Origin of the sequence: Ectothiorhodospira sp. BSL-9, from assembly GCF_001632845.1 — a bacterium.
In the GTDB taxonomy this organism is placed as follows: Bacteria; Pseudomonadota; Gammaproteobacteria; order Ectothiorhodospirales; family Ectothiorhodospiraceae; genus Ectothiorhodospira.
Genome location: NZ_CP011994.1, coordinates 3357736 through 3470048 on the forward strand (window position 1 = coordinate 3357736; position 112313 = coordinate 3470048).

Consider the following 112313-nt stretch of genomic DNA (forward strand, 5'->3'; position numbering starts at 1 on the left):
TGACACGGGTGAATTCACGGGAGGGGATCAGCTGTTTTCCAGCTTCATCCCCAGGCACATCACCTCGTTGCGCAGTTCATGGAGCCTCAATCACCACACGGATCTGGACATGTGGGTCAGGCACGTGGACTCGCGTGACCGACCCTTCCTCACCCCGCTGGATGACTATACCACCATGGATCTCAGGGTGGCCTGGCGACCGGACAGCGCGATAGAGCTGGCCCTGGTGGCGCAGAACCTGCTGGATTCCGAACGAACCGAGTATTTTTCCGTGACCCCAACGTTCCAGCCAGCCCAGACGCGTCGGGGTGTTTACGGGCAGATCAGGCTCAGCTTCTGACCAAACCCAACGCCGTCGGCACTCAGGGGGAACGGGTGGGGGCGGGTGGGAACCGGTTCAGCCCCTGCCCCGTCGGACACTCCTCCAGCAGCACGCAGTCATTGCAACGGGGGCGGGGCCGGCACACGTCCTTGCCATGGATCACGATCACCGCATGCAACTCATTGAGCATCGGCACATCATCACCGATCACGGCTTCCACCGAGGCCCTCAGACTCTCGTAAGGCTCATCGCCGTCGGCCATGCCCAGCCGTGAGAACAGTCGTCGGGTGTAGGCATCCACCACGAACACCGGACGCTCAAAGGCGTACAGCAGGATGTCATCGGCGGTTTCCGGCCCCACCCCGTTCACCGACAGCAGCTTGGTACGCAGCATGCCGGTATTCCAGGCGCTCAGGACCGCCTCACCGCCCTGCTCCAGGTACCACTGACAAAAGGACCGCAGGCGCTTGGACTTCACATTGAAATAGCCGGAAGGGCGGATCAGTACCCCCAGCTCTTCGGGTGGTAACGCCAGGATCCGCTCAGGCGTAAGCACCTCGGCCCTTTTGAGGTTGGCGATGGCCTGTTCCACGTTACTCCAGGCGGTGTTCTGGGTGAGGATGGCACCCACCATCACCTCGAACCCGCTGTCGCCAGGCCACCAGTCCAGGGGGCCGTGGTGCTCGGAGAGACGATCAAACACCTGTTTCAGGCGCTGCGCATTCACTGCCTTGGGAGACGGCGGGTGCCGGGCGGGCGGGCGATCCGCGCGGGTTTACGGGGGCGCTTCCATTTCAGGTCCAGTTCCGAGTACAGGCGTTTCATCTCGTCCGGCGCCAGCTCCCGCCAGCGCCCCGAACGCAGACCCTGATCCAGTTCCACCGGCCCATAGCGCACCCGGATGAGGCGACTCACCGTCACCCCTTGAGATTCCCACAACCGGCGCACTTCCCGGTTGCGCCCCTCACGCAGGACCACGTGATACCAGTGATTGGCGCCGGTGCCGCCGGCCTCGCGGATTTCATCGAAACGGGCTTCACCGTCATCCAGGGTGACCCCCTCCTGGAGGCGCTGGATCACGGCCGGATCCACCTCACCCAGCACCCGCACGGCGTATTCCCTTTCCATCTGACGGGAGGGATGCATCATGCGGTTGGCCAGCTCCCCGTCCGTGGTGAACAGCAGCAGGCCCGAGGTATTGATGTCGAGCCGGCCCACGCTGATCCAGCGGCCCTTGCGCAGCCTGGGCAGGTGATCGAATACGGTGACCCGTCCTTCCGGGTCGGACCGCGTGCTCACCTCCCCCTCGGGCTTGTGGTAGGCCAGCACCCGCAGATCCGGCGACTCCACGGTGACCGGGCGACCCTGGATGGCGATCTCGTCATCGGGCCCTGCCTGATCGCCCACCTTGGCCACCTTGCCATTGACGGTGATCCAGCCCTGGGCAATCCAGCGCTCCACTTCGCGGCGCGAGCCCAGGCCCGCCTGGGCGAGCAGTTTGTGGAGGCGTTCGGTCATGAAGGATTCCGTGGATAGACAGTCAGTGGATGGAAGGTGAAACCGGGGAGACACTGACAGTGCTCCCCATGGGCTGAGTAGTATGAGGCAAGCCGCAGGTCTTTTCGAGACCGGCCATCTCACCCCAGCAGGAGCGGCGAGCACACCTACCCTACCCCCCTGATAACGGATCCAGGTCCTTCAACTCCGCCAATGTGGGCAGCTCATCCAGCGACTTGAGGTTGAAATAATCCAGAAACCCGCGGGTGGTCCCGAACAGCGCCGGGCGCCCGGGCAGCTCCTTGTGCCCCACCACGCGAATCCACTCCCGCTCGGTGAGCGTGCGAATGATGTGGGAGCTCACCGCCACCCCTCGCACTTCCTCGATCTCCGCGCGGGTGATGGGCTGCCGGTAAGCGATCAGGGCCAGGGTTTCCAGCAGCGCCCGGCCGTAACGGGGAGGTTTCTCCTCCCATAGCCGGGACACCCACGGGGCCAGCTCCTCATCCACCTGGAAACGGTAACCGCTGCCCACCTCCTTGAGGTGATAGCCGCGATCCCGACAGGACTCGGCAATCTCCCTGAGGGCCTCACGGATGCTGGCCCGCTCGGGCCGGGTGGCATCGGCCTCGAACAGCCGTTCCAGCTCTTCAACGGACAGGGGGCGTTGCGCCGCCATCAGGGCGCCTTCCAGAATGCGTTGCAGTCGTTCGGGTGTCATGTGTTCGGCTGTGTGTCGCCGGCATCATCCCAGCCGGGATTGGGGCCCGCCGGGCGCAGGTAGATGGGCGCATACACCTCAGCCTGCACCCACTCCACCAGATGCCCCTTGATCAATTCCAGGATGGCGAGAAAGGTGACCACCACCCCCCGTCGCCCCTCCTCCACGGTGAACAGGGCGCAGAACTCCACATGACCCCGCTCACCCAGGGAGGCCAGCACCCGGCTCATGCGCTCGCGCACCGAGAGTGGTTCCCGCTGGATCTGGTGGTGGCTGAACATATCGGCCCGCCCCAGTACCTCACGAAAGGCCTGTAGCAACTCGTCCAGGCCCACGTCCGGCAGGGGCTTTTCATGATGCATGGGAGGCGGTTCCATGGCGGCCATGAAGATATCCCGCTCCAGGCGCGCCAGGTCGTCCAGATCCTCAGCCGCCTGCTTGAAACGCTCATACTCCTGCAGACGACGCACCAGGGCCGCGCGGGGATCCTCCTCGTCCTCCACCTCGGCAGCACGTGGCAGCAGCATGCGGGATTTGATCTCCGCCAGTACCGCTGCCATCACCAGGTATTCCGCCGCCAGCTCCAGACGCAGTTCCTGCATGAGCTCGATGTACTTCATGTACTGCCGGGTGATCTCGGCGATGGGGATATCCAGTACATCCAGGTTCTGGCGGCGGATCAGATACAGCAGCAGATCCAGCGGACCCTCGAAGGTCTCAAGAAAGACCTCCAGGGCGTCCGGCGGGATATACAGATCCTTGGGCGTGAGGGTCAGCGGCTCGCCACGGACCCGGGCTGTGACCGCCTCCCCCTCCCCTGCGCCCTCGTGCGCAGGCGAAGGGACGGACAAGCCATCGTTCATCGGTAGGCCAGCCCCATGGCGCGCCGGACCTCTTCCAGGGTATCCCGGGCAATGTCGCGAGCGGCTTCGCAGCCCTCTGCCACCACGGAGCGCACCAGGTTGGGATCGGACTCATAGTCCCGGGCACGGGCCTGCATGGGGCCCAGTTCGGCCAGCACCCCATCCACCACCGGCTGCTTGCACTCAAGGCAGCCGATACCGGCCGAGCGACAGCCCTCCTGCACCCAGTTGTGTACGTCTTCGGTGGTGTACACCTGATGCAGCTGCCATACGGGGCATTTGTCGGGATCACCCGGATCGGTGCGACGCACGCGGGCCGGGTCGGTGGGCATGGTGCGGATCTTCTTTTCCACATCCGCCGGCTCGTCGCGCAGGGAGATGGTGTTGCCGTAGGACTTGGACATTTTCTGCCCATCCAGCCCGGGCATCTTGGAGGCCTTGGTGAGCAGCGGCTGGGGCTCGGGGAGAATGATGCGACCACCCCCTTCCAGATACCCGAACAGGCGCTCCCGATCCCCCAGAGAGATGTTCTGCTGAGTCTCCAGCAGGGCGCGAGCCACATCCAGGGCCTCGTCCTCGCCCTTCTCCTGGTAGCGCCGGCGCAGATCCCGGTACATGCGGGCGTTCTTCTTGCCCATCTTGTCCACCGCCGCCTCGGCCTTGTCCTCAAAGCCGGGCTCGCAGCCGTAGAGGTGATTGAAGCGCCGGGCCACCTCGCGGGTTACCTCCAGGTGAGACACCTGATCCTCGCCCACCGGCACAAGACCGGCCTTGTAGATGAGCACATCGGCACTTTGCAGCAAGGGATAACCCAGGAACCCATAGGTGGCCAGGTCCAGCTCCTTGAGCTTCTCCTGCTGATCCTTGTAGGTGGGCACCCGCTCCAGCCAGCCCAGAGGCGTGATCATGGAAAGCAGCAAGTGCAACTCCGCATGCTCCGGCACGCGGGACTGAATGAAGATCCGCGAGGAACCCGGGCTGACCCCGGCCGCCAGCCAGTCCACCACCATCTCCCATACGCTCTCACCGAGCACGCGCGGGTCTTCGTAATGAGTGGTCAGGGCGTGCCAGTCGGCAACGAAATACAGGCACTCGTAGGAGTGCTGCAGTTCAACCCAGTTTTTGAGAACGCCGTGATAATGGCCCAGGTGCAGCCGGCCCGTGGGACGCATGCCCGACAGGACGCGCTGATTTTGTGTCGGCAGGGAACTCAAGTGGACTCCTCACACATGATGTTGGATAAACGAATCGGTTAACGCCAGGATGGCAGGGCAAACACGGTCTGGAGCAGGTCCACGAAGAAACCGTAAACCGGGAACAGGATGGCCCCCAGAATGCCCGTAAACAGAAGAATCAGGATGATCACCAGCCCGTAAGGCTCCAGGCGCTCATAGCGAGCCGCCACCCGGGGCGGCAGAAAACCGGCTACCACGCGCCCTCCATCCAGCGGTGGCAGGGGCAGCATATTGAGCACCATGAGCAGGATATTGATGGTGATCCCCGCAATGCCCATGTAGAACAGTGGCGTGGCCACCCAGTCCACGGTGCCCTGCAGCAGCACGGAAAGCTTGATCATCAGGGCCCAGAAGATGGCCATGAGCAGATTGGCGGTGGGCCCGGCCACGGCCACGATGGCCATGTCGCGCTGTGGATTCCTGAGATTGTTGGTATTCACCGGCACGGGCTTGGCCCAGCCGAAGACAAACGGCGGCGCCGGGGTGAGCGCAGTGAACAGCAACAGACCAATGGGCACCAGCACGGTCCCCACCGGGTCGATGTGCTTCAAGGGGTTGGCCGTGAGCCGGCCCAGCATCTTGGCCGTGGGGTCGCCCAGCTGCTTGGCCACCAGGCCATGAGAGGCCTCGTGCAGGGTGATGGCAAAGAGTACCGGCAGGGCCCAGATGGCGATGATCTGCAAGATGCCGTCCATGGGGCCCTATTCCTCAAGACCCGGGGGTACTTCACCCCGGCCGCGCCGCATGAGCCGGGGTACATCCCCCTCGAGATCGATCACCGTGGTGGGCTCCAGGCTGCAGGCGCCAGCGTCGATCACCAGATCCACCAGCGGCATCATGCGTTCACGGATCTCGAAGGTGTCGGACATGGGATGATCATCGCCCGGCAGTTCCAGGGTGCTGCTCATCAGGGGTTGTCCCACCGCCTCCAGCAACGCCTGGGAGATGGGATGATCGGGGATACGCAGCCCCACGGTCTTGCGTTTGGGGTGCTGCAGGCGTCTGGGCACCTCGTGGGTGGCCTTGAGCAGGAAGGCATAAGGTCCCGGCGTGAGTGCCTTGAGCAGCCGGTAGGCACTGTTGTCCACCTTGGCATACACCGAGATCTCCGAGAGATCGCGACATACCAGGGTGAGGTGATACTGATCATCCAGTTGGCGAATGCGGCGAATACGTTCCATCCCCGCCTTGTTGCCCATGGCACACCCCAGGGCATAGCAGGAATCGGTGGGGTAGACGATGACGCCACCCTCCAGCACCACGTCCGCCGCCTGCTTGATCAGGCGCGCCTGGGGGTCTACCGGATGGATCTCGATCACGCGACTCATGCTGTCTCCCTGAGCGGTCGGAAGTTGAACCCGCAAGTTTATCAGACCCAGCGGCCATCGCCCGAATGGTTTCTCCCGGCTTGAATGTCATCACATACCGCCAGAGCTTTTCCCCGTGGGAATTGTATCCCATGGGAGCCACAACACCCTGTGGGAGCGGCCCTTGGCCGCGAAGGCTTCGCTGGGCCGCGGCACCCTGGGTTCAGGGCATCGGGGTGAACCTCGGTGGGGCCGTGCCTCCGTCCGCGGGACGCCGTGAATACATCCCTGTAGGCTTGACCGTCGCATCCATGCGACGAACACCCGCTCCCGGAGACACGACCCCACCGAGGTCCGGACACTGTTGAGGCTTTCGGATGCCATTCGCGGCCAGGGGCCGCTCCCACAGGATGCGCTGGGCTTCGGATACTGCCGGGTCTTGCTGGCGTGGCGGGCGCTGTATTCCATGGACTGGGTGGGTTACCCTTCCCGACGTTTATCCGTTGCCCGCCAGGAGGTGCTTGATGCTCTACGCCATCATCAGTCAGGACGTGGAAGACAGTCTGGAAAAACGCCGCTCGGCCCGCCCTGCCCATCTGGAGCGCCTGCAGACCCTGCAGGATGGCGGTCGTCTCGTGCTGGCCGGCCCCTATCCGGCCATCGACAGCGCCGATCCGGGTCCCGCGGGCTTCACCGGCAGCCTGGTGGTGGCCGAATTCGACTCTCTGGACGCCGCTCAGGCCTGGGCCGATACCGACCCCTACGTGGCCGCAGGCGTGTATGCCCAGGTCACCGTCAAGCCCTTCAAGAAGGTCTTTCCCTGAACGCTGAGCAGGATCATTCCAAGGACATTCATTCCATGACCCGATTCAAGTCTCTCCCGCTGCTGGCCGCCGTGATCCTCGCCCTGGGCGCCTGCTCATCGGAACCGTCGCCAGACCAGCGCGCTGACCACAGTGACGCCATGGCCGTGGTCAATGACATCCCCATCACCGATCGGGACCTCACCGATTTCCTGCAACTCCGGCAGATGTCCGGGCATCATCACGGAGAATTGCAATCGCCGGAGTCGGCCCTGGATGAGATGGTGAACATGGAGTTGCTGCGCCAGGAAGCTCTTGAAAAGGGTCTGCATGAGGACCCGGAGATCCTTCGCCAACTGGAGCGTACCCGCACCAATCTGCTGGTCAACACACTGGTGGAGCGCTACCTGGAGGAACAGGATTTCTCCGAGGCAGAACTGCGGGCCGAGTATGACCGACAGATCGCGGCTCTGGACGCCCGGGAATATCGGGCCCGGCATATCCTGGTCGACAGCGAGGAAGAGGCCCGGGTGCTGATCGAGGCCCTGGATCAGGGGGATTCGTTCCCGGATCTGGCCCGGGAATATTCCCAGGACACCTCTGCCGAGGCCGGTGGCGACCTGGGCTGGTTCCGCCTGGACATGATGGTACCGGAGTTCTCCGAAGCGCTGGCCTCACTGGAGGCCGGTGAATACTCCGACTCACCGGTGGAATCCCAGTTCGGCTGGCATGTGATCCTGCATGAGGAAAACCGCGAACTGACCCTGCCCACCTTCGAGGCATCCCGGGATCGCCTGGAACAGATCCTGGCCACCGAGGCACTGCAGGGCTACGTGGACGATTTGCGCGAACGGGCGACCATCGAGATTCACGAAGATCGGGTGCGGTAAATCAGGGGCGCGTTTGTGGAGCCCCCCAAGGGAGGCTCCACTTTGCCTCGCGCACCCGTCAGGCGATCAACCCACCCAGTTCCCGCGTCTTCTCCCGCATCAACCCGGCATCCCCCCGGGCTTCCACGTTGAGACGAATCACCGGTTCGGTATTGGAGGCCCGCAGGTTGAAGCGCCACTCGGCAAATTCCATGCTGAGCCCATCGGTGTCGTCCAGTTGCGGCCCCTGGGGAAGATAGAACTGCGTCACCCGCTCCAGGGTGGTGGGCACATCCTCCACCCGATAATTGATCTCGCCGCTGCAGGGGTAGGCCCGGATACGCTCCTCCACCAGGGCGGACAGCGGCTTGCCCGTGAGACTCATGCGCTCGGCGGTCAGGAGCCAGGGGATCATGCCGCTGTCGCAATAGCTGAAATCACGGAAGTAATGGTGGGCTGACATCTCCCCCCCGTAGAGGGCGTCTTCCCGCCGCATGCGCTCCTTGATGAAGGCATGACCCGTCTTGCTCATCACCGGTACACCGCCAGCAGCCTGCACCATCTGCTGCGTGTTCCAGGTGAGCCGTGGATCATGAACGATGCGTGAGCCCGGCTGTTTCTCCAGCATCTGCGACGCCAGCAGGCCCACCATGTAATAGCCTTCCACGCACTCGCCCCGCTCATCGAAGAGAAAGCAGCGATCGAAATCCCCATCCCAGGCAATCCCCAGGTCGGCACCATGGGCCACCACGGCCTCGCCGGTGACGGCGCGATTCTCCGGCAACAGCGGGTTGGGAATGCCATTGGGAAAACGCCCATCGGGTGCATGGTGGATGCGGGTCACACGAAACGGCAGCCGTGCCGCCAGGGCATCAAAGGTAGGCCCAGCGGCACCATTGCCGGCATTCACCAGCAGGTGCAACGGACGCAAGGTCGACAATTCCACAAAACCGAGGACCCGCTCCACGTAGCCTTGCATCACATCCAGGCTGCGATCCTCACCGGGCACATCCGCCACCGGCCCGGGATCCCCTTCCCGGACCCGTCGCTCGATCTCCTTGAGCCCGGTATCCCCGCTGATGGGGATGGCCTGCCCGCGCACCAGCTTCATGCCGTTGTAGTCCATGGGGTTGTGGCTGGCCGTGACCATGATGCCGCCGCCCATGCCATCAAGGGACGCAGCATGGTAGACCGTCTCGGTGCCGCACAGGCCCAGAGAGCGGGTATGCACGCCGGCGTCGTTCAGGCCCCGGATCACGGCCTGGGCCAGTTCCGGGCTGCTGAGGCGGATATCCTGCCCCACCGCCACCGCCCCCGTGGGGGCGATCACTCTGGCGTAGGCTCGACCGATACGGTAGGCCAGGTCAGGGTTGAGTTCACTGGGGATGCGCCCACGGATATCGTAGGCCTTGAAACAGGGCAGCGGCGCGGACATGGGAAACCTGTCGTCTTGAGTGGGCTTGAACGTTCAGACCTTGTAGAAATCCCGGTACCAGCGCACGAAGTTTTCCACTCCCTGCTCCACCGGGGTGGCGGGCCGATAGCCCACGTCGGCCACCAGGTCCTGCACATCCGCGTAGGTATCCGGTACATCGCCGGGTTGCAGTGGCAGGAGGTTCTTCTCTGCCTTGCGCCCCAGACAATCCTCCAGCACCTGGATGTAGTGAAGCAGTTCCACCGGTTGATTGTTGCCGATGTTGTAGAGGCGATACGGGGCGAAACTGGTGGCTGAATCCGGGTTGTCGCCGGACCACTCCGGGTTGGGCTCTGCCACCTTGTCCAGGGTGCGGATCACGCCTTCCACGATGTCGTCGATGTAGGTGAAATCGCGGCGGTGCTGGCCATAGTTGAAGACATCGATGGGTTTGCCTTCCAGGATATTGCGGGTGAACATGAACAGGGCCATGTCCGGTCGCCCCCAGGGGCCATACACCGTGAAGAAGCGCAGCCCTGCCGTGGGCAGGCCGTAAAGCGAACTGTAGGTATGTGCCATGAGTTCGTTGGCCTTCTTGCTGGCCGCATACAGGCTCATGGGATGGTCCACGTTATCGTGCACCGTGAAGGGCATGGTGGTGTTGGCCCCGTACACGGAACTGGAGGAGGCATACACCAGATGCTCCACCCCGTGGTGCCGACACCCCTCAAGGATGTTGATGAACCCTACCAGGTTGGTTTCCACATAGGCGTGGGGGTTCTCCAGGGAATAGCGCACCCCCGCCTGAGCCGCCAGGTTGACCACCCGCTGTGGCTTGTGACGGGCGAAGGTCTCCTCCATCACGGCCCGATCGGCAATATCGGCCCGCACCTCGGTGAATCCGGCATGGTCCTTGATGCGATCCAGCCGGGCCAGCTTGAGGTTCACGTCATAGTAGTCGTTGAGGTTATCGACACCGATGACCTCATCTCCCCGATCCAGTAGCCGCATGGCCAGGGCCGAACCGATGAATCCGGCGGTGCCGGTCACGAGAACCTTCATATCATCCTGCCTTGGTTGTCAATTTGGGCTGTGCCGTCGCAAACCACCGCTCGCCGTGGCTTACAGGCTCCAGTAGCGAGTGATTTGCGGGATGTCGTCGGGATGCAGGGCTGATTTCACGTCCAGCAACACACCGCCCTCGCTCAGGCGCGTGCAGAGGGCACCCGCCCCATCTTCCAGGTAGGCCCGATGGGGTACGGCCAGGATCAGACCGTCCAGTTCCGTGAAGGCATCCAGGTCGACCAGTTCCAGGTCGTATTCATGGCGCGCCTCTTCCGGGTCGGCCAGGGGATCGTGCACCAGTGGTTCGATACCGAACTGACGCAACTCGCGGATGATGTCCGGCACCCGTGAATTGCGCAGGTCCGGTACGTTCTCCTTGAAGGTGAGCCCCAGCACGCCCACACGACCGCGTTTCACCGGGTGATCCTGCTCGATGAGAAGCTTGACGAGGCGCTGGGCGATATAGGCTCCCATGCCATCGTTGATGCGCCGCCCGGCCAGGATCACCTGGGGGTAGTAACCCACGGCCTTGGCCTTGGCGGTGAGGTAATAGGGGTCCACGCCGATGCAGTGCCCGCCCACCAGGCCAGGGCTGAAGGGCAGGAAGTTCCACTTGGTGCCCGCCGCCTCCAGGACGTCCTTGGTGCGGATGTCCAGGCGATCGAAGATCAATGCCAGCTCGTTCATCAGGGCAATGTTCAGGTCTCGCTGGGTATTCTCGATCACCTTGGCGGCCTCGGCCACCTTGATGGTGGGGGCATTGTGCACGCCGGCCTCGACAATGCGACCGTAAGCCTCGGCCACCCGGTCCAGCGTTTCCGCGTCCTCGCCAGAGACCACTTTCACGATGCGGGTCAGGGTATGTTCCTTGTCACCCGGATTGATGCGCTCCGGGGAGTAACCCAGCTTGAAGTCCTCGCCCTGTCGCAGACCGGACACCCGGGCCAGAATGGGACCGCAGATCTCCTCGGTCACGCCCGGATATACGGTGGATTCAAATACCACCACGGCGCCGGGAGTGAGCATCTGCCCCACGGTCTCACAGGCCTTCATCACCGGGGTGAGGTCCGGCTGGCGGTTTTCGTCGATGGGGGTGGGCACGGTCACCACGAAGAAGGTGCAGCCCTTGAGATCGGCCGGGTCCCGCGTGTAGAGCAGATCGTGCTCCGCCAATTCCTCGGGCGTGACCTCAGCGGTATAGTCGTGCCCTTCCCTGAGGGTGTTGATACGCCGTTCGCTGATGTCAAAACCGATGGTGCCAGGATAGTGGCGGGCGAACCCCAGGGCCACAGGGAGCCCCACATAACCCAGTCCAATGACGCCGATCTTTTCGCTCATGAGAGCATCCTTCCAGGCCGTTTCCTCGATGCCGGAAAGATACCGCAAATGCCGGAGCCGCGCGACCTCGCACCACCGCCCGGCAACCCGCACTTTCGGGCTCCCGGGATCTTGGCTATTCTATATGACCCTTGAGCCGGCCCCTGCCAACGCAGGCATACCCTCATCGTCCCGGCCCATCATGCCCCGGTAGCTCAGCTGGATAGAGCGTCCCCCTCCTAAGGGGAAGGTCGCAGGTTCGAACCCTGCCCGGGGCGCCATTCTTTCAGGCAGCCACCCTGCCCCATCATGGAGGTTTCAATGTCCAACCATAGCCCGCAGTCACGCATCCCCGGAATACACCGCCTTGCCCTGGTATCCGGTTTGGCCGCCATGGCCCTGCTGATGCTGCCATGGGGCGCAAGTGCCAACGAGCCCACCCGCACCACGCACCAGGACTGGCAAAGCGTATGCCTGGAGGTTGAGGGTACCGAGCGTTGCCAGATTCAGCAGACCCTGGAGATGGATGGTGCCGAAGGGCGCGGGCCCGCCATGCAGGTGAACATCCGCGACATGCGCGATGGCACCCGCATCATCGAGGTGTTGCTGCCCCTGGGGCTGGATCTGCGGGCGGGTATTGTCATGCAGGTGGACGACGGTGACGAATACAACGCGCCGTTTCTTACCTGCTTCGAACAAGGATGCCTCACGGCACGCACGCTGGACCCGGAACTGGAAGAGGCCATGCGCGCGGGAACCAACATGCGGGTGGGTTTCCGGCCCTTCAACAGCGAGCAGATCCTCGTGGCCGATGTCTCTCTGATGGGCTTCACGGCGGCCAGTCGCGAGATCAAGTAAGACATCACCCCAGTGAAAGAAATCGTAGACGCTGGGTGCTGCATCGCAATAAAGTGTGGCATTGGGGCCGCCCAGTGGGCTGGTCGCGAAACACAGATCAGGGGCCCAGCCCCGAGACCAATCATCCGAACAACGGACGACGAGGACAATCCATGACATCCCGTACCGTCACGGTTATCGATAACGCCACCGGCAAACAGGTGGAACTGCCCGTACTTGAGGGCACTCAGGGCCCCGCCACCGTGGACATCCGGCCACTGTCCAAGGAATTGGGCTATTTCACCTATGACCCGGGCTTCATGTCCACGGCCAGCTGCCGCAGCGATATCACCTATATCGATGGCGATCAGGGCATCCTCATGTACCGGGGGTACCCCATCGAGCAACTCGCCGAACACAGCAGCTACCTGGAGACCAGCTACCTGCTGCTCTACGGTGAACTGCCCACCGCCACCGAGCTGGAAACCTTCACCCGCATCATCCAGAAGCATTCCATGCCCCACCAGGCGATCCGTCGTTTCTATGACGGCTTCCGGCACGATGCTCACCCGATGGCCATCATGGTGGGTGTGTTCGGAGCCCTGTCGGCCTTCTTCCACGACACCACCGATGTGCACAACCCGCGCCACCGGGAGATCGCCGCCCATCGGATGATCTCCAAGATGCCCACCATCGCCGCCTGGTCCTACAAATATGCCGTCGGCCAGCCCTTCCTGTATCCCGACAACGAACTGGGCTATTCGGAAAACTTCCTGCGCATGATGTTCGGGGTGCCCACAGAGCGTTATGAGCCCAACCCGGTGTTCGCCAAGGCGCTGGACCTGATCCTGATCCTGCACGCCGATCACGAGCAGAACGCCTCCACCTCCACGGTACGCCTCTCCGGCAGTTCCGAGGCCAACCCCTTTGCTGCCGTCTCCGCTGGCATCGCCTCCCTCTGGGGCCCGCTGCATGGTGGTGCCAACGAGAAGGTGGTGCGGATGCTCGAATCCATCGTCGACAGTGGCCAGTCGGTGGAGTACTTCGTCAATCGTGCCAAGGACAAGGACGACTCCTTCCGCCTGATGGGCTTCGGCCACCGGGTGTACAAGAACTACGACCCCCGCGCCACGATCATCCGCAAGATGTGTCACGAGCTGTTACGGGAGATGGGCGCGGACAACGAACCCCTGTTCGAGGTGGCCATGGAACTGGAACGCATCGCCATGGAGGACGACTACTTCAAGGAACGCAAGCTCTACCCCAACGTGGACTTCTACTCGGGCCTGATCCTGCGTGCCATGGGCATCCCGCTGAACATGTTCACCGCCATCTTCGCCCTGGCCCGCATGGTGGGCTGGAATGCCCACTGGTGCGAGATGATGCAGGACCCCGAATCCCGCATTGGGCGTCCCCGCCAGTTGTACACCGGCGCTGCCACCCGGGACTACGTGCCCATTGAGAAGCGCTGAGCGTATCACTATATTAGGAGACCCTAAATCAACGGAGAGGGAAGCACCATGACGATTGATCGCGCAGTACTGGCATTTGCCGGTAGCATGATTCTGCTCAGCCTGCTGCTGTCGCTGCTCAGCCCCCTGTGGCTGTGGCTCACCGCATTTGTGGGTCTCAACCTGCTGCAATCGGCCTTCACCGGGTTCTGCCCGCTGGCCATCGTGCTGAAGAAATTCGGCATGAAACCGGGCGAAGCCTTCAGCTGATGCCGGCCCGGCTCATGCCATGCCCGCGGATCCCAAGTGGCGAGCCCCTGGCGTGAGTCCCCCTCTTCACCATTGGGGGTGAACTGACTTGCTGCCCCTTCCCGTTATCGGGAAGGGGCATGGTCCTAGACCCGTGCCCTTGCCTTCTGGAGGACCTTCATGACCGCATCCCCCACCCACGTCGTCCATACCCTGCAACTGGGCCCCATGGATAACTTCATTTACCTGGTGGAAGACCAGGCCTCCCGTCAGGCGGCCATTGTCGATCCGGCCTGGGAAGTGGATGAGGCTCTGGAACGCGCCCGATCACTGGGCCTTGAGATCACCCACATTCTGCTCACACACACCCATCAGGACCACATCAACGGCCTGGACGAGGTGCGTGCGCAGACCGGGGCCGAAGTACACCTGCTCCAGGCCGAGGCCGATTACTGGGGACAGGCACCGGCGGACGCCGTGCTGCACAACGATGGCGACGAGATTCATCTGGGCGATACCTTGATCCGCGTGCTACACACACCGGGACACACCCCGGGCGGCACCTGTTACCACCTGGGTGATGACCTGATCACCGGAGACACCCTGTTTGTGTACGGTTGCGGCCGCTGCGACCTAAAGCAGGGAGACCCCAGAGCGATGCTCCGTTCCCTGAAGCGATTGCGGGACGAGCTTCCGGGTCGAACGGTCATCCATCCCGGACATGACTATGGCGTGCAGCCCACCTCCACCCTGGCGGAACAGGCCCGGGGAAACCCCTTCATGCATTTCGAGGAGGAGGCAGCCTTCGTGCATTACCGCATGGAGGAACATGACCGGGTGCGCAGTGGCCCGTATGGGCCGGAGAAGCCCCCCACAGGGTAAGGGACGAAGTGCCTTTATGTGGGAGCTGGCCTGCCGGCGCATCGCTGCGGCAGCACAGCGCGATGTGTGCAGCTCCTTTTCGCGGCCGAGGGCCGCCCCCATGGTTTTCTGAGGGCATGGGGGTTTCAGGGCTTGAGGCTTTTGAGCCACTCCCGCTGGCAGACGCTGCGGCGACGCTTTTCCAGCTTCTCGCGGATACGCCCTTCCACCTCCGCCAGGGGGATGGTGTGGGCCGCGTGGATGCCCTCGCATAACAGAATGTGAAGCCCCATCTCTGTCTCGACAATCGGGCTCACCTGCCCCGCCTTCATGTTGAAGAGCGCCTCGTCCAGGTTGGCAAAGAGGGTGCCCCGGGGCACCTTGCCGATCAGCCCCCCCTTCATGGCACTGGGACACTCCGAGTGACGGGTGGCCTGGACAGCAAACTGGTCCACATCCCCGGTCAGGTCATCGGCCAAGGCCTGCAGTCGCTGTCGTGCCCGCTCGCGGGTGTTTTCAGGGTAGTCCGGGTTGATGGTGATCAGGATCTGACGCACGGTGCGTGATTCGGGCACCTGGAATCGCTCCAGGTGCAGGTAGTAGAAGAGCTTCACATCCACATCGCTGACCTGGGCCGAGCGGTTGGCCACGCGATCCAGCATCGCTTCCAGGCGCAGCTCCCGATGCAGCGCCTCCCGGAAGCTGGCCAGGTCGAACCCATGAGCCTCCAGTTCCGCCGCAAAGCCCGCCTCGTCCGGGTAGCGACCGCGAATCTCCGCCAGGGCATGGTCCAGCGTCTCCTGCGGCACGTGCACATCCGGCGCCTGGTCCGATGCCAGCGCCCGGGCACCGATCTCGTAGGCCCGAGCCGAGCGGGCGCGCACAGTCTGTCGCTCTGCCTCATCCAGTTTACCCAGGGGCTTCTCGAAGCTGTCCAGCGCCGTGCGCAGTTCAATGTAGGCCAGTTCCGGGCGATGTTCCAGTGTGGGCGTCATACAGCCTCCCGCTCAAAATGCTTGATGTCGATTCACGATGTCATGTCTTCCCCCGGGGGGTCCCCAAGGGCCGATTCCGGGACCTGCAGGACACGCCCCTCAAAATTCACGTGGTACTCCACCCCATCGGGCAGGTCCCGCAGCACCTTGCAGACCTCGCCCACCACACCGGCCTCCACCACCGGCTGCCCCTTGATGCCAAGCGGCACCCGGGGCGTCACCTTGTCGCGGAACTCGTAGCGGGTGGGCACCCAATGGGCATCGGCATCCAGCAACTCCTCCTGGCGGCAGCCAACGATACGACCATGCTCCATGAAGTTGACGGTGTAGATGATCTGATCCTGAAGGAATCTGCCCATATCGATCACCACGCCGACACTGCCCCTGGGCACCAGCAGACTCCCCCGGTCCATGCCCGGGTAGCTGCCATCGTTGCGGACCGGGCGCACCACACGCACCCGTTCACCATATTCATACATGGGCTTCATGTGCAGTTCCTTATCCTTGCCATTCCTTGAGACTTGGGCTGGTGCCCATCGATGGGTTCACGACTTGCGGCCGAAGGCCTCGTCCAGGGGCACGTAGGCCACGCCCGGAGGGGGGCGCTGGAACACCTTGAAAACCTTCTCGGTCTGGGCATCGGAGTTCACGAAATCAGTGTAGGCCTGGGCCAGCAGGCCCCGGTACAGGTCCCTCAAGGCACCGGCATCGCCGGATTCTCCCGGTGTCTGAGCAGCCAGGTAGTCGTGGAAACGCTGCAGGATATGCAGGCGGTTCACCTTCACCGTGGCCTCATCGTAGGGGATGTCGAAGTACTCCAGAAAATCCTCGGCGGATTCCAGATCCTGGAGGTCGTCTTGCAGGGTTTCAGCGTTCATGGCGTGATCCTCTTTGGGGGTTTCAGGTGAGGGCGTGATGCGCGGTTGATGTGGGGGCGGCGGCCAGGCTATCCAGTTCCTGATACCACAGCGCCAATTCACGCTCGGTAGGTGCCCGCTTGGTCCGCGAGGCAGCGCTTCGGATTCTGGATAGCAGCAGGGTGGCCTCGGGACGGCCCAGCGTGATTCCCAGACGTGCATAGGCCTGGATCACCGCACTGCTGCCTGAGTGCTTGCCCAGCACCAGCCGATGCTCCCGGCCCAGTTCCGCCGGGTCCACACCCTGGTAATTGGCCGGGTCCTTGAGCAGACCGTCCACATGGATGCCGGCTTCGTGGGTGAAGACGCCCTCGCCTACCAGGCTTTTCTGCCAATGAATGGGATGGCCGGTGGCGGTTTCCACCAAGTGGGACAAGGTTTGAAAACGACGCAGATCCACGCCGGTCTCGATGCCGTGCAACTGCCGCAGGCCCAGCACCACTTCTTCCAGGGCAGCGTTGCCGGCCCGCTCCCCAATGCCGTTGACCGTGGTGTTCACATGGGTGGCCCCTCCCAGGGCAGCGGCCAGACTGTTGGCCGTGGCCAGTCCCAGATCATCATGGGCATGCATCTCGATTTCCAGGTCCGAAGTGGCCCGAAGCCGGCGCATGCGTTCCAGGACGGTAAAGGGCTCAAGGATGCCCACGGTGTCGGCAAACCGAAAACGTCGGGCGCCGGCCTGTTGTGCCGTCTCCATCACCCGTGACAGGAAATCCACATCGGCCCGGGAGGCATCCTCCCCCCCCACGCCTACCTCCAGGCCCAGTTCCAGGGCCTCGGCCACATGGCGCCGGATGCAGTCCAGCACCCACTCCCGACTGCGTCCGAGCTTGCGGGTAATCTGCTGATCAGACACGGGAATGGACAGATCCACCATATCCACCCCCAGATGGGCGCAGCATTTCAGATCATCGGTGCGCATGCGGCTCCAGACCAGCAGGCGGGCGTTAAGTCCCAGGCCTGCCAGCAAACGGATGGAGTCGCGTTCCTCGTCCCCCATGGAGGGGATGCCCACCTCCAGTTCCGGCACGCCCAGTTCATCCAGCCCACGGGCAATGGCAATACGCTCGGCATCGTTGAAGGCAACGCCGGCGGATTGTTCGCCGTCCCGAAGGGTGGTGTCGTCGATGACGATGGCAGGAGGGTGGCTCATTGGCGGCTCGCTCGGTACAGGTTCCGGGAGGGATACTGCGAGTTTCGTGCCAACTCACATACAGTTGATTTTTAGATACTTTCTAGCCGGTCGACGGGTATGCCAAGCGTGGTTATGCGACTTCCGGGAGAGGATTGTGGGATTTGCTACATGGTTTGGGGTGAGGGGAAAATCAGTCACGAATCCCCCCACCCTTTCCACCACCATCAGGCATAGGCTGGCGCAAACGCCTGTTCGGGATTCTCCACCGGGCCATTCTCACCCCAATACGGCGACATCTTGCGCAAACGGGAGACGATCTCCGGCATCACCTGGATCACCCGATCCACCTCCTCCTCCGTATTGAAGCGGGACAACGAAAACCGCACCGACCCATGGGCAGCGGTGTAGGGAATCCCCATCGCCCGCATCACATGGGAGGGCTCCAGAGAGCCGGAGGTGCAGGCAGAACCGCTGGACGCCGCGATACCCTGATGATTGAGCATGAGCAGGATGCCTTCGCCCTCAATGTATTCAAAGGCCATGTTCAGCGTGTTGGGCAGGCGGTTGTCCACATCCCCGGTTACAAAGGCATTGGGGATCTGTTCCAGCAACCCGGCCTCCAGGCGATTTCTCAGGGCGCGCACCCGCTGGCGCTCCTCGTCCAGATGGCTCAAGGCCAGTTCCGCAGCCTTGCCCAGGGCAATGATGCCCGGCACGTTCTCCGTGCCGGCACGACGCCCCCGCTCCTGATGCCCACCACGCAGCATTGGCCGGAACCTCAAGCCACGCCGTACATACAACACCCCCACACCCTTGGGTGCATGCAGCTTGTGACCCGAGATGGAGAGCATGTCGATGCAGGTGTACTTGAGATCGATGGGCAGCTTGCCCACGGCCTGAACCGCATCGGTGTGGAACATCACACCCTTGGCGCGGGCCATCTCGGCCATGCTCTCCACCGGAAACAGGGTGCCCGTCTCGTTATTGGCCCACATCACTGATACCAGGGCCACCTGATCCGACAACACCTGGCGGTAGTGAGCCAGATCCAGGCGACCCTGACCGTCGACGCCCAGGCGATGGATGGTGTAGCCCTCCTTTTCCAGCTGCTCGCAGACATTGAGTATCGCCGGATGCTCCACCTCGGTGGTGATGATCTCCCGCCGCTGGGGCTGGGCACGCACGGCGGACAGGATGGCCGTGGAATCCGACTCGGTGCCACAGGAGGTAAAGATGATCTCCGAGGCATGTTCGGCCCCCACAAGCGCCTGCACCTGCTCGCGGGCCTGCTTCAGAGCCCGCCCTACCTGATCGCCAAAACTGTGCATGGAAGAGGGATTGCCAAACTGCTCGGTCAGAAACGGCAGCATGGCCTCCACCACCAGGGGATCCACGCAGGTGGTGGCGTTGTTGTCCATGTAGATGGGTTTCATCGTCTATTCCCCCATGGCCATGACACGCACATTCATGGGAGGCAGGGCCCCGTTGCTGGGCCGCGGTGCCTCGGTGGCGTGGTTTTCCGGATCAAACGCCTCTCCCTTTTCCGCCAGCACCCGGGTGAGGACTTCCTCGATCCCTTCATGACAGGTGGAGCAACCGCCACCCGCCTTGGTGTAGCCGGTCACGTCCTGCACCGTGCGCAGGTCATGGGCGCGGATGGTCTGCTCGATCTTCACGGCATCGATGGCGAAGCACTTGCAGATCAGGGCACCCTCCTCGTGATCATCCTTCCAGACCTCGCCGCGATAATTGGCGATGGCAGCCTGCAGGGCCTCATGGCCCATGACGGAGCAATGCATCTTCTCCGGGGGCAGGCCACCCAGCGCGTTGGCAATATCCTCGTTGTTGATACGCTCGGCCTCTTCCAGGGTCAGGCCAATGATCATCTCGGTGAGCACCGAACTGGAGGCCACCGCGGAACCGCAGCCGAAGGTCTGAAAACCCGCCTCCTGAATCACGCTGCTCTCGGGATCCACCTTGAGCGTGAGGCGCAGGGCATCGCCGCAACTGATGGAACCCACCTCGCCGGTCGCATTGGCGTCACGCACCATACCGACGTTGCGGGGGTTGAAGAAGTGCTCTTTCACCTTCTCGGAATAATCCCACATGATCTTGACCCTCCAGGGTGTGTACCGTCATACCGCCAGAGCGGCGGGGGCATGGGTGTGACATTTCTTGGGGCAGACCTGAGAGCAGGCCTCGCATCCAATGCAATCCATGGCATCGGCAAGCCGCATGACCATGGAGGTGTCGTCGGAGAAGCCGTCATCATCGTCGTCTTCGTCGTCGTCCATGTCCCGCTCCACCAGTTCAAAGCAGTTGCGGGTACAGACCTTGAAACAGCGGCCGCAGCCGATGCAGTTTTCTTCCTTGAGCTCCATGATGAAAGCGGGTGTCCACTGGGTACCGCCACGGGTGACGCCGGTAATGGGGTTCATGGTTCTATGCCTCTTCTCGTATGTCTTATGGTTTTGTGTCTTGTACTGTTTCGGCCATCAAAGACCGGCCACCTTGGGGTGGTCACCAATAATGTTCAGGGCCACGGACAGGAGCTTGTCGGCTTCGTTCTTCATCTTCGACAGGCTGTCAAAGCCAAAGCGGTGTACGTCACGCAGGCTCTTGTCCACCACGATCAGCTTGCCCACCGCGATGATCACGCGACCGAAACCCTCGCGATTCAGGCTCATCATGGGCGAGGCCAGGAGCCCGCACTCGCGTTCAATCATCATGGCCAGGGCGTTGTAGAACACGTGCAGGCGGGCAATGGCGCCCGCGTCGGGATCGCCCACAATGGGTATCTGACGGCGTTGTTCGGCGGTGAGAATCAGCTGCTCCAGTAGTTGAGCATCGGGTTCGGATTCGCGGGTGCCGTAGGTATCCAGAGCGCGCACCTGACGGATCACCTCCCGGATGAAATCCGTCTCCAGGATGGGGTCGTCGGTGGCAATGATGGCGGTGGCGGTATCGGTGGTCATGGTCGAATTCCTGATCGGATGTTGATGTCATGCATGGGTAAGGGGCGATGGGCCGGGTGGCTGGTCACCCCTCCTCTTCCCAGGGTTCGCTGGCCATGGCGTCAAAGCGACCCGGGTCGCCTTGCTGGCGCTGGACGGCCTTGGCCATCCAGGGGGGCGGGGTATGCTCTTTCAGGCAGGTCTGCAATTCGCGCAGCAGATCGGAAATGCGCGTTCCATGGGACACCCGCACTGGCTGGATATCCAGCGACAGAAGTTGTTTCACAGCCGATGATCCGGCGGCGGTGCAATAGACGGCTGCACACTCCTCAAGGCACTCGAACTTGGCCAGCAGCTTGTCTTCGCCACCGTCCTGGGCCTGCTCGCCAAACTGAGCCGCCTCCACCAGGTCCGCGCTCTCCTGGGTCAGCCGGTAGATGGCCATCCCCCGGGCGGACCCGAAATGCTGATCCACGCGGATCATGTCCGTGCTGGCAAAGGCCACCCGAATCGATGCATCACCCTCTTCCATGGCGGCAGACTCAGTGCCAGATGGCGTGATCACTTGCAGACGACGCTGTAGTGTCATGCTGCGATTCCTCCCAGGTTTGGGCTTCGGGATGGGCGTAGACGGAACGGTACGGCGCCACGTCATGGGTTGGGTTCGATAACTGCAGATTGGCCAGATCGAACAGGGCCTGGCGGGCGCCCGTATATCCGATCCAGGTACGCTGGAATCCCCCCAGCCAGTCATACTGGGGAAAGCCCGCCCGCAGCAGGGGAATGCCCAGACGTCGGGCTGGCTCCACGCCATGGGTATTGGCGATCAGGCACTGGGCCCCTCCCTCGCCAGCCAGTTCTTCCAGATCCTGCAGGTCGCCAATCTTGACCTGCTCTGCCGCCACCCGCTCAAGTACCGGTGCCCGGGTGGGCGCCACGGCGGCCACCACCTCGCCACCGATCTCCCTGACCAGATGTGAAAATCCGTGCAGCAGGTCCGGGTCGGCGGCGATGGCCACACGAGAGAAGCCCAGCATGAAATGGGTATCCAGCATGGCGTCCTGAAGGCGGGCACGTTCCCGCTGCAGGCGTGGTGGCACCGGGCGACCACTGAGCCGGGACAGGGTGAGCATGAGCTCATCCGTGGCTTCCAGGCCCATGAGGCTGTCGAAATGGACATTGGGTACGCCGGTGCGGGCCTCAAGATGCTCCGCTGCGCTGCCCATGGAGGCCCCCATCACCAGGGTGGCGGCCGACTGGCCCAGCCGATCCAGATGACTCAGCGGTGTCCCACCCGTGGTCAGCGCTGACAGGCGGGCCTCGGACAGATGCCCATCCAGCGAACCGGAGAGATCCGGCACCACCAGGGGTTCCAGACCGAAGGCTTCCACCATGTCCTTGAGGCTTTCCACGTCGCCCGGTGTGAGCGCGGCGCCGGCGAGGATATTCACTTGCCCGGGGGCCTCACCCGCCTGCTTCGACTCGGGTACCCGGTGATCAATCAGGGCCGTGACGGCCAGGGCAAACCCTGTTTCCGCCGATCCGGAAAAGTCCGGGGTGGACACCGGCACCACGGCCACATCGGCAAATTCCGGATGCTGCTGGCGAAATTCCCGTATCACCCGCTCCACATCAGCGCCCTCGGTTTCCGAAAGACCGGTGGTGAGCACCCCGATCAGGTCGGGCCGGGACTTGCCACACACGGTGGCCAGACCCTCCATGAGGTTCTCGTCAGCCCCCATGACGGCACTGACCTGATCCATGGCGGTGGTCTGCAGGGGGATGGGCTCCCGAAAATGGCGCACCAGAAAGACCTTGGCAAAGGCCGTGCAGCCCTGGGAGCCATGCAGCATGGGAATGGCGCGATCCATGCCCAGCATGGCCAGCGCCGCCCCCAGGGGCTGGCTGGCCTTGAGCGGACTGACGGAAAGGGCCTTGTTACGACGAATGATCCGGGCCATGTCAGCGGGCCTCCTGATGGGTGTGGGAGTCCAGGGGCATGCCGGTACTGTCCCAGGGGGCGGGCTGACGCACGTGGGGCCAGATGGGGCTCTCCAGGGTCAACGCCAGTTGACGGGCCAGCTCCAGCATTCCCTGGTAGCCCGCGTAGGCGGATTCGCGCTCCTGGTTGATATCCAGGAAGGGAATACGGGCCTTGAGGGCGGTGTACATGTTGCGCCCCCCGGCGATGAGCACGTCCGCCCGGGTTTCCTCGAAGATGCCCAGCAGGGCCTTGGGATTGCCGTCCTCGATCATGCGGGCGTCCTCCCCCATGAGTTCGCGGATGCGGGCCTTGTCCTCCTCGGTGGATTTGCGGGTGCCGGTGGCCACCACTTCCATGCCCAGATCCTGAAGGGCCGAGACCACGGACCAGGATTTCACGCCGCCGGTGTAGAGCAGCACCCGCTTGCCCGCCAGACGTTCCCGCCAGGGGGCCAGTTCGGCACGGATACGGGCCTCCTCACGGGCGATGAGCTCTTCGGTGCGCCCCGTGAGGTCCGGGTCGCCCAGCAAGCGGGCGAATTGGCGCAAGGCGTGGGACATGTCGTTGATGCCGTAGAAACTGCCCTCGAACCAGGGCGTGCCGTAGCCTTCCTGGAGCTTTCGGGCCACATTGATCATGGCCTTGGAGCACACCATCATGTTGGCTTCAGCCCGGTGCATGGTCTGCACCTGGTGATAGCGGGCATCCCCGGACAGGGTGCACAGCACGCGCAACCCCAGTTCATCCAGCAGCGGCAGCACATGCCAGAACTCGCCGGCGATGTTGTATTCGCCGATCAGGTTGATGTCATGCACCGTGATGCCGGGGCGCTGTGCCGACTCGGGTGGGGGCTCGGGTTCGCGGCTGCCCACCACCTGCTTGACCATGGACTCGCCAGCGATGCGGTTACCCAGGTTCTTGGAGCCATAAAAGCCTGCGGCGTCCACGAACACCACCGGCACACCCCAACGCTCCTGGGCCACCTTGCAGACCGCCTCCACATCGTCACCGATCAGGGCGGGCACGCAGGTGTTGTAGACGAAGACGGCCGGCGGATTGAAGGATTCCACCGCCTGACGGATGGAATGCAACAGACGCTTCTCGGAGCGCCCCATGATGACATCCTGCTCCGTGAGGTCGGTGGTCAGGCCCAGGCGGAACAGGTCAGGCCCTGAGGAGCGGGTACCGCGGTTATCCCAGGAGTTACCCGCGCAGGCGATGGGGCCGTGAACGATGTGGGCCACATCCGCCACCGGCAGCAGGGCGATCTGGGCCCCATCAAATGCGCATCCCCCGGCCGCGGCCCCGGGCTTGGGGCGGGCGCAACCGGACTTTTCCTTGGTGTTGTGGTCACATGCCGGCTCATCCAGCAATGCCTTGATGTCCTGTGCCTTCATTGTCTGCTCCGCTGCGGAATCGGCTTTGCAGGGAGAAATGCAAGACGCGGGCCATTTTCAAGTTATTGTTTATTAGGTATTTATTTTTTCAATGGCGTGTAGGAAAGGCGACAACGGGGAGGTCAGGCAACAAATCAGCCCTCGCCGAACCGGGCCACTGTCCCCGGCTCCCGCCCCATCACCTTCGCCAGCCAGGGCGGTGGCGTCCCTTCCAGCACTGCTTGCAGGCGGGCGATCACCTCAGAGGCTGCAGGAGTGTCCGGCAATTTGATGGGATGCACGCCCACGCGGATCACCTTGGCTGCCGCCGGGCCGCCAATGCTCTCCACGTACAACAACTGACAATCCGACAGCAGTTGCGCCCGCGCGGCGTTGCGATCCTCTGCCTTGTCCGCCTCGTCGGTGAAACGGATCTCCACCAGCCGCGCCGCGGCCTGGGACACCTGATAGATCAGAAAACGGGCACAGGAACCAAAATGGCCATCCAGTTTGTCGCCGGTATTGGAGGCCAGGGCAATGCGGATGGAGCCGGGCATGTCATCCTCGCCAAGAGACTCCACGGCAGGCAGATCCGGCTCCACCTCCCGTTCGCCAGACAGATAGCGCACGGCCATTTCCAGACTCTGGCTGTTGCATTCATCCTGCTCGATATCGGGATGGCGGGTGCGTTTGAGACCCTGCCTGAGATCCTCGACCGTCATCGAGGCCAACGCTTCTTCCTTGATGGGAGCACCGATGCGCTCAATGATGATCTCGAGCAACCGGGGTAGTTCAATCCCGGGCATGACCTTCTTGGCCAGTGCGATCCGCAGGGCGCATTCACGGTCGAGGATGTCGGTGGACATGGGGGTACCTCATCTAATGTTTAAATCGGTGGCAGGCGCGGTCACCCGATCCCTCGGGGGCGCATGGCGCCGATGACGCCCATCGGCTGATCCTGGCTGCGGGCACTCCTTCGCGAGCGAAGCCCCGTCTGAGGTGGGTGTGCCGGACGGAGCGTGCCTTGGGCTCAGAGGCGCTTGGCGCGCAGGGTGATGGGCAACCGGGGAGCTTCGTCCATGGGTTCCAGGAAGTAACGGGAGCCGTCAGCCAGAGTGATCTCGCCACCCCAGCGCCCCGGCCCCTCGTGCTCCATGGAAACGATAGCCTCTTCCAGGTCCTTTTTGGGGACGTAGAAGGACATTCCCGATTCCGTCTTGTTGATCATGACGCTTGGCATGGTGTGTTCTCGCTTCGATACAGAAGCCCCTCTCCCTTGAGGGAGAGGGGTTGGGGTGAGGGGCAAACCTATTACCGCACCAGGTCGTAGCTGTAGTCCGTCACACCCATTTCCTGGGTTTCGTCATCCAGCTGCTCCAGCACCGAGTTCACCAGGGTGGTGAGGATGTACATGCCGCCCTCATAGCCCAGGGTGGTCATGCGATGCAGATGGTGACGATCGAAGATGGGGAAGCCGATCCGCACCAGCGGCACCTTGAACTCCTTGCCCTTGGCCAGGGTGTCGCGCTCAAGGAACTTGCCGTAGGAGTTTCCGATCAGGAAGTCCGGCTTGTCGGTGAACAACAGCGAGCGCAGGTGCCACAGATCCTTGTTGAAATACACCTCGGACTTGGCGCCGTAAGGGCTTTGGGAGAGCATCTCATCCATGGCCTTCTTCCAGCGCTTGTTGGCATGGTTGCACAGGATGTGACGCGGCTCGGCGCCCAGTTCCAGCAGGAAGCGGGTCATGCCCATCACGAAGTCCGCATCCCCGTACAGGGCGTACTTCTTGCCATGCAACCAGGTGTGGGAGTCGGTCATCATGTCCACCAGGCGGCCCCGCTCCTTCTCCAGAGCGGCGGAGATGGGCTTGCCGGTGATTTCCGAGACCTTCATCAGAAACTCGTCGGTGCCACTCAGACCCATGGGGATACTGATCTTCGGGGCCTCGTGATGCCAGGTGTTCTTGACGAACTTGCGGGTCTTGTCCAACTGCCAGGGCTGCAACAGCAGCGTGTCGTGGGCATTGGGCGCATCCTTGATCTCTGCCTGTGTGGTTCCCCCGGCATACATGCGATATTCACCATCGGCGGGGGTGTCGAGCACTTCCTCGGGGTCGCACAGCAGGCTGAAGTCCACATCCATGTCCTTCATCATGCGCTTCATTACCCGGTAATTGCCCAGGTAGGTTTCAAAGCCTGGCACCAGGTTGATCTTGCCGTTCTTGCCCGGCTCCTTGTCTTCCATGTGATTGAGGGTGAAGTAACGGATCGTGCCCTCGAACATGTTGTCCCAGCCCGTGGTGTGGCTGCCCACAAAGGAAGGCGTGTGGGCGTAGGGCGTGGGGAAATCTTCCTCGATGTACCCTTCCTTCCTGGCGTTACCGATGAAGGCATTGAGGTCGTCACCGATGACCTCGGCCATGCAGGTGGTGGACACGGAAATCATGTCCGGCTTGTACAGGGCCTTGGCGTTCTGCAGGCCTTCCATGATGTTCTTCTGGCCACCGAAGACGGCGGCATCCTCGGTCATGGAGTCGGACACACAGGCGATGGGCTCGCGGAAGTGCCGATTGAAGTAGGTGCGGAAATAGGCCACGCAACCCTGGGAGCCGTGCACATAGGGCAAGGTCTTCTCAAAACCCAGGGAGCAGAGCACTGCACCCAGGGGCTGGCAGGCCTTGGCCGGATCAACGGTGAGGGCTTCGCGCTGGAAGTTGAGTTCCTTGTATTCCTCGGTGGTGGTCCACTCGAAGACCTCACGGATCTTCTCCGGGCTGTGGGCCTCCTCGGACGTTTCCCGCTTGCGGGCCAGCACCTGCTGGTAGTCTTCGTCCTGGAACAGGGGGTAACAGGGCTTGATGTTTTCGGGATTCTGGCTCATGGTCTCTTCTCCTGCCGCGCCACCAATCTGTGGACTACGGTCTGGGGAACATCATCAGGTGGTCACCGTGGCGCCGGTTGCGTCGGCGCCACGGGCAGGTTTTTCCTCAGGCGACCTTCTTCCAAGGGGCCTGCAGCTTGTCCCAGCAGGGATTGTTCAGGGTCATGTCCATATCCCGGGCAAAGATGGCGAAGCCGTCGTAGCCGTGATACGGGCCTGAATAATCCCAGGAGTGCATCTGACGGAAGGGGATGCCCATCTTCTGGAAGATGTACTTCTCCTTGATCCCCGAACCCACCAGATCCGGACGCACCCGCTTGACGAATTCCTCCAGCTCGTAGCCGGTCACGTCGTCGTACAGCAGCGTGGCATCGCCCATTTCCTTGATGGTGCGGTCATAGTCATCGTTGTGGGCAAACTCGTAGCCGGCCCCCACGATCTCCATGCCCAGGTCCTCATAGGCACCGATCACATGACGGGGACGCAAGCCCCCCACATACAGCATGACCTTGCGGCCTTCCAGGCGCGGACGGTACTTGGCAATGACCGCGTCCATCTCGCTCTGGTACTTCTCGATCACCCGTTCGGCACCTTCCTTGATCTTGTCGTCGAACAGCGAGGCGATCTTGCGCAGGCTCTCGGCGATCTTGGTGGGACCGAAGAAGTTGTACTCCATCCAGGGCAGGCCGTATTTCTCCTCCATGTGCCGCGCCAGGTAGTTCATGGAACGGTAGCAGTGGAGCAGATTCACTTTGGCCTTGGGTGCCAGCTCCAGCTCGGAGATGGTGCCATCCCCGGACCACTGAGCGATCACCCGCAAGCCCATCTCCTCGAGCAGAATGCGCGAGGCCCAGGCGTCACCACCGATGTTGTAGTCACCCGTGAGGGCCACATCGTAGGGGGTGGACTCGAAGCTGTGATCATCATCCCGGCGCGGCAGCACCGAGTCGCGGATGGCATCGTTGGCAATGTGGTGACCCAGGGACTGGGACACACCCCGGAAACCTTCGCAGCGCAGGGCCACGACGGGCTTGTCCGTCTCCTTGGTCTTCTTCTTGGCCACCGACTCGATGTCGTCCCCGATGAGCCCGACGGGGCACTCGGACTGGATGCTGACCCCTTTGCTCAGAGGGAACAGGGTCTCCATCTCGTCGATCATCTTCTCCAGCTTCTTGTCGCCGCCGAAGACGATGTCCTTCTCCTGGAAGTCGGAGGTGAAGTTCATGGTGCCGAAGGTGTTCACCCCGGTGTGGCCCGTATAGTAATTCCGACGACCCGCACGAGAGTACGCACCGCAACCCACCGGGCCGTGGGAGATATGGATCATGTCCTTGATCGGGCCCCACACCACACCCTTGGAACCGGCATAGGCACAACCACGAATGGTCATGACACCGGGCACGGACTTGCGGTTGGACACCAGGCACTTCTTGGCCTGTTCCACATTGGGGTCATTCACGGCCAGGTGCTTGGCGCGATCCTTCCTGGCCTTTTCCGGATAGACTTCAAGCACTTCCTGGATGAGGGCTTCAGCCTCGTCACGTTTCATAGCGCACATTTCGATGGACTCCTCTGTTCGCCGCCACTCATCCGTGGACATGCGTCAGGTGGAATGGGGTGGACTGGGTTCACCGCCGGGCAGCCCCATGGGGCTTACCCGACCGCTTTTCGAGGACTCAGGCCGTGGCCTGGTCCGCCTCGACCGACTTGCCGACGATGCTCTCGTCCTCCACATCCATGATGCCGAACTCCATGAGCAGGTCTTCCAGCTCATCCATGCTGCACGGAGTGGGCACGACGAAGTGCTTGTTATCGACCACTTTCTGGGCCAGCGCGCGGTACTCGTCAGACTGCTTGGACTTGGGGTTGTATTCCACGCAGGTCATGCGACGGATCTCGGCACGCTGCACATCGTTGTCACGGGGCACGAAGTGGATCATGGTGGTCCCCAGCTTCTCTGCCAGCGCCATGATCAGTTCATCTTCGCGGTCGGTGTTACGGCTGTTGCAGATCAGGCCTGCCAGGCGCACGCTGCCGGAACTGGCGTACTTCACGATACCCTTGGCGATGTTATTGGCTGCGAACATGGCCATCATCTCGCCGGACACGACGATGTAGATCTCCTGGGCCTTGTTCTCGCGGATGGGCATGGCGAAACCACCGCAGACCACGTCGCCGAGCACGTCGTAGAACACGAAGTCCAGATCATCCTCATAAGCACCTTCCTCTTCCAGGAAGTTGATGGCCGTGATCACACCGCGGCCGGCGCAGCCGACGCCCGGCTCGGGGCCACCGGACTCGACGCACTTGACGTCGCCGAAGCCGGTCTTGAGAACATCTTCCAGTTCCAGATCTTCAACGCTGCCGGCGTCAGCAGCCATCTGCATGATGGTATTCTGTGCCTTGGCGTGCAGGATCAGTCGCGTGGAGTCGGCCTTGGGGTCGCAGCCGACGATCATGATCTTCTTGCCGGCCTCCGCCAGGGCGGCGACCAGATTCTGGGTGGTGGTGGACTTGCCGATACCGCCTTTACCGTAGATTGCACATTGACGTGTGGGCATGGCTTCAATCTCCTCTGCCTGAGCTGTGGACTGTGTGTGTGTCTTCATCAGGAGGGGTTGCAAACCACGTGCCAGCAATGCTTTTAGATATCAAGTTACTGTTTTAAATACTTTTTATACGGAACAACCGGACCGACACTACGCGTGGGATACCCGACAAAGACCCTAACTCTGTATGGATAACGACACGTCCCCTCCCCCCACCCTGCCCGCCTGCGCCCGCCTGCCCATCAACCGCTGCAATCTGCCGGCCGTGATCCTGGGCAGCCTCACCTACCAGCAGCATCCAACACCACTCATGATCGATGGCCTTGGTGATCTGCATCGTTACCTGTGGCAACACCTGGACACCCTCGACACGCCGGAACTCAGGGCCGAGGACTTCAAGGCCTACATGCGCGGTCATTTCTGCCTGGATGACCTGTCGGCCTGCGGGCTGGAGGGGGACGGGGGGCGCGGCAATGCGGATTATCTGCGCCTGGTGCGGGGCTGGTGGTTCAACCCGGACGGGCGCGAGGCGGCGGTGCTCAAGGGCTGGGTGGAGTCACGCTTTGGGCTGATGACCCGATTTCACCGGCAGCCGCTCAAGGATAACGAGGGGGAAGGCTATGCCCGCTTCATGCACGAACGGACTTGTGGGCTTTACAACACCAACGCCCTGGAATCGCAGATGGACCTGCTATTCGGCTTTTGTCAGTACGAACTGGGCCGACAATATCCGGAACAGACCCATCTCACCCTGTACCGTGGGGTAAATGGTCTGGAGGATCACGAAGTGCTCTGGCGCAGGGGCAAGCGGGCCGTGGTGCTGTTCAACAACGTGAACGCCTTTTCCAGCCACCGGGAGCGGGCGGACGAATTCGGGGATTACATCCTCACCGTTCGGGTGCCGATGGCCAAGGTGTGCTGCTTCCAGGAACTGTTGCCCGGACTACTGAGGGGAGAAGGGGAACATCTGGCGATCGGCGGGGTGTACGAGGTAAGTCTGAGCACCCTGTGAGCGATCACGACGGGCGTCGGTACCAGAACCAGCTCAGCCGCCGCGAACGCAGGGCAAAGGGCACCAGCAAAACCACCAGGGTCATGAGCAGATGCTGCCAGGGGCCGAACCATTCGGTCTTGCGCCCTGAAGTGAGCACCGGGGGCTCGTCCAGGATGCGAAACACCTGACCCCGCCGCCGACCATCGCGGGCCAGACGACGGGAAAGGAACACCTCCTCGCCGGCATACACCTTCTCGGTGAAGCCCCCTACCCTCTCGAAGGCATCGCGGGTACAAAAGACATAGCAGCCAGCCGCCAGGCGCAGCCGGGAGGACAACCCGTTCCAGGCAATCACGCCCAGGCGGTAGGCCGACAGGGAGAGGCGATCAAAGCGGATACGCGCCCCACCCCCACAGACCTGACCACTGCCCAGGGCCCGCAGCGTGGCTTGAAGCAACGGGCCATCGGGCCAGGTATCGGCATCCACGAAGATCAGCCATTCACCACGGGCCTCGGCAGCACCGGCGTTGCGAGCGCGGGCGATGCGCTGTTCCGGCTCGAAGACCACCCGGGCCCCGGCAGCCTGGGCGATGGCGGCGGTATCGTCCGTGGAGGCGTTGTCCACCACGATCACCTCCGAGATCTCCGGCTGCTCCGCCCGGGCGGCATTCACGGCCTCCAGGGTCCGGCCAATCCAGTCGGCCTCGTTCCAGGCGGGGATGATGATGGAGACTTGGGGGTGTTCTGACATGAGGTAACGGGGCGCTCCAAAAACGGTTACTCGTTCAGGGCCAGGGCAGCGGGGCTCAGCCAGGGATAGCTTTCTCTCAAGATCTCCCAGTCCTCCGGCGTATCCAGATCCTGCCGCGATTCCAGCTCATCCCAGGACCAACCCAGGGCCTCGAACCGCGACCGGGTCTGCGCCAAAACCTGATCCGTGCCCCATTCGATACCCTGGAACACCTGCGGTTCCGCCCGACGCATGCCGATCAGCACATAGCCCCCATCATGGGCTGGCCCCAGCACCGCATCCCGACCCGATCGCAGGCTGTCAGCGGCCTGGCGGATGTCCTGCACTGTCATCTCCGGACAGTCAGTCCCGATGACAATGGCCCCACCAAAGCACTCCAGGGCACGCCCCAGGGCCTCCTGAAGGCGATCACCCCGGTCGATACCCTGCTGGGAGGTCAGCGCACAGCCGTAATCCACCGCCAGCTTGCGCAAAAAGACGTGACTGGCATCCGGGGCACCATGGATGATCACCGAGCCGCAGTCCGCAGCACAGGCCACCATCATGGCGTGACGTACCATGGCCTTGTGGATACGGCAGGCATCCTCGGCGCCCACGGCCGGGATCAATTGGGTCTTGGTGCGCCCCGGCACCGGGGCCCGCGTGAACACCAGGACCGGGATTTCCTCAACACTTGCAGACATGACAATGCCCCTCACCCGACCCACAACCGGGCATTGCGGAACATCCGCAGCCAGGGACCATCCTCGCCCCACTCGGCCGGGGCCCACGCATGCTGCACGGTACGGAACACCCGCTCCGGATGCGGCATCATGATGGTGGCACGACCATCGTGACTGGTCAGCCCGGTAATGCCCTCGGGGGAACCATTGGGGTTGAAGGGATAACGCTCCGTCGTCCGACCAAAATGATCCACATAACGCAGCGACACCAACCCGGAACCCGACAAGGCATCCACATCCGTATTGCCCAGTGCGACACGACCCTCACCATGGGAAACAGCCACCGGCAGACGCGAACCAACCATCCCTGCAAGCATGATGGACGGGCTTTGGGTCACCTCCACCAGCGAAAAACGGGCCTCGAACTGCTCGGAGCGATTACGCACAAAACGTGGCCAGTGCCCTGCCCCCGGGATGAGGTCCTTGAGCTGGGAGAGCATCTGGCAGCCATTGCATACCCCCAGAGAGAAGGTATCGGAACGCTCGAAGAAGGCCTGGAAGGCGTCCCGCAGGCGGGCGTTGAACAGGATGGATCGAGCCCACCCCCCGCCGGCACCGAGCACGTCGCCATAGGAGAATCCACCGCAGGCTGCCAGCCCCTGGAAGCTGGCCAGATCCACCCGGCCCTCCATGAGATCGGTCATGTGCACATCCACGGCGCAGAAGCCTGCCCTGTGGAAGGCCGCCGCCATCTCCAGCTGACCATTGACGCCCTGTTCCCGCAGGATGGCCACCCGGGGCCGCGCGCCCGTTTGAATGAAGGGCATCGCCAGGTCGTCTGTGGGGTCGAATGTCAGATGGGCATTGAGGCCCGGATCGTCATCCGGCATCAGGGCCTCGAACTCCTCCCGGGCGCAGTCGGGGTCATCCCGCAGGGCCTGCATGTGGTAACTGGTGCGGGCCCAGCACTGCTGGAGACGGGCTCGGCTGTCCGCAAAGACCACCTGATGACCACGCCGGAATTCGATCTGCCCGGCGTCGTTCAGGGTGCCGATCACATGACTGTGATGCGCAAGGCCGGCACCATGCAGCATGGACAACACTTCTTCGGTATCGTCGTGACGCACCTGGATCACGACGCCCAGCTCCTCGCAGAATAGCGCCGCCAGGGTGTCATCACCCAGATCATCCAGATGCACGGTAATGCCCGTGCGTCCGGCAAAGGCCATTTCGCACAGGGTAGCCAGCAGGCCACCATCGGACCGGTCGTGATAGGCCAGCAGATGCCCCTCGCGCCGCAGATCCTGGATGGCGGCGAAGAATCGTTTGAGGGTGTCCGGATCATCCAGATCCGGGGCGTGATGCCCCACCTGACCGGTCACCTGGGCCAGGGCAGATCCCGCCAGGCGCTGGCGACCCTTGGCCAGATCGATCAGGATCAGGTCGGTATCGCCCTGATCGGTGCGCAACCCGGGGGTGAGGGTCTGCCGGATATCCGAGACCGGCGCAAACGCCGAGATGATCAGCGACAAAGGCGAGGTCATCAGGCGCTGCTCGCCGTCCTGCTCCCAGACCGTACGCATGGACAGGGAGTCCTTGCCCACCGGAATGGCAATCCCCAGGCGCGGGCACAGCTCCTCGCCCACGGCGCGAACGGTATCGAACAGGGCCGCATCCTCGCCGGGATGACCGGTGGCGGCCATCCAGTTGGCAGACAGGCAGATCCTCGACAGGTCATCCACCGCAGCGGCGGCGATGTTGGTGATCGCCTCACCAATGGCCATGCGACCCGAAGCCGCCGGGTGAACCATGGCGATGGGCGCCCTCTCACCCATGGCCATGGCCTCGCCGGTGTAGCCATCGTAATCACTGGCAGTCACCGCCACATCGGCCACGGGCACCTGCCAGGGGCCCACCATCTGATCCCGGGCCACCAGGCCGGTCACGGTGCGGTCACCGATGGTGATCAGGAAGGATTTGGAGGCCACCGCAGGCAGTTGCAGCACCCGCTCCACGGCCTCGGCCAGATCCACCACGCCGGTATCCACTTCCGGCTTCTGGAAGGTTTGATGGTGCACATCGCGCAGCATCTTGGGGGGCTTGCCCAGCAGCACCTCCATGGGCATGTCCACGGGCGTTGCATTGAGCAGGGCGTCGCCCACCAGCAGGCGCTGCTCCGCCGTGGCCGTACCCACCACCGCAAACGGCGCCCTCTCCCGTTCGCACAGGGCCACAAAATCATCCAGGCGATCGGCCTCGATGGCCAGTACATAGCGCTCCTGGGCCTCGTTGCACCAGATCTCCATGGGGGACAGGCCTTCCTCATCGGAGGGCACGGTGCGCAGTTCGATACTGCCACCGCGACCGGCATCGTTGAGGATTTCAGGGATGGCATTGGACAGCCCGCCGGCGCCCACATCGTGAATGGAGAGCACCGGGTTGGCCTCACCCAGGGCCGTGCAGCGGTCGATCACTTCCTGGCAGCGTCGCTGGATCTCCGGATTGCCTCGCTGCACCGAGGCAAAATCCAGTTCCTGGGCACTCTCGCCACTGGCCATGGAAGACGCCGCACCGCCCCCCAGGCCGATCAGCATGGCCGGACCACCCAGCACCACCACCGGTGTGCCTTCGGGCAGGGCCTGCTTCTCGATATGCTCGGCGCGCATGCTGCCCACCCCGCCGGCGATCATGATGGGCTTGTGATAGCCCTTGAGCTCGGTGCCCGCAGGCCCGGGCACTTCAGCCTCCAGGGTGCGGAAATAGCCCGCCAGGGCCGGGCGCCCGAATTCATTATTGAAGGCCGCCGCACCGATGGGGCCCTCCAGCATGATGTTCAGGGCCGACTCGATCCGCTCGGGCTTGCCAAAATCCTCCTCCCAGGGCTGTTCCAGGCCAGGAATGCGCAAGTTGGATACGGAGAATCCGCACAGCCCCGCCTTGGGCTTGGAGCCGCGACCGGTGGCACCCTCGTCACGGATTTCGCCGCCAGAACCGGTGGCAGCACCCGGGAAGGGCGAGATGGCGGTGGGATGGTTGTGGGTTTCCACCTTCATGATGATGGGCAGATCCATCTCCACGGACTGGTATTCGCCGGTGCGGGGATCAGGGATCAGGCGACGGGCCCGATGGCCCTCCATCACCGAGGCATTGTCGCGATAGGCGGAGAGCACCCCGTCGGGAGACTGGGCGTGGGTGTTGCGGATCATGGCGAACAGGGATTTTTCCTGGGGACGCCCGTCGATCACCCAGTCGGCATTGAAGATCTTGTGGCGGCAATGCTCGGAGTTGGCCTGGGCGAACATCATCAGTTCCACGTCGGTGGGGTCGCGACCCAGGGCCTCGTAGGCCTCCACCAGGTAGTCGATCTCATCGTCGGTGAGTGCCAGACCCAGTTCCGTGTTCACCCGCTTCAGGGCACCCTTGGCATCGGCGCCCCGCTCCACCACCCGCAGCGGTGCCGGGGAGGCCGTGGAGAACAGCCCTTCGGCCTCGTCCCGGTCGGTAAGCACGGTCTCGGTCATGCGGTCATGCAGCAATGGCAATGCCCGGTGAAGATCCTCGGTGCTCAGCGCAGTGTCAGCCTTGAGCCAGAAGGCCGTACCCCGCTCGATCCGCCGCACCACGCCGTCGAGCCCGCAGTTGCGGGCAATGTCGGTGGCCTTGCTGGACCAGGGTGAGATCGTGCCGATGCGCGGCACCACCAGCACCAGCTGCCCCTGCTCTGCCAATGCGTCATCAGGCTGCTCGCCATAGCTGAGCAACTGCCCGAGCACCTGGTGTTCATCGGGGGTCAGCTCCCGCTCCGTCTGCACGAAATGCTCGAATCGGGCCCACACCCCGCTGATCCCCGGCACCTGACGACGCAGATCCTCCAGCAGGCGTTGACGACGAAAACTGGACAGGGAGGGACTACCCGGAAGACACAGCATTGAAGACCCCGAACTCAGGCTTGAAAAGCCGTCCATGATACTTGAAAAGCGCCCCAAAAGCCCCCGATTGCCCCCATTGGAAACACAGCGCCCCCCATGGGAGCCGCCCCGGGAAAGCCCCCACCCCATGCCCGTGCATGCCCCTGTGGGAGCGGCCCTGGCCGCGCATCCCCCTCCGAACACCGCCATGAAAGGCCAGCAACCCCGTTTTTTCTTCCGGACGGGCTAGTGACAGGGAACTCCCCCCCGGGTACCATGTCTATTGTTACAACACCGGGGGCGACCTGGCTTCGACGTGGGTCGTGAAACCTGAGGTGCATGCCGAGGATACAGCTTACCTCGTAAATCATGCTGTAACGCTATAGTTGCCAACGACGACAACTACGCTCTGGCCGCTTAAAAACCGGCTAGCCTCTGACTGGACCTGCTTGTGGGTTCTACTCAGAGGTCATCGCACACAAGCTCGCGGAGCGGACCTGCCCGGGTCTTAACCGTTAAAACCAAGCGGGCTCGCGCCAACGCATCCTGTTCGTCGGAGGCCGCGGCGTTAACTGAAAAGACGAACTAAGCATGTAGTACCAATGGCGTAGGGCTTGCGGACGCGGGTTCGATTCCCGCCGCCTCCACCAATACCCAAAGGTCAACAGTTCGCTGTTGGCCTTTTTTCTTGCCCGATCGCGCCGGCTCCCGCGCATTCGCGCGGGTTCCTACGGTCGTGATTCGGCAGCTCATCGTCCAAGATCGCGGACGCGATTGGATCGCCATCGCCCCTGATGCCGATCCAGGACGCGCAGACCCTCCTCACACCCACACACCGCCAGGCCGTGCTGGCCCGGATCGCCAGGTTGACCGGCCTGCCCGGTGCGGTGGCCATGGCTGCCCTGCTCCATTTGAGCGCGTGAATCGCTCATCCGGTGCATTCCTCCCAGTGGCCTGGGAGATGGCGCAGATCATCGGGTTCGTCGATGTCCCACAATGCCGGTTGCTCATTCAAGGACCAGCCCAGTGCGCGAATGTGCTCGCGGGTCTGTTGGGCTACCCGCGAGGTACTCCAGTCGATCCCACCGAAGAGGGTCGGATGAAAACGACTCAGTGCCAACGCCGCATAACCCCCGTCGGCCACCGGGGTCATGACGGCATCATGGGCAGCCAGGGCGAGCGCCATGGCACGCAGACGATCCTGTGTGAGTCCGGGGCAGTCGGTGCCCATGACGAGCACCCTTTGTTGGCCGCAGGCCAGTACCCGCGCGGCACCCCGGGCAAGGCGCGCGCCCAGATCGCCGTCTCCCTGAGGAGCGGTGGTCAGGCGTGTGGGCAGAGGGATATCCGACCACGCGCCAGCGTCATCCGGGGTTCTCAACAGGGTGACCGGCCCGAGGTCAGCGCCAAGGGCTTCGTGGATGGCATGGTTCAGAAGACGCTCAGCCAGCGCTGCCGCGCCCTGGGGGCCCAGCGCCGGGATGAGGCGGGTCTTGGCCAGGCCGGCATGGGGAGCCTTGGCAAAGATCAGGATATGCGTTTCGGGAATCATGGAGATCCTGCCTCAGCCACAGCGGCGCCCAGGACCGGCACGATCACCGCCAGCGTCCGCCTGGTCACGATGGATCCTTGCGGTGCGCCGGTGCATCCTCCGGGCGGCGGTTGATGGGATAGCTGTGATCGGGGCCGACAAAGGGCTGCACCAGCAATTTATCCAGACGGGTCCATTCTGGCTCGCGGAACTGGTTGATGCCGATCGTCATGTCATCATGCCCCTCGCGGGGCTGCGCCTGATAGGTGCCCAGCAGCCGGTCCCAGCAGGAGAGGTTGAAGCCGAAATTGGCATTGGTCTCGTTGGGATGCCAGGAATGATGCACCCGGTGGAAATCAGGCGTGACAATGAAGCGACGCAGCCACCGGTCAAGGCCTTCAGGGAGGCGAACGTTGGAGTGGTTGAACAAGGCCATGGAACTCAGGATGACCTCAAACAGCAACACGGCCAGTGCCGGTGCCCCCAGGGCAACGATGGCCGCGGCCTTCAGGGCAAAGGACAGCAGGATCTCCAGCGGATGAAAGCGCAAACCAGTGGTCAGGTCGAAGTCCAGGTCGGCATGGTGTACGCGATGCAGTCGCCACAGTGCCGGGACGGCATGGAAGAACACATGCTGTGCCCAGACAATAAAATCGAGAATCACCACGCACAGCAGAAGCACCAGCCAGCCGGGAAGATCCAGCACCTGGAACAGGCCCCATCCCTGCGCCTCCACATACAGTGCCAAGCCCACGGCGCCCGCGGGGAAAAGTACCCGCACCAGCAGGGTGTCGAGCATCACGATGCCGCCGTTGTTGATCCACCGGTAGGGCTTGCTCACCGAGAGCGGCCGGCGGGGCCGCCAAACCTCCAGGGTTGCCATGATGCCCACCACGCCGAAGAGGAACCCCAGTCGAATCACTGGCTCCTGCGCCATCACCCAGTCTCCCATGTTCGATATCACCTCGGTGGAGCAGGACGGACAGGCCCCCGCGCGGGGCTTGCCTCGGGTTGTTTAGATACATCACCAGACCATCAGTTTCGGCCTGCGACGACATGGGCGGGAATCAGGGCCTGCAAGCGTCGGGATCCTGTTGGCTGCCACGACTGGTGGTGCATCCACATGTTCAGAGCCCGACTCTCTCGCGCTGCTCATCCCGCAGCGCTCACGGTGATCGATACTATGCCGCCGCACCCGGCGCCAGGTGCGGCGACCAGACGCTGAGATCGCCGGTGACATGCACCACCCGAAAACGCACGAAGATTGATTCCGAGAGCCAATCCTGCTGGCGGGCTGCGCGCAGGGTGCGATGGTGCGGGCTCTCGTGGTAGGCGAAGGCGCGCATTTGTTCGGCATCCTGCCACAGCGTGAAGGTGGCCAGGGTGCGCAAGGGCGTCTCACCAAAGCCGATATGGAACCAGCAGCCAGGGACCTGGTGCAGATGCTCCCGGATCGCAGGCACGGCGCGCCAAAAGGATCGAACCCGGTTACGACGTACGCGCGCGTGGGTGAGGACCGCAACGGGCCCATCCGCTACGCGCTCGCCGCTGTACTCGAACGGCTCGCGCCCGGCCCAGGTGCCGTGACCCGAGATAGGTCGCAACTCGATATGCAGTTGTGCCTCGCTGGGCCCGGCGATGCGCCGATAGAAACGGCTTTGCCGCAGGCGCTGATCATCGGCAGGGTCTGGCAGCCCGCTTAGCAGGCAGTAGGTGCGCGGGTCGGGCAGGATCGAAAAACCGTCGCCCCCGCCGCAGCCCATGAGTCTGATATCGCCAGCGGGCACATCGGGGCCGATGAACAGGCGGCGAAAGCCCATAAAGAGGAAGGCTGCCGGGCTGTAGCCGAGCGGATAACGGAAAAAGCTGAAGGTGACACGGTTGGTCGGCATGCGTTGGGCGTGAAGCTGGCAGTAGTTGGGTCAAGATGGTGCGCCCGCGTCAGATTCCCGGTCAACTGTCTCAATGCTAAGTCCGATGATCATGGAGGATGTTCACGTCCCGGCCGTGATGCGCGGGGGCGATGAATCCGGAACGCACCAGGAAGTCACCGAAGTGCTCGCCGGGCTCGCGGCCAGCGGCGAAACCCGCAAAGGCGGCATCCAGGTGTTCCAGTATCTCGGCCTCGCTGGCATTATCCAGCGCCAGCCGGTTGAGACGTGCCCCGTCAAAGGCCGCTCCCAGGTAAAGGTTGTAGCGGCCCGGCGCCCGGCCCACCAGGCCAATCTCGGCCAGGTAAGGCCGGGAGCATCCGTTGGGGCAGCCGCTGATACGCACGGTGACCGGCTGCTCTTCCACCCCATGCCGGGCAGCCATCTCCTCGATACGGCGGATCAGATCCGGCAGATAGCGCTCGGCCTCGGCCATGGCCATCCCGCACGTGGGGAGCGCCACGCAGGCCAGGGCGTTCAGACGCAGCGGCGAGGCTTTGTCATGCGCGTCCAGCCCGTAGGTGGCGATGGCCTCCTCCATCCGCGCTCGGTTTGCGGCATCCACGCCGGCCAGCACCAGGTTCTGGTTGGGCGTGACCCGCACATCGCTGACCATGTGCTCGTCGATCAGCGCGCGCAGGCCCTGGAGTTGTGTCGGGAACAGCCGGCCGGACTGGATGAAGAGGTTCATTTGCCAGGTGCCATCCACGGCCTCGGTCCAGCCATAACGGTCCCCGTTGCCGGTAAAATCAAAAGGGCGCGCAGGCTCGAGAAAGACGCGTGAGCGCCCCTCCAGTTCCCGGACCAGCCAGTCCAGCCCGCGGTCCTCGACGGTGTATTTGAAGCGCGCGTGCTTGCGGTCCTCTCGGTCGCCGAAGTCGCGCTGGATGGCGACCACCGTTTCGGCCACCTTGAGTAATTGCTCGGGTGGGACGAAACCGATCACGTCACCAAGACGCGGGAAGGTCTTGGGCTCCCCGTGGCTGCAGCCCAGCCCGCCCCCTACGGTCACGTTGAAGCCCACCAACCGCCCGCCCTCTTCCATGGCGATGAACCCCAGGTCCTGGGAGAAGATGTCCACATCGTTGACCGGTGGGATGGCAACCCCGATCTTGAACTTGCGCGGGAGATAGGTCTCCCCGTAGAGGGGTTCGGCCTCGGGCTCGCCATCGGTGACCTTCTCGCCGTCGATCCAGATCTCGCGCCAGGCTCCGGTCTTCGGGGTGAGGTGTGCACTCAGACGCTGTGACCATTGCAAGGCCTCGGCGTGGATCTGGCTGGCTTCGGGCTGGACGTGGCACATGACGTTGCGATTGACATCGCCGCAGGCCGCCAGAGAATCCATCAGCACCGCGTCGATACCGCGGATGAGGGTCTTGAGGTTTTCCTTGGCCACGCCGTGAAACTGCACGGCCTGACGGGTGGTGAGCCGGATGGTACCGTTGGCCACACGACTGGCCAGCTCGTCCAGGGCCAGCCATTGATCCGGCTGGATCACCCCGCCGGGCACCCGCACCCGGATCATGAACTGATACGCCGGCTCCAGCCGCGCTTCCCGACGCGCGTTGCGAACGTCGCGGTCATCCTGCTGATAGATGCCGTGGAACTTGGTGACCACGGTGTCTGAATCCGCAAGGGCGCCGGTGACCGGGTCCTGGAGCCCGTCAGCCACCGTGCCGCGCAGGTGACGGCTGTCGCGCTTGATCTTTTCCACATCGGTGCCAGACATTTCAGTACACCTCCTTCTTGTAGCGACCGGCGGACTTCATCCTGGCAAGGCGTTCCTCGGCAACCTTGGCGCTCACTCCGGCGTGTTCGGCGATCACACCCGCCAGCGCCCGGTGAACATCCCTGGCCATGCCCTGTCCGCTGCCGCAGATATACACGTGAGCACCCGAGTTCAGCCACTCGAAGACCTCGCGGCCCTGCTCGGCGATTCGGTGCTGCACATAAACCTTGTCGGCCTGGTCTCGGGAGAAGGCCACCGAAAGCCGGGAAAGGGTTCCTTCGCGCAGGTGGCGAAGCCACTCCAACTGATAAAGGAAATCCGTCTGACGGTGCTGTTCGCCAAAAAAGAGCCAGTTCCTGCCACTGTGGCCCAGCGCTGCGCGATGTTCGACGAAGGCCCGGAAGGGCGCCACGCCCGTGCCAGGCCCGATCATGATGACGGGTGTCTCGCCGCTCTCAGGCAGACGGAAACTGGGGCTGGCCTCGACATATACCGGCAGGCTATCTCCCGGTCGCAGCGCCCGGGTCAGCTGCCAACTCGCAGCGCCGGCGCGTAGCCGGTCATCGATCTCGCGGCCTTCGAGCTTGACGGTCAGGTGGACCTCTTCTTCATCGACCAGCGGGCTGGAGGCGATGGAATACAGCCTGGGGGCGATGGTGCGCAGGCAGGATACAAACTGGTCGGCATCCAGTTCGAAGGGGAATTCTTCGATCACGTCAACCACCTGACGCGTCCTGCACCAGGCAGCAAAGGCGTCACGGTCTTCCAGTAACTCAACGAGCTTCGTGACCCCACCCAGCTCGGCGTAGCGCTCCACAAAGGGCCTCGCCACCTGGGTCAGCTCCAGCCGGCTGGTCAGCCATTGGGCGAGGGGTCGGGCCTCGCCGCCATATTCGACGGCCTTGTCACCATCCAGGCCGGTGCGTTCCAGGATCTCCTCGACCAGACGGGGATCATGGCTCGGCCATACGCCCAGGGAGTCCCCGGGCTGATAGCTGAGCCCGCTGCCTTCCAGGGAAAGGGCCAGGTGATGAACGCTCTTGGCCGAGGGCGGCACGGTCAGCGGCGACACCTCCAGGACTTCGGCCATAAACGGGCTGCGGCGCCCGTACATCATGGGCGCGGCCACCGGGGTGGCGCTGTCACGGACCACCTGTAGATGGGAATGATTGCCCTGCACCGGTTCCAGCAGCGGTTTGACGGCCTCGAGGATCCTGGGCTGCCAGGCATCTTCGGAGGATTCGAGATCCACATCGCAGTCGACCCGCTGTAGCAAGCGGCTGGCCCCCGCCTTTTCCAGCGCTGCATCCAGATCGCGCCCCACCTGGCAGAAATCCGGATACGAGGAATCCCCCAGGGCGAAGACCGCATAGCTCAGGTCGTCAAGTTTCGGGGCCCGGTCGGAAGTCATGAGCTTGTGGAAAGCCTCAGCCTCCTCGGGTGGCTCACCCTCGCCGTGGGTGCTGATCACCAGTACCAGCAGCTTCAGCTTGGTAATCCGCCGCGGCTGGATGTCGGCCAGGCTGGCCAGGTCCACCACGAATCCCTGCGAACGCGCCTGGGCCGCCAGGCGTTCGGCCACGCCGCGCCCGTTACCGGTCTCCGTGCCGTACCAGATGGTCAGCGTCGCGGCCGGGTCGGCTTCATTGGCTGGCTGGGATTCCGCCAGCGCCTGCCCACCTGCCGAGGCGAGCCCGGCAAAGTAGCCGGACGCCCACAACAGCTCCGGCCCGTCGAGGCGGTCGACAAGGCGGTCGAGTTCAGTTTGCAGCACCTGCTGCCGTTCTGGGGATAGCGCCATGGTGAACCGTCACAAATTCGAATGCGTACAGTTCACGCTAGCGATGCGCTGCCACCAAGGGAAAGATTTTTTAGTTCTAGGGTTATGCTGTTCCGAAACTCCGAACCCGGTCGCCCCGCGCCAGGCGAAACATATCCGGGCATCCCCACGGATCACCGACCAGCCATGGCAGCAGCGAAGAATCTTTCTTGGATCGCGGAACATGCCATTATCACTGGCGTAGCCGCAACGGCATACCCACCGTGAACTGCAGGTCCGGCGAATCCGCGGTTACGCCAATGCCCAGACCGAAATCCACTGTGAAATCCGGAGACATGGAGTAGGACGCGCCCACGTTGAACGACGAGGTCACCAGGGAGGATCCGGGGATGCGCGCGTCGTCAATCCGGCTACTGGCAGATAACTGCTGGGAAAATCCGAAACTGATGGACGTGTCCAGGTTCAACGCCAGAGCCAGACCCACCTGCGCACCGACGGTATTACCGCTGCGAAACCGACCCGCCTCGATGTCCACCCCCTCATTGTAAGTGTAGGACAGTCCGCCAAAGAAAACGGCCGGATCCGTCACATGCACCACGGTCAGCGAGCCGGCATAACTGTTGAAACCGCTGCCCAGGGAAAGCTGTCGACCCAGCTCCTGGTCGAAGGGGTTATTACCGGTCGTGGTCTTCCAGCGCAGGCTGCCCAGCAGATCGGGCCACCTTTCCGAGCCCCTGATCAATTGATGAGACAAGGCAAGTTCGATATCACCCAGCCCCTGAGCGGACTGGGTGCTCTCCTCGTTTTCGGCAGTGACCACCTGACGGCGCTGCCATCCCCAGGGAATGCGCGCCTCCAGCTGCCAGTCTTCAGGCAACCCGATGCGTCCGGTGAACGTGGTCTGGGCGATATCGGTGCGGACCCGCTCATTGACAATGTCCCCGACCACCAGAACCGGCAGTATGGTGAAGCCGTCGATGACGATACGATCGCTGGAACTGCTGATGTAACTGAAGCCCAGGTCTGCTTCGAAGGTTCCAGGCGGCAGCAGCAGACCGCCACGATCGATGAGGGTTTGTTCGAACGCGGCCCGAATCAGGCGTTCCTGTTCACGACGCTCTTCCTCCGCGGCTTCCTGGACGGCCTGTTCCAGGGCCTCCTGTTGCGGATCGGGTTCCCTGATCTGTGCCGGGCCCGGCGCAGATGGATGCAGATGGGATTCCAGTTCGTCAAGACGGTCGATGAGATGCCGGATGACGTCATCACGCACGACGATGGCCCGTCGCAGTTCCCGCAACTCCTCCTGCAATTGATCGATGCGTTCATCGGCCATGGCCATGGTGGCAGGCACACCGCTCACCGCCACGATGCATAGCCACGACATCCCCCGCATGGACATCCCACTCCTGGTCGGAGGCACCCTCACGGGGTCACCGGGAGATGGCGTATGGCCGGTGGCACGGGTCCACCCGCCCTCAGCAGGCGGTGAACATAGTCCAGGTTGGGTAGTGGCGTGTTCAGCGCATTGGGAGCCAGCGGTCCTTGTCCCGGGTCCCATGGCGATTGGCCCACCTCCCGCACGAAGAACCCGATACGACTGGACCAGGCCTCGTCAAACTGTGCCAGCGACAGGGTGAGGTTGCCGAAGGCCGGATCACCAATCAGGACACGGTTTCCGGCGCGGCCCCGGAACACCACAAAATGATCCAGGTCCCGATAGCGAATGGGGAGAATCGCAGGCACCGGACTGTGTTCCAGATCCTCCAGGGTCAATTGTGCGTAGCCCTCTGCCTGATAGCCCACGGCCTCGGCGAAGCGCTTGAGATCGAGAAGGGAGAATCCGCCACGTGCCCTGACCCTCTCCGGGTCTGTGTTGGCCAGGATACTGACGGCAATCGTGGCCTCACTGAAGGGGTCGCCAAAATGGTAGGTGAGAATGGTGCTCAAGGCAGCCGATCCACAGCTGACATCCCACCCCTGGCGCACCAATCCTGCCTCACGCAACTGCTTGAGGGGCATCACGTCGGTGGAAACGCGACCCGCTGCGGTCGGAAGTGGCGTGCCCCCATCCACCACCGGGCTTGCTGTCGCAAGCACCGATATCAGCAGCGCGGGGGCGACGGCTTTCATCTGGGGCCTCCCAGCGACGCAGGGGAAGATGCCAACTCCCTCTGGAGGTTGATTTGCTGCATCTGACCGACCACGGAGTCGATATTGACGTTCAGATTCAGCAAGACATTCACGGGTGAGTTGACCGCGTTGATGTTGATCAGCGAGGAAAGGTTCTGCTGAGCATTGTCTCCCAGTATCAGCAGGGCCTGGGGGTTGGAGCGGCCGTCCAGAAGCGCAGCCTGACCTTGAACATGGATGTGACTGCCCCGCCGGGTGGTTCTTGCTGCCTCGAACCGGGCCAGCTCCTGGGAATCCCCCATCACCGCACCGGCCACCACGCGATCCAGCCAGGCATCATCCATCAGTCGAGGCGACTGGGCATGCGCGGTTCCCGCCATCCAGAGGGTGCAAGCCAGCAGCCATGTCTTGCGAGATTGGATGGGCATCATTGAAACCCCTGCACAAAGGTGTTGCTTTGGCTCACGGCCAAGGGATTCCCTTGCGTGGCACGTACGTGGGCGGGGGTGCGCGCCACGTTGGTGGCCCCTCCCATGAGCGAGGTGGTGACGTTGGCAGCATTCAACGCTCGCAAAGTCTGCTGAGCGCCCCCGTGCACCTGAACGACATGGTAGGTCTCCACCCGGGACTGACTTCCGGACAGGGTGATCAGGTCCGCCCGGGCTCCGACCAATTCACCGCCGGTCGTCTGCTCTATCTGTTCCCTCCGGGACCACCGATCCTGCTCCCATTGATGCTCCCAGGTGTGGGTTTGCTCCTCCAGCACGCGCTCGAATGACTCCAGGCGCTCGATGGATTGGGTGCCGCAGGACTGCGCGGAGCGGGTTAGACAGAGGATGCCATCGGTCAGGTCAGCCCGCATGCCGAATTCGGTCGACCAGGGCGGACCCTGCTCACCGCCCGGGTCAAACAAGTCTCCCAGGGAGATTTCAAAGCGGGCATCGGGAAGTGACAGATCCAGTTCCAGTGACTGCAGCGGGCGACCCGGCAGCAGTTCCAGGGCTGCCGGGGTCAGTATGCCGGCGACGGGCTCCAGGTCCAGGACAAACGATTCAGTGATGCCTGGCAGCGAGAGGCCCAGATTGAGATCAACCCCCGTCTGGGGTGTCTGCATCTCGAAACGACCACTGCCCACGGCCGCGATCCCTTGGCCCAGCTTGATATCCAGGTCCTGGAGCGGGTTGGCGCCTGCGAGGCGGATCTCGCCCACATCCAACGACGCGGTGGTGCGATTACCCACATTGAAGTCAAGGTCGGCGCGTACGCAGCCGCCCAAACATAGCTCTCCACGCACGGTGGGAAGATCTGGAGGGGGGAGGCTGATTTGCCCCAGGTTCACCACCAGATCATCTCCCTCCCCCCGAATCGAGGCCGGCGTCACCTGAGCACCCTGGATTTGCAGACCCGAAAACTCGGCACCGATACCGAACCTTGCGGGTTCTTCTCCGGTAAACCAGTCAAATGAGACGGCGGGGAGTGTCAGCGAGGGCAGCGTGCAGGTGGGGGCACCGCACAGATCCAACCCCACCTCCCAATCACGCCCCAGGCTGTCGCCGGGTACGGCAGCGTTGTAACGGGCACGTGTGCGGACCTGGTTCATTTCCTGGTCCACGCGCGTATCCATGCGTGATTGGCGATCGCCAATGCCTTGCCATGACTGGGCCGCTTCCCAGCGGCGGCTGTCCTGACCACTTGTGGTGGCACCAAGTTGAGCGCCGTCCGCACCCTCCTGCACAAAATGATTGGTCTGGTCCACCCGGGAGGTGGGCCCACCCACGGCCCCACCCTCAAAGACATTCAGGCCGGTGATGGTGTCAGCTCGGGAGGCGTTAACCACATTCAACCCGGTCAGGCCGGACTGGGCAGCGCCCCCTAACTGGACCTGATTCAGCGATTCCCGCTCGAACACGGTGCCTCCCGCCACCACACCAGACACGTCGCCCGGTGGCGGAGGTAATCCTGCGTCCATGGAAGCTCCGCCCTGCACGCCGGCGCGGGCCCGGTCCGGAAGGGGACGATCGGGAGGTCTGATGGCGCTCTGGCCGGGTTGCTGTACCACCATGCCCGAAGCCTGAACCCGGTCCAGGGCAAAGTCGTCCAGTGCCCTGGGGGCCGCCGCAAGGGTCGGCGTCAACGCAAGGCCCAGCGCCATCCCGATGGGCACCCCCAGTCGACCCTGGAACATGCTCATGATCCGAGCCTCCCTGTTGGTCAAGGGTGGCGGGACACATGCCCACCGCCACCCTTGTTTGACGGCGATCTCAGCGGCTGTGGCTGATGACGTTGGTCTGCGTCAGATTGAGGGATTGCCCCCCGCTGGCATTGAGTGCTCCGGAGCGTTGGGTGGCCACATTGACGCCGTTGGCCACGGCGCTGCCCGCAGCATTGACCACATTCATTGCCCGCACATCAGCCTGGGCATTTCCCGCCAGCACCACCAGGTAGCTGGATTCCACCGTCAGATCCGAACTGTCCACCACGATGTACTCGGCCTGGGCGTCACGCAGCACGAAGGGTGCCCGGATTCGTTCATCCAGTGCCGTGTCCCAGGAGCGCTCGCTGACCTCACTGCTCTCCTGGATGTGAGCAGTCGAGCGGTCCACCATGTCCGTGATCTCCTCTTCGAAGCGCCCCTCGGCCTGGCAGGAGCCGTTCTGGACCGCACACCCTGCCCCCTCGAATTCCACCGTCATCTCGGGCAGCCTGAGGTTGACCCTCACCTCTCCATCAAAGGAGACAACCCCGGGCAGCGAGACACCTCCGCCTGACTCGAACGTGAACTCACCGGCATCAAAGTGCACACCGAGATCACCGGCACCCGACAGACCCCGTCCCGCCTGGATCTCCTGCCCCAGCACCGTCGACTTGGCGTTCACGCGACCACTGCTCTCGTTGCTGCGCGCGAACGAATGCGTCTCCACGTTGGCGATGTTTTCAGACGAAGCCAGTTCTGAAGACTCGAAACTGGAGCCGCTGTCCGACGTTACCCGGTCGATATTGGCCTCGATTCGCTCGTAGGATGGCACTGAGGCCACGCGGCGCTGTTCCTGGACGATGTCGTTGATCTGGGCCACGTTGAAGTGCGCACCGTCCATGATGTCGGAGGTGGTCTCGGCCCGCCCGTCAAAGACATTGATGCCGTTGGCAATGGTGCTCTCGGCTCCTGTGACCAGGTTCATCGCCCGGGCGTTGGCCTGAGCGCCCTCAAGTAACTCAACATGACCTGTTGAGTTCAGCGTCGCCGAGGAGTCGTTTCCGACGATGGCCCCTCCGCTGGCACTGAGGGGGTGACCAGAGGCAACCCCTGCCGTAATGTTATCCATCTCTTCCAGGTTCAGTTGGGAAGGTCCGGATTGGGAAGCCACAACCGGTGCGGTTGCTCCGACCAGCGCCAGCGTCACCGCCACCGGGAGCACCCGGGGTGCGTGGAGAAAAAAACGTTGCTTGCTCAAGCCCTCAGTTCTGCGCCTCATAACCCACCCTCCCGTCGCCAGAATTCAACATAACGCGTCAAACGGAAGATAGCAGAGTATTGATATAACGCAATGAAATGCGATCGCGCCTTTCGGCGCCTGGGTCATCGCGGTGAGTACAGCGCAGCTTTGCCCAAGGAGTGAGGGCTGGCCAGGTCAACCTTTTTCTCCAATGGCGATACAACGCAGACCTCGGCCGGCACGATACCCTGCTCGAGCAGCTCCGATGCCGGTCGAGCATAGTAGGCGCTGAGCAAATCCAGGTTCGCATATACGAACTCGGACCGATCCCTGGGAAAGGGGCGGGTGCTGATGCTCCCGAGGTGTGCCAGGTTGACTGCGCCACCGTGAAACGAACCACTGCGCCATTGGATATCCGTTTGCCCTTCCGGAGGCACGGACTCCAGCACCAGCAAATGGGGATAGGCGCGTTTGGGGGGATGAGGATGCGCCCGGGGCGCGGGATAAGAAATGATGTCCAGCAGCCGGTAGGGCTGACCTTCCTTGCGGAAGGCCCCATTGAAGGACACAAAAGACACATACAGACTTTGGCCGATCCAGGATCTTAGGTTCTGTCTGAAAAGTGATTTTGCTAAGTTTGTACCATGATGAATCTGTACAGGAGGACTCATGGCAGGGCGGTACGAGCTTTCCGATGCAGAGTGGGAGCTGGTCAAGGATATCGTATCGACACCACAGCGCATGGGGCGTCCCCGGCGTGATGATCGACAGATGCTCAATGGTATCTTCTGGATTCTGTGCACTGGCGCCAAGTGGCGTGATCTGCCGGAACGATTTGGTCCATGGAAGACTGTGTATGACCGATTCCGGACTTGGCGGGATGAGGGGACTTTCGAGCTGGTCCTGGAGCGCCTGCATTTACGGCTTCGCGAGGACGGCTTGATGGATCTGGAGACCTGGATGCTGGATTCGACATCGACCCGCGCTACTCGAGCCGCCTCTGGAGGCGGTAAAAAGGGGGGTCTGAAGAACCCGTAGACCATGCCCTGGGGCGCAGTCGAGGCGGCCTGACCACCAAGATCCACCTGGTGTGCGACGGCCGTGGGCACCCGCTGGCGTTCGAGTTGTCGCCGGGTCAGCATGCGGACTCCCGATGGTTCACGACGGTGATGGAACGTGTTCATTTGCCCGGACCTGTGGGTCGCCCAGTAAAACGCTGTGATCACATCGTGGCCGACAAGGGTTATGACAGTGACGCGCTCCGACGATACTGTGATCGCTACGGCATGAAACCAGTGATTGCCAGCCGGAAGATGCACAGGCGACCGCGTCGTGGCCGGAGTCGGGGCTTCGACAAGGCACGCTACCGGCAACGGAACATTGTGGAGCGCCTTTTTGGCTGGATGAAGGAAATGCGACGTATAGGCACTCGATACGACAAGCTTGCCAAGAGCTTTCGAGCCATGGTTTGTCTCGCATGTGTTGTTCGTTGCTTCCGATCATACTTTTCAGACAGAACCTAGATCTCCCACCAAACGGTAGTAGCGGGAGGAAGGCCAGAGCGTTCCTTCAGAATCGCTTTGCATGGTAGGTAACGCGACGTCTTGCCTGGCCATGACATCCCCCTCATCCTGGTCTGCACGGGGTGGAGGATAGCAATGGCCTCAGCGCGCGAAAAATACTCACACTCCGCGTGAGGTTCACCCGACAAGCTCAGGGGTGTGGCTGCTGACCGCCCAGAAGCCACCCCATGCTTTCGAATCCCACCACCGTAGCCACCAGGGTAATCAACGACCAGACTGCGAGACTCAGGGTCATCCAGACCACAGTCAAACGTCGGTCCGCGTGCATGGCCAGCGCCATGACCGCGGCCAGGTGGATCCCGGTGAGCACGGGGCCCGCAAACGCGACCCCCGGCAGACCATAGCGGTCCCACACACGCTGCGCCCTGGGGCTCCAGCGCCTTTGAATGGGTCCCCGACGCCCCTCCCACCAGCGGAACAGGGCGATGATGCCGAACACTGGCAGGGCGTTGCCAACGAAACTCACGATCGTCACCGGCACCGGAGACAACCCAAAACCGACGGCCACCGGGATCACGACCATGATTTCAAGCCAGGGCGTGGCTGCAGCAAGAAAAACCAGGGAATATTGCCAAAGAAGATCGGGCATGGGGTGATCAGGAATGCACGGGGGAACGGATAAGGGGCACGCAGTGTAGACGAAACAGGACGTCCCCGCGATCTCAATGGCCTGGCCTCTTTGCCCGTTCTGCATTGCAACACCTGGAGGTCGGGTCCACACTCCATATAGCCGGACAAACGGTGCCCCTTTCCGTCTGAAAACGGAGGCCAGCGATCATGACAGCATCCGATATCAACGCGTTGCTCGGGTCCCGCGAATTACCAGGAGCCCGGGAAGCGCTGTTGGAGATGACTCGCGATGGATCCCGCAGCTGGCGGCGTGAAGAGTTGCTGGACATGGCTGGCAGGCTGTCGGCAGGTCTGACCGCCGCCGGCCTGAAGACCGGTGACCGGGTGGCCCTGATGGCACCCAATAGCGCCCATTGGGTAGCGGTGGCATTGGGTGTGATGCGGGCGGGGGGCGTACTCGTCCCCCTGGACACTCAGATGCCGGGCGAGGACCTGGCCCATGCCCTCAACGACTGCCGGCCAGGCACGGTCCTGACTACTGACAAGCTGCTTTCCCGTTTGCCAAAACACATTGAGGCCGACGTGTGGCTGCTGGACAATGACACCGCCGATGAGCGTTCCTGGCGGAACCTCGTGGCCGACAGTTCCGGGCCGGCCCGGGCAAGCAGCAAGGACATGGCGGCCATCTTTTACACCTCCGGCACCACCGGGCCACCCAAGGGGGTACCCCTTTCCCATTACAACCTGGCCACCAACGTCCAGGCCCTGTGCGACCAGTCCCTGGCCGACGATCGGGATCGGGTACTGGTCCCCCTACCCTTTCATCATGTCTATCCCTTTACTGTGGGGATTCTCACCCCCCTCACCCTGGGGGCACCGCTGATCGTTCCGTATTCACTGGTAGGGCCGCAAATCGTCCGTGCCCTGCGCGACGGTGAAGCCACGGTGATGCTGGGTGTGCCCAGGCTCTACGAGGCCATCTGGACTGCTCTGGAACAACGGGTGACCGGGCGCGGGCGCACGGCTGCCCGACTCTTTCACGGCATGCTGCAGGTTTCCATGATGGCCCGCCGAGGGCCGGGATGGCGTCTGGGGCGGCGCCTGTTTGCGGGCCTGCATCGACGCATGGCACCGCGGCTGCGCCTGGTGGTTGCTGGCGGAGCGGCGCTGGATCCGGGGCTCGGGCGCCGCCTGCAGGGGCTGGGCTGGGAGGTGGCCACAGGTTACGGGCTGAGCGAGACGGCGCCGATCCTCACCTACAACCCGCCGGATAGGGTTCGCCTGGAGAGCGCCGGGCTGCCACTGCCCGGGGTCGAACTGGCCATCGATGGCCAGGAGAATACCGGCGAGGTGATGGCCCGTGGGCCGAATGTGTTTGCCGGTTATCTCAACCTGCCCGAGAAGAGTCGGGAAGTGCTGGATGATGATGGATGGTTCCGCACCGGTGACACCGGCTGGATCGACGAAGACGGTTTTCTCCATCTGGGAGGCCGCACCTCGGCCATGATCCTGCTTTCCGGAGGCGAGAACGTGGATCCTGAAAAGGTGGAAAAACAGCTGGAGAAAGCCTCAGGGATCCGTGAAGCAGGGGTGCTGGCCCATGACGACCGCCTGGCAGCGGTGGTGGTGCCCGAGCCGCAACTCTTGCGCGAAGTCGAGGGGGATGAACTCAGCAAGCGCCTCAAGAGCGCCATGGAGAAGGCCACGCAGGATCTACCCACTCACCACCGCCCTGGCACATTGAAGGTGAGCCTTGACCCCTTGCCCCGCACACGGCTGGGCAAGCTGCGTCGCCACAAGCTGGAAGAACGCTTCGAGGCCCTGGGTGAGGGTGCTGCCAGCAAGGGGGAGGCCAAACCGATGGATCCGGAGGCCATGGCCCCGGAGGACCAGCAGTTGCTGTCGGATCCCACCGTGGAGCAGACCTGGCAGTATCTGGCCGAGCGCTTCCATGACCGGCGGCTCACGCCGGACAGCGGCCTGTACCAGGACCTGGGGCTGGACTCCCTGGCCTGGGTGGATTTAACCCTCACGCTGCGCGACCGCATCGGCGTGGAAACGGAGGATGAAGCCATCTCACGGGTGCAGAGCGTGCGGGACCTGCTGCGCGAGGTGGCTGCGGCTGGCGAAGCCAAGGAGGGTGGTGACGAGCGGGATCTGCAGACCGCCCTGAAAGACCCCGAGCGACACCTGGACGACGCGGCGCGGCGCTGGCTGGCACCGCGAGGATCCGTACGCCAGTTCATCGGCCTGGTGCTGCTGGGCATCACCCGGCTGGGGGTCCGGCTCCTGTATCGTCTGGAGGTGCAGGGGCACATCCCCCGCGAAGGCGGCCCTTACGTACTGGCCCCGCGACACCTGAGTGCCCTTGATCCGCTGGTGCTGACCCGGGTTCTCACCTGGCGGCAGTTGCGCACCCTGTACTGGGCGGGATGGACCGGGCTGATGTTCTCCAGTCGCCTCGCCCGGGCCTTTAGTCGTATCGTCGGGATCCTGCCCATCGACCCGGGGAGATCCCCGCGGCGCAGCCTGGCATTGGCGGTCACCTGTCTTGAGCGCGGACACAGCCTGGTGTGGTTTCCGGAAGGACGCCGTTCCCCGGATGGCCAGTTGCAACCCTTCCGGCCCGGTATCGGCAGTCTGCTGCTGGCCAGGCCGTCACCCGTAATTCCCGTGCACATCGCGGGTACCGGGAAGGCCCTGCCGCCGGGGCGGCGCTGGCCCCGGCCAGGACGGGTGCGCATCATCATGGGTGAGCCGCTGGATCCGGGCACCCTGGGCAGCGATCCCCGGGAGATTGCCCAGCGCCTTCAGGATGCGGTGGCGGCTCTGGGGGAAGCCGACAACACGACTTGAGCTGGCACGTGGCCTCCCGCAGCGTCCACGTTGTGGGCGCCTTGTGTTCACTGCCTCAGGCGATCAATTGCCGCTCGCGCAGCAGTTTGATGACCGCATCGGCGGCTTCTTCGGTGCTCATCTCCGCTGCCTTGAGATGCAGTTCCGGGCTTTCCGGAGTCTCGTAGGCAGAGTCGATGCCGGTAAAGTTCTTCAGCTCACCACGGCGGGCCTTCTTGTAGAGCCCCTTCGGGTCGCGCTCCTCGGCCACATCCAGGGGCGTATCCACGAAGATCTCGATGAACTCACCCTCCTCCATCAGATCCCGCGCCATCCGCCGCTCACTGCGAAACGGCGAGATGAACGCCGTCAGCACGATCAGGCCAGCATCCGCCATCAATTTGGCCACCTCCGCCACCCGGCGGATGTTCTCCACCCGATCGGCATCGGTAAAGCCCAGGTCCCGGTTGAGACCATGGCGCACGTTATCGCCATCCAGCAGATAGGTGTGCTGGCCGGCGGCATGCAGCTTCTTCTCCACCCGATTGGCAATGGTGGATTTGCCGGCACCGGACAGGCCCGTGAACCATAGCACGGCCGGCTTCTGCCCCTTGGAGGCCGCCCGTGCCTGCTTGTCGATATCCACATGCTGCATGTGAATGTTCTGGCTGCGACGCAGGGCAAAATGCAGCATGCCGGCACCCACGGTATTGTTGCTCATCCGGTCGATCAGGATATAGCCACCGGTGTCGGCGTTCTCCTTGTAGGGGTCAAAGGCCACCGGCCTGCTCAGGCTCAGGGTACACACCCCAATACCGTTCAGATCGAGCTGCTTGGCCGCAGTGTGCTCCAGGGTATTGACGTTCACCTGATACTTCACCTGGCTCACCGTCGCCGACACCGTCTGCGTACCCAGCTTCAGCAGATAGGGTCGCCCCGGCAGCAAGGGCTGATCGTGCATCCACACCAATGTGGTCTCGAACTGATCGGCGGTCTCGGCGGGGGCATCCACGCCGGAAATCACATCACCTCGGGAAATGTCGATCTCATCCTCCAGCAGCAAGGTCACCGATTGCCCGGCAATGGCCTGTGCCAGGTCTCCATCGTAGGTGTAGATCTGCTTGATGCGGCTGGTCTTGCCCGAGGGCTGCACGCGGATGGCATCTCCTGGCTTGACAGCGCCGCTGGAAATCATGCCGGTGAAACCGCGAAAATCCAGGTGCGGTCGGTTCACCCACTGCACCGGCATGCGGAAGGGTGTGCGCTGCAGGCGCTCTTCGTCCACCTCCACGGTTTCCAGATACGCCATCAGGGTCGGGCCGTGATACCAGGGCATGTGGTGGCCGTGCTCGATGACGTTATCGCCCTTGAGCGCCGACAGGGGGATGAAGGTCATCTCCTCCAGGCCCAGCTGCCTGGCGAATGCCCGGTACTCATCCACTATCTCGTCAAAGCGCCCCTTGGAATAATCCACCAGGTCCATCTTGTTGATGGCCACCACCAGGTGCCGAATGCCAATCAGCGACATCAGGAAGCTGTGGCGGCGGGTCTGGGTGAGGATGCCATGGCGGGCATCCACCATCAGGATGGCGGCATCGGCAGTGGAAGCCCCGGTCACCATGTTGCGGGTGTACTGCTCGTGCCCCGGGGTGTCGGCCACGATGAACTTGCGCTTGCCGGTGGAGAAGAAGCGGTAGGCCACGTCGATGGTGATGCCCTGCTCCCGCTCGGCGGCCAGGCCATCCACCAGCAGGGCAAAGTCCATCTCGTCCCCCTGAGTGCCATACTTCTTCGAGTCCGCCTCGATGGCGGCCAGTTGATCTTCGAACAGCAGTTTGGATTCGAACAGCAGCCGCCCGATCAGGGTGCTCTTGCCGTCGTCCACGCTGCCGCAGGTGATGAAGCGCAGCAGGCCCTTGTGCTCGTGGGCCTTCAGGTAGCCCTCGATATCCCCGGCGATCATGTCGGATGCGTGTGCCATCAGAAGTACCCTTCCTGCTTTTTCTTTTCCATGGAGGCGGCGCTGTCATGGTCGATGACGCGGCCCTGGCGTTCGGAGGTCCTGGTGAGGAGCATTTCCTGGATGATCGCCGGCAAGGTATCGGCCTCGGATTCAATGGCACCCGTGAGCGGGTAGCAGCCCAGTGTCCGGAACCGTACCTTGCGCATCATCGGCACTTCACCGGGTTTGAGCGGCATGCGGTCATCATCCACCATGATCAGGGCCCCGTCGCGCTCCACCACCGGGCGCTCGGCAGAGTAGTAAAGCGGCACGATGGGGATGCTCTGCAGGTAGATGTACTGCCAGATATCCAGCTCGGTCCAGTTGGAGAGCGGGAACACCCGGATCGACTCCCCCTTGTGCTTGCGGGTGTTGTAGAGCCGCCATAGCTCCGGGCGCTGGTTCTTCGGGTCCCAGCGGTGCTGGGCGGTGCGGAACGAGAACACCCGCTCCTTGGCGCGGGACTTCTCCTCATCCCGGCGCGCCCCGCCAAAGGCGGCATCAAAGCCATACTGGTTCAGCGCCTGCTTGAGGCCTTCGGTCTTCATCACATCGGTGTGGATGGCCGAGCCATGGGTGAAGGGGTTGATGTCCTTCTCCACCCCTTCCGGATTGATATGCACCAGCAGGTCCATGCCCATCTCCCGGGCCATGTTGTCCCGAAACTCGTACATGGCGCGAAACTTCCAGCGGGTGTCCACATGCAGCAACGGGAACGGGGGCGGCGCCGGGGCAAAGGCCTTGCGCGCCAGGTGCAGCATCACCGCACTGTCCTTGCCCACCGAATAGAGCATCACGGGGTTCTCGGTCTCGGCGACCACCTCGCGCATGATATGGATGCTCTCGGCTTCCAGCTTTTGTAAATGGGTGAGTGATGTCATGGCATTGGCCTGTCTGGAAAAGTCGAACCGACCCGTTATTGGGGCGGAACGTTGATCAGGTAGAAATCCGGGTGTGCCTCCAGCCACCGCCGAATATCGGGGCTGGCCTGGAAATGGGCGCCGTGGAACACCAGCGCTAACGGCTTGCCGGGGAACAGGTCGCGCAGGCGCTGGAACAGCGTCAGATAATCTTCCGCCAAGGGCGGTGCCCACAGGCAACGGGTGTGGAGCGCACCGCGTTTGCCATGCAGATAGAGCTGATAGCGGGGAGAACCTGACGCCACTGCCTGATCCCCCCTGGCGACTCTCACCCCTCCCTGCCAGATGGCACCGCCACCCTTGCGGACCATCTCCAGCACGGGCTGCACCTGCTTGCGATACCAGCGGCTGGCGCTGCTGCGTTGATGCGCCACAGCCTCCAGGGTCAACGGTTCGGGCTTGAGACCACGGGCCTCCAGCCAGTGCTCGATGGCACGGGCAGAGACCGGATGGCCCGCTTCGCCGAGCGCATCGGCCAGGGCACGACTACTCCAGGCCGGCTCACCGGAATCGGGCGATGTTGTCAGCCGTGCCATCAGCATCTGCTGAGCGGCGGCATCAAGCCGGCCCGCCTGCCCCGTCTTGCGACCGCGCGCGCGCACGGGAACCGCGTCCCAGCCTCCCTCCCTGAATGCCTTCCAGGCCGCCGACACGGTGGGCGCCGAGAGCCCGGTGCGTACTGCCGTAGCGGCCACCGTGTGGCCGTCCAGGCGCAGGCGCACGGCCTCAAGGCGGCGCTCATTCAATGGTTCAGGCGATAAATGTTTATTAACCAAATCATTCACATGATGTTGTTTTTATTTGGTTTTCTTTCCAACGATGACGTAACTTCACAACCATATGATCAACATCATAAAAGCCTCACAAAAATCCCACAAGCCTGACATGACAGGATTGTACGGAACCGGGGCCCTGCGTATATGGATACCGGCCATGCCACCATGGCATCTACCCGGCCTGGGAGAACCAAGCCACTTGACCGCACCAGCGGACTCCCGCAACGTTGGGTCGCAGACTCACATCATCCCCCGTCATGAGGACGCTTCCATGCACTTTCGACAGCTCTTTGAAGCGGATTCTTCCACCTTCACCTACCTGCTGGCCTGCCCCGATACCGGGATCACGGCCCTCATCGACCCCGTGCTGGAAACCGTGGACAGGGATCTGGAACTGCTGCGATCCTTGGGGCTGACCCTGGATTTCGTGGTGGAAACCCATATCCACGCGGACCACATCACCGGGGCGCGGCGGCTCAAGCAGGCTACCGGCTGCCAGATCGCGGGGCCGGCGCTGGATGAAATCCCCTGCCGGGATGTGGGACTGCGCGAAGGCGAGCCATTCAAGCTGGGCAGCATCACCCTGAACCCCTTGTTCACCCCCGGACACACCGACACCCACCACGCCTACCTGCTGGATCACCACGGTCTCAAGCTGCTGTTCTCGGGCGATGCCCTGCTGATCGAGAGCTGCGGACGCACCGACTTCCAGTCCGGCGACGCCCACGTGCTCTATCACAGCATCCAGGACAAGTTCTTCACCCTGCCCGACGAAACCCTGGTCTACCCCGCCCACGACTATGAAGAACGACGCATTACCACCATCGGCCAGGAAAAGCTGCGCAACCCCCGCCTGGGCAAAGGCCGCACCGAGGCAGAGTTCGTGAAGATCATGCACGACATGGACCTGCCCTACCCCCGAAAGATTGATTTCTCGGTGCCCGGCAACGAGCAGTGCGGTGCCTGCCCGGACAACCTTCCCGAAGAGATGCGCGGCCTGTGCGAGGCGAGTCGGCAGGGGTAGTGCGGAACAAGAAACCTTGTTCCGCAGCAGGCAACCGGATCAAGACGTCGAGCTACGGTGAAATACTGAAGTCGTAGCGCAAGGAAACCATGGCAGTGCTCAGGTCCTTCTGACCGGGCTCATCAAACGAGGTATTCTTGTAACCGAAGTAGGCCGAAGTACGGCGATCGAAGAAATACCGCCCCCCTAACGCATAATACGTCTGATCACGGTTGTTCCCGTCGTTATCATCAAGGTCGCCGTACTGGGCCACCAGCATGGTTTTGCCAATGCGATAACGAGCCCCGAGAAAAAGGATGTCGTGGTCCCGAACCTGCGTACCCATCAGGGAGACATCCTCATACTGAATGAATCCGGTGAAATCCCCAAAGCGCGCGCGCATGCCCAGCTTACTGTTTCCCTTGCGCCCGTCCTCCAGTGTTTTCACGGAGTTCGTGGCACCGATCACCTGATAGTTATCCAGAAAATCATAGGTCACCCCCAGGTTATAGGCACCCTTGTAGTTGTCGATGTCGTTAGAGCGATCACGCTCGTCGATACTGTACTGAACCACGGCATTCAGGCCGTTGATATTCGGAGACTCGTACTGCACGGCGTTGTGGAAGTAGCTGGTCGTGCCAAACGGCCCCGTGGCCATTCCACCATTGCCTCGGGCCTGCAGGGCGGTGGAGGCGAAGGCATCGAACTTCGCCCCTCCGGTTGCCTTGTAAGCACCATCAAACGAGCCCACACGCACCGTACCCCAACGACCCTGAAGGCCGATATTGTGATCTCGATCGGTTAAATTGGCGTCAGAGTCACCCACATTGAGATTCCAGGCCGCAGTGCCCACCAAGGTCAGGTTTTCATCAATCCGATGACTCCCTCGCACTCCGACGCGCCCCATTCCATTCTCGTCCCCGGTATACCCACGCGACTCGGCATCGCCCCCCTCTTCCACCTGCCCGATCTCAACATAAAGCCTGCCGAAGACTTCAAAGTCATTAGCCATGCCAGCCATCGGCGCCATCACGGTGCTACCGACAATCCATACGAGCATCTGCTTTTTCATGTGCTGCACTCCTCCCAGGGTTCTTGGTATCAACGCCCAGCGGCAGGGGTTCAAATCACGACCCCACTGGCGCGCCGGTGAAGAGTGCAAATAGCAAGCCATCCATAGCCTTATGATCTTAAAAGAATATCTATATTCTATAAATGAATCTGGTGATTGCATTTTGCATCCGTATTGCAAAACGCAATCCTCGTATGGTCAATATCAACGCATCTGACCCAATCGCCGGTGTAATGTAGAAGCATTAATGCCCAGGCGCCTGGCCGCCTCCCGCTTGTTGCCAGCGCAGCGCGTGAGCATGTGACGAATCCAGGCCTCCTCAACCATTTCAAGGCTGGCATCCGGGTCCATGCCGGGTATGGGGCCTCCCGGTGAGGACTGGCGACGGCTCACTTCTGCCGGCAGGTGTTCAAGACCCACCTCGCACTGCTGGGAAGCCAACACTACAGATCGTTGAACCGCATTCTCCAGTTCGCGGACGTTACCCGGCCAATCGTAGGCAGCCAGCGCCTCCAGGGCCTCCAGAGTGAAACCAGGCAACCGTCGCCCATAGCGGCGACCATAGTCGGCGAGAAAATGCTCCGCCAGAGGGATCACGTCCTGAGGGCGCCGCCGCAACTCAGGCACATCCACCGGGAAAACATTCAGACGATAATAGAGGTCCGCGCGGAAAGCGCCCTCCGCTACCAGACACTTGAGCGGCTCATTGGACGCACACACGATGCGCACATCCACGGGAAAGGTGCGCTCTCCTCCCACACGCCTGACAACACGCTCCTGCAGAAAATGCAGCAGTCTCACCTGGATCTCCGGTACCGCGCTGTTGATCTCATCAAGCAGGAGGGTTCCGCCATCGGCCAGTTCCAGCAAGCCGCGCTTGCGCTTGCGCGCCCCCGTAAACGCGCCCTCCTCGTGTCCAAAGAGCTCACTCTCAGCCAGGGTGGATGGGATACCCGCGCAATTGAGGCTGAAGAAAGGCCCGTCCCGCCTTGGGCTCCAGGCATGCAGGTATCGGCCCAGCAGACTCTTGCCAGTACCCGTTGCGCCGCTGAGAAGCACCAGGATGTCCGTATCCGCTGCCTGCTGAAGCAGTGAGACAGCCTGCGCCATCGGCTGAGAACAGATCACCGGCGCGCTCCCCGGCCCGGGCTCCAGCTGTTTGAGGCGGGTACTGAGCCCCTCGATCCGCCAGCGGTGCTCGAGATGCGAAAACAGCCTTTGCAGGATCACCCTGATACGCGACACATCGAGGGGCTTGGTGATCAAATCGAACACGCCAAGGCGAAAGGCCTCAATGGCATTATCCGCAGTCGCAAACCCGGTAATCATCACCACGGGCATATCAGGATCCTGCTCCCGGGCCAGCGCCACTAGAGCCAGACCATCCGGAGGCGGCACGCGCAGGTCCGTAATCATCACGTCTGGCTGGGTACTGCGCAGTTCACGCTCTGCCGTCTCACCATCCGGCGCAATTCGAACCGAGAAGCCCGCCCCCATGCCCAGCTCGCGCACCATCGCAGCCACATCGGCATCGTCCTCAACCACCAATAACGTGGGTTTCATGATGATGTGCCCCGAGACGATGCTGGCCTGCTATTCGGCTTCATGTGACTATAGTGATCAGGATGCATCAAGGTGTCGACATGTTCATCCTCATGACCTGTTGTTCCAGTGTATCCAGGTCACTCAGGGTGGCCACCTGCTCCTTAATGTGCACCAGCCGATGAAAATGACCGCGGATACGCAAGATCTGCCGCAGTCCTTCGCAGATTCAGACCTTGCCTCGAATGGCATCCACGAACTGGAGTAAACCCATCAGACCTCGGGCGGTCTCGATCTGTCTGACAGGGATACCACCGGTAACCTTGTTGGGGCTACGCATGAAATGGCGCACCCAGGCCTGATCACCACCGGCAAGGGCAAACACTTCCCTGGCAAGACGGATAAGTAGCAGTGCCAACTCGCCCTGTTCGGACTGTGGGTCCAGTGCGGGATTCTGTTTGAGCCTGCTGACTGCGGTTCTGTGAACACCCAGCACCGCCGCCAGTTCGGCCTGGCCAAGGCCTAACTGCCTGGAGGCCTTGAGCACGGCCTTGGCCAGCACGACGGCAGGGCTGTGTGCGGCGCTTGTACGCGTCCGCTAGAACCCATATTTCATAGCCCGCCCTGATCCCCCATCGTCCACGGCACGATCTCAAGCAACCAAGGAGATGTGCCGGTATGAACAGAGGTGTCCGACAGCGCAAGCGCGCTTTCTGGAAGGGACTGGTCCAGCAGTGGGCAGCTTCAGGCCAGAGCAAGGCGGCCTTTGCCCGTCAGCATGGGGTCACACCCCAGCAGTTGTCCCAGTGGGCAGTGCGCTATCCGGAATGGGTGGTGGCCACAGTCGACTCCAAGGCGGAGCATTCGCCCTCGAAGCCCGCCGCCGGGACGCAGCGCTTTTTGACGGTGCGCACGGTGGAGGACGCCCCTGATCCCGTGGACCTGTCGCCGCAGCCCGGTGGACCGGTGGTGGTGACCTTGAGCCACGGTCGTCGGCTCGAGCTCTATCCGGGGTTTTGCGCCCAGACCCTGCAACGGGCCATGGAGGTCCTGGAGGCATGATCGCGTGGCCCACGGGGGTGGCCATCCACCTGGCAGTGGCGCCGGTGGATTTCCGCAAGGCCTTCGATGGTCTGTGCATCGAGATCGTCGAGGCCCTGGAGCGGGATCCGCTCAGCGGTGAGTTGTTCGTCTTCCGCAACCGGGCTGGGGACAAGCTCAAGGCCCTGTACTGGGATGGCCAGGGCTTTGTGATGATCTACAAGCGCCTGGAGAAGGGGCGCTTCAAGTGGCTCCAGCAGGTGGATGGAGATGCAGAGGGTGAGGTTCGGCTCTCCCGCAGCCAGATGCAGGCGCTGTTCGAGGGTATCGATTGGCGGCGCCTGGAAACCCCGCAAAAATGCCTTGCCACAGCCACCCGTTGATAGATAAATACCATCAATAAGTCAGCCACTTAGCGCTTTCGGCGTGGTAAAATGCGGGCATGTTGAACGGCACTGCACAAGACCTGCCGACACCCCCTTCCGGCCTGCGCGAATCGCAGTTCCGCGCTGCCCTGGCGGACCGTGATCAGCTCATTGAGCAGCAGTCCCAGCTACTCGCCCAGCAGCAGTCCACGATCAATGAGCTGAGCGAACAACTGGAGAATCTCAAGCGCCAGGTCCTTGAGGCCCAGCGCAAACGCTTCGGGCAAAGCTCCGAGCGTGGCTGTTACCTCCAGCAGGATCTCTTCCACCCGCAGGAAGCCCCGATCCCCGAGCAAGACGAAGAAGAAACCACCGAGGCGCCCAAAAAGCGGCGCAAGACCCAGCCCCCTCGAGGTCGCCGTGTCCTCCCACCGGAATTGCCCCGGGAGACGCAGCGCTACGACTACGACGACGAAACCCGGGCCCAACTGGAGGCCCAGAACGGCGGCCCGCTGGTGGAGATCGGTGTCGAGGTGACCGAGACCCTGGAGTACCAACCCGGGCAGCTGTACGTGAAGCGCCACGAGGTGCCCAAGTATGCGATCCAGGGGGATGACGGGGAGCGCACCATCGTCTCTCCACCGCGCCCCTCGCCACCGATCCCCGGCGCCCAGGTGGGTGCCAGCCTGCTGGCCCATACCGTGATCAGCAAGTTCGCGGATCATCTGCCGCTCAACCGCATCAGCCAGCAGCTGGCCCGGGATGGTTACGACGTCCCCCGCCAGCGGCTGTGCGACTACGTGCTGCTGTCCGCCTCGGTCCTGGCCCCGCTGGCCGACCTCGTTCGCCAGGATGCCCTGGCCAGTCCGGTCGTTCACAGCGACGACACCACGGTGCCGCAACTGGAAAAGGGCCGACGACAAACCCGAACCTGTCGCCTGTGGCTCTACCTGGGCCGCGGGCGGGAGGACGGCATCATCCCGGTGTTCTACGACTACACCACCAACCGATCCCAGGAAGGTCCGCTGGAACACCTGCGTGACTACCAGGGATATCTGCAAGCCGATGCCTATGCGGGCTACCTGAACGCCGAGCGGATCCAGGAGGCGCTGATCTGGTGTGCCTGCTGGGCCCATGCGAGGCGCCCGTTCGAAAAGATCGCCCGCAAACACAAAAAACGCGGCCGGGTGCATCTGGTGATGAAGCTGATCACGGCGATCTACCAGGTGGAGTCGCGCCTGCGCGAACAGGGGATCACGGACCCCGAGCAGATCCGCGAGGCCCGCCAGCGCCGCACGGTGCCCATCCTCAAGCGCTTGCGTCGCCTGCTGGATCGCATCCTGCCCAGCCTGCCGCCCCGGGGAGACTTCGCCAAGGCGATCGGTTATGTCCTCAACCACTGGCAGGCCCTGATGCGCTTCACTGAGGATGGCCGCCTGGAGCCCGACAACAACCGCGGCGAACGCGCCCTGCGCGGGGTGTGCGTGAGTCGCAAGAACTGGAACTTCACCGGCTCCGAGAATGGTGGCCACGCCCTGGCCATCCTGCTCACCCTCCTGGAAACCTGCAAGCAGAACGGGGTGAACCCGCGTCACTACCTGATCGATGTGCTTGAGCGCATCCAGGATCATCCCGCCAATCGCCTCCACGAACTGCTGCCCTATCACTGGGAACCGCCCACCCAGGCCTGCGGGGAGAATGACAGCGGGGAGTGAGGGTTGGGTATACGTGCCCTACCGGACACTTACCGGCGCTTGGCACTGTCTCACATGCCAGGATAGTTGGGTCCATCTCCACCTTGAGGCACCACCCAGTCGATATTCTGGTCCGGATCCTTGATATCACAGGTCTTGCAGTGCACGCAGTTCTGGGCGTTGATTTGCAGGCGTGATTCGTTGGCATCGCCCGCTTCAACGTATTCGTACACACCTGCGGGGCAGTAGCGAGCTTCCGGCCCTGCGTAAACCGGGAGATTCAGAGCGGTAGGCCGATTTGGATCTCTCAGCTTAAGGTGGACTGGCTGGCCCTCTTCGTGATGCGTGTTGGACAGAAAAACCGAAGACAGGCGGTCGAATGTGATGCTCCCATCCGGACGGGGATAATCGATGGGTGGGCAATCCCCGGCAGGGCGGAGGCGTTCGTGGTCAGCGTGATGGCGCAGCGTCCAGGGAGCGCGACCCCGTAAGACGTATGTATCCACCGCTGCGTGGGCCAGTCCGGCCCAGAGGCCCCAGCGAAAACCGGGGCGGATGTTCCGGGCTCGGTGGAGTTCGCGGATCACCCAGGTATTGTCGAGGCGGCGACGGAAATCGCTGGCTTCCAGGCCGCCGGTAGGTGACGAGGTCAGCAGATCGAAAACGGTCTCTGCCGCGGTGATGCCACTCTTCATGGCATTGTCGCTGCCCTTGATGCGTGGCACGTCGAGAAAGCCCGCCGTGTCTCCCACCAGCAGGCCGCCGGGAAAGCTGAGTTTCGGCAGGCCCTGCAGGCCGCCCTCCACCAGCGCCCGGGCGCCATAGGCGATGCGTTTGCCGCCTTCGAACACGGGGCGGATGGCCGGATGGGTCTTGAAGCGCTGCATCTCCTCGAAGGGGCTCAGGTAGGGATTTTCGTAGTCCAGCCCCACGATGAAGCCCACCGCCACCCGGTTGTCCTCCAGGTGGTACAGAAACCCGCCACCATAGGTGCGGGTATCCAGGGGCCAGCCCACGGAGTGGATCACCTGACCAGGCCGGTGCCGGGCCGGGTCCACTTCCCAGACTTCCTTGATGCCCAGTCCGTAGGTCTGCGGCCCCACCCCCTCGCGCAGACCGAAGCGGTCGATGAGCGTCTTGGTCAGGGAGCCATGACAGCCCTCGCAGAACAGCGTCTGGCGGGCATGGAGTTCCACGCCGGGCTCGAAGCGCGGGCCCTCGCTGCCGTCCGGGTTACGGCCCATGTCTGCGGTGGCCACACCCTTGACAGCCCCCTGCTCGTCATAGAGTACTTCGGCTGCCGGAAATCCGGGCAGCACTTCCACACCCAGGGCCTCGGCCTGCTCCGCCAGCCAGCGACAGAGGTTGCCCAGGCTAATGATGTAATGGCCCTCGTTGTGCATCTGTGGCGGCGTGGGCATTCGCAGGGCGCGAACCTGGGTCAGCAGCAGGAATTGGTCCTCGCTGACTGCGGTGTTCAGGGGGGCGCCCTGTTCTCGCCAGTCCGGCAGCAGTTCATCCAGGGCCCGGGGCGCGAACACCGCACCCGAGAGGATATGGGCCCCCACCTCGGAGCCCTTTTCCAGCACACAGACGGACAGGTCCTGTCCTGTCTGCTCGGCCTGCTGGCGCAGACGGATGGCCGCCGCCAGCCCGGCCGGACCGGCGCCAACGATGACCACGTCGAATTCCATGCTCTCACGTTCCAAAGGGCACCTCCGGCGTTGGGTTCAGGATTTGAGGGCGCGAAGCCCTTCCCGCAGGGCGGGCAGCACCTGGAACAGGTCACCCACCAGGGCGTAGTCGGCCATCTGGACCATGGGGGCCTCCTCGTCACGGTTGATGGCCACCACCACCTTGCTGTCCTTCATGCCGGCCCAGTGCTGGATGGCCCCGGAGATCCCCACGGCGATGTACAGCTCGGGTGCGACCACCTTGCCGGTCTGACCCACCTGGTAGTCGTTGGGCACGAACCCGGCATCCACGGCCGCACGGGAGGCGCCGATGGCGGCATTGAGCTCGTCGGCCAGGTCCTCCAGCAGCTGGAAGCCTTCGGCACTGCCGACACCGCGCCCGCCGGAGACCACCACCCGGGCGGCGCCCAGTTCGGGGCGTTCCGACTCGGTGAGCGATTCCTCCACAAAGCGTGACACACCCGGGTCCTGGGCCGCCGGCACCGTCTCGATGGACGCCGAGCCGCCCTCACCCACCGGGTCAAAGGCCGTGGGACGTACCGTGATGACCCTGACCGGATCCTCGCAGATCACCCGCGCCATGACATTGCCGGCATAGATGGGTCGTTCGAAGGTGGTCGGCCCCTCGATCCCGGTGATGTCGGACACCTGGGCCACATCCAGACGGGCGGCCACCCGGGGCATGAAGTCCTTGCCCTGGGTGGTGGCCGCGGCCAGCACTGCCGAGTAGTCCGAGGCCAGCGAGATGACCAGCTCGGCCAGGGGTTCGGCCAGCTGATGGGCATAGGTCGGGTCATCACAGAGCAGTACACGGCTCACCCCCTCCAGTGCCGCCGCCGCTTCACCCACGGCCTTGCAGTCCTGCCCGGCCACCAGGACATCCACGGCATCACCCAGGGCAAGCGCGGCACTCACCGTCCTGCGGGTGACATCAGCCAGATGTCGATGATCATGTTCCGCCACTACCAGCACTGTCATATCAGATCACCTGTGCTTCGTTCTTGAGCTTGTCCAGCAATTCCCCCACGTCGGCGACGCGCACACCCGGCTTGCGCGCGGGCGGCTCGGCCACACTGACCGTGCGGATGCCGCTGCGGGTCTCCACCCCGAGGCTGTCCAGGGGACGGCGATCCAGGGGCTTTTTCTTTGCCTTCATGATGTTGGGGAGCTTGAGATAACGAGGCTCGTTGAGCCGTAAATCGGTACTCACCACCGCCGGCAGTCTCAGGGCCACGGTACGGGTGCCTCCATCCACTTCCCGGGTGACAATCACCTCGCCGTCGCCCATCTCCACTCGACAGGCGAAGGTGCCCTGCCCCCAGCCCAGACGCGCGGCGAGCATCTGTGCCGTCTGGTTGCAGTCATCATCGATGGCCTGCTTCCCCATCAGCACGAGATCGGGAGACTCTTCCCCCACCACGGCGGCCAGGGCGCGACTGACCACCACCGGCGCGAGGCTTTCCTCCGTTTCCAGCAGCAGCGCCCGGTCGGCGCCGAATGCCAGGGCCGTGCGCAGCGTGTCCTGGGCCGCGGCCGGGCCGATGCTGACCGCCACCACCTCGGTGGCCACACCGGCCTCGCGGAGCCGCACCGCCTCTTCCATGGCGATTTCGTCGAAGGGGTTCATGGACATCTTCAGGTTGGCGATGTCCACATCGCTGCCATCGGAGCGTGGGTGCACCCGAACGGTGTAATCCACCACACGCTTGACCGGTACGAGTACCTTCATGGGCCACTCCTTATATGATTGATATGTCAGGCGTTGCCGTTTTCATCGGGGCGCAGCACCAGCACCGGCGAACGGGCCGAGTGCACCACCTCACGGGCAAAGCTGCCCATGATCACACGCTGCAGACCCGTGCGCCCGTGGGTCGTCATGGCGATCACCGCCCCCTGTATTAGTGCCGAGTACTCCACCACGGCCCGGGCAACGTCCTTGCCGTGGAGTACGTCCCAGTTGGCCTGCACGCCGTATTTTTCCGGCATGTGGTCCGCCATGCGGCGCAGGTAGACCCACTCCCCGGAGTCCGCCCCGGGGCCGCCGTGACCAAAGCTGGGCTTGAGCACCTGGATCAGGCGCACATCCGCGCCGATCGAGCGTGCGAAGGCCACCGCCGGCGGCAACACCGCCTCGGAAAGCGTGGATCCATCCAGGCATATCAGTACCGTCCGGATGGGCCCCGTCCACTCCTCGGAAAGATCTGGACCAGCCAGCAAAACCGGACGACGCGACTGACGCAGCATGTTCCCGGCGACACTGCCCACCACGGCCTCGCCGACGGCCCCGCGTGCGTGCGTCGACATGACCAGCGGGCTGTCCGGCTCGCTGCTCATCGCCTGCATCAGCCCGTCGTTCACCGAACCATGGACGACGACTTCCACTTGGGCGTCATTGAGCCCTCGGGCGGCCAGAATACTCTGTAGCAAGGCCTTGCGTTCGGTGCTGTTCTCCTCACGGGGCACCACCGAAACCAGACGGACGCGTGCCCCGAGCTGACCGGCCAGGGACAGCCCGGGCTTGAGGGCAGCCTGGGAACGAGCGGAAGAATCCAGAGGGATGGTAACGGTGGCGGACATGGCGCACTCCTTGGTAGCTGCAATCGGATCCGGCATCAGGCAAGCCAGCGCTTACGACGCCGGTAATGTTTAACGTTCAGATAGTCGACTTTGCCGGACCCACCCAGGTAGAACTCCTGTACGTCGGGGTTCTCCCGCATGACGGCAGCATCGGCGCTCATCACCACGTGGCCGTTTTCTAGCAGGTAGGCATAATCCACCACCCCCAGGGCAGCGGCGGCGTTCTGCTCCACTAGCAGCACACTGACGCCCTGCTCCTTGTTGATCTCGCGAATAATCTCGAAGATCTCCTGCACCAGCAGCGGGGAGAGGCCCAGGCTGGGTTCGTCGAGCATGATCAGTTCGGGCTCAGTCATCAGGGCGCGCCCAATGGCGAGCATTTGCTGCTCACCGCCCGACAGGTAGCCGGCCTTGCTCCGTGCCCGTTCCTTCAGCCGAGGAAAATAATTGAACACCTGCTCTTTGAGTTCCTGGTAACGCTGTCGGCTGCCACGGGTGGCATAGGCGGCCAGCAGGTTGTCCTCCGGTGACAGGTGCTCGAAGATGCGTCGTCCTTCAAGCACATGCACCAAGCCACTGGCAACCCGCTTGGGCGGCGACAACGGCAACATGTCCTTGCCCTGAAAGGTGAGCGCGCCGCGGGTCACCAGGCCACGTTCCGGGGCCAGCAGACCACTGATCGCCTTCAGGGTGGTGCTCTTGCCGGCTCCATTGCTGCCCAGAAGGGCGATCATCTGCCCTCTGTGGATCTTCAGTGAAACGCCCTTGATGGCCAGGAAGACCCGGTCATAGATCACTTCCACATTGGCCAGTTCGAGGAGCGGCTGGCCGGTTTCGGCGACCGGTGCGGTTTGACTGGCAGTATTCTGCATGGGATCACCCCTTTCCTGTCATGGATACCCGTCGGGCCGCCGGGGTGTTCACCCACCCCGGCGGCATGGGGGCTCAGCGGCCTTCGCGGAAGCCGGCGGCGTCCTTCTCGATCTCTTCCCAGACAATATCCTGGTGGGCTGCGTACCAGTCGGTCAGCGGTTCCCAGGCTTCGCCATTCCAGGCGGACACGCGACCGTAACCACCCCCCTGATGATCGTCGGCGGTGATGGTGATGGGCGGCATCATGCCTCTGGCATCGAAGTTCTCGATCATGCGGAAGCCATCACGCATTTTTTCACCGGTCAGCGGGGCCCCGAACTCCTGCATGGCCAGGCGCGCGGCCTCCACGGCCACTGCCATGGTGGCAACGCCGATGTTGTAGTAGGTGGTACCCACGTTATTCGCGGAACCCTGGCCGCGGCCCGGTTCGATCACGTGCTCCATGATGTCCTGGATGATCGAATAATCGGTGCCCGTGCCCACGGCCTCGAAGCGCTTGACGCCGTTCATGCGGTTGCCGCCCACATTGCGCGCATCGGTTTCCGCCAGCCACACCACCGAGAGGATGTTCTCCTGACGCACACCGTTCCGGATCGCCTCACGTACCGACACCTGCTGGCCGCCACCGGCGCCCCAGATGATCACATGATCAGGTCGGTAGCGACGCACGTCAGACCAAGTGGCCGACTGCTCGGTGCCGGGCGTAGGGTAGGCGAAGGCGCGCAGATCGAAGCCCTTTTTCTCGGCCAGGTCGCGCAGCACCGGGATGGGCTCGCGGCCAAAGGGAGAATCGATGTGCACCAGCGCGATCCGCTTGCCTTCAAGCCCTCCCTGGTGCTGATCGATGTAGTCCGCCAGCACCGTGGCCTGGGACCAGTAGGTGGCCATCATCGGGAACACAAAGGGGAAGGTCTCACCCTCGCTGGCGTCTCCGCGGCCGTGCAGGGCAGTGATCATCACCACCTCGTCACGCAGGACCCGGTTCACCGCGGCACGGGACACCGGCGTGCTGAAGAAGTCCACCAGCACCGCGCCTTCGCGACGGGCGCGGTTGTACGCCTCCAGGCCTCGCTGGGGTTCGTTGGCGGTGTCGCGAACAATGGTTTCGATCATGTGGCCCTCAATGCCACCGGTCTCATTCACGAGCCGCAGATAGTCCCGCTGGCCCTGATGGTACTCGTCGGTTACAAAGGTGTAGACGGCGGTAAAGTCCTGCAACAGCGCGAACTTGATCGGCTCCTTATCGGCCTGGGCGGTGCCGCCCAGGCCCAGGACCGCGGCTCCGGCCATGCCGGCCAGCCATCGTGTGAATGGTTTCATGACGCACACTCCTCCAAGGTTTCTTATGCCCTCCCCACGGGGAGGTATTAGCTCTGGGTATGACGGAAAGGCCAGACCACGAAATACTTGCGCAGGTTGTCGTAGATCTTGGCGAGTCCCAGGGGCTCATACAGCAACACACCGATGATCAGGGCCCCGTAGACCATCAGCGGAATGTGAGCGATCAGGTTGAACGAGATGGGAATCCACTCGTAGGTGGCCAGGAAGGCCAGCAGATTGGTGAGCACAATGGGCAGTAGGAGCACGAAGCCCGCCCCAAGGTAGGCACCGATCACGCTGCCCAGACCACCCACCAGCACCATGGCCACCAACTGGATGGAGACATTGAAGCCGAACTGCTCGGGGGTGACCGCCTGGTAGTAGCAGAAGGCCAGGATGGCGCCGGTCACACCGCCCAGGAAAGAAGCGGCAAAGAAGGCCAGCAGCTTGTATTTCACCGGATCCACCCCGATCACTGCGGCGGCGAAATCCTTGTCCCGCACCGCCACCAGCGCCCGACCGAAGCTGGAACGCTTGATATTGAGCAGCAGCAGGGTTACCACCACGGTCCACAGCAGCGCCATGTAGTAGAGCGAGGCGTCACTCTGCAAGGGTACGAAAAGGAAAGTCACGTCTGGGGTGCTCAAGGTGGCCTGGGCGCCCCCGGAAATGGCGGGCACATTGACGATCACCCACTCCACCAGATACTGCATGGCCAGGGTCGCCATCACCAGATAGAGACCCTTCACCCGCAACGCCGCGGCCCCGAAGATCACTCCGATGAAGGCCGACATCAGGCCCGCTCCCAGCAGAGCGAACTCGAAGGGCACACCGGCGCGCGTAAGGTGGATACTGGTATAGGCGCCGATGGCCAGCACGGCGGCAAAGCCGAAGTGCAATTGCCCCGCCATCCCCATCAAAAGGGTCAGCGACAGGGCGGCCGCGGTCCAGATCAGCCATGGCAGCATGTAGCTGGTGAGATACAGGTCGGAAAGGAAGAACGGTGCCAGCAGTGCCAGAGCCACCAGCACCTGCATGATGCGGCGGTCGGTGGTCACCGGCCACAGGGCCCGCGACGAGGCATAGCGCGTATGCTTGATTCCGGACAGTCGATAGAACATGGCGCTCAGACCCTCTCGATATCTTCACGGCCGAAGATGCCGTGGGGGCGGAAAATGATGGTCAGCAGGATGATCAGGGAGGTCACCACGTCACGCGTGCCGCCACCCACAAGGGGGTCCACATAACCGGGAATGACGCTGCCAAGGATGCCGACGATCAGCCCCGCCACGAACACGCCGTAGATGCTGTCCAGCCCCCCGAGGATGACTACCGCCACCGCCGGGAAGAGCAAGGCGGTCAGGGTCCAGTCCACCCCCTGCACTGACCCCCACATGGCGCCCGCGGCCACGGCGGAGATGCCGGCCAGACCCCAGGAAATGGCCACGGCCCGTTCCACAGAGATACCCACCGACCAGCTGGAGACGTGATCATCGGACACTGCCCGCAGCTTGGTGCCGATGCGGGTGCGGAAGAACAGCAGGGCACCGGCCACCATGAGGCCACCAATGATGCCCCCCACCAGGTATTCGCGGTTGATGAACACCTCGCCGATGATGATGGGCATCATGTCCAGCCCCAGGTCCAGGCTCTTGGGGGATGCCCCCAGCAAGCCTGGGCCGAGGCCCCGCAGCAGGCTTTCCAGGCCCAGGGTGAGCATGACCACCATGATGATGGGCTGCCCTACCATCTTGCGCAGGAGCAGGCGCTCGGTAAGCATGCCGAACAGGAACATGCCCACGATGGCCAGGAGGATGGCAAACACGATCGGTACGCCCAGCAGGTGGGCGAACATCCAGATGAGGTAGGCGGCGATCATCACCATGGCCCCCTGGGCCAGGTTGGGGACCCCGGAGGATTTGTAGATCAGCACGATGCCCAGGGCGACCAGGCTGTACATCAGGCCGGTCAGGGCGCCGTTGATGATCAATTCGATCAGGAACTGGATATCCACTGCTTAAGCCTCCTCTGCAACATGGGCCGGGGTGACGTCAGAGACCATCAGGTGGCGCTTGAGCGTCCCCGATGCGCCGGTTTCGTAACTGATCTGGGCCTCGTATTCGATGGCCTGTTGACCGTCGTAGAGGGCCTCGATGATGGGGGCGTAATGCTGGTCGATGACCTTGCGCTTAAGCTTGCGGGTGCGGGTCACTTCGCCGTCGTCGGGATCGAACTCCTTGTGCAGATTGACGAAACGACGGATCTGCAGACCCTCCGGCAGGACGGTGTTGACATGGGCCACCTCGCCACTGATCAGGTCGTACACTTCCGGCTTCTGGGACAGGTCGGCAAAAGAGGTGTAGGCGACGCCATGCTCCTCGGCCCAGTGTCCCACGGCCTCCATGTCGATGATGATCAAGGCCGCCAGGAAGTCCCGTTCCCGTCCCAGGATGCAGGCGTCCTTGATGTACTGGCTGAACTTGAGGCGATTTTCCACATAGGTGGGAATGAACCGGTGGCCCGCCTCCGTGTACACCACCTCGGAGACCCGACCCAGCACCACCAGCTGACCATCTTCCTCCAGATAGCCCGCATCGCCGGTGTGCATCCAGCCATCCTGCAGGGTTTCCTGGGTGGCATCGGGGTTGTTGAAGTACCCGTCGAAGATGTTGTCGGCGCGCACCAGGATCTCGCCATCCTTGTTGATCTTGAGATCAACGCCAGGGAACGGCTTGCCGGCGGTGTGCAGGCTGATGGAGTCCGGCGGCTGGGCCACGCACAGGGCGCAGTTTTCCGTCTGGCCATAGAACTGGCGCAGATTCAGGCCCAGTGCCCGGAAGAACAGGAACACGTCCTCGCCAATGGCCTCGCCGGCCGTGTAGGGCCGCTCCACCCGGCTCAGCCCCAGGTGGTCCTTGATGGGGCCGTAGATGAGCACTTCCCCCACTCCGCGCCAGAAGCGTTCCAGGGTGCCGGGGGCCTTGCCTTCCAGGCGGCGGCGTTCCAGTTCCACCGCAAACGGCATGAAGTGATGGTAAAGACGCCGCTTGAGCGGCGAGGACTCATTGATGCCCACCTGGATGCGGGTGAGCATGTTGGACCAGGCCCGGGGCGAGCTGAAGTACAGTGTCGGGGCGATCTCCCGCAGGTCGTGAAGCGCGGTTTCCTGCTTCTCGGGGATGTTGACGCAAAAGCGCAGTGCCAGCGCCGCTCCCACGGTGAAGATGAAGTCTCCCACCCAGGCCATGGGCAGATAGGCCATGTGCACCTCGCCCTCGCGGAAATACCCTGCCGCCGAGGCGTTGCGCACCCCCGTGAGGATATGGCCATGCTTGAGCGGTATGCCCTTGGGCGCGCCGGTGGTGCCTGATGAGTGCAGCAGCACGGCGATGTCATGCACCGATGCGCGGCTTTGCAGGTCCTCGTCCAGGCCCGGACGCTGCTCCCTTTCCTGCCGGCCCTGGGCCATCAGATCCAGGGCACTCACCGCCCCCTCGGGCTCCTCTCCCTTCAGGCCCCGCTCGTCATCGAAGACGATGAGTTGCAGATCTTCATAGCCGTTCTCGCGGATGGACATCAGCTTGTCCACCTGCTCCTGATCCTCCACCAGCGCACAGCGGATGGCTTCCGCCTGCATCTGGCCCTGAAGCTCGGCGGGATTGGTGTCAGGATAGGCCGGTGAGGGAATGGCCTTGAGGCACACGGCGGCCAGCATGCCGAAGTAGAGGGCCGGCCGGTTATCACCCACCACCAGGATGCGGTCGCCGGCACGCACGCCTCGAGCCTCCAGCCCGGCGGCCAAGTTCATGACATGATCCAGATAGTCCTGCCAGGTGTATTCGTGCCAGATGCCCCGGTGACGTTCACGCAGGGCGACCTCGTCAGTGTGCTCCCGGGCGTTGTGAACCAGCAACTGGATCAGATGATCATCTTCCCGCCAGTCTGGATGCAGGGCGTCCACAGGCGGGTCTTCGCGGTATTGTCTTTCAGGCTGCATCTTGAGTCTTCCCGATGTAGGCCGCGACCACGGCAGGATCATTGATGGCCTCGCGAGTGGGGCCCTCGGCGATCTTCTCCCCGTTGTTGAGCACTACCGCCCGGTTGCAGATGGCGGTGACCACGTCCATGTGGTGCTCGATGAGAAGCATGGTGACGCCCATGGCATCGCGGGCATCCAGGATGAAACGCACCATGTATTCCTTCTCTTCCTGGTTCATGCCGGCCATGGGCTCGTCCAGCACCAGGAAGCGGGGCTCGGCGCAAAGCGCGCGGGCCAGTTCGACGCGCTTTTGCATCCCCAGGGGGATCACGTCCACCGGCTCGTCGCGCACGCTCTCCAGCTGCAGCAGGTCGATGACCTCCTCCACCTTGACCCGGTGCGCCACTTCCTCCTTCTGCGCCCACCACCAGTAGAACAGTGAGGCCAGGGAGCTGGGACGCATGAAGATGTGTCGTCCCAGCAGGATGTTGTCCAGGACGCTCAGTCCCTTGAACAGGGCCACGTTCTGGAATGTGCGGGCAATGCCCTTCTGGGCAATGCGATGAGGCCGCAAACCATTGATGGGCTCGCCAAGAAAGCGAATCGCACCCTGCTGGGGCGGGTAGAAGCCGGTGATGGCATTGACGAGCGTTGTCTTGCCCGAGCCATTCGGCCCCACCAGGCCAAAGATCTCACCCTCCCTCACCGTCAGGGAGATGCCCTTCAGTGCCTGGAGGCCACCGAACCAACGGCACACCTCCTCGCATTCCAGTACGGTCTGCTGGCCGACGATTTCCTGCATTTTCGTCATGCCTCGTTCCTCCGAGTACCTGATGTGGTTTTCCCGTGCCGGGCCAACGCATCGTTGCGGCTGTTCCCGTCCCCAAAGTCGGATCACGCACGCCGGGCGCGCACCCGTCCGTTGCGCATGACCCGAAGGCGATGCGCACCCTGTTGTTCTTGTGGTTCCTGAATGCCTTGCTTCGTGCCCAGGCCGGCATGTTTCCGGCCACGGGGTCGGCGTTGGCTCAATGCCACCCGCCAGGATCCCTGAGCCCCAGATCCGTCAGGCTCTCGTCACGCAGCATGAATTTGAGTGCTCGCCCGGTGCTGCCGGGGAAGGACTCGTAAAACCGCACGTAGCGCGGGATCTTGAAATGGGCGATCTGCTCACGGCAGTAGTCCTGAAGCATTTCCGCGGTGAGCGTTTCCTCACCGTGCTGGATCTCCACGCAGGCGCAGACCACCTCGCCAAGGCGTTCGTCCGGCATGCCTACCACCACCGCGTCGCGAACCTGCGGATGCGTTCGCAGATAATCCTCGATTTCCTGAGGGTAGATGTTCTCGCCGCCGCGAATGATCACGTCCTTGACGCCGCCAACGATGCGGCAATACCCGTCCTCATCCAGCCGGGCCAGGTCACCGGTATGTAGCCAGCGCGCCGCGTCCACCACGCGAGCGCTCAGATCAGGATTGCCCCAGTAACCCCGCATGACGTTGTAGCCACGCACGCACAGCTCGCCCACCTCCCCCAGCGGCACGATGCGGCCCTCGCTGTCGATGATCTTGGCTTCCTGGTGCGGACGAATGGTGCCCACGGTGGACAACCGGTGCTCGATCGCATCGTCCACGTCGCTCATGAAGGAGATGGGGGATGATTCGGTCATGCCATAACCGATGGTCACTTCGGTCATGTGCATGCGGGTCATCACCTGGTCCATGGTGTCCGGAGGGCACGGGGCCCCCGCCATGATCCCGGTACGCAGCGTCGATAGATCGAAGTCCGAAAACTCCTCATGGTCCAGCATGGCCTTGAACATGGCCGGCACGCCATACAGGGCGGTGCAACCTTCCTTTTGCACTGCTTTCAGAGTGTCTAAGGGCTCGAAGGCCTCACCCGGGTAGATCATCGCGCCACCATGCGTCAGGCAGGCCATGTTGCCCATCACCAGACCGAAGCAGTGAAAAAGCGGCACCGGGATACACACGCGATCGTTTTCGCTCAACCGCAGCGTGCGGCCTACCGTTAGGCCATTGTTAATGATGTTGTGATGGGTCAGCGTGGTGCCAGCCGGTTCCCCACCCATGGCATTGCTGAACTGGATATTGGCCGGCGAATCGAAGTCCACCAAGACGCTCAGGGAGCGCACGCGTTCGAGGGTGTCAGGATTGGGCTCATGCAACAGCCCGGAAAAGTTGATCATCCCGGGCGCGGATTCCGATCCCACCCGGATCACCCGCTCCAAACTCGGCACGGCCTCACAGCGAAGTGCCACTTCGCCCGCGCTGGCGAGCTCCGGTAGGAGTTCGCTGACCATCTTCGGGTAATCGCTGGTCTTGAAATGATCCTGGATGATCAGTGCGCGCGCCTGCACCAGATTGAGGAACTGCTGTAACTCCGCCTTGCGAGCACCGGGATTAACGTTCACGGAAACCATACCGACCCGCGCGGCGGCGAGCATGGCTAGCGTCCACTCACTCCGATTCATCATCCAGATGGCCACCCTATCACCCGGTTCGAGGCTGAGATCCAGATAGGCGGCTGCCAGCGCGTCCACCTTGCGATCCAGCTCAGACCATGACCAGCGCACCCCTTGCTGGCAGTCCACCAGGGCCAGCCCCTCCGGCCATACACTGGCCAGGTGGCGGAGTTGCTCACCCACGGTAATGCCCCACAAGGGCTCGGTGCCTGCACCACACATATAACTAAGTCTCTGATCTGACATCAGGACTGACCTCCTGCCTTTGGTTTGGCGCCGGTTGTTCCCGGTCTGATTATGGGGGTTATTTGTAATAAGGTTATAGGCAATTTAGTTATCGTTTACGTCCACGTCAACCTTTTTTTGCTGTATTCTGTACGGGATTAATCAGCAGGTCGCTGACAGCCTCCCCTGAGCGCGCCAAACCAAGGCGTGGGGGCCCTCTTTGGCTGCAAGCAGACCAGATCCGATTACGAAAAAATCGCTGCAATGCAGCATAAAACAGTTCACCAGCCCCAGGTTTCACGTACAATGGGAACACTTTGGGTCTGTTCCTTATCGTTTCCCAGCCTAAGTGACGTTCACGTTTGCGGTATATACCCCAGCCCCCTCCCTAGGAGCGGCCGGCAGGAGCCGACGGAGGTTCATCCATGACTCAACCCCAGCCCGCCTTCAAGGAAACCGACGCCCACGGCACCACGTTCACGATCGGTGAACTGGCACGGGAATTCGGCATCACCACCCGCGCCATTCGTTTCTACGAAGATGAAGGCCTGCTCACGCCCTTGCGCGTGGGCACCAAACGCCTGTATCGCCGCAGGGATCGCGCACGCCTGAAGCTGATCCTTCGCGGCAAACGACTGGGATTCACGCTGGGCGAGATGCGCGAGGCGTTCAATCTCTACGACGATGCCCACGGCGAGTCCCGGCAATTGCGGTACTACCTGAATGTGCTTGACGAAAAGCGCGAGCATCTCCTCCGGCAACGGGAGGACCTGGAGGAGACCCTCAAGGAACTGGAGCACTCCTATGCTCACTGCCAGCAACTACTTTCAGCCCAGGAGAAGGAGAAGCAGGTCCAGAAAGCGGATACGGCAAGCCCCGACGGCATCGACATACCTGATGGCGGCAAACCCGATCTCAATACAGGGCCTTGATGACGCCATGAAAGACGAGGCCTTTCCGAAATACTCCCAGCTCGCCGCATAATTCCGTTTACGTTAACGTAATTTAATATTGACGTTTACGTGAACTGTATATACGCTTCTGGAAACCCACCAAAAGGATCATGCCATGAGCCACCACCCTACTCTCGACTTCGATTTGGGCGATGAAATCAACATGCTGCGTGACGCGGTGGCCGAGTTTGCCGCGGCTGAAATTGCACCACGAGCGGCTGAAATCGACCAAAACAACGAGTTCCCCCAGGATCTGTGGCCCAAGCTGGGCGAGATGGGGTTGCTGGGTATCACCGTCAGCGAAGAAGACGGGGGCAGCGGCATGGGCTATCTGGCCCATATGGTGGCGATGGAGGAGATCTCCCGCGCCTCAGCCTCGGTGGGACTCTCCTATGGTGCGCACTCCAATCTCTGCGTCAATCAGATCAAGCTCAACGGCAGCGAAGAACAGAAGCAGCGCTACCTGCCCAAACTGATCTCTGGCGAGCATGTGGGTGCTCTGGCCATGTCCGAGCCCGGCGCAGGCTCCGATGTAGTGGGCATGCGCCTGCGGGCCCGGCGCGAAGGCGATCACTACGTGCTCAATGGCAACAAGATGTGGATCACCAACGGCCCCGAGGCCAGCACCTATGTAGTCTATGCCAAGACCGATCCGGACGCGGGCCCAAAGGGCATCACGGCCTTCCTGATCGAAAAGGGTACCCCAGGCTTCTCTACTGCCCAGAAGCTGGACAAGCTGGGTATGCGCGGCTCGAACACCTGCGAACTGATTTTCGACCACTGCGAGGTGCCCGCGGAAAACATCATTGGACAGGAAGGTGAAGGGGTAAAGGTTCTCATGTCAGGGCTGGACTATGAGCGGGCGGTGCTGGCCGCCGGCCCGCTGGGGATCATGGCCGCCTGCCTGGATGTGGTCCTGCCCTACGTGCATGAACGCAAGCAATTCAATCAAGCCATCGGGGAATTCCAGCTGATGCAGAGCAAGCTAGCCGACATGTATGTAAGTCTGAATGCCTCCCGGGCCTATGTCTACAGCGTCGGTCGTGCCTGCGACCGGGGGCAGACCACGCGCAAGGATGCCGCTGGGGCCATCCTGTTTGCCGCCGAGAAGGCCACCTCCATGGCGCTGGAGGCCATCCAGTGCCTGGGTGGCAACGGCTACATCAATGAATACCCCACCGGTCGACTACTGCGCGATGCCAAGCTCTACGAAATCGGCGCAGGCACCTCCGAGATCCGGCGCATGCTGATCGGCCGGGAACTGTTCAAGGAAACCCGCTGAGGCCGTCCATGACCGCCTCCGCACGAGGCGGCCCCAGTGCGCCCGGCACACAATGAGCAAACTGGTGGGCAGGGAAACCGATGAGCGTCATTAAAAGCAAGATCAATACAAGATCCGAGGAGTTCGCCGCCAACCAAGCGGCCATGTCGGCCCTGGTGGAGGATTTGCGTCAGCGTGTGGCGCGCGTGAGCGCAGGCGGCAGTGAAGGCGCCCGTGAACGCCACCTGTCCCGCGGCAAATTACTGCCCCGGGAGCGCATAAGGGTGCTGCTGGACCCTGGCTCACCCTTCCTGGAAATTTCCCAGCTGGCCGCCTGCGGGTTGTACGGCGACGAAGTGCCCTCCGCAGGCGTTATCGCCGGCATCGGTCGGGTATCGGGTCGGGAATGCATGATTGTGGCCAATGATGCCACGGTCAAGGGCGGCACCTATTATCCCATCACAGTCAAGAAACACCTGCGGGCACAGGAAATCGCCCAGCAGAACCGCCTGCCCTGCATCTACCTGGTGGATTCCGGCGGAGCCAACCTACCCAATCAGGACGAGGTATTCCCAGACCGGGATCACTTTGGCCGCATCTTCTACAATCAGGCGGTCATGTCGTCCCAGGGCATCCCGCAGGTCGCGGTGGTCATGGGTTCCTGCACGGCAGGCGGCGCCTACGTGCCGGCGATGGCCGAGGAAAGCATCATCGTCAAGGAACAGGGCACCATCTTCCTGGCAGGACCGCCGCTGGTGAAGGCGGCCACCGGCGAGGTTGTCACCGCCGAGGAACTGGGGGGTGCCGATGTGCATGCCAAGATCTCGGGGGTGGCCGACCATTACGCCCTCAATGATGCCCATGCCCTGGGGCTGGCCCGTCGCTGCGTCAGTCGCCTCAATCGCCATAAGCAGGTCAGCCTCGACCTGCGACCCTCGCGGCCGCCCCGCTACAGCCCGGAAGAGATGGGCGGTATCATCCCCACCGACACCCGCAAACCCTTCGACGTCCGCGAGGTCATCGCGCGCATCGTCGACGGCTCCGAGCTAGACGAATTCAAGGCCTTGTACGGCACCACTCTGGTGTGCGGCTTCGCCCACATTCATGGGTACCCCGTGGGCATCGTGGCCAACAACGGCGTCCTCTTCTCCGAGTCTGCCCTCAAGGGGGCCCACTTCATCGAGATGTGCAGCCAACGCGGCATCCCCCTGGTGTTCCTGCAGAACATCACGGGCTTCATGGTGGGTCGCAAGTACGAGTCCGGTGGCATCGCCAAGGATGGTGCCAAGATGGTCACGGCGGTGGCCTGCGCCCGGGTGCCCAAGTTCACAGTCATCATCGGGGGCAGTTTCGGGGCAGGCAATTACGGGATGTGTGGACGCGCCTACTCACCGCGCTTCCTGTGGATGTGGCCCAACGCCCGCATCTCCGTGATGGGGGGCGAGCAAGCGGCGGGTGTGATGGCTCAGGTGAAGCGCGACACGCTGGAACGCCAGGGCAAGGCCTGGTCCAGTGAGGAGGAGGAGCGCTTCAAGGCCCCCATCCGTTCACAGTACGAGCACCAGGGACACCCCTACTATGCCACGGCACGCCTTTGGGACGATGGCGTCATTGACCCTGCGGACACCCGTATGGTGCTGGCGCTGGGGATCTCCGCCAGCCTCAACGCCCCCATCGAGGAGACCCGTTTCGGGCTCTTCCGCATGTGACCTGGAGAAAGATCATGGCGAACGATATGTTGCGGGTCCATGCCGAAGCCGGCGTGGCCACCATCACCCTGAACCGCCCCGAACGTCACAATGCCTTTGACGATGAGCTGATTCGGGAACTGACCGAGACCCTCGTGACGCTGGAGCAGGATCCTGAGGTCAGGGCCGTGGTGCTCACCGGCGCGGGCAAGAGCTTTTCCGCCGGTGCCGACATCCAGTGGATGAAGCGCATGGTCGAATATTCCGAAGAGGAAAACCATCGCGACGCCCTGGCCTTGGGTCAACTGATGGATACCCTCTATCGGCTCGACAAGCCCACCGTGGCAAGGGTCAACGGTGCCGCCATGGGCGGTGGCGTGGGCCTGGTGGCAGCCTGTGATATCGCCGTGGCAGTCCCCCGGGCCCGATTCTGCCTATCGGAGGTTCGCCTGGGCCTCATCCCAGCCACCATTTCCCCCTACGTGATCGACGCCATGGGCGAGCGCCACGCGCGGCGCTACTTCACCACGGCGGAAATGTTCGATGCGAGGCGTGCCAAGCAGATCGGCCTGGTGCACGAAATTGCCTCGGACGAGTCAGACCTGGACCACATGCTGGCGCAGCTTCTGGAACATCTGACTCGGAATGGCCCCCAGGCCATGTCCGCGGCCAAGGCGCTGGTGCGGGACGTGGCGGCCCATCCCATTAATTCCAGGCTGCTTGAGGATACCGCAGCCCGGATCGCCCGCATCCGCGTGAGCCGTGAAGGCCAGGAGGGGCTGGGCGCCTTTCTTGAAAAACGCCCGCCGATCTGGCCCACATCCGGCATGGCCTGAGAGGGCCCCTATCACCGCCTCTTTGTGAGGCGCCATGCGATTCACCTGACAGGGACTGGAGCATGTTCGACAAGATACTGATCGCCAACCGGGGGGAAATCGCCTGCCGGGTCGAGCGGACCTGCCGACGACTGGGGATCCGGACCGTAGCGGTTTACTCCGAGCCGGACAGCCAGGCCATGCACGTGAAGGCCTGTGACGAAGCCTGGCCCATCGGCCCCGCCGCGGCCCGGGAAAGCTACCTGAACCAGGCGCGGATCATCGAGGTGGCACGGGAAAGCGGCGCCCAGGCCATTCATCCGGGTTACGGTTTCCTCTCGGAGAATGCACATTTTGCCCGTGCCTGCCGGGATGCCGGCATCATCTTCATCGGCCCGCCCCCAGAGGCCATCGAGGCCATGGGCTCCAAGAGCGCCGCCAAGGCCATCATGGCGGAGGCAAACGTTCCCCTGGTTCCCGGCTATCATGGCGAGCATCAGTCCCCCCAGCACCTGTCCGAGGTGGCCGAGGAGATCGGGTATCCGGTTCTCATCAAGGCCTCTGCCGGTGGCGGCGGCAAGGGCATGCGTCGTGTGGACCGCCCCGAGGATCTTGGCGAGGCCCTCAAGGGAGCCCAGCGGGAAGCAGCAGCCGCCTTTGGCGACGCCCGCGTGCTCATCGAGAAGTACCTGCTGCAGCCACGCCACGTGGAAGTCCAGGTCTTCGCGGACACCCACGGCCAGGTGGTGCATCTGTTCGAACGGGACTGCTCGGTGCAACGACGCCATCAGAAGGTGATCGAGGAGGCCCCGGCGCCGGGCCTGGACGAGGTCCGCCGCCGGCATTTCGGGGAAACCGCAGTGGCCGCAGCCCGGGCCATCGGCTATGTGGGCGCAGGCACCGTGGAATTCATCATGGATGGCCGCGGCGACTTCTATTTCATGGAAATGAACACCCGGCTGCAAGTGGAACACCCGGTCACGGAAATGATCACGGGTCAGGATCTGGTGGCCTGGCAACTGCAGGTGGCCGCCGGCCAACCCCTGCCCTGCGAACAGTCGCGGCTGAGCTTCAACGGTCACGCCTTCGAGGCACGCATCTATGCCGAGGATGCCGACCGGGAGTTTCTGCCCGCCACTGGCGCGATCCGCCACCTGCGGACACCCGAGGAGTCACCCCATGTCCGCATCGACACCGGGGTGCAGGAGGGGGATGAAATCTCCGTGCATTACGATCCCATGATCGCCAAGCTGGTGGTCTGGGATCAGGATCGGGAAACCGCCCTCAACCGCCTGCAGACCGCATTGAGTGAGTTCATCGTTGTGGGCACCACCACCAATGTGAATTTCCTCGCCCGCCTGGCGGCTCACCCGGATTTTCGGGCCGCGCGCATCGACACTGGCTTCATAGAGACGCACCGGGACGCCCTGCTACCAGCCCCCCGGGAGATCAGCCCCGCCTTGCTGGCTGCGGCCACGCTGCATGAACTGTTGCGGGTGGATCGCGAGAACCTGGAGCGGGCGCGCACGTCGGCCGATCCTTACTCCCCCTGGCACGGCACCTCCGGCTGGCAGCTCAACGGCGACAGCCACCGTACTCTGCACTTTCTGGACACTGCTCAGGATCTTGATCTCAAGGTCATTGCCCACTATCGAGACGACGGCTTTCTGATCGAATGGGCCGGTCATCAACACCGTGCCCGCGGACACCTTCATGCCGACGGACGGCTGCGCATGCAACTGGACGGGGTGCACCTGGACGCCTGGGTGTTAAGGGACGGGCAGCGGCTCACGGCGGCCATGAGTTCCGAAACCCGGGAGCTGATGCTGCATGATCCCCTGGCTGCTGGCATGGATGACGAGGTCAAGGAAGGCAGTCTGGTGGCCCCCATGCCGGGCATGGTGGTGGCCGTGAATGTGGAGGTGGGCGATCACGTCTACGAGGGGGATGCCCTCATGGTGCTGGAGGCCATGAAGATGGAATACGTGGTCAGCGCCTTCAATGAGGGCGTTGTGGAAACGGTTTACTTCAACGAGGGCGACCAGGTGAGCGAAGGGTCCCCGCTTCTGGCCATCCGTCCCGGGGACGCATCATGAGCACCTACTACCTGGAAGACCTGCAACCAGGCATGCGCTTCAGTACCGGCCCACAGGAGATGAGCGAGGCGGACATCATCCGCTTTGGCGAGGAGTTCGACCCTCAGCCCCATCACGTGGATCCGGTGGCGGCCCGCAACACCTTTTTCCGCGGCCTGGTGGCCAGCGGCTGGCACACAATATCGGTGATGACAGCCATGGCCATCCGCTCGGACCTGCGCATGGCCGAAGGTCAGATCGGCATTGCGGTCGAAGGTATCCGCTTCATCAAGGCCGTGCGACCCGGCGACAGGATCGCGCTGGACATGGAGATCCGCGAGGTCAAGGCCTCCGAGTCGCGTCCAGGCTGGGGGGTGATCAAGGTCCTGTGGACCGCGATCAATCAGGCCGGCGAGCCCGTGCTCGAACTACAACCCAGCATCCTGGTGAAAGCGCGTGAACGCGTCGCCCCATCCGTAGCCAGTGCCGCTCAATGAGGAGAGCATCATGCCCCTGCCCCATGCCGTCAACATCGTCGAGGTGGGCCCTCGGGACGGACTGCAGAACGAGCCCAGCAACATTGACACGAATGTGAAGCTGGAACTCATCCACCGCCTGGTAGATGCTGGCCTGCGTCAGGTGGAGGCGACCGCGTTCGTCTCGCCACGCTGGGTACCCCAGATGGCGGACCACACCCAGGTCATGGCCGGGCTACCCAGCCGGCCGGGCGTCCGCTTTCCCGTGCTCACCCCCAATCTCAAGGGCCTCGAGAATGCCGTGGCCGCCGGTGCCCGGGAGGTGGCGGTCTTCGCGGCGGCCTCGGAATCCTTCTCGCGAAAGAACATCAATTGCAGCATTGCCGAGAGCCTGGAGCGCTTCGAGCCGGTCCTGGCCCAGGCCCGGGAGCGGGAGATCCCGGTGAGAGGTTATCTGTCCTGTACCCTGGGCTGCCCCTACGAGGGGGACATCGCTCCCGAGGCGGTGGCCCGGGTGGCCAGGCGCCTGCATGACATGGGGTGCTACCAGATCTCGCTGGGCGACACCGTGGGCACCGGCACCCCCTTGAAGGCGCGGCGCATGGTGGAAACCGTGGCGGCACAGGTGCCGTTGGCGGATCTGGCGGCGCATTTTCACGACACTTATGGGCAGGCCCTGGCCAACCTGTTCGCCGTGCTGGAGCTGGGCATCACCACGGTGGACAGTTCCGTGGGCGGTCTGGGGGGCTGCCCGTACGCATGGGGGGCCTCCGGCAACGTGGCCACCGAAGAAGTGGTCTACATGCTCCAGGGCATGGGCATCGAGACCGGCGTGGATCTGCGTGCCCTGGTGGATACGGCCCACTGGATCCACCAGCAACTGGGCCGCCCGGTGCAGTCCCGGGTGGCGCGCGCCATGGGAGGCTGAGGCGCCCCGCCTCAGTCCGTTCTCACCCAGGTTCCCATCACCACCCGAATCCGCTGCGTCTCCAGATTGCGCATCACGTTGCGTCCCATGTCCATAAATCGCTGGCCAAAGATCAGTGCGGGGGACAGGGGCGTCGGCTCCCCGGCCCCACTGTCACCGCGCCCGGCCTCGCGCCGGGTGTGCTTGCGCCGCCAATGCAACGCCGCCTCGCTGACATCTTCCACATGCAAGGGGCGCAGACCCGCCGCACCCAACAGGCCCTGGAGTGCTTCCAGCGTCAAGAGATGACTGTGGGCCGGATCATCCGCCCAGGGCACCGGGAAAATGAGGGTGGCGGTACACGGCCCCTGCACCACCTCATGGAGCCACAGCCGCCCCCCCGGCACCAGCACCCGGCGCACCTCGCTCAGGGCACGGGCTGGATCCGGTACATTCATCAGTGTGTGCTGTGACCACACCCCATCAAAGGCGAGCGGGGCAAAAGGCAGGTGCTGGGCGTCTGCGCGCAAGAAACCGGTGCAATCACGAAGCCCGGTGGCCTCGCTCAGCCAATGAGCCACCTCCAGGTAGGGAGCGGTGATATCCACACCGATCACCCGGGCATCATGCTCCGCCGCCAGCAGGCGACTGGTGCCGCCGGTGCCACACCCCAGATCGAGCACCCGCATCCCGGCTTCGAGCCCGGCCCTTGCGGCCAGGGCACGACTCGCGGCACGCCCGCCCACGTGCAACTGGTCGATCGCCGCGATCTCATCACAGGAGAGACGGTCGGGATCGAGTCCGCGCGTGATCAGCGCCCGGCGAAGGCGGTCGAGCAGATCCGGCTCGGCGTACCGGCGTGCCAGGGTGTGCATGTGAGAGGACATGGGCGACTCCTCGCAGGCATCGGGAACTGGTCCCCACCTTCCCGATAGGGACCAGGTCAGCGCCTCAGAAACGGGTTCTGAGATTCAGGCTCACCGCATCCACGCTGTCACGCCCATCGATCAGGTCCGCGGTATCGGCATAGCCGTAGGTGGCCCACAGGCTGGTGGATGGCGTCACGTCGTGGTGCAACTGGATGTCACCGAAAACCACATCCTCGGTCCGATCCGGATCGTCCCCGGTCTGCCCCAGATTGGGCGCCATGCCGTCATAGCGGACCCAACCGGCGGCCAGTTTCAGCTTCCAGCTGGCATGGGGGCTGTACGTGCCACGCACCGCCAGAAGATGCCGGTCGATGTCCTGGTCACCCACCGCGCTGAACTCCCGTGACACCTTGCCAAGTCCACGCATGTCCAGGGCCTCGATGTACGTGGCGGTGGCATCATGGCGTGGGCTGCTGTGGATCAGGCTGGAGAAGGTGTCGAAACCTGGTTCGATGAGCGACCCGGCGATGTTGAAGAAATACTGGGCTTCCAGATTGAAGTTGTCGGACAGTTCGAAGCCACCCCGCAGGAAGCCGGCGAAGGTATCGTTGGTGTAGACCGCATCACCGCCTCCCAGGTAATGGGCACCCGTGGTGACCTTGACCTGCCCGAGTTGCCCCTGAGCCCAGGGGGAGAGCAGCGTGCCGTCCCGCGGGGCATAGAACCGGCCGGATACATACTCACCGGCGTCGCCCTTTTCGTCATCGCCCACGTATTGCCCCAGCAAAGCCCCCCATGACCAGTCGTTGGTATTGCCCACAAAACCGGCGAACAGCAGGTAACCGTCATCCTTGCGGTCATCCAGGGTGCCCTTCTGGCGCTGGTCTCCCCCCGCCAGGAAGGTCACGCCCTCGGCCACCGGCCCCAGGATCATGATCCGGTCGCGGCGGTCGTCGGCCACGGTGATACCGAAGTTCCAGTTGGCGATCTGGCGACCGGCGCGCAGGTTCCAGTCGCCCAGGGGGATCTGCACATACCCATAGTCCAGGGTCACCGTGCGATGGTCGCGTCCCAGGGTGAACGGCTGACTCTGTTGCAGCGCATTCACATCCCCGGAAGCATCACCTCGCCAGGTGTCATTGATGAGGTTGACGCCCGCGTGAACACTCACGCCATCCTGCAGGCGGATGTCCGACTGCACCCGCAGGCGCTGCTCGAAACCGCTCTCGTAACTCCCCGCCGCCGGCAGGCGACCGAAGGCGCGTACATCGATGTCGCCACTGAAGTCGTACTCAACCGCCCACGCGCTGGGCACGGCCAGCAGGCCGGCCAGCGCCAGATATCCGGGTTTGATACCCATGTGTGTCTCCTCCCGATGGTGATTGTCGTCGTTATGCCCTTCACAAGCCCCCACGCCCATTGCGTCGAGACCTGGATAAGGCTAGATTACGTTTACGCTAACGTCAATTTATATATTCCTTAAACGTAAACGTTACTGCACCATGACGACCCAGGGCGCGGCGGGCATGGACCCATCTCAATCAGAACGGGAGGCGAGCATGAGCACACAGGCGGAGATTCTTTGGCAACCGGGTCCCCGGGAACTCACCCAAAGCGCCATGGCCCGCTACCGGGACTGGCTTGTGCAGCAGGGCCACGGACCCTTCCAGGACTATCACGCCCTGCATCGCTGGTCCGTGAGTCATCCCGAGGCGTTCTGGGACAGCATCTGGCGCCACACCGGGGTGCGCGCCAGTCGCGAACCCGAGAAGATGCTCGAATCCGCTACCATGCCTGGCGCCCGCTGGTTCGTGGGTGCCCGGCTGAATTTCGCCGAAAACCTGCTGCGCCACGCCATCGACGGCAACCCCAATGAAGAGGTGGTGCTGGAGGTCAGCGAATCCCGCGAGGATGTGCGACTGGATCGTGCCACCCTGCTGGCGCGGGTGGCCTCCCTCCAGGCCTGGCTGCGGGAACAGGGTGTGAACCAGGGCGACCGTGTGGCGGGCGTCGTGGGCAATACCCACGAGGCCCTGGTGGGCATGCTGGCCACCACCAGTCTGGGCGCCATCTGGAGTTCGGCCTCACCGGATTTCGGCGTCTCCGCCATTGTGGATCGCTTCGGACAGATTGAACCCAGGGTCCTGCTTCTGGCCAACGGCTATCGCTATAACGGCAAGGTCTTTGATCGCACGGACCAGAACCTCGAACTGGCGCGGCAGATCCCGGGGCTGCAACGCGTGCTGAGCCTGCCCATGCTGCCTGAAATCGGGCATCCGGATGATCCTCGATTCGTTGCCTGGGACACCGCCCTGGAGGCCCACCCCCAGGCCGCCCCGGTGTTCGAGCAACTCCCGCCGGATCACCCCGTCTACATCCTCTATTCCTCCGGCACCACGGGCGTACCCAAGTGCATCGTCCATGGAGCCGGCGGAATGCTGCTCAACCACAGCAAGGAATTGCTGCTGCATGCCGATCTGAGGCCGGGAGACACATTCTTCTACTTCACCACCACCGGCTGGATGATGTGGAACTGGCTTGCCTCCGGACTGCTCACCGGGGCGCGCCTGGTGCTTTTCGACGGGTCACCGGCGCACCCGGACCTGGATTGCCTGTGGTCCCTGATTTCCCGGGAAAAGGTCACCCATTTCGGCACCAGCGCCAAATATCTGGGAAACTGTCGCAAGACCGGCCTGGAACCCGGCAATACCCATGACCTGTCGGCCTTGCGCGCCCTCTTTTCCACCGGCTCCCCCCTGCTGCCGGAGGATTTCGACTGGGTGTACCACAGCGTGAAGGCGGATCTGATGCTCAGTTCCATTTCCGGCGGGACCGACATCTGCGGTTGCTTCGTGGGTGGCACGCCGCTGCTGCCGGTACGGCGGGGCGAAATCCAGTGCCGCATGCTGGGCGTGGATGCACGAGCCTACACCCCGGATGGTCGGGACGCGGGGCATGATCGGGGTGAACTGGTCTGCGTGACCCCCTTCCCGGCCATGCCCGTGAGATTCTGGAACGATCCGGACGGGGCCCGTTACCGCAAATCCTACTTCGCCACCTACCCGGGCATCTGGGCCCATGGTGACTTCGTGCAGTTCACGCCGCACGGTGGCGCCATCATCTATGGGCGGTCCGATGCCACGCTCAATCCGGGTGGCGTGCGCATTGGCACCGCGGAAATCTACCGGCAGGTGGAAACCATCGCAGAAGTGGCCGACAGCCTGGTGGTGGGGGCACCCCATGAGGATGGTGATGTGGAGGTGGTGCTGTTCGTGGTCATGGCACCGGAGCAGACCCTCACACCCGAACTGGAGAAGCGCATCCGTTCGCGCATCCGTGCCAATGCCAGTCCGCGCCATATGCCGGCAAGGATACATGCCGTCAGCCAGATCCCTTATACGCGCAGTGGCAAGAAGGTGGAGCTTGCCGTCGCCCGCATGCTCCAGGGCGAAACGGATGCGGAGAACCTGGGCGCCCTGGCCAACCCGGAATCCCTGCAGGAGATTGCACGGTGCCTGACCCAGTGCGCGACAAGGCCCGCCGTTCAGGGCGGGGAAGGATAGCGCGCGGCGCGGGAATCCCCCTTGAGGGGATTCGCATAGCGCCGCTATACTGGCCATGTTCTTATCAACCTACGGTCGGGCGGACCGAAAGTAACGCCTGTCAGACACGAGAATGTGAGTCCTGGGGAGCATGGGTTGGTTCGCCGCCGTAAAAGCGTCCGCGTGGAGCTTAGCGGCGAAAACCAAGCCATCTCCTTGGGCGGTCTCGGGGCAGGAACCCACCGAAGCGAGAACAACCTCGCCGTAGGAATTCTCTTCATTCAGGACGTCAACGCTACCCTGTCTCTCTTCACCCAGCTCCTCCCCCTGTACATCACCATTGCCCTGGGCTGGGTGGCCGGGCGTTACCTCAACGCCAGTGGGGGGCATATCGCCGGGATCATGCTCTATATCATCACACCGTCGGTGATCTTTGCCGGGGTGATGCATGCCCCGCTGTCGCCCAGGGTGATCCTGCTGCCGGTGATGGTGTTCGGGTTCTGCACGGTCATTGCCCTGAGCCACCTGTACATCGCCCGGCGCTGGCTCAAGGACGGCACCGCCTCGCTCATTCCCCTGTCGGTGGGCACCGGCAACAGCGGTTATTTCGGCATCCCCGTGGCGCTGCTGCTGTTTGGCACCGAAGGCTTGAGCATTTACATCCTGTGCATGCTGGGGACCACACTGTTCGAGAATTCCGTGGGTTTTTACCTGGCGGCGCGGGGTCGTTTCGGCATCCGCGACTGCCTGGTCAAGGTGGCGCGCCTGCCCTCGCTGTACGCCTTTTTGCTGGGCGTGATGCTCAACCTGAACGGCATCGGCATCGCCGACGCCCTGCAGCCCCTGTTCGACAACCTGCGCGGCGCCTACAGCATCCTGGGGATGATGATCATCGGCATGAGCATCCTGAGCTTTCGGGGCCTGGTGGGTAGCGGCCAGTTTACCGTGCTGGCCTTTGGGGGCAAATTCATCAGCTGGCCGCTACTGGCCCTGAGTTTTGCCTGGCTGGATGCGCACTGGCTGGGGATCTACGACCCGGCGGTTCACCAGGCCCTCTTCCTGCTTTCCATCACCCCCATCGCTGCCAACACCGTGGTCATCGCCAGCATCCTCAACACCCACCCCCAGCAGGCTGCAGGCACCACCCTGCTCAGCACCCTCTTCGCGTTGGGGTTCATCCCGGTGATGGTGACAGGGTGGATGCCGCCCGGCGCGGGGTAGCCCGGCGGCAACCCACTACACCAGCCGCCGCACCTGACGAAACAGCCCCTTCAAGGGGGCATCGAGGAAATACCGGGCCTCGCGGGGCGCAACGCCCTGGTCGCGACAAAAGCACGCCAGGGCGTAGGCGATCTCCGGTCGCCCAAGAGACGCAGACCGGTCAATCGCCGGGCCTGCGCACTTGCCGCAGCCACCCACCCGGGCGATGAAGGCGGTGTTGGCCATGAAGATGCCAAACCCCATCCATACGGCCACCAGTTCCGCCACATGGGCTTCATTGCCCTGCTGGGCTGGCGCCGGTTGCGGGCGAGTGAATACCCACCAGGCCGCCAGATCGCGGGCCAGTTGCGCCACCAGGGCCTGTCGGTTGGTCCACAGGCGCAGGTCATATTCCAGGACCAGCGGCTGTGCCTCGCTGGGTTGGATCGGGAAGCGCGCACCGGTACCTGCCGGCACCAGTTGCATCGGCACACTGCCAAGCCCGGCATGTTGGCGAATGGATTCGAAGGTGGCCACAGCGGCCCCGTGGGGGTCCTGCACCTCGGCCGGGAAATGCTCGCGAATGGGCATCACCAATTTCGCCTGGTCCAGGGGGCGCAGGTCATCCTGCTGCGACAGCGCCCAGTCATGCACATCCCTGATCCAGGCACGGGTGGTGTCATCAACGACGGGCGTCGGGCGGAGCCGGCTCAGCCAGGCGGGGGCGGCAATATTCAAGATCGAACTCCTTCCAAAACAGGGATGATGGCGGATTATCGTCTATGATTCGGGAATGGCAGATCATTCCCACACCATACAGTCCTTGGACTGGCATTCCATCACTCAGGGCGTATGCCAGCGGGTCAACCAGATACTGAACCAGGCCGATCGATCCGGGCGCCTGAAGACCGATGGTTCGTGGGTGACCGACACGGATATTGCCATTCAACGCCAGTTGCAGGACTGGCTGGCGGAGATTCACCCCGGGATCGGGTTTCTCGGTGAGGAGATGACGCCGCAGGCCCAGCAGGGCACCCTGAAGTCTGACCGCCCTGCGTGGGTGCTGGATCCGCTGGACGGCACCAGCAACTTCCGTGCGGGCCTGCCCGCCTACGCCACCGCCCTGGCGCTGATGGAGAACGGTCGGGTGGTGTTCGGACTGGTCCATGATCCCTGTCGCCGGGAGACCTTCACGGCCGTTCGCGGTGAAGGGGCATGGCTCAATGGGGAGCGTCTGACCATCGACCCGGCTGACGTCCCCGAGCTGTCCCGGGCGATCGCCGCGGTGGATTTCAAGCGCCTGCCCCGCCCAATGGCCATTAACCTGGCCACCGAACCGCCCTACGCCTCACAGCGATCCATTGGCTCCGTCGCCCTGGAGTGGTGCTGGGTGGCAGCCGGTCGGTTTGCCGTGTACGTGCACGGCAAGCAAAACCTCTGGGACTACGCTGCCGGCCAGCTCATCCTCACCGAAGCCGGCGGCCACCACACCACGCTTCCGGGCCAGGCACCCGCTGCGCTGGATCTGCAACCGCGTTCGGCGGTGTGCGCCATGTCACGGGAACTGCTGGATGCGTGGGAGCAGGCTCTGCAGGCGTAATCCGCCGATTGCCTCAAAGGGCTACCCGTCCCCGTCAACCCCCGGCGCGTATCCCGCCAGCACGGCAAGATGCGCCACGGCACTGCGCCCCAGGGCGGGCAGGTTGTACCCGCCCTCAAGCGTGGATACCACGCGACCCTCGGCATATTCGTCGGCCAGATCCGCCACCATCTGGGTCAACCACACATAGTCCACCTCCCGCAAACGGAAGTTGGCCAGGGGATCGTCTGCATGACCGTCGAAACCGGCGGAGATCAGCAAAAGCTGGGGCTTGAAGGTTTCCAGGGCCGGCAGCCAGTACTCTTCCACGGCGGCCCGCAGGGCCTGGCCGTCGGTGCCTGCGTGTAGGGGAAGGTTCAGGATGTGGTCGCTGCGCGTATCAGCGCCGCTGCCGGGATAGTGGGGATGCTGAAAGCTGGAACAGAACAGCACCCGGGGCTCGTCCCGGAAGATGTCCTCTGTGCCATTGCCGTGGTGCACGTCAAAATCCACGATGGCCACGCGCGACAGGCCGTGAGCTTCCAGAGCATGGGCAGCCCCCACGGCCACGTTATTGAACAGGCAAAACCCCATCCCGAAGGCACGCCCGGCATGATGCCCCGGGGGGCGCACGGCGCAAAAGGCCCGCCTTCCGGGCGCTTCCATGACCCGATCCACCGCCATCACCATGCCACCCGCGGCCAGCTGCGCCGCTTCCAGGCTGTGCTCGCAGAGATAGGTATCTCCGGTGTCAAGGATGTTCCAGCCACCTGGGGCCGGGATCGCCGATGCCACTTGATCCAGATAGGCGGCATCGTGAACCCGCAGCAGCGCATCCCGGGTGACCGGCTGCGCCTGGATACGCGTGATCTTCGATGCCAGTGGCGAGCTGCCCAGGGCCTGCTCAATGGCCTGCAGGCGCTCAGGGCACTCGGGGTGCGCCGATGGGGCCCGATGCAGCAGGCAGGTCTCGTGGGATATGTAGTCAAGCGACATGACATTGCCTCCAGGTGGCGGCGGTCACGATGATCGAGCTCGCGCAACTGGGATATATCCATCACGCGCGACCTGGTTTAAGGCTCGAACAAATGACACGCCCCCACGTGCGAGCATACGTGGGGGCGTGTCGGCTATGGCGGCAGGGCCGCGTGGAACAAACCAAGAGGGCTCTTGGTTGAGGGCTCTAACCCTTCATGTTCACAAAATCGACTGCTTGGCTCGGTTTAGAACCAGGGCCGCCACAGGAATACGAGGAAGTGAGCAGCAGCAGCCAGCACCACGAACGTGGTAAACACCACCTTGAACTGTTCGTGAAACTCTTTCGCCTGTTCTTCAGTGAGACCCGAGATACTATTTTCCATGCCTGTTTACCTCTAAAAAATTGGTTCCAATCAATCAGCGTTACGGTTAAGCGCCCGAGCGATTATTCGGACACTTCATAGGTGAGCGGGTTGTACGCTTCGTTGGTAAACACGAAGGAATGTACAATCAACGCCGTAGCAAGGAAAGTGATCAAGAGGGGGATCAACCAAGTACCTGGGTTGACTACCAACCACAGTTTCCAGTCGTCTCTGGGATTGCTTGGTCTGCTCGGTCTGTATTCACTCATTACTGTCTTCCCCTATAAAGTAAGGCTTTCAGTGAAATTGGGCCATGACTCAAGCCCTTATTAGTCGCGTGGCGCGATCTAAACCTTTACCCCTCTTGAGGGCGGGATGTCGCCGATCACCCGAACCAGGATTGAACCCGGGTTAACCAGTAACAACACTGTTTTCATGGTTTCTAAGTCTAGACGAAAGGAAAGACAGGTCAAGCGCTTTTTCACAAACTATTCAACATTAAGAAAAATTAAATATTTACTTCAGGCAAACCATACACTTAGAGAGAAAAACAAACCTCCTTCCATGATGAGGCCATCATTTGGCGGGACCCAAAGATAAAAACCTATACTTTCCAAGAAACTGATAGATGAAAGCAAAGAATCACCGGAGCTGCAGCCCCGTTTATCACTATGACATCGGGATAAATGATTAAATAAGGCTACTGGCCAACAAGCCCCCAGCCCGCAAACGGGGCAAGGCTCCATTCGAGCATCCAGGGGTCAAGTGACGGAAAGGACAGCAATAAAGCGCCATCCCTGGCGCCAACGGCAGGTACACGCGCGATCGCTGACCGCGCGTGTAATGAGGTTTCAGCGAAGACCCTGGCCAGATCTCATGTAGCCAGGGCCCGAACAGTTACACCCACACACAATAGGCCAGAATAACCCCGGCCAGGGCGAACAACCCGTAGGAAAACCCTCTGACAGCTTGCATGACTTGACCTCTCGTGACGCGAATGGACGAGTGGAGCCCCGATTCCACGACTGGATGACGGGCCCACAGTGATGTGACCCCATCTTAATAGTTGAGTTCGCCGCTCGGTCTTTGCGGGCAACACCCGGAACCAGGCTCGGCTCACCGCCAGGCCCGAAGTTGGTCGACAATCACCTCAATGGCCGGCGGTGCGTCATCCGTAAAGGGCATGCGCACCAGCAGACCGCGATGGGAGGCCTGCAGGATTTCCGGTTCGGGCGCCCCCTCAAAGTGCAACGAATTCACCGGCACGGCGCCGTCACCCACCGACTCACCGGTGGATGACCACCAAGCCTCGACCCGTTCATCCAGGTCTTCGATTCCCAGATCCTCCGACAAGGCATCGATGCTGGCGCGCATCGCGGGTGTAGGCTCGGTGATGCGACCGCCAATCACATGAACCGGGATCTCGTCGGGCCAGGTGCGCGCATTGAGATCATGCAAAAAATCACTGCCCGGGCGTAAGTCAATCTTGGCGGCGCCGGTACCGTCGCGCAGGCCGGCCCACAGGGAGAAGCGACCCTCCTGAATATCGGCGAACCACTCGCGCACCTCAAGCCAGGCACGCAGCCGGGCCCACTCCGAGCCCTGGTTGGGTGTCCCCACCATGATGGCACCCCCCACCCCGGGCCCAGTCACCGCAGCGGGCGCGTCTTCCGGGTGGCGCCAGCGCGTGACGAAATCGCGGATGATCAGGCCGCCCATGCTATGACCAATCAGGATCACCGGACCCGACACCTCCAGTTCCTCCCAGTGCGCCGCCAGCAGGTCGGCGCTGTGATCGATGGCCTGGTCGTTGGGATAACGAAACTCCCAGGTCACCCATTCCTGGGTCAGTTCGGGTACCAGGTCGTCCCAGATCCCCCCGGGTTCGTCCAGGCCATGGATCAGTACCACCTCGGGCCCCGATTGACCCTCGGGGCCGCCTTTGGGTACGAAACCCACTTGATCGGGTGGCAGCGACATGGCTTCGGGGAACCAGGTCTCCAGCTGTTCCTGAGCCTCTACCCGCAGATCCCGCTCCAGTTCCGGATGACGTTCCGACCAGAAGATCCACCCGGCCACCGCCGCCACCACGAACACCCCCAGACCAAGCAATAGAATGAGCACAAAGCGGCGCATGAACACCCCCAACCATCAGGATCGTATGAGCGCTCTTATTCTACAACCTAGCGCTCATGCATCACGGTGGTGAGTCACCCCAGATGATGAAAGATACGTTAAAAGCCCCTCTCCCCCTCGGGGGAGAAGGGAGTGTCTGTAGAGTTATTGTCAAATCTGGTGTACGGCGGTCAGGCGGCCTTCCTGTCTGACTGATCGATTACTTGCTCTCCGTCCTGGAACTTGACGTTGTTGACGACCAGTTCCAGTTTCTGGAAATGCTTGATGCGTCTCCAGCGCTTCTGGGCACTCTGGAGCAGCTTGAATACCATCGCCAATGTCGTCGCCCGGGATCCGCAGCTCCGGCTGCGCTTGGTCCGCAGGCGAACCGTGGAGAACGTCGATTCCACCGGGTTGGTGGTTCGGATGTGCACCCAATGCTCCGCAGGGTAATCGTAAAATGCCAGCAGCTCATCCCGATCCTTTGCCAGGCAGGCCATCGCCTTGGGGTACTTGGCCTCGAAGCGTTTCAGGGTGCGATCAAAGGCCTGGTGAGCCATTTCTCGGGTCTGCGCCATCCAGATTTCCTGGAGATCGGACTTGACCTTGGGCTGCACCGACTTGGGCAGCTTGTTGAGCACATTCGCTGTCTTGTGGACCCAGCAGCGCTGATGGTCCGTCTGTGGATAGATCTTGCTCAGCGCTGCCCAGAACCCCATGGCACCGTCGCCCACAGCCAACTTGGGGCCGGTGGTGAGGCCGCGCTCCCGCAAGTGGGTCAGCAGCGCCTCCCAGCTATCCGCCGACTCACGGAAGCCATCCTCGACAGCCACCAGCTCCTTGCGGCCATGCTCCGTGACCCCGATGATCACCAGCAGGCACAAGCGGTCATCCATGCGCACCTTGCTGTAGATGCCGTCAGCCCACCAGTAGACGTAGCGGCGGTCTGACAGGTCCTGCTGCCGCCACGCTGTGTGCTCATCCTCCCACTGCTTCTTGAGCCGTGAAACCGTGTTGGCCGAGAGCCCCTTGGCCTTCTCACCCAGCAATGCCCTCAGGGCCTCCTGGTAGTCCCCGGTGGAGACCCCCTTCAGGTAGAGCCAGGGGATCAACTCCTCAACGCTGCGAGCCCGCTTCAGGTAGGGCGGCAGCAGACTGCTGTTGAAGCAGGCGCCACCGCCACTGCGGTCACGCACCTTGGGCACCTGGACGCTGACATCACCGATCCCGGTCTGCACCGTGCGCTCGGGCAGGTAGCCATTGCGAACCACCGCCTGGCGCCCATCGTCGAGGCGCTGCTCGGCATGCTGCGCCAGGAAAGTGGCCAGTTCGGCCTCGACCGCCTGGGCAATCAGGTCGCGGGCACCCTGGCGCAGCAGCTCGTGCAGCGGATCCGTGGCCTGCGGTTCTGGTTGTGAAACAGCTTGAAGGGTAGACTTGGTCATGGCGTATCCGCTTTTGTTGATTGAGATCTTGGTCGTGATCAATCAACAGGATACGCCACCTTCACTTCCTTCCCCCATACACCAGATCTGAGCTTAACTCGTGTCTGTAGCTCACCTGGTTCTTTCACGTTAAGCCAGTCGACGCTGAGCATCCGACGGCGCCAACTCGGATACATTGAAACTCGAACCGGTGGACTCAATCTAAGCAATGTGTACATCAACAGCGCTTGCGGCGGGCGTTCCCGCCAGGGACCCATCACGATGATCACAATCCGTCCGGCAGAAGAAAGAGGCCACACCCACATCGACTGGCTGGACAGTCGGCACAGCTTCTCATTCGGGGAGTACTACGATCCGGAGCAGATGGGGGTTTCCGCCCTCAGGGTGATCAACGACGATCACGTGGCGCCCGGCGCCGGCTTCCCGCCCCACCCCCATCGGGACATGGAAATCATCACCTACATGCTTGAGGGGGCCATTGAGCACCGGGACAACACCGGGGGGCACTGCGTGCTCCATGCCGGTGAGGTGCAGGTGATGAGCGCCGGCAGCGGCATCGTCCATAGCGAGGTCAATGCCTCCAGCGAGAACCCCCTGCACCTGCTGCAAATCTGGATACTGCCCCACACCCAACGGGTGGCGCCGGGTTATGCACAACGGGCCTTCCCACCGTCCCCCGGGCTGTGCCTGCTGGTGTCTCCCGACGGTGATCAGGACTCGCTCACCATCCACCAGGACGCTAGACTCTTTCGCGCCACCCTGGAGCGCGCCCCCATCACTTATGAGCCCGAACGTCATCGCAATCAGTACATCCACGTGGCCCGGGGCAGCCTCACGGTGAACGGTGAAGTTCTGAACGAGGGGGATGCCGCCGCCATCCAGGATGAACTGGCCATTGTGCTGGAAAGCGAGGATGCCGAAGCGCTGCTGTTTGATCTGCCCTGAAAAGGCTTTGGGCCCGTCTTCCACCGCACTATAATGGCGGAATGCGCCGACTCTTCCTGTTCTTCCTCATCGCCCTTTTCCTGCTGGCCCTGCTGCTGACCTCAGCAGCGTGGGTGCTGGCACAAACCCCCATGACCACCTTGCAGGAAACTGCCAGCCGGCACCTGCCGGTGCCCGCCGCCCTGGCCAGGATGGATATGGAGGGGTCTTTGGGTCGCGGGCAGGTCAGCCAAGTGAGCCTGCCACCAGTCGCCGGGGTGGACCTGGGCCCGGCAGATGTTCAGTGGGAGCTGCGCCCCATGCAGGCAATCACAGGGCGAGTGGTGGCCGATGTCGAGGCCACCACGGCGGATGGCCGGTTCCAGGGCGTGGCCAGCCGCGGCATGTCGGGTTGGCGCGTTGCCGACGGTCATGGCCACATGCCCGCTGCCAAGCTGGGGCGGATGCTGCAGGGGGCGGGCCTGAATGATGCCGGGCTGGGCGGCACCCTGTCACTGGATCTGCATCGGCTTGATATGACGGACGAGGGGGAGCTCCGATCCGCCAGCGGCCGATTCCGCTGGCACAATGCTGTCATCGAGGCGGATCAATCCGTCCCGCTGGGAGATCTGAGCGGCGATTTCACCGCCAAGGGTCGTGAGTTCAAAGGGACATTCACCGACCAGGGGGGGCCACTCGCCCTGCAAGGGGAAGTGTCCGGCCATCTGACCCAAGGCCGAGTGCGTCTCGATGCCACGGCCTCTCCCCGAGACCCTGACGACCCGGCGCTGGCACGAGCCCTTTCAGAAGTGGGGGAACGGAGCGGCAACGACTACGTGATTCGTCTGCAAAGACCCTGAGCCCCGAGAGGTTCTGCAGCGTGCTATGGTTGGAGCATGGCTGGCGAGTAACTGAAGGAGATGCTTCATGGAGCACACCGCTAACACTTCCCTGCTCATCGCCATCGTCACCGACGATGTGTCGGACAAGGCGCTGGATGTCGCTGATCGCTCCGGTATCTCCGGGGTCACGATGGTACCCGCCAGCGGCATCGGGTCCCCCCCTATCAAGACCTTTTTCGGCCTGACCTTTCAAAGCGCGATGACCCTCTTGTTCTGGATCGCCGATACCGAGGTGGCCAATCGCACTGCCCTGCAACTGCGCAACGAGCTCAATCTGGATTCCCCTCGTCAGGGCCTGGCGTTGACGCTGCCTGTGGATCGACTCTACGGGTTGAACATCAACCAGCCGGAAACTCCCCCCACTACCCCATGACGACACACCGCACTAACCCTTTTGATTCAAGAAGATGAAAAAAGGTTGACAGTGGCGCGCGGGGCTGTAGAATACGCACCCATCAGCGACGCGGGAATAGCTCAGTTGGTAGAGCACAACCTTGCCAAGGTTGGGGTCGCGAGTTCGAGTCTCGTTTCCCGCTCCAGATCTTCCCAAAACCTCGGCGCAGCCGGGGTTTTTTGTTTGACCCAGGGGGATGGTACCATTCCCTTATAGCCCAAAGGCTGGGTGGCAGAGTGGTTATGCAGCGGCCTGCAAAGCCGTGTACGCCGGTTCGATTCCGACCCCAGCCTCCATTATTCTTCACAAAAAGCCCGCCGATCCCAACAGATCGGCGGGCTTTTTGCTTAGGCGCCGATCCTTTAATCACCCGATCCTGTTCCTGTGAAATCACTCACAGCACGACGTGACCAAGCATAGTTCATTCGGAGATGAAGGGTGAACCAGGCAGACCCCGCGTCACTCGGCCTTAAGAAACGTGACCAAAGGCTCTGCCTTTTGCCAACAACTGGGCATACAATCCAGTTGCCCTCAACCCCATTTCTCGAATCGTCGGTGGATGAACCGATCAAGGAGATCATCATGATACATCGCAAATTACTTCCCGCTGTCGTTACGGCCATGGTCACCGCCCTGCCCTTCGCCATCCTGGTGGGCTGCTCCGATCCCGGCCCGGCAGAAGAGGCCGGCGAGTCCGTGGACGAAACCATGGAAGACGCACAGGATCAGTTCGACGATGCTGTGGATGCCGTGGAGGATGCCGCTGACGAGGCCGCCGAGGCTGTTGGCGACATGGTGGATGAGCCCGGTCCGGCCGAAGAGGCTGGGCGCGAGGTGGACGACGCCGTTGAGGAAGTGGAAGAGGCTGGCGAAGAACTGATGGAAGACTGATACCGTTCGTCGGCCATATCGTGGGGGGCACTCCGGTACCCCCCATTTGAGCCTTGCTGCGCGTCACACATTTTTTTTGATCGTTTACAATTCCACGGCTCTTATACTTTCCTTTCACGGGAGTGCGCTGTGGTCGAAATCACCAGGGCCTTGAATCTGAACGCAGAGCAGGAAGCCCTGATCGACATGCACAGTTTTCTGAATGTGCTCAACGTATTGGCCTGTGAACTGGACCTCATGGCCTATGGCCTGGGGTATTCCCCGCCCCTTCAGGAAGCCCTTGCGCTGGTCCACGCGTTCGCAGACGCCCTGCAGGACCCGGAGCAAGCCGCCTCGTGGTTGGCCGACCCACAGTCCCTGCAGACCCGCATCCACACGCTGATCAGCGAGGCCCTGGAAGGCATCGATCTGGATGAGGAATTGTATGCGTCCACCGACAATATCGAATCCATCCTGGCAGTCCTTGGCACTCGCGTGCGCGAACTGGAGGCCCGTTCGGGTGAGCCACTGGGCTGGACCTGGCTGGAGGTCGCCCCATTACGGTCAGACTTCTGGCAGCTGCTACTCGCCATCGAAAAGAACAGCAAGGGACGCTATCGCATCACTCAGAACATCGCCGAACAACAGCCGGACGATTACCTCATCAAGGTGGATATTGATAGCCTGGAGGGCGACCACCTCTATGTACCCGCCATCTTCCAGGATGTGATGCGTGACCTGTTGGCCAACGCCCGCAAATACACCTCACCCGGCGGACGCATCCTGGCCGGGCTGAAGGAAACCGAGCGCGAAATCCGTTTTGTGGTGGACGACACCGGCATGGGGATTCCTCCCCACCAGATCGAGGGTATCGTCGAGTTTGGCGTGCGAGGTGAAAACGTCCGTGACAGGCCCACCCGGGGCGGCGGCTTCGGCCTCACCAAGGCTTACTGGGTGGTGCGCCATTGCAACGGGCGCATGTGGATCGACTCCGACCTGGGAGTCGGCACCCACATCGAGATCATCCTGCCCCGACCCAGGCCTCAGACTGCCCCCTCCCAGCCAACCTCCGCTGTTTGAACATACCCCCGGAGGCAGGTTCAGCGATTCACATCAATGACAGTACGACCGCGCACCTGCCCCGCCAGGATCTTCTCCGCCAGGGGAATCACGTCGTCCAGACCCACGTCGCTGGTCATGGCCTCCAGCTTATCCGTGTCCAGTTCCGTGGCCAGACACTCCCAGGCCTCCAGGCGACGCTCCATGGGCGCATAGACGCTGTCCACTCCCAGCAGATTCACGCCCCGCAGGATGAACGGGGCCACCGTGGCAGGCAGATCCATGCCCTGAGCCAGACCGCAGGCGGTCACGCTGCCACCGTACTGGGTGGTGGAAAGTACATTGGCCAGGGTCTGACTCCCCACTGTATCCACCGCCGCCGCCCAGCGGGTCTTGCCCAGCGGCTTCCCGGGGCCGGAGAGTTCATCCCGGTGGATCACTTCAGATGCCCCCAGGGCCTTGAGGTGATCCGCCTCCTCGGTGCGGCCGGTGGAGGCCACCACGTTGAAGCCACGGCCCGCCAGTAGTGCCACTGCCACGCTGCCCACGCCGCCGTTGGCACCGGTGACCAGCACATCCCCCTTGTCCGGCGTGACGCCCTGGCGCACCAGCGCCAGCACGCAGAGCATGGCCGTGTAACCGGCAGTCCCCACCGCCATGGCCCGGCGCAGGGACAACGCAGAGGGCAGTGACACCAGCCATTCGCCCTTTACTCGGGCCTTCTGACTCATGCCACCGGGATGCCCCTCGCCGACCCCCCAGCCATTGAGGATCACCTCGTCACCGGGTTTGAAGCCCGGATGATCACTGGATTCCACTGTTCCGGAAAAATCGACCCCCGGCACCATGGGGTATTTCCGCACCACGGGTGCCTTGCCGGTGATGGCCAGGCCATCCTTGTAGTTCAGGGTGGAATAGGCCACCTGAACAGTCACGTCCCCCTCGGGCAGGTCCGCATCTGTCCGGGATTCGATACTGGCGGTGACCCCTTCATCGTTCTTGTTCAGCACAATGGCTCGATGCATGACGGTTTTCCTCCGAAGGTGCGGGTGTAAGGGCCGAGGCATTGAACCCGGCGTGACAGCTTGCCAGACTGTCATGGTGTGAAAAACCCCCCGAGGATATTCCCATGACCTTCTGGGTGAAGGAACCGGGACAGCAGTGCCGCGCTCTCATCCCGCTGGAATGGATGAAGACACCATGAGGACGGATACACAGTGACTACCCATGAAAAGCCCACGGATCTGACCGGCCGCATCGACGCCGTTCTGGATCAACTCAATACGGTGATCTACGGCAAGGCCACCCCCGTACGCCTGTCCCTGGCCTGCCTGCTGGCCCGTGGGCACCTGCTGGTGGAGGACCTGCCCGGGGTGGGCAAGACCACCCTGGCCCATGGCCTGGCCCGCACCCTGGGGCTGCAGTTCCAGCGAATCCAGTTCACCAGCGATCTGCTGCCGGCCGACATCCTGGGGGTGTCCATGTTCAGCAGCGAGCGCCAGCGGTTCGAGTTTCACCCGGGGCCGATCTTCTCCCAACTGATCCTGGCGGACGAGATCAACCGTGCCACGCCCAAGTCACAAAGCGCCCTGCTGGAGGCCATGGAGGAACAGCAGGTCACCGCAGAGGGGGTGACCCGGCGTTTGCCGGAACCCTTCTTCGTCATCGCCACCCAGAACCCCCAGGAGCAGATCGGCACCTTCCCCTTGCCAGAGTCCCAGATGGATCGGTTCCTCATGCGGATTCATGTGGGCTATCCCGATGCCCGTGCGGAGCGGGCCCTGTTGCGGGGGCGGGACCGGCGCGAACTGCTGGAGGAGTTGCCGGCGCAACTGGAAGACGGCCAACTGATGCAACTTCAGGAGCAGGTGGCGCAGGTTCACGTCTCCGACGCCCTGCTGGATTACGTCCAGGCCCTGATCGCCCATTCCCGTCAGCCAGGCCTTTATCAGATGGGTCTGTCCCCGCGAGCGGGCCTGGCACTGATGCGGGCCTGTCAGGCCTGGGCGCTGGTGAATCACCGGGACCATGTGGTGCCCGAGGACGTGCAGGCCATCCTGCCCTCGGTGGCCGGACACCGGCTGCGCCTGGTGGAATCCCCCACCATGGCCCCGGCGCAGGTGATTCAGGGCCTGATCGAGGCGGTCCCGGTACCCTGACATGAAGACTGCCACTGCCTGGTTTGGTCGCACTCATCAGGGGCTCAGAGAGAGGGCAATCCGCTGGATCACCCGGCGCCAGCGCCCCGAGGGTCGGCAACTCACCCTGGATAGGCGCTGCATCTACATCCTGCCCACCCGTCAGGGGTATACCTTTGCCATGGTGCTGGTGGTGATGCTGCTGGGGGCCATCAACTACAGCAACAGCATGGCCTTCATGCTCACCTTCCTGCTGGCCGCCCTGGGAGCCAATGCCATGTGGCACACCCACCGCAACCTGCTCGGCCTGCGCATCACCCGTCAGCCGGCCACGCCGGTCTTTGCCGGGCAGACCGCGCAGTTCACCTACACGGTAGACAACCCCAGCCGGGTATCGCGGCGCGGGTTGCTGCTGGAGGCCCCGGAACAATCTCCCATCGAGTTCGCGGTCAACGCCCGGGAACACACCCCGGTCACCCTGAACCTGCGGGCACGGCGGCGCGGTGTACTGCGACCGGGCCGACTGCGGCTGCATACCCGCTACCCCCTGGGGCTGTTCCGCGCCTGGTCATGGCTCAATTTCGACGAGTCCGTGCTGGTCTATCCGCAGCCGATCCCGGTTGAACAGACACTCAGCGGCGACGGTGAAGACACCGAACCGCAAACCACCCGCAACCGGGCAGGTGAAGAGTTCACCGGGGTGCGGGCGTATGCACCTGGGGATTCTCCCCGGCGACTGGACTGGAAGGCCCTGGCCCGTACCGGCGACATGTACACCAAAGAGTTCCACGAACTACAGGGCGGCCAGACCTGGCTGGACTGGGAAGGCCTGCCCGCCGCGGACATGGAGACCCGTCTCTCCATGCTCTGTCACCTGGTACTGGAGGCCCACCGCAAGAAATTGCGCTTTGGTCTGCGCATGCCCGGAGTGGAGATCGAGCCAGCCACGGGCGAGCGTCATCGACAACGCTGCCTGGAGCAACTGGCCTGCTTCGCACTGCCTGCGGGGGAAAGTCCATGAGACTGTTCACACCCGCTCCCGCCATGTTCGCCCTGCCCCGGGAGGAACGCCTGCCGCAACGCTCGAATGCGTTGCCCTGGCTGATCTTCGCCCTGTGTTTTGCCATGCTGCCGCACCTGTTCAACCAGCCGCCCTGGGTGGTGGCCATGGCGGCGCTGGCCATGGGCTGGCGGGCGCTGGCCCATTGGGGTCGCATGCCCATGCCGGGCCGCTGGCTGCTGGTACTGCTCACCCTGGTCGCCACCGGTCTGGTGGTCACTCAATACGGCACCCTGTTCGGGCGCGATGCGGGGGTGGCCCTGCTGATCCTGATGACGGGCCTGAAGTTGCTGGAGACGCGCGGCTTCCGGGACGCCATGCTGGGCATCTTCCTGGGTTATTTCGTGGTGATCACCAATTTCTTCTATTCCCAGGAGATCCCGCTGGCCCTGTATATGGTGGCGGCGGTCTTCGCCACCACCGCCGCCCTGGTGCGACTCAATGCCGGCGATGGCGCCCAGCCCTGGCGGGAATCCCTCTCCCTGGCGGGTCTGATGCTGGCCCAGGCCCTGCCCCTGATGATCATCCTGTTCCTGCTGTTTCCACGCCTGCCCGGGCCGCTGTGGGGCATGCCCCAGGATGAATCCGCCGGCATCACCGGGCTGTCCGACAGCATGTCGCCCGGCTCCATCAGTGACTTGCTGCAATCCGATGCCCCGGCCTTTCGGGTGTCCTTTGCCGGAGACATCCCGGACCAGAATCTGCGCTATTGGCGCGGCCCGGTGTTCTGGGAGTACGACGGCCGCACCTGGCGCTTCGGTCGTGACCGGGGCGAGGCGCCGCCCCAGCCCGTGGCCATCGATGAAGACGACACTTTTACCTACACGGTCAATCTGGAGCCCCATGACGGACGCTGGCTGCTGGCCCTGGATATTCCCCTGACCACGCCCCAGGACGCCCGCATGACCGCTGATCACGATCTGGTGTCCCGGCGCCCCGTGCGCAGTCTGATTCAATACAGTGTGTCCTCCCTGCCCGACCTGCCCCTGGAGCCGGTACTGAGTGACCGCCGGCGCAGTGCGGCCCTGGCGCTACCCGATGACACGGCACCGCGGGCACGGGCGCTGGCCCAGGGCTGGCGGGAGGCGCACGAGGAGGATGGTGCACTGGTCGGGGCAGCCCTGAGTTACTTCAACCAGGAGCCTTTCTTCTACACCCTCTCGCCGCCGCGCCTGCCACGGGACCCGGTGGATCAATTCCTGTTCGAGTCACGGGCGGGCTTTTGTGAGCACTATGCCAGCGCCTTCGTGGTGCTGATGCGCGCCGCCGGCATTCCGGCGCGGGTGGTCACGGGCTATCAGGGAGGGGAATACAACCGCATGGGGGATTATCTGCTGATCCGTCAGTCGGATGCCCATGCCTGGGCGGAGGTGTGGCTGGAGGATCGAGGCTGGGTCCGTGTGGACCCCACGGCCGCCGTGGCGCCGGAGCGCATCGAACAGGGGGTGCGCGCCGCCCTGTCCGACGATGCGGGCCTGCCGGACTACATGCTGCGCAGTCTGGACTGGGGGGCCATCCGCCTGCAGTTCGAGTTGTGGCGGGACAGTCTCGATTACTACTGGAGTGGCTGGGTGCTGGCCTTCGGGCCGGAGCGTCAGGCGGAACTGCTGGAACGCCTCGGCCTGGGCCGCCTGGACTGGCGCGGGATGATCACCCTGATGGTGGTGCTGATCGGGCTGGTGGTGCTGATGTTCGCGGCCATCTTCCTGTGGCGCAACCGCTTGCCGGTGGCCGACCCCTTGTCGCTGGTCTATCGGCGCTTTTGCCGACGCCTGGGCCGTTGGGGGTTCGTGCGAGCTGCCCATGAGCCACCGATGGCATTCGCGCAGCGGGTCAGTCGGGAACGTCCTGATCTTGCGAAACCGGTGATGGCCTTCACGCGGGAATATGTGGCACTGAGGTACGGCAGTCGGCCTGATCCGGAACGGTTCAACGGTTTGCGGCGGCTGTTGAGACAGGTGCGACCGAAGCGGTAGTGGGGAGAACCGGTTAAAGCCCCTCTCCTTTTTAAGGAGAGGGGCTGGGGTGAGGGCGGGACAGGCAAGGAGTGTCAGTCTACGCCGGAATCCGCTCCCCCTCCGGTGCGGCGGGTTCCCCCACCCCGATGGCGGGACCACCCTTGCGGCGGTAATCATCAATGGCTGCCTTGATGGCATCCTCGGCCAGCACCGAACAGTGGATCTTCACCGGTGGCAGGGCCAGTTCTTCTGCGATCTGCGTGTTCTTGATGGAACCCGCCTCTTCCAGGGTCTTGCCCTTCACCCACTCGGTGAGCAGGCTGGAGCTGGCAATGGCTGATCCGCAACCATAGGTCTTGAACTTGGCGTCCTCGATCACGCCGACGTCATTCACCTTGATCTGCAATTTCATCACGTCGCCGCAGGCGGGGGCACCCACCATACCGGTACCCACGGAGGTATCGCTCTTGTCCATTGCCCCCACGTTGCGGGGATTCTCATAGTGGTCAAGCACTTTGTCGCTGTAGGCCATGTTCTTTCACCTCTTCGTTCGTGCGTGTGTCAGGCCTCAATGGGCCACCCACTCCACAGATTTCAGGTCGATCCCCTCCTGGTGCATCTCCCACAGGGGAGACAGGTCGCGCAGTTTCTGCACCGCCGACTTGACCAGCGAGATCGTATGGTCCACTTCCTCCACGGTGGTGTAACGCCCCACGGAGAAGCGGATGGAACTGTGCGCCAACTCATCATCCCGCCCCAGGGCGCGCAACACGTAAGACGGCTCCAGGCTGGCGCTGGTACAGGCCGAACCCGAGGACACGGCGATGTCCTTCAGGGCCATGATCAGACTCTCGCCCTCCACGAAGTTGAAGGACACGTTCAGGTTGCCGGCCACGCGGCTTTCCAGGTCACCGTTGAGATAGACCTCATCCATCTCCGACAGGCCTGCCCAGAGGCGATCGCGCAGCATGCGCAGACGCTCATTTTCAGCCCCCATCTCTTCGCGAGCGATACGGAAAGCCTCCCCCATGCCCACAATCTGATGGGTCGCCAGGGTGCCGGAGCGCAGGCCCCGCTCGTGACCGCCACCATGCATCTGGGCCTCGAGACGCACTCGCGGCTTACGGGAGACATACAAGGCTCCCACCCCCTTGGGGCCATAGGTCTTGTGGGCGGAGAAGCTCATGAGATCCACAGGCAATCTGGAAAGGTCCAGCTCCACCTTGCCAGTGGACTGGGCGGCATCCACATGGAAGACGATGCCCCGTGACCGGGTGAGGTTGCCAATGGCCTCAAGGTCCTGAATGACACCGATCTCGTTGTTCACATGCATGATGGACACCAGGACCGTGTCATCACGAAGGGCAGCCTCCAGCTTGTCCAGATCCAGCAGACCGCTGGGTTCCGGCTCCAGGTAGGTCACTTCGAAGCCTTCCCGTTCCAGTTGACGACAGGAATCCAGCACGGCCTTGTGTTCGGTCTTCAGGGTAATGATGTGTCGCCCCTTCTTCTGATAGAAGTGGGCAGCTCCCTTGATCGCCAGGTTGTCGGCCTCGGTGGCGCCACTGGTCCAGATGATTTCCCGCGGGTCGGCTCCCACCAGGGCGGCCACATGCTCCCGGGCCTGTTCCACGGCCTGCTCGGACTCCCACCCGAAACTGTGAGAGCGGGAGGCCGGGTTACCGAAGGTCCCCTCGCGAGTGAGAAAACGGCTCATGGTCTCTGCCACTCGCTCGTCCATGGGCGTGGTGGCGGCGTAATCCAGATAAATGGGCAGTTGCAAGGCCATGGTTCCTCCTCAAGCGGCGGTGCGGCGGAAAATGAAGTGGTGGTGGGCGCGCTGGTGCTGGGCATCCTGACGTTGAGCCACCTGCTGCACCTCCGGACGGTTGGAGAACTGATCCAGCGTGATGCCATCCAGGAAGCTGTACAGCTGCTCACTCAGGTCATCCCACAGCTGATGGGTGAGGCAACGCTCACCATCCTGGCAGGTCCCCTTGCCGGCGCAGCGCGTCATGTTCACGTTTTCATCAACGGCGGTGATGATGCGCGCCACGGTGATTTCGTCCGATGGCCGCGACAGTCGGTAACCGCCGCCCGGGCCACGGACCCCCTCCACCAATCCGTTCTTGCGCAGCTTGGCGAAGAGTTGCTCCAGGTAAGACAGGGAGATCCCCTGGGACTGGGAAATATCCGCCAGTGTCACCGGGCCAATCTTGTCATGGATGGCCAGGTCCAGCATGGCGGTCACTGCATAGCGGCTTTTCGTCGAGAGTTTCATGACAGGCCCCTTCCTCGGTTGTCAGGCTTCATAATTCCTGAGCTGTTTAGTCAGGATTTAGACTGGTTTTACGATAACCAAGCTGACAAGTCAAGAATTAGGGCGAAAAAAAATGCCGCGATGGCATCAGAACCGATGCCCCTGCCGCAGGCAGTAACCCAGCCACTTGAAGAGGAAGCGGTTGAAACGCCAGCGGCACTGCAGGGCCTGCCAGTCCGGGTGATCGCCCAGGCTCACCTCCTCGTCGGTACGCCGGCTGTGGCGACCCAGCACCTCCACTTGCCGCGCATCGTGATACACCCTTACCCGCAGGTTGGGACTGCGGCGCGTGGAACGATCAGCATCGCCGTCAAAGTGATAGGTCAGCAGCAGCGTGGTGGTGTAAGGGCAGCACTCCAGCACCTCCAGGTGCAGATCCATGACACCGGGCACACTGGACACCCTGGGGGAATCCAGCGACTGGGGCTCGGGGCACAATTGCCTCAGGCGAATGTAATTCACCTCGTACAGATCCATCAGCGCCGCAAAGCTGCGGGGCATGGGATCCAGATAGGCGGGTTTGGAGGCTTCGAGCAACATGGCGGGATGTTAGCACAGGGACAGGGCGCCCAGTATTTGCTAACTTTATCCCCACATTTCATGCAGGAAGGCCCGTGTCCATGAAGATCCATCGTGTGCAAACCACCCCCTTCTCCGACCAGAAACCGGGCACCTCCGGTCTGCGCAAGAAAGTGAAGGTCTTCAGGCAGCCCCACTACCTGGAAAACTTCGTCCAGGCGGTGTTCGACGTGCGCCCCAGCCTCAAGGGCGGTGTGCTGGTTTTGGGGGGGGACGGCCGTTATTTCAACCGCGAGGCCATCCAGATCATCCTGCGCATGGCCCTGGCCAATGGGGTGGCCCGGGTCATCGTCGGTCAGGGTGGCATCCTGTCCACGCCCGCCGCCTCCTGCCTGATCCGTAAATTCGCAACACAGGGCGGCCTCATTCTCTCCGCCAGCCACAACCCCGGTGGGCCGGACGAGGACTTCGGCATCAAGTTCAATACCCCCAACGGCGGCCCGGCTCCGGAAAAGGTCACCGGCGAGATCCATGAGCGGGCCTGCGAGATCACCCATTACCGCATCGCCGACATCCCGGATATCGACCTGGACACCCCCGGGCGCACCACTGTCGGCCCCATGGTGGTGGCGGTGGTGGATTCGGTAAACGACTATGCCGAACTGATGCAGTCCCGGTTCGATTTCGACCGCATGAAGGCCCTGTTCGATGATGGCCGGTTTTCCATGCGCTTTGACGCCATGCACGCGGTGACCGGCCCCTACGCACGACGCATCCTCGAGGACATGCTGGGTGCGCCAGCCGGCACGGTGATGAACGGCCAGCCCCTGGAGGATTTCGGCAAGGGACATCCCGATCCCAATCTGGTGCATGCCAAGGACCTGGTGGACGCCCTGTACAAGGATGATGGCCCCGACTTCGGCGCCGCCTCCGATGGCGACGGCGATCGCAACATGATCCTGGGCCGGCAATTCTTCGTCACCCCCAGCGACAGCCTGGCGGTGCTGGCCGCCAATGCCCATCATGTGCCCGGCTACGCCAAGGGCATCCGCGGCATCGCCCGCTCCATGCCCACCAGCCAGGCAGCGGATCGGGTGGCCGAAAAGATGGGTATCGAGTGCTTCGAGACCCCCACCGGCTGGAAGTACTTCGGCAACCTGCTGGATGCTGGCCGGGCCACCCTGTGCGGCGAGGAGAGCTTTGGTACCTCATCGGACCACGTAAGGGAGAAGGACGGCCTGTGGGCGGTGCTGTTCTGGCTCAATCTGCTGGCCGTGCGCGGTGAGTCGGTGGCGGACATCGTGCGTGATCACTGGCGCCAGTTCGGGCGCAACTTCTACACCCGTCACGACCATGAGGGCGTGGACGTGGCCCAGGCCGAGGCGGCCATGAATCAGGTGCGCGAACAGCTCGACTCACTCAAGGGCCGCCGTTTCGGCGACTTCACCGTGGCCCAGGCCGATGATTTTGCCTACACCGATCCGGTGGACGGCTCGGTGGCCGAGGGTCAGGGCCTGCGCGTGCTGTTCGATGAGGGCGCCCGGCTGGTGTTCCGGCTTTCCGGCACCGGCACGGCGGGTGCCACGCTGCGCCTGTATGTGGAGCGCTACGAGGCCGATCCGGACCGCCACGGTCAGGACACCCAGGAGGCCCTGGCTCCCCTGATCGGAATTGCCGAGGAGATTGCCGGCATCCAGGCACACACGGGCCGCGAGGCACCCACCGTCATCACCTGAGCCAACGCTCCCAGGGCTTGGCTAAAAGCATATAATCCAAGGGAATTTTACAACCTCGCCTTGCGGCGCGCCGGCAGACCTGCTATCTATAAGCGGATTTGATGCAGCGCGACATTCTGGATGCCCGCCCGTGGACCTCTCCCCGGGACGGGTCACGTCCACCCCTTCAGTACCTTCAAGCGAACGCTGTGCCCCGCCCGCTCCCGGCCATGCCGCCACGGGCGGACAGGCATTCACCGTTAACCGCCCCCTGAGCGGGCGCACCCAGGCGGAGCCGTCGATCCATGCCAAACGATAACCGACCGTTATCACCCCATCTGCAGGTGTACAAGCCGCAGCTGACATCGGTCCTCTCGATCCTGCACCGCGCCACCGGTGTCATCCTCAGCCTGGCCAGCCTTCTGCTCATCTACTGGCTCGTCTCCCTGGCCTCGGGCCCGGAGGCCTTTGCCCGTGCCGAGGGCCTGCTGCATAGCGGCTTTGGGCTGTTTGTCCTGTTCGGTGTAACCCTCTCCCTGTTCTACCACCTGGGCACCGGCATCCGGCACCTGATCTGGGACACCGGCCGCGGTCTGGAGATCAAGCAGGTCTACCTGAGCGGCATCCTGGCGCTGGTGGCCACCCTCATTCTCACGGCGATCTTCTGGATCTTCGTACTCATCTGATCGGGGAGAGCATCATGAGTCTTCGCACACCATTGAGCCAGGCGCGCGGCCTGGGTTCGGCAAAGGACGGCACTCATCACTGGTTCGTCATGCGCGTGAGTTCCATCGCCATGGTACCGCTGATGCTCTGGCTGATCTTCAGCCTGGGGAGCCTGGCCGGCGCCGGCTTTGAAGCCACCTCTGCCTGGGTGGCCAACCCGCTTAATACTGTTCTGCTGATCCTGACCGTGGGGGCCTTGTTCCACCATGCCTACTTGGGGCTGCAGGTGATCATCGAGGACTACGTACACAGTGAGGGCATGAAGTTCGCGAGCCTCATTGCCATGCAATTCCTCATGTTGCTGCTGGCGGTCACCGGGATCGTCGCCATACTGCGCATTGCTTTCGGGAGCTGATTGATGAAGGGCGACTACAAGATTATCGACCATGCCTACGACGTGGTGGTGGTCGGTGCCGGCGGGGCCGGCCTGCGGGCCACCTTCGGCATGGCGGAAAAAG

The 112313-nt window shown here is 62.8% G+C and carries 108 protein-coding genes, 3 tRNA genes and 1 other RNA gene (2 of these 112 only partly in view); 41 read left to right on the top strand and 71 right to left on the bottom strand.

All coding sequences use genetic code 11. From position 1 onward, the window contains the following. On the top strand, positions 1-340 hold the 3' portion of the coding sequence (locus tag ECTOBSL9_RS15325) for a TonB-dependent siderophore receptor (protein WP_168161581.1). The gene continues 1721 nt to the left of window position 1, outside the view; the window shows 340 of its 2061 coding nt (coding positions 1722-2061); its start codon lies off the left edge, out of view; its stop codon occupies positions 338-340. A 22-nt stretch (positions 341-362) separates the two neighbouring features. Here the strand turns inward: ECTOBSL9_RS15325 and ECTOBSL9_RS15330 are convergent, their stop codons facing one another. The 7 genes from ECTOBSL9_RS15330 to ECTOBSL9_RS15360 all read right to left on the bottom strand — a co-directional run bounded on the left by ECTOBSL9_RS15330 (position 363) and on the right by ECTOBSL9_RS15360 (position 5957). Then, positions 363-1049: an endonuclease III domain-containing protein gene (locus tag ECTOBSL9_RS15330; RefSeq protein WP_063465780.1), complete on the bottom strand. Its 687-nt coding sequence runs from the start codon at positions 1047-1049 to the stop codon at positions 363-365. Then, on the bottom strand, positions 1046-1840 hold the full coding sequence (gene rluB, locus ECTOBSL9_RS15335) for a 23S rRNA pseudouridine(2605) synthase RluB (RefSeq protein WP_063465781.1): 795 nt from the start codon (positions 1838-1840) through the stop codon (positions 1046-1048). The genes ECTOBSL9_RS15330 and rluB overlap by 4 nt, the downstream gene beginning before the upstream one ends. A 151-nt stretch (positions 1841-1991) precedes the next feature. Further along, positions 1992-2540 (bottom strand): SMC-Scp complex subunit ScpB, encoded by a 549-nt coding sequence (scpB, locus tag ECTOBSL9_RS15340; RefSeq protein WP_063465782.1) that lies wholly within the window; start codon positions 2538-2540, stop codon positions 1992-1994. Beyond that, positions 2537-3403 (bottom strand): ScpA family protein, encoded by an 867-nt coding sequence (locus tag ECTOBSL9_RS15345; RefSeq protein ID WP_063465783.1) that lies wholly within the window; start codon positions 3401-3403, stop codon positions 2537-2539. The genes scpB and ECTOBSL9_RS15345 overlap by 4 nt, the downstream gene beginning before the upstream one ends. Beyond that, complete coding sequence (locus tag ECTOBSL9_RS15350) at positions 3400-4617, bottom strand: tryptophan--tRNA ligase (protein ID WP_063465784.1); 1218 nt, start codon at positions 4615-4617, stop codon at positions 3400-3402. The genes ECTOBSL9_RS15345 and ECTOBSL9_RS15350 overlap by 4 nt, the downstream gene beginning before the upstream one ends. Positions 4618-4655: 38 nt before the next feature. Continuing rightward, on the bottom strand, positions 4656-5333 hold the full coding sequence (locus ECTOBSL9_RS15355; protein WP_063465785.1) for a site-2 protease family protein: 678 nt from the start codon (positions 5331-5333) through the stop codon (positions 4656-4658). A gap of 6 nt (positions 5334-5339) precedes the next feature. Beyond that, complete coding sequence (locus ECTOBSL9_RS15360; protein WP_205632055.1) at positions 5340-5957, bottom strand: L-threonylcarbamoyladenylate synthase; 618 nt, start codon at positions 5955-5957, stop codon at positions 5340-5342. 512 nt (positions 5958-6469) lie between these two features. Here ECTOBSL9_RS15360 and ECTOBSL9_RS15365 point away from each other — a divergent pair. Both ECTOBSL9_RS15365 and ECTOBSL9_RS15370 read left to right on the top strand, forming a co-directional pair. Continuing rightward, positions 6470-6769: a YciI family protein gene (locus ECTOBSL9_RS15365; protein ID WP_063465787.1), complete on the top strand. Its 300-nt coding sequence runs from the start codon at positions 6470-6472 to the stop codon at positions 6767-6769. 35 nt (positions 6770-6804) lie between these two features. Beyond that, complete coding sequence (locus tag ECTOBSL9_RS15370; RefSeq protein WP_063465788.1) at positions 6805-7638, top strand: peptidylprolyl isomerase; 834 nt, start codon at positions 6805-6807, stop codon at positions 7636-7638. Between the two features lie 58 nt (positions 7639-7696). Here the strand turns inward: ECTOBSL9_RS15370 and ECTOBSL9_RS15375 are convergent, their stop codons facing one another. Genes ECTOBSL9_RS15375 through ECTOBSL9_RS15385 form a run of 3 tightly spaced genes read right to left on the bottom strand, consistent with a single transcriptional unit; the run spans position 7697 to position 11434 of the window. Next, positions 7697-9052 carry a phosphomannomutase/phosphoglucomutase gene (locus ECTOBSL9_RS15375; RefSeq protein WP_063465789.1) on the bottom strand — a complete coding sequence of 452 codons (1356 nt, stop codon included), beginning with the start codon at positions 9050-9052 and terminating at the stop codon, positions 7697-7699. Between the two features lie 33 nt (positions 9053-9085). Beyond that, the gene (locus tag ECTOBSL9_RS15380) at positions 9086-10093 is read right to left on the bottom strand and encodes an NAD-dependent epimerase (RefSeq protein WP_063465790.1); all 1008 of its coding nucleotides are present in this window, start codon (positions 10091-10093) and stop codon (positions 9086-9088) included. 60 nt (positions 10094-10153) lie between these two features. Continuing rightward, entirely contained in the window at positions 10154-11434 is a 1281-nt protein-coding gene (locus tag ECTOBSL9_RS15385; protein ID WP_063465791.1) for a nucleotide sugar dehydrogenase, read from the bottom strand. A 183-nt stretch (positions 11435-11617) separates the two neighbouring features. On the opposite strand from ECTOBSL9_RS15385, the gene ECTOBSL9_RS15390 reads away from it, so the two are divergent. From ECTOBSL9_RS15390 to ECTOBSL9_RS15410, 5 genes are all read left to right on the top strand, one after another. After that, positions 11618-11694 (top strand) — tRNA-Arg (locus ECTOBSL9_RS15390). Between the two features lie 40 nt (positions 11695-11734). Continuing rightward, positions 11735-12271 carry an invasion associated locus B family protein gene (locus tag ECTOBSL9_RS15395; RefSeq protein ID WP_063465792.1) on the top strand — a complete coding sequence of 179 codons (537 nt, stop codon included), beginning with the start codon at positions 11735-11737 and terminating at the stop codon, positions 12269-12271. Positions 12272-12423: 152 nt separating this feature from the next. Then, entirely contained in the window at positions 12424-13722 is a 1299-nt protein-coding gene (locus ECTOBSL9_RS15400) for a citrate synthase (RefSeq protein WP_063465793.1), read from the top strand. 48 nt (positions 13723-13770) lie between these two features. Continuing rightward, a complete protein-coding gene (locus ECTOBSL9_RS15405) occupies positions 13771-13971 on the top strand; it encodes a DUF2892 domain-containing protein (RefSeq protein ID WP_063465794.1) in 201 nt (66 codons plus the stop codon). Positions 13972-14130: 159 nt separating this feature from the next. Next, positions 14131-14832 (top strand): MBL fold metallo-hydrolase, encoded by a 702-nt coding sequence (locus ECTOBSL9_RS15410; RefSeq protein WP_063465795.1) that lies wholly within the window; start codon positions 14131-14133, stop codon positions 14830-14832. A 125-nt stretch (positions 14833-14957) separates the two neighbouring features. Here the strand turns inward: ECTOBSL9_RS15410 and nifM are convergent, their stop codons facing one another. The 16 genes from nifM to nifH form a co-directional block, all read right to left on the bottom strand. Then, positions 14958-15806, bottom strand: coding sequence for a nitrogen fixation protein NifM (nifM, locus tag ECTOBSL9_RS15415; RefSeq protein WP_063465796.1), 849 nt, complete (start codon positions 15804-15806; stop codon positions 14958-14960). 32 nt (positions 15807-15838) lie between these two features. Then, complete coding sequence (locus ECTOBSL9_RS15420; protein ID WP_063465797.1) at positions 15839-16294, bottom strand: nitrogen fixation protein NifZ; 456 nt, start codon at positions 16292-16294, stop codon at positions 15839-15841. Between the two features lie 57 nt (positions 16295-16351). After that, positions 16352-16684, bottom strand: coding sequence for a nitrogenase-stabilizing/protective protein NifW (nifW, locus tag ECTOBSL9_RS15425; protein ID WP_063465798.1), 333 nt, complete (start codon positions 16682-16684; stop codon positions 16352-16354). Between the two features lie 22 nt (positions 16685-16706). After that, on the bottom strand, positions 16707-17876 hold the full coding sequence (gene nifV, locus ECTOBSL9_RS15430; protein ID WP_063465799.1) for a homocitrate synthase: 1170 nt from the start codon (positions 17874-17876) through the stop codon (positions 16707-16709). A gap of 206 nt (positions 17877-18082) precedes the next feature. Then, positions 18083-19291 (bottom strand): cysteine desulfurase NifS, encoded by a 1209-nt coding sequence (nifS, locus tag ECTOBSL9_RS15435; protein WP_063465800.1) that lies wholly within the window; start codon positions 19289-19291, stop codon positions 18083-18085. A gap of 3 nt (positions 19292-19294) precedes the next feature. Beyond that, complete coding sequence (gene nifU, locus ECTOBSL9_RS15440; RefSeq protein WP_063465801.1) at positions 19295-19966, bottom strand: Fe-S cluster assembly protein NifU; 672 nt, start codon at positions 19964-19966, stop codon at positions 19295-19297. Positions 19967-19993: 27 nt separating this feature from the next. Then, the gene (gene fdxB, locus ECTOBSL9_RS15445) at positions 19994-20296 is read right to left on the bottom strand and encodes a ferredoxin III, nif-specific (RefSeq protein ID WP_063465802.1); all 303 of its coding nucleotides are present in this window, start codon (positions 20294-20296) and stop codon (positions 19994-19996) included. A gap of 57 nt (positions 20297-20353) precedes the next feature. Beyond that, on the bottom strand, positions 20354-20833 hold the full coding sequence (locus ECTOBSL9_RS15450; protein WP_063465803.1) for a NifX-associated nitrogen fixation protein: 480 nt from the start codon (positions 20831-20833) through the stop codon (positions 20354-20356). A gap of 64 nt (positions 20834-20897) precedes the next feature. Then, the gene (locus ECTOBSL9_RS15455; RefSeq protein WP_082830001.1) at positions 20898-21401 is read right to left on the bottom strand and encodes a NifB/NifX family molybdenum-iron cluster-binding protein; all 504 of its coding nucleotides are present in this window, start codon (positions 21399-21401) and stop codon (positions 20898-20900) included. Then, the gene (gene nifN, locus ECTOBSL9_RS15460; RefSeq protein WP_063465805.1) at positions 21355-22773 is read right to left on the bottom strand and encodes a nitrogenase iron-molybdenum cofactor biosynthesis protein NifN; all 1419 of its coding nucleotides are present in this window, start codon (positions 22771-22773) and stop codon (positions 21355-21357) included. The genes ECTOBSL9_RS15455 and nifN overlap by 47 nt, the downstream gene beginning before the upstream one ends. Before the next feature lies 1 nt (position 22774). Then, entirely contained in the window at positions 22775-24193 is a 1419-nt protein-coding gene (nifE, locus tag ECTOBSL9_RS15465) for a nitrogenase iron-molybdenum cofactor biosynthesis protein NifE (protein WP_063465806.1), read from the bottom strand. Between the two features lie 134 nt (positions 24194-24327). Then, entirely contained in the window at positions 24328-25038 is a 711-nt protein-coding gene (gene nifX / locus ECTOBSL9_RS15470) for a nitrogen fixation protein NifX (protein WP_063465807.1), read from the bottom strand. Positions 25039-25202: 164 nt separating this feature from the next. Beyond that, positions 25203-25412, bottom strand: coding sequence for a putative nitrogen fixation protein NifT (nifT, locus tag ECTOBSL9_RS15475; protein WP_025281996.1), 210 nt, complete (start codon positions 25410-25412; stop codon positions 25203-25205). Between the two features lie 71 nt (positions 25413-25483). Further along, positions 25484-27055: a nitrogenase molybdenum-iron protein subunit beta gene (gene nifK / locus ECTOBSL9_RS15480; protein ID WP_063465808.1), complete on the bottom strand. Its 1572-nt coding sequence runs from the start codon at positions 27053-27055 to the stop codon at positions 25484-25486. A 106-nt stretch (positions 27056-27161) separates the two neighbouring features. After that, positions 27162-28613 carry a nitrogenase molybdenum-iron protein alpha chain gene (gene nifD, locus ECTOBSL9_RS15485; RefSeq protein ID WP_063465809.1) on the bottom strand — a complete coding sequence of 484 codons (1452 nt, stop codon included), beginning with the start codon at positions 28611-28613 and terminating at the stop codon, positions 27162-27164. A gap of 118 nt (positions 28614-28731) precedes the next feature. Next, entirely contained in the window at positions 28732-29616 is an 885-nt protein-coding gene (gene nifH, locus ECTOBSL9_RS15490; protein WP_063466247.1) for a nitrogenase iron protein, read from the bottom strand. 175 nt (positions 29617-29791) lie between these two features. On the opposite strand from nifH, the gene ECTOBSL9_RS15495 reads away from it, so the two are divergent. Next, positions 29792-30616, top strand: coding sequence for an NAD(+)--dinitrogen-reductase ADP-D-ribosyltransferase (locus tag ECTOBSL9_RS15495; RefSeq protein ID WP_063465810.1), 825 nt, complete (start codon positions 29792-29794; stop codon positions 30614-30616). A gap of 4 nt (positions 30617-30620) precedes the next feature. On the opposite strand, the gene ECTOBSL9_RS15500 is transcribed toward ECTOBSL9_RS15495, so the two are convergent. Genes ECTOBSL9_RS15500 through purL form a run of 3 tightly spaced genes read right to left on the bottom strand, consistent with a single transcriptional unit; the run spans position 30621 to position 35940 of the window. Beyond that, positions 30621-31349 (bottom strand): glycosyltransferase, encoded by a 729-nt coding sequence (locus ECTOBSL9_RS15500; RefSeq protein ID WP_063465811.1) that lies wholly within the window; start codon positions 31347-31349, stop codon positions 30621-30623. A 26-nt stretch (positions 31350-31375) separates the two neighbouring features. Next, on the bottom strand, positions 31376-32032 hold the full coding sequence (locus ECTOBSL9_RS15505) for a TIGR04282 family arsenosugar biosynthesis glycosyltransferase (protein ID WP_063465812.1): 657 nt from the start codon (positions 32030-32032) through the stop codon (positions 31376-31378). Positions 32033-32043: 11 nt separating this feature from the next. Next, positions 32044-35940: a phosphoribosylformylglycinamidine synthase gene (gene purL, locus ECTOBSL9_RS15510; RefSeq protein WP_063465813.1), complete on the bottom strand. Its 3897-nt coding sequence runs from the start codon at positions 35938-35940 to the stop codon at positions 32044-32046. Between the two features lie 275 nt (positions 35941-36215). Here purL and ssrA point away from each other — a divergent pair. Next, positions 36216-36569: a transfer-messenger RNA gene (gene ssrA / locus ECTOBSL9_RS15515) on the top strand. Between the two features lie 144 nt (positions 36570-36713). Continuing rightward, complete coding sequence (locus tag ECTOBSL9_RS17715; RefSeq protein WP_256366318.1) at positions 36714-36842, top strand: hypothetical protein; 129 nt, start codon at positions 36714-36716, stop codon at positions 36840-36842. A gap of 5 nt (positions 36843-36847) precedes the next feature. Here the strand turns inward: ECTOBSL9_RS17715 and ECTOBSL9_RS15520 are convergent, their stop codons facing one another. The 11 genes from ECTOBSL9_RS15520 to ECTOBSL9_RS15570 form a co-directional block, all read right to left on the bottom strand. After that, positions 36848-37471 (bottom strand): TIGR04282 family arsenosugar biosynthesis glycosyltransferase, encoded by a 624-nt coding sequence (locus ECTOBSL9_RS15520; RefSeq protein WP_063465814.1) that lies wholly within the window; start codon positions 37469-37471, stop codon positions 36848-36850. Positions 37472-37535: 64 nt separating this feature from the next. Then, positions 37536-38402, bottom strand: a complete 867-nt coding sequence (locus tag ECTOBSL9_RS15525) for a sterol desaturase family protein (protein ID WP_063465815.1) — start codon at positions 38400-38402, stop codon at positions 37536-37538. Positions 38403-38631: 229 nt separating this feature from the next. Next, on the bottom strand, positions 38632-39342 hold the full coding sequence (locus tag ECTOBSL9_RS15530) for a hypothetical protein (protein ID WP_063465816.1): 711 nt from the start codon (positions 39340-39342) through the stop codon (positions 38632-38634). A 76-nt stretch (positions 39343-39418) separates the two neighbouring features. Further along, entirely contained in the window at positions 39419-41110 is a 1692-nt protein-coding gene (gene cysI / locus ECTOBSL9_RS15535) for an assimilatory sulfite reductase (NADPH) hemoprotein subunit (protein ID WP_063465817.1), read from the bottom strand. 1 nt (position 41111) lies between these two features. Then, positions 41112-42911 carry an assimilatory sulfite reductase (NADPH) flavoprotein subunit gene (locus ECTOBSL9_RS15540; protein WP_063465818.1) on the bottom strand — a complete coding sequence of 600 codons (1800 nt, stop codon included), beginning with the start codon at positions 42909-42911 and terminating at the stop codon, positions 41112-41114. A gap of 211 nt (positions 42912-43122) precedes the next feature. After that, the gene (locus tag ECTOBSL9_RS15545; protein WP_168161582.1) at positions 43123-44283 is read right to left on the bottom strand and encodes a transporter; all 1161 of its coding nucleotides are present in this window, start codon (positions 44281-44283) and stop codon (positions 43123-43125) included. Between the two features lie 29 nt (positions 44284-44312). Further along, positions 44313-45020 (bottom strand): C39 family peptidase, encoded by a 708-nt coding sequence (locus ECTOBSL9_RS15550; protein WP_025282922.1) that lies wholly within the window; start codon positions 45018-45020, stop codon positions 44313-44315. Then, positions 45017-45448: a hypothetical protein gene (locus tag ECTOBSL9_RS15555; RefSeq protein ID WP_063465821.1), complete on the bottom strand. Its 432-nt coding sequence runs from the start codon at positions 45446-45448 to the stop codon at positions 45017-45019. The genes ECTOBSL9_RS15550 and ECTOBSL9_RS15555 overlap by 4 nt, the downstream gene beginning before the upstream one ends. Next, a complete protein-coding gene (locus ECTOBSL9_RS15560) occupies positions 45448-47211 on the bottom strand; it encodes a hypothetical protein (RefSeq protein ID WP_063465822.1) in 1764 nt (587 codons plus the stop codon). The genes ECTOBSL9_RS15555 and ECTOBSL9_RS15560 overlap by 1 nt, the downstream gene beginning before the upstream one ends. 70 nt (positions 47212-47281) lie before the next feature. Beyond that, complete coding sequence (locus ECTOBSL9_RS15565; protein WP_156500156.1) at positions 47282-48493, bottom strand: hypothetical protein; 1212 nt, start codon at positions 48491-48493, stop codon at positions 47282-47284. 104 nt (positions 48494-48597) lie between these two features. After that, entirely contained in the window at positions 48598-49125 is a 528-nt protein-coding gene (locus ECTOBSL9_RS15570; RefSeq protein ID WP_156500157.1) for a hypothetical protein, read from the bottom strand. On the opposite strand from ECTOBSL9_RS15570, the gene ECTOBSL9_RS16765 reads away from it, so the two are divergent. Further along, a protein-coding gene (locus ECTOBSL9_RS16765; protein ID WP_156500099.1) for an IS5 family transposase occupies positions 49124-49977 on the top strand; the annotation gives its coding sequence in 2 pieces (ribosomal slippage) (positions 49124-49478 and positions 49478-49977; 855 coding nt in all). The two genes, ECTOBSL9_RS15570 and ECTOBSL9_RS16765, sit on opposite strands and share 2 nt — an antisense overlap. 190 nt (positions 49978-50167) lie before the next feature. Here ECTOBSL9_RS16765 and ECTOBSL9_RS15580 read toward each other — a convergent pair. Next, on the bottom strand, positions 50168-50626 hold the full coding sequence (locus ECTOBSL9_RS15580; RefSeq protein WP_063466248.1) for a small multi-drug export protein: 459 nt from the start codon (positions 50624-50626) through the stop codon (positions 50168-50170). A gap of 188 nt (positions 50627-50814) precedes the next feature. Here ECTOBSL9_RS15580 and ECTOBSL9_RS15585 point away from each other — a divergent pair, with 188 nt between their 5' ends. Then, a complete protein-coding gene (locus tag ECTOBSL9_RS15585) occupies positions 50815-53463 on the top strand; it encodes an AMP-binding protein (protein ID WP_063465825.1) in 2649 nt (882 codons plus the stop codon). A 55-nt stretch (positions 53464-53518) separates the two neighbouring features. Here ECTOBSL9_RS15585 and cysN read toward each other — a convergent pair whose 3' ends face one another. From cysN to ECTOBSL9_RS15600, 3 genes are read right to left on the bottom strand one after another with little or no spacing between them, the layout of a single operon-like run. Then, positions 53519-55423, bottom strand: coding sequence for a sulfate adenylyltransferase subunit CysN (cysN, locus tag ECTOBSL9_RS15590; protein WP_063465826.1), 1905 nt, complete (start codon positions 55421-55423; stop codon positions 53519-53521). Continuing rightward, a complete protein-coding gene (gene cysD, locus ECTOBSL9_RS15595; RefSeq protein ID WP_063465827.1) occupies positions 55423-56325 on the bottom strand; it encodes a sulfate adenylyltransferase subunit CysD in 903 nt (300 codons plus the stop codon). Before cysD ends, cysN begins: the two co-directional genes overlap by 1 nt. Positions 56326-56360: 35 nt before the next feature. After that, on the bottom strand, positions 56361-57110 hold the full coding sequence (locus ECTOBSL9_RS15600) for a helix-turn-helix domain-containing protein (RefSeq protein WP_063465828.1): 750 nt from the start codon (positions 57108-57110) through the stop codon (positions 56361-56363). 301 nt (positions 57111-57411) lie between these two features. Here ECTOBSL9_RS15600 and ECTOBSL9_RS15605 point away from each other — a divergent pair, with 301 nt between their 5' ends. Then, complete coding sequence (locus tag ECTOBSL9_RS15605; RefSeq protein WP_063465829.1) at positions 57412-58164, top strand: MBL fold metallo-hydrolase; 753 nt, start codon at positions 57412-57414, stop codon at positions 58162-58164. Positions 58165-58216: 52 nt separating this feature from the next. On the opposite strand, the gene ECTOBSL9_RS15610 is transcribed toward ECTOBSL9_RS15605, so the two are convergent. From ECTOBSL9_RS15610 to ECTOBSL9_RS15620, 3 genes are all read right to left on the bottom strand, one after another. After that, the gene (locus tag ECTOBSL9_RS15610) at positions 58217-59215 is read right to left on the bottom strand and encodes a porin (RefSeq protein ID WP_063465830.1); all 999 of its coding nucleotides are present in this window, start codon (positions 59213-59215) and stop codon (positions 58217-58219) included. Between the two features lie 204 nt (positions 59216-59419). Continuing rightward, positions 59420-60778, bottom strand: a complete 1359-nt coding sequence (locus tag ECTOBSL9_RS15615) for a sigma-54 dependent transcriptional regulator (RefSeq protein WP_063465831.1) — start codon at positions 60776-60778, stop codon at positions 59420-59422. Positions 60779-60986: 208 nt separating this feature from the next. Further along, positions 60987-61319 (bottom strand): MbcA/ParS/Xre antitoxin family protein, encoded by a 333-nt coding sequence (locus ECTOBSL9_RS15620; RefSeq protein WP_063465832.1) that lies wholly within the window; start codon positions 61317-61319, stop codon positions 60987-60989. A 116-nt stretch (positions 61320-61435) separates the two neighbouring features. Between ECTOBSL9_RS15620 and ECTOBSL9_RS15625 the strand changes: the two genes are divergently transcribed. Genes ECTOBSL9_RS15625 through ECTOBSL9_RS15635 form a run of 3 tightly spaced genes read left to right on the top strand, consistent with a single transcriptional unit; the run spans position 61436 to position 63878 of the window. Then, positions 61436-61819, top strand: coding sequence for a helix-turn-helix domain-containing protein (locus tag ECTOBSL9_RS15625; protein WP_063463510.1), 384 nt, complete (start codon positions 61436-61438; stop codon positions 61817-61819). After that, on the top strand, positions 61816-62181 hold the full coding sequence (gene tnpB / locus ECTOBSL9_RS15630; protein ID WP_063463345.1) for an IS66 family insertion sequence element accessory protein TnpB: 366 nt from the start codon (positions 61816-61818) through the stop codon (positions 62179-62181). Before ECTOBSL9_RS15625 ends, tnpB begins: the two co-directional genes overlap by 4 nt. A 59-nt stretch (positions 62182-62240) precedes the next feature. Beyond that, on the top strand, positions 62241-63878 hold the full coding sequence (locus ECTOBSL9_RS15635; protein WP_063463344.1) for an IS66 family transposase: 1638 nt from the start codon (positions 62241-62243) through the stop codon (positions 63876-63878). Between the two features lie 50 nt (positions 63879-63928). On the opposite strand, the gene ECTOBSL9_RS15640 is transcribed toward ECTOBSL9_RS15635, so the two are convergent. From ECTOBSL9_RS15640 to ECTOBSL9_RS15690, 11 genes are all read right to left on the bottom strand, one after another. Further along, positions 63929-65566 (bottom strand): electron transfer flavoprotein-ubiquinone oxidoreductase, encoded by a 1638-nt coding sequence (locus ECTOBSL9_RS15640; protein WP_205631982.1) that lies wholly within the window; start codon positions 65564-65566, stop codon positions 63929-63931. A 21-nt stretch (positions 65567-65587) separates the two neighbouring features. Next, a complete protein-coding gene (locus ECTOBSL9_RS15645; protein ID WP_063465833.1) occupies positions 65588-66529 on the bottom strand; it encodes an electron transfer flavoprotein subunit alpha/FixB family protein in 942 nt (313 codons plus the stop codon). Position 66530: 1 nt separating this feature from the next. Next, positions 66531-67280 carry an electron transfer flavoprotein subunit beta/FixA family protein gene (locus tag ECTOBSL9_RS15650; protein ID WP_063465834.1) on the bottom strand — a complete coding sequence of 250 codons (750 nt, stop codon included), beginning with the start codon at positions 67278-67280 and terminating at the stop codon, positions 66531-66533. A gap of 26 nt (positions 67281-67306) precedes the next feature. Further along, positions 67307-68128 carry a universal stress protein gene (locus ECTOBSL9_RS15655; RefSeq protein ID WP_063465835.1) on the bottom strand — a complete coding sequence of 274 codons (822 nt, stop codon included), beginning with the start codon at positions 68126-68128 and terminating at the stop codon, positions 67307-67309. A gap of 35 nt (positions 68129-68163) precedes the next feature. Continuing rightward, positions 68164-69000, bottom strand: coding sequence for an ABC transporter ATP-binding protein (locus ECTOBSL9_RS15660; RefSeq protein WP_063465836.1), 837 nt, complete (start codon positions 68998-69000; stop codon positions 68164-68166). A 73-nt stretch (positions 69001-69073) separates the two neighbouring features. Further along, positions 69074-70321, bottom strand: coding sequence for an ABC transporter substrate-binding protein (locus ECTOBSL9_RS15665; protein WP_063465837.1), 1248 nt, complete (start codon positions 70319-70321; stop codon positions 69074-69076). A gap of 47 nt (positions 70322-70368) precedes the next feature. Then, positions 70369-71442 (bottom strand): branched-chain amino acid ABC transporter permease, encoded by a 1074-nt coding sequence (locus ECTOBSL9_RS15670; RefSeq protein WP_063465838.1) that lies wholly within the window; start codon positions 71440-71442, stop codon positions 70369-70371. 5 nt (positions 71443-71447) lie between these two features. Beyond that, entirely contained in the window at positions 71448-72335 is an 888-nt protein-coding gene (locus tag ECTOBSL9_RS15675; protein WP_063465839.1) for a branched-chain amino acid ABC transporter permease, read from the bottom strand. 3 nt (positions 72336-72338) lie between these two features. Continuing rightward, positions 72339-74318 carry a long-chain fatty acid--CoA ligase gene (locus ECTOBSL9_RS15680; RefSeq protein WP_063465840.1) on the bottom strand — a complete coding sequence of 660 codons (1980 nt, stop codon included), beginning with the start codon at positions 74316-74318 and terminating at the stop codon, positions 72339-72341. Beyond that, positions 74308-75111: an ABC transporter ATP-binding protein gene (locus ECTOBSL9_RS15685; protein ID WP_063465841.1), complete on the bottom strand. Its 804-nt coding sequence runs from the start codon at positions 75109-75111 to the stop codon at positions 74308-74310. The genes ECTOBSL9_RS15680 and ECTOBSL9_RS15685 overlap by 11 nt, the downstream gene beginning before the upstream one ends. A gap of 217 nt (positions 75112-75328) precedes the next feature. Continuing rightward, a complete protein-coding gene (locus tag ECTOBSL9_RS15690; RefSeq protein ID WP_063465842.1) occupies positions 75329-77026 on the bottom strand; it encodes an AMP-binding protein in 1698 nt (565 codons plus the stop codon). Positions 77027-77430: 404 nt separating this feature from the next. On the opposite strand from ECTOBSL9_RS15690, the gene ECTOBSL9_RS15695 reads away from it, so the two are divergent. The 7 genes from ECTOBSL9_RS15695 (at position 77431) to ECTOBSL9_RS15725 (ending at position 85201) form a co-directional block, all read left to right on the top strand. Continuing rightward, positions 77431-77937 (top strand): MerR family DNA-binding transcriptional regulator, encoded by a 507-nt coding sequence (locus tag ECTOBSL9_RS15695; RefSeq protein WP_063465843.1) that lies wholly within the window; start codon positions 77431-77433, stop codon positions 77935-77937. A gap of 136 nt (positions 77938-78073) precedes the next feature. Continuing rightward, positions 78074-79240 carry an isovaleryl-CoA dehydrogenase gene (locus ECTOBSL9_RS15700; protein WP_063465844.1) on the top strand — a complete coding sequence of 389 codons (1167 nt, stop codon included), beginning with the start codon at positions 78074-78076 and terminating at the stop codon, positions 79238-79240. Positions 79241-79320: 80 nt separating this feature from the next. After that, complete coding sequence (locus ECTOBSL9_RS15705; RefSeq protein ID WP_063465845.1) at positions 79321-80928, top strand: carboxyl transferase domain-containing protein; 1608 nt, start codon at positions 79321-79323, stop codon at positions 80926-80928. A gap of 14 nt (positions 80929-80942) precedes the next feature. Further along, the gene (locus ECTOBSL9_RS15710; RefSeq protein WP_063465846.1) at positions 80943-81743 is read left to right on the top strand and encodes an enoyl-CoA hydratase/isomerase family protein; all 801 of its coding nucleotides are present in this window, start codon (positions 80943-80945) and stop codon (positions 81741-81743) included. A gap of 62 nt (positions 81744-81805) precedes the next feature. Beyond that, the gene (locus ECTOBSL9_RS15715) at positions 81806-83818 is read left to right on the top strand and encodes an acetyl/propionyl/methylcrotonyl-CoA carboxylase subunit alpha (protein WP_063465847.1); all 2013 of its coding nucleotides are present in this window, start codon (positions 81806-81808) and stop codon (positions 83816-83818) included. Next, positions 83815-84294, top strand: a complete 480-nt coding sequence (locus ECTOBSL9_RS15720; protein ID WP_063465848.1) for a MaoC family dehydratase — start codon at positions 83815-83817, stop codon at positions 84292-84294. The genes ECTOBSL9_RS15715 and ECTOBSL9_RS15720 overlap by 4 nt, the downstream gene beginning before the upstream one ends. Before the next feature lie 10 nt (positions 84295-84304). After that, positions 84305-85201: a hydroxymethylglutaryl-CoA lyase gene (locus ECTOBSL9_RS15725; RefSeq protein ID WP_063465849.1), complete on the top strand. Its 897-nt coding sequence runs from the start codon at positions 84305-84307 to the stop codon at positions 85199-85201. Positions 85202-85212: 11 nt separating this feature from the next. Here the strand turns inward: ECTOBSL9_RS15725 and ECTOBSL9_RS15730 are convergent, their stop codons facing one another. After that, entirely contained in the window at positions 85213-86067 is an 855-nt protein-coding gene (locus ECTOBSL9_RS15730) for a class I SAM-dependent methyltransferase (protein ID WP_063465850.1), read from the bottom strand. A gap of 64 nt (positions 86068-86131) precedes the next feature. Continuing rightward, positions 86132-87409, bottom strand: coding sequence for a hypothetical protein (locus tag ECTOBSL9_RS15735; RefSeq protein WP_063465851.1), 1278 nt, complete (start codon positions 87407-87409; stop codon positions 86132-86134). A 199-nt stretch (positions 87410-87608) separates the two neighbouring features. On the opposite strand from ECTOBSL9_RS15735, the gene ECTOBSL9_RS15740 reads away from it, so the two are divergent. Continuing rightward, positions 87609-89612, top strand: coding sequence for an acetoacetate--CoA ligase (locus ECTOBSL9_RS15740; protein ID WP_063465852.1), 2004 nt, complete (start codon positions 87609-87611; stop codon positions 89610-89612). Positions 89613-89774: 162 nt separating this feature from the next. Continuing rightward, positions 89775-90812 (top strand): AEC family transporter, encoded by a 1038-nt coding sequence (locus ECTOBSL9_RS15745; RefSeq protein WP_240481010.1) that lies wholly within the window; start codon positions 89775-89777, stop codon positions 90810-90812. 15 nt (positions 90813-90827) lie between these two features. Here ECTOBSL9_RS15745 and ECTOBSL9_RS15750 read toward each other — a convergent pair whose 3' ends face one another. Then, on the bottom strand, positions 90828-91529 hold the full coding sequence (locus ECTOBSL9_RS15750) for a hypothetical protein (RefSeq protein ID WP_240481011.1): 702 nt from the start codon (positions 91527-91529) through the stop codon (positions 90828-90830). 55 nt (positions 91530-91584) lie between these two features. Between ECTOBSL9_RS15750 and ECTOBSL9_RS15755 the strand changes: the two genes are divergently transcribed. Next, positions 91585-92391, top strand: a complete 807-nt coding sequence (locus ECTOBSL9_RS15755; RefSeq protein ID WP_063465853.1) for an inositol monophosphatase family protein — start codon at positions 91585-91587, stop codon at positions 92389-92391. A gap of 21 nt (positions 92392-92412) precedes the next feature. Here ECTOBSL9_RS15755 and ECTOBSL9_RS15760 read toward each other — a convergent pair whose 3' ends face one another. The 5 genes from ECTOBSL9_RS15760 to ECTOBSL9_RS15775 all read right to left on the bottom strand — a co-directional run bounded on the left by ECTOBSL9_RS15760 (position 92413) and on the right by ECTOBSL9_RS15775 (position 97270). After that, positions 92413-93366, bottom strand: coding sequence for a histone deacetylase family protein (locus tag ECTOBSL9_RS15760; RefSeq protein WP_063465854.1), 954 nt, complete (start codon positions 93364-93366; stop codon positions 92413-92415). A gap of 227 nt (positions 93367-93593) precedes the next feature. After that, positions 93594-93731: a light-harvesting antenna LH1, beta subunit gene (gene pufB, locus ECTOBSL9_RS15765; protein WP_025282887.1), complete on the bottom strand. Its 138-nt coding sequence runs from the start codon at positions 93729-93731 to the stop codon at positions 93594-93596. Positions 93732-93793: 62 nt separating this feature from the next. Next, positions 93794-93979, bottom strand: a complete 186-nt coding sequence (gene pufA, locus ECTOBSL9_RS16770) for a light-harvesting antenna LH1, alpha subunit (RefSeq protein WP_082830006.1) — start codon at positions 93977-93979, stop codon at positions 93794-93796. An 847-nt stretch (positions 93980-94826) separates the two neighbouring features. Continuing rightward, positions 94827-95846 (bottom strand): triacylglycerol lipase, encoded by a 1020-nt coding sequence (locus ECTOBSL9_RS15770; RefSeq protein ID WP_063466252.1) that lies wholly within the window; start codon positions 95844-95846, stop codon positions 94827-94829. 170 nt (positions 95847-96016) lie between these two features. Next, positions 96017-97270 carry an IS256 family transposase gene (locus ECTOBSL9_RS15775; protein ID WP_063465985.1) on the bottom strand — a complete coding sequence of 418 codons (1254 nt, stop codon included), beginning with the start codon at positions 97268-97270 and terminating at the stop codon, positions 96017-96019. Between the two features lie 261 nt (positions 97271-97531). Between ECTOBSL9_RS15775 and ECTOBSL9_RS15780 the strand changes: the two genes are divergently transcribed. The 7 genes from ECTOBSL9_RS15780 (at position 97532) to ECTOBSL9_RS15810 (ending at position 101440) form a co-directional block, all read left to right on the top strand. Beyond that, the gene (locus ECTOBSL9_RS15780; protein ID WP_063465855.1) at positions 97532-98215 is read left to right on the top strand and encodes a pirin family protein; all 684 of its coding nucleotides are present in this window, start codon (positions 97532-97534) and stop codon (positions 98213-98215) included. A gap of 41 nt (positions 98216-98256) precedes the next feature. Next, on the top strand, positions 98257-99054 hold the full coding sequence (locus ECTOBSL9_RS15785) for a type II secretion system protein N (protein ID WP_063465856.1): 798 nt from the start codon (positions 98257-98259) through the stop codon (positions 99052-99054). 67 nt (positions 99055-99121) lie between these two features. Then, positions 99122-99469 (top strand): hypothetical protein, encoded by a 348-nt coding sequence (locus tag ECTOBSL9_RS15790; RefSeq protein ID WP_063465857.1) that lies wholly within the window; start codon positions 99122-99124, stop codon positions 99467-99469. A gap of 90 nt (positions 99470-99559) precedes the next feature. Next, positions 99560-99635: transfer RNA gene (locus tag ECTOBSL9_RS15795), tRNA-Gly, on the top strand. A 77-nt stretch (positions 99636-99712) separates the two neighbouring features. Next, positions 99713-99786: transfer RNA gene (locus tag ECTOBSL9_RS15800), tRNA-Cys, on the top strand. A gap of 286 nt (positions 99787-100072) precedes the next feature. Then, on the top strand, positions 100073-100381 hold the full coding sequence (locus ECTOBSL9_RS15805) for a hypothetical protein (RefSeq protein WP_082830089.1): 309 nt from the start codon (positions 100073-100075) through the stop codon (positions 100379-100381). Positions 100382-100510: 129 nt separating this feature from the next. Further along, complete coding sequence (locus ECTOBSL9_RS15810; protein WP_063465859.1) at positions 100511-101440, top strand: ATP-binding protein; 930 nt, start codon at positions 100511-100513, stop codon at positions 101438-101440. 20 nt (positions 101441-101460) lie between these two features. Here the strand turns inward: ECTOBSL9_RS15810 and ECTOBSL9_RS15815 are convergent, their stop codons facing one another. Continuing rightward, positions 101461-102444, bottom strand: coding sequence for an MDR family oxidoreductase (locus ECTOBSL9_RS15815; protein WP_063465860.1), 984 nt, complete (start codon positions 102442-102444; stop codon positions 101461-101463). Positions 102445-102636: 192 nt separating this feature from the next. Between ECTOBSL9_RS15815 and ECTOBSL9_RS15820 the strand changes: the two genes are divergently transcribed. The 3 genes from ECTOBSL9_RS15820 to ECTOBSL9_RS15830 are packed head-to-tail and all read left to right on the top strand — an operon-like array spanning position 102637 to position 106593. Then, positions 102637-103578 carry a MoxR family ATPase gene (locus ECTOBSL9_RS15820; protein ID WP_063465861.1) on the top strand — a complete coding sequence of 314 codons (942 nt, stop codon included), beginning with the start codon at positions 102637-102639 and terminating at the stop codon, positions 103576-103578. Position 103579: 1 nt separating this feature from the next. Beyond that, positions 103580-104578, top strand: a complete 999-nt coding sequence (locus ECTOBSL9_RS15825; RefSeq protein ID WP_063465862.1) for a DUF58 domain-containing protein — start codon at positions 103580-103582, stop codon at positions 104576-104578. Further along, positions 104575-106593 (top strand): DUF3488 and transglutaminase-like domain-containing protein, encoded by a 2019-nt coding sequence (locus ECTOBSL9_RS15830; protein WP_240481012.1) that lies wholly within the window; start codon positions 104575-104577, stop codon positions 106591-106593. The genes ECTOBSL9_RS15825 and ECTOBSL9_RS15830 overlap by 4 nt, the downstream gene beginning before the upstream one ends. A gap of 79 nt (positions 106594-106672) precedes the next feature. Here ECTOBSL9_RS15830 and iscU read toward each other — a convergent pair whose 3' ends face one another. From iscU to ECTOBSL9_RS15850, 4 genes are all read right to left on the bottom strand, one after another. Continuing rightward, positions 106673-107107 (bottom strand): Fe-S cluster assembly scaffold IscU, encoded by a 435-nt coding sequence (gene iscU, locus ECTOBSL9_RS15835; protein WP_063465864.1) that lies wholly within the window; start codon positions 107105-107107, stop codon positions 106673-106675. 36 nt (positions 107108-107143) lie between these two features. Continuing rightward, positions 107144-108364, bottom strand: a complete 1221-nt coding sequence (locus ECTOBSL9_RS15840) for an IscS subfamily cysteine desulfurase (RefSeq protein WP_063465865.1) — start codon at positions 108362-108364, stop codon at positions 107144-107146. A 9-nt stretch (positions 108365-108373) separates the two neighbouring features. Beyond that, positions 108374-108856: a Fe-S cluster assembly transcription factor gene (locus ECTOBSL9_RS15845; protein ID WP_063465866.1), complete on the bottom strand. Its 483-nt coding sequence runs from the start codon at positions 108854-108856 to the stop codon at positions 108374-108376. Positions 108857-108982: 126 nt separating this feature from the next. Further along, on the bottom strand, positions 108983-109435 hold the full coding sequence (locus ECTOBSL9_RS15850; RefSeq protein ID WP_063465867.1) for a DUF1249 domain-containing protein: 453 nt from the start codon (positions 109433-109435) through the stop codon (positions 108983-108985). Between the two features lie 80 nt (positions 109436-109515). On the opposite strand from ECTOBSL9_RS15850, the gene ECTOBSL9_RS15855 reads away from it, so the two are divergent. The 4 genes from ECTOBSL9_RS15855 to sdhA form a co-directional block, all read left to right on the top strand. Then, complete coding sequence (locus tag ECTOBSL9_RS15855; RefSeq protein ID WP_063465868.1) at positions 109516-111150, top strand: alpha-D-glucose phosphate-specific phosphoglucomutase; 1635 nt, start codon at positions 109516-109518, stop codon at positions 111148-111150. A 284-nt stretch (positions 111151-111434) separates the two neighbouring features. Further along, positions 111435-111815, top strand: coding sequence for a succinate dehydrogenase, cytochrome b556 subunit (gene sdhC, locus ECTOBSL9_RS15860; protein ID WP_063465869.1), 381 nt, complete (start codon positions 111435-111437; stop codon positions 111813-111815). A gap of 14 nt (positions 111816-111829) precedes the next feature. Further along, entirely contained in the window at positions 111830-112210 is a 381-nt protein-coding gene (gene sdhD / locus ECTOBSL9_RS15865; protein WP_063465870.1) for a succinate dehydrogenase, hydrophobic membrane anchor protein, read from the top strand. Between the two features lie 3 nt (positions 112211-112213). Continuing rightward, positions 112214-112313, top strand: partial view of a succinate dehydrogenase flavoprotein subunit gene (gene sdhA, locus ECTOBSL9_RS15870; RefSeq protein ID WP_063465871.1) — the start only. The gene runs 1691 nt beyond the window's last position; 100 of the gene's 1791 nt are visible here — the first part of the coding sequence; its start codon is at positions 112214-112216; its stop codon lies off the right edge, out of view.

What these genes read in the sequence shown, in the direction of transcription:
- ECTOBSL9_RS15550 (WP_025282922.1), bottom strand. Translation starts at nt 45,020, where the DNA reads ATGAAAGCCGTCGCCCCCGCGCTGCTGATATCGGTGCTTGCGACAGCA.
- ECTOBSL9_RS15760 (WP_063465854.1), bottom strand. Translation starts at nt 93,366, where the DNA reads ATGTCGCTTGACTACATATCCCACGAGACCTGCCTGCTGCATCGGGCC.
- ECTOBSL9_RS15705 (WP_063465845.1), top strand. Translation starts at nt 79,321, where the DNA reads ATGAGCGTCATTAAAAGCAAGATCAATACAAGATCCGAGGAGTTCGCC.
- ECTOBSL9_RS15570 (WP_156500157.1), bottom strand. Translation starts at nt 49,125, where the DNA reads ATGAGTCCTCCTGTACAGATTCATCATGGTACAAACTTAGCAAAATCA.
- ECTOBSL9_RS15825 (WP_063465862.1), top strand. Translation starts at nt 103,580, where the DNA reads ATGAAGACTGCCACTGCCTGGTTTGGTCGCACTCATCAGGGGCTCAGA.
- ECTOBSL9_RS15715 (WP_063465847.1), top strand. Translation starts at nt 81,806, where the DNA reads ATGTTCGACAAGATACTGATCGCCAACCGGGGGGAAATCGCCTGCCGG.
- ECTOBSL9_RS15680 (WP_063465840.1), bottom strand. Translation starts at nt 74,318, where the DNA reads ATGCAGCCTGAAAGACAATACCGCGAAGACCCGCCTGTGGACGCCCTG.
- fdxB (WP_063465802.1), bottom strand. Translation starts at nt 20,296, where the DNA reads ATGAACCCCATTACCGGCGTCACCCGTGGCGGTACCCAGTGGACACCC.
- ECTOBSL9_RS15500 (WP_063465811.1), bottom strand. Translation starts at nt 31,349, where the DNA reads ATGTCAGAACACCCCCAAGTCTCCATCATCATCCCCGCCTGGAACGAG.
- sdhD (WP_063465870.1), top strand. Translation starts at nt 111,830, where the DNA reads ATGAGTCTTCGCACACCATTGAGCCAGGCGCGCGGCCTGGGTTCGGCA.
- ECTOBSL9_RS15645 (WP_063465833.1), bottom strand. Translation starts at nt 66,529, where the DNA reads ATGACAGTGCTGGTAGTGGCGGAACATGATCATCGACATCTGGCTGAT.
- ECTOBSL9_RS15355 (WP_063465785.1), bottom strand. Translation starts at nt 5,333, where the DNA reads ATGGACGGCATCTTGCAGATCATCGCCATCTGGGCCCTGCCGGTACTC.
- ECTOBSL9_RS15785 (WP_063465856.1), top strand. Translation starts at nt 98,257, where the DNA reads ATGCGCCGACTCTTCCTGTTCTTCCTCATCGCCCTTTTCCTGCTGGCC.
- ECTOBSL9_RS15610 (WP_063465830.1), bottom strand. Translation starts at nt 59,215, where the DNA reads ATGAAAAAGCAGATGCTCGTATGGATTGTCGGTAGCACCGTGATGGCG.
- cysD (WP_063465827.1), bottom strand. Translation starts at nt 56,325, where the DNA reads ATGACATCACTCACCCATTTACAAAAGCTGGAAGCCGAGAGCATCCAT.
- ECTOBSL9_RS15755 (WP_063465853.1), top strand. Translation starts at nt 91,585, where the DNA reads ATGGCAGATCATTCCCACACCATACAGTCCTTGGACTGGCATTCCATC.
- ECTOBSL9_RS15455 (WP_082830001.1), bottom strand. Translation starts at nt 21,401, where the DNA reads ATGACACTACAGCGTCGTCTGCAAGTGATCACGCCATCTGGCACTGAG.
- ECTOBSL9_RS15830 (WP_240481012.1), top strand. Translation starts at nt 104,575, where the DNA reads ATGAGACTGTTCACACCCGCTCCCGCCATGTTCGCCCTGCCCCGGGAG.
- ECTOBSL9_RS15720 (WP_063465848.1), top strand. Translation starts at nt 83,815, where the DNA reads ATGAGCACCTACTACCTGGAAGACCTGCAACCAGGCATGCGCTTCAGT.
- ECTOBSL9_RS15405 (WP_063465794.1), top strand. Translation starts at nt 13,771, where the DNA reads ATGACGATTGATCGCGCAGTACTGGCATTTGCCGGTAGCATGATTCTG.
- ECTOBSL9_RS15560 (WP_063465822.1), bottom strand. Translation starts at nt 47,211, where the DNA reads ATGAGCATGTTCCAGGGTCGACTGGGGGTGCCCATCGGGATGGCGCTG.
- ECTOBSL9_RS15375 (WP_063465789.1), bottom strand. Translation starts at nt 9,052, where the DNA reads ATGTCCGCGCCGCTGCCCTGTTTCAAGGCCTACGATATCCGTGGGCGC.
- ECTOBSL9_RS15345 (WP_063465783.1), bottom strand. Translation starts at nt 3,403, where the DNA reads ATGAACGATGGCTTGTCCGTCCCTTCGCCTGCGCACGAGGGCGCAGGG.
- cysI (WP_063465817.1), bottom strand. Translation starts at nt 41,110, where the DNA reads ATGTCTGGCACCGATGTGGAAAAGATCAAGCGCGACAGCCGTCACCTG.
- ECTOBSL9_RS15420 (WP_063465797.1), bottom strand. Translation starts at nt 16,294, where the DNA reads ATGAAGCCCATGTATGAATATGGTGAACGGGTGCGTGTGGTGCGCCCG.
- ECTOBSL9_RS15670 (WP_063465838.1), bottom strand. Translation starts at nt 71,442, where the DNA reads ATGTTCTATCGACTGTCCGGAATCAAGCATACGCGCTATGCCTCGTCG.
- ECTOBSL9_RS15845 (WP_063465866.1), bottom strand. Translation starts at nt 108,856, where the DNA reads ATGAAACTCTCGACGAAAAGCCGCTATGCAGTGACCGCCATGCTGGAC.
- ECTOBSL9_RS15565 (WP_156500156.1), bottom strand. Translation starts at nt 48,493, where the DNA reads ATGAGGCGCAGAACTGAGGGCTTGAGCAAGCAACGTTTTTTTCTCCAC.
- iscU (WP_063465864.1), bottom strand. Translation starts at nt 107,107, where the DNA reads ATGGCCTACAGCGACAAAGTGCTTGACCACTATGAGAATCCCCGCAAC.
- ECTOBSL9_RS15495 (WP_063465810.1), top strand. Translation starts at nt 29,792, where the DNA reads ATGGATAACGACACGTCCCCTCCCCCCACCCTGCCCGCCTGCGCCCGC.
- ECTOBSL9_RS15780 (WP_063465855.1), top strand. Translation starts at nt 97,532, where the DNA reads ATGATCACAATCCGTCCGGCAGAAGAAAGAGGCCACACCCACATCGAC.
- nifX (WP_063465807.1), bottom strand. Translation starts at nt 25,038, where the DNA reads ATGTCCACCGACATCCTCGACCGTGAATGCGCCCTGCGGATCGCACTG.
- scpB (WP_063465782.1), bottom strand. Translation starts at nt 2,540, where the DNA reads ATGACACCCGAACGACTGCAACGCATTCTGGAAGGCGCCCTGATGGCG.
- ECTOBSL9_RS15365 (WP_063465787.1), top strand. Translation starts at nt 6,470, where the DNA reads ATGCTCTACGCCATCATCAGTCAGGACGTGGAAGACAGTCTGGAAAAA.
- ECTOBSL9_RS15385 (WP_063465791.1), bottom strand. Translation starts at nt 11,434, where the DNA reads ATGAGCGAAAAGATCGGCGTCATTGGACTGGGTTATGTGGGGCTCCCT.
- ECTOBSL9_RS15735 (WP_063465851.1), bottom strand. Translation starts at nt 87,409, where the DNA reads ATGGGTATCAAACCCGGATATCTGGCGCTGGCCGGCCTGCTGGCCGTG.
- ECTOBSL9_RS15545 (WP_168161582.1), bottom strand. Translation starts at nt 44,283, where the DNA reads ATGCGGGGGATGTCGTGGCTATGCATCGTGGCGGTGAGCGGTGTGCCT.
- nifW (WP_063465798.1), bottom strand. Translation starts at nt 16,684, where the DNA reads ATGAACGCTGAAACCCTGCAAGACGACCTCCAGGATCTGGAATCCGCC.
- ECTOBSL9_RS15740 (WP_063465852.1), top strand. Translation starts at nt 87,609, where the DNA reads ATGAGCACACAGGCGGAGATTCTTTGGCAACCGGGTCCCCGGGAACTC.
- ECTOBSL9_RS15395 (WP_063465792.1), top strand. Translation starts at nt 11,735, where the DNA reads ATGTCCAACCATAGCCCGCAGTCACGCATCCCCGGAATACACCGCCTT.
- ECTOBSL9_RS15850 (WP_063465867.1), bottom strand. Translation starts at nt 109,435, where the DNA reads ATGTTGCTCGAAGCCTCCAAACCCGCCTATCTGGATCCCATGCCCCGC.
- ECTOBSL9_RS15615 (WP_063465831.1), bottom strand. Translation starts at nt 60,778, where the DNA reads ATGAAACCCACGTTATTGGTGGTTGAGGACGATGCCGATGTGGCTGCG.
- ECTOBSL9_RS15700 (WP_063465844.1), top strand. Translation starts at nt 78,074, where the DNA reads ATGAGCCACCACCCTACTCTCGACTTCGATTTGGGCGATGAAATCAAC.
- nifT (WP_025281996.1), bottom strand. Translation starts at nt 25,412, where the DNA reads ATGCCAAGCGTCATGATCAACAAGACGGAATCGGGAATGTCCTTCTAC.
- ECTOBSL9_RS15695 (WP_063465843.1), top strand. Translation starts at nt 77,431, where the DNA reads ATGACTCAACCCCAGCCCGCCTTCAAGGAAACCGACGCCCACGGCACC.
- ECTOBSL9_RS15520 (WP_063465814.1), bottom strand. Translation starts at nt 37,471, where the DNA reads ATGATTCCCGAAACGCATATCCTGATCTTTGCCAAGGCTCCCCATGCC.
- nifN (WP_063465805.1), bottom strand. Translation starts at nt 22,773, where the DNA reads ATGGCCCGGATCATTCGTCGTAACAAGGCCCTTTCCGTCAGTCCGCTC.
- pufA (WP_082830006.1), bottom strand. Translation starts at nt 93,979, where the DNA reads ATGAGTGAATACAGACCGAGCAGACCAAGCAATCCCAGAGACGACTGG.
- ECTOBSL9_RS17715 (WP_256366318.1), top strand. Translation starts at nt 36,714, where the DNA reads ATGCCGATCCAGGACGCGCAGACCCTCCTCACACCCACACACCGCCAG.
- ECTOBSL9_RS15685 (WP_063465841.1), bottom strand. Translation starts at nt 75,111, where the DNA reads ATGACGAAAATGCAGGAAATCGTCGGCCAGCAGACCGTACTGGAATGC.
- ECTOBSL9_RS15650 (WP_063465834.1), bottom strand. Translation starts at nt 67,280, where the DNA reads ATGAAGGTACTCGTACCGGTCAAGCGTGTGGTGGATTACACCGTTCGG.
- ECTOBSL9_RS15605 (WP_063465829.1), top strand. Translation starts at nt 57,412, where the DNA reads ATGCACTTTCGACAGCTCTTTGAAGCGGATTCTTCCACCTTCACCTAC.
- purL (WP_063465813.1), bottom strand. Translation starts at nt 35,940, where the DNA reads ATGCTGTGTCTTCCGGGTAGTCCCTCCCTGTCCAGTTTTCGTCGTCAA.
- ECTOBSL9_RS15555 (WP_063465821.1), bottom strand. Translation starts at nt 45,448, where the DNA reads ATGCCCATCCAATCTCGCAAGACATGGCTGCTGGCTTGCACCCTCTGG.
- ECTOBSL9_RS15790 (WP_063465857.1), top strand. Translation starts at nt 99,122, where the DNA reads ATGGAGCACACCGCTAACACTTCCCTGCTCATCGCCATCGTCACCGAC.
- nifS (WP_063465800.1), bottom strand. Translation starts at nt 19,291, where the DNA reads ATGAAACCCATCTACATGGACAACAACGCCACCACCTGCGTGGATCCC.
- ECTOBSL9_RS15805 (WP_082830089.1), top strand. Translation starts at nt 100,073, where the DNA reads ATGATACATCGCAAATTACTTCCCGCTGTCGTTACGGCCATGGTCACC.
- ECTOBSL9_RS15855 (WP_063465868.1), top strand. Translation starts at nt 109,516, where the DNA reads ATGAAGATCCATCGTGTGCAAACCACCCCCTTCTCCGACCAGAAACCG.
- nifK (WP_063465808.1), bottom strand. Translation starts at nt 27,055, where the DNA reads ATGAGCCAGAATCCCGAAAACATCAAGCCCTGTTACCCCCTGTTCCAG.
- ECTOBSL9_RS15530 (WP_063465816.1), bottom strand. Translation starts at nt 39,342, where the DNA reads ATGCCGACCAACCGTGTCACCTTCAGCTTTTTCCGTTATCCGCTCGGC.
- nifV (WP_063465799.1), bottom strand. Translation starts at nt 17,876, where the DNA reads ATGAGCCACCCTCCTGCCATCGTCATCGACGACACCACCCTTCGGGAC.
- ECTOBSL9_RS15815 (WP_063465860.1), bottom strand. Translation starts at nt 102,444, where the DNA reads ATGCATCGAGCCATTGTGCTGAACAAGAACGATGAAGGGGTCACCGCC.
- ECTOBSL9_RS15400 (WP_063465793.1), top strand. Translation starts at nt 12,424, where the DNA reads ATGACATCCCGTACCGTCACGGTTATCGATAACGCCACCGGCAAACAG.
- ECTOBSL9_RS15525 (WP_063465815.1), bottom strand. Translation starts at nt 38,402, where the DNA reads ATGGGAGACTGGGTGATGGCGCAGGAGCCAGTGATTCGACTGGGGTTC.
- nifD (WP_063465809.1), bottom strand. Translation starts at nt 28,613, where the DNA reads ATGTGCGCTATGAAACGTGACGAGGCTGAAGCCCTCATCCAGGAAGTG.
- ECTOBSL9_RS15770 (WP_063466252.1), bottom strand. Translation starts at nt 95,846, where the DNA reads ATGCGCCGCTTTGTGCTCATTCTATTGCTTGGTCTGGGGGTGTTCGTG.
- ECTOBSL9_RS15775 (WP_063465985.1), bottom strand. Translation starts at nt 97,270, where the DNA reads ATGACCAAGTCTACCCTTCAAGCTGTTTCACAACCAGAACCGCAGGCC.
- ECTOBSL9_RS15370 (WP_063465788.1), top strand. Translation starts at nt 6,805, where the DNA reads ATGACCCGATTCAAGTCTCTCCCGCTGCTGGCCGCCGTGATCCTCGCC.
- ECTOBSL9_RS15725 (WP_063465849.1), top strand. Translation starts at nt 84,305, where the DNA reads ATGCCCCTGCCCCATGCCGTCAACATCGTCGAGGTGGGCCCTCGGGAC.
- ECTOBSL9_RS15540 (WP_063465818.1), bottom strand. Translation starts at nt 42,911, where the DNA reads ATGGCGCTATCCCCAGAACGGCAGCAGGTGCTGCAAACTGAACTCGAC.
- nifE (WP_063465806.1), bottom strand. Translation starts at nt 24,193, where the DNA reads ATGAAGGCACAGGACATCAAGGCATTGCTGGATGAGCCGGCATGTGAC.
- ECTOBSL9_RS15585 (WP_063465825.1), top strand. Translation starts at nt 50,815, where the DNA reads ATGACAGCATCCGATATCAACGCGTTGCTCGGGTCCCGCGAATTACCA.
- ECTOBSL9_RS15410 (WP_063465795.1), top strand. Translation starts at nt 14,131, where the DNA reads ATGACCGCATCCCCCACCCACGTCGTCCATACCCTGCAACTGGGCCCC.
- ECTOBSL9_RS15710 (WP_063465846.1), top strand. Translation starts at nt 80,943, where the DNA reads ATGGCGAACGATATGTTGCGGGTCCATGCCGAAGCCGGCGTGGCCACC.
- sdhC (WP_063465869.1), top strand. Translation starts at nt 111,435, where the DNA reads ATGCCAAACGATAACCGACCGTTATCACCCCATCTGCAGGTGTACAAG.
- ECTOBSL9_RS15625 (WP_063463510.1), top strand. Translation starts at nt 61,436, where the DNA reads ATGAACAGAGGTGTCCGACAGCGCAAGCGCGCTTTCTGGAAGGGACTG.
- ECTOBSL9_RS15655 (WP_063465835.1), bottom strand. Translation starts at nt 68,128, where the DNA reads ATGTCCGCCACCGTTACCATCCCTCTGGATTCTTCCGCTCGTTCCCAG.
- tnpB (WP_063463345.1), top strand. Translation starts at nt 61,816, where the DNA reads ATGATCGCGTGGCCCACGGGGGTGGCCATCCACCTGGCAGTGGCGCCG.
- cysN (WP_063465826.1), bottom strand. Translation starts at nt 55,423, where the DNA reads ATGGCACACGCATCCGACATGATCGCCGGGGATATCGAGGGCTACCTG.
- ECTOBSL9_RS15505 (WP_063465812.1), bottom strand. Translation starts at nt 32,032, where the DNA reads ATGTCTGCAAGTGTTGAGGAAATCCCGGTCCTGGTGTTCACGCGGGCC.
- nifU (WP_063465801.1), bottom strand. Translation starts at nt 19,966, where the DNA reads ATGTGGGATTATTCCGAGAAGGTGAAAGAGCACTTCTTCAACCCCCGC.
- pufB (WP_025282887.1), bottom strand. Translation starts at nt 93,731, where the DNA reads ATGGAAAATAGTATCTCGGGTCTCACTGAAGAACAGGCGAAAGAGTTT.
- ECTOBSL9_RS15840 (WP_063465865.1), bottom strand. Translation starts at nt 108,364, where the DNA reads ATGGCCTTGCAACTGCCCATTTATCTGGATTACGCCGCCACCACGCCC.
- ECTOBSL9_RS15660 (WP_063465836.1), bottom strand. Translation starts at nt 69,000, where the DNA reads ATGCAGAATACTGCCAGTCAAACCGCACCGGTCGCCGAAACCGGCCAG.
- ECTOBSL9_RS15690 (WP_063465842.1), bottom strand. Translation starts at nt 77,026, where the DNA reads ATGTCAGATCAGAGACTTAGTTATATGTGTGGTGCAGGCACCGAGCCC.
- ECTOBSL9_RS15730 (WP_063465850.1), bottom strand. Translation starts at nt 86,067, where the DNA reads ATGTCCTCTCACATGCACACCCTGGCACGCCGGTACGCCGAGCCGGAT.
- ECTOBSL9_RS15450 (WP_063465803.1), bottom strand. Translation starts at nt 20,833, where the DNA reads ATGACCACCGATACCGCCACCGCCATCATTGCCACCGACGACCCCATC.
- ECTOBSL9_RS15580 (WP_063466248.1), bottom strand. Translation starts at nt 50,626, where the DNA reads ATGCCCGATCTTCTTTGGCAATATTCCCTGGTTTTTCTTGCTGCAGCC.
- ECTOBSL9_RS15635 (WP_063463344.1), top strand. Translation starts at nt 62,241, where the DNA reads ATGTTGAACGGCACTGCACAAGACCTGCCGACACCCCCTTCCGGCCTG.
- ECTOBSL9_RS15665 (WP_063465837.1), bottom strand. Translation starts at nt 70,321, where the DNA reads ATGAAACCATTCACACGATGGCTGGCCGGCATGGCCGGAGCCGCGGTC.
- ECTOBSL9_RS15380 (WP_063465790.1), bottom strand. Translation starts at nt 10,093, where the DNA reads ATGAAGGTTCTCGTGACCGGCACCGCCGGATTCATCGGTTCGGCCCTG.
- nifM (WP_063465796.1), bottom strand. Translation starts at nt 15,806, where the DNA reads ATGACGCCCACACTGGAACATCGCCCGGAACTGGCCTACATTGAACTG.
- rluB (WP_063465781.1), bottom strand. Translation starts at nt 1,840, where the DNA reads ATGACCGAACGCCTCCACAAACTGCTCGCCCAGGCGGGCCTGGGCTCG.
- nifH (WP_063466247.1), bottom strand. Translation starts at nt 29,616, where the DNA reads ATGCCCACACGTCAATGTGCAATCTACGGTAAAGGCGGTATCGGCAAG.